Source organism: Citrobacter amalonaticus Y19, assembly GCF_000981805.1.
GTDB classification, from domain to species: Bacteria; Pseudomonadota; Gammaproteobacteria; order Enterobacterales; family Enterobacteriaceae; genus Citrobacter_A; species Citrobacter_A amalonaticus_C.
On sequence record NZ_CP011132.1, the window covers coordinates 4318173 to 4433515 of the forward strand.

At 53.2% G+C, this 115343-nt stretch carries 106 protein-coding genes, 1 tRNA gene, 2 rRNA genes and 1 other annotated feature (1 of these 110 only partly in view); of the genes, 42 read left to right on the plus strand and 67 right to left on the minus strand.

From position 1 onward, the window contains the following. The 11 genes from F384_RS19925 to F384_RS19975 form a co-directional block, all read right to left on the minus strand. On the minus strand, window positions 1-175 hold the 5' portion of the coding sequence (locus F384_RS19925; RefSeq protein ID WP_052746967.1) for a molecular chaperone. Its footprint begins 572 nt before the window's first position; the window shows 175 of its 747 coding nt (coding positions 1-175); it begins with the start codon at window positions 173-175; its stop codon lies off the left edge, out of view. Window positions 176-226: 51 nt separating this feature from the next. Beyond that, window positions 227-784, minus strand: a complete 558-nt coding sequence (locus F384_RS19930; RefSeq protein ID WP_046492275.1) for a fimbrial protein — start codon at window positions 782-784, stop codon at window positions 227-229. Between the two features lie 895 nt (window positions 785-1679). Further along, window positions 1680-2498, minus strand: coding sequence for a lipoprotein NlpA (gene nlpA, locus F384_RS19935; RefSeq protein ID WP_046492277.1), 819 nt, complete (start codon window positions 2496-2498; stop codon window positions 1680-1682). A 167-nt stretch (window positions 2499-2665) separates the two neighbouring features. Next, window positions 2666-3409, minus strand: coding sequence for a 2-dehydro-3-deoxy-phosphogluconate aldolase (dagF, locus tag F384_RS19940; protein WP_046492280.1), 744 nt, complete (start codon window positions 3407-3409; stop codon window positions 2666-2668). Continuing rightward, on the minus strand, window positions 3396-4505 hold the full coding sequence (gene dgaE, locus F384_RS19945) for a D-glucosaminate-6-phosphate ammonia lyase (protein ID WP_046492283.1): 1110 nt from the start codon (window positions 4503-4505) through the stop codon (window positions 3396-3398). Before dgaE ends, dagF begins: the two co-directional genes overlap by 14 nt. 3 nt (window positions 4506-4508) lie before the next feature. Beyond that, window positions 4509-5369, minus strand: a complete 861-nt coding sequence (locus tag F384_RS19950; protein ID WP_161215577.1) for a PTS system mannose/fructose/sorbose family transporter subunit IID — start codon at window positions 5367-5369, stop codon at window positions 4509-4511. Next, window positions 5366-6115, minus strand: a complete 750-nt coding sequence (locus tag F384_RS19955; protein WP_042323417.1) for a PTS mannose/fructose/sorbose/N-acetylgalactosamine transporter subunit IIC — start codon at window positions 6113-6115, stop codon at window positions 5366-5368. The genes F384_RS19950 and F384_RS19955 overlap by 4 nt, the downstream gene beginning before the upstream one ends. Window positions 6116-6138: 23 nt before the next feature. Further along, window positions 6139-6624 (minus strand): PTS system mannose/fructose/N-acetylgalactosamine-transporter subunit IIB, encoded by a 486-nt coding sequence (locus F384_RS19960; protein WP_042323421.1) that lies wholly within the window; start codon window positions 6622-6624, stop codon window positions 6139-6141. A gap of 11 nt (window positions 6625-6635) precedes the next feature. Beyond that, window positions 6636-7061 (minus strand): PTS sugar transporter subunit IIA, encoded by a 426-nt coding sequence (locus tag F384_RS19965; RefSeq protein ID WP_046492287.1) that lies wholly within the window; start codon window positions 7059-7061, stop codon window positions 6636-6638. Between the two features lie 211 nt (window positions 7062-7272). Then, entirely contained in the window at window positions 7273-10071 is a 2799-nt protein-coding gene (gene dagR / locus F384_RS19970) for a transcriptional regulator DagR (protein ID WP_046492288.1), read from the minus strand. A 103-nt stretch (window positions 10072-10174) separates the two neighbouring features. Further along, window positions 10175-10591, minus strand: a complete 417-nt coding sequence (locus tag F384_RS19975; protein ID WP_046492291.1) for a GNAT family N-acetyltransferase — start codon at window positions 10589-10591, stop codon at window positions 10175-10177. Between the two features lie 129 nt (window positions 10592-10720). On the opposite strand from F384_RS19975, the gene F384_RS19980 reads away from it, so the two are divergent. Further along, window positions 10721-11014 (plus strand): YicS family protein, encoded by a 294-nt coding sequence (locus tag F384_RS19980; protein WP_046492293.1) that lies wholly within the window; start codon window positions 10721-10723, stop codon window positions 11012-11014. 35 nt (window positions 11015-11049) lie between these two features. Here F384_RS19980 and F384_RS19985 read toward each other — a convergent pair whose 3' ends face one another. Further along, window positions 11050-12006 carry a LacI family DNA-binding transcriptional regulator gene (locus tag F384_RS19985; protein ID WP_046492295.1) on the minus strand — a complete coding sequence of 319 codons (957 nt, stop codon included), beginning with the start codon at window positions 12004-12006 and terminating at the stop codon, window positions 11050-11052. Window positions 12007-12298: 292 nt separating this feature from the next. Here F384_RS19985 and F384_RS19990 point away from each other — a divergent pair, with 292 nt between their 5' ends. The 5 genes from F384_RS19990 (at window position 12299) to F384_RS20010 (ending at window position 17257) form a co-directional block, all read left to right on the plus strand. Further along, complete coding sequence (locus F384_RS19990; RefSeq protein ID WP_042323435.1) at window positions 12299-12613, plus strand: PTS sugar transporter subunit IIB; 315 nt, start codon at window positions 12299-12301, stop codon at window positions 12611-12613. A gap of 12 nt (window positions 12614-12625) precedes the next feature. Beyond that, entirely contained in the window at window positions 12626-13957 is a 1332-nt protein-coding gene (locus F384_RS19995; RefSeq protein ID WP_046492299.1) for a PTS sugar transporter subunit IIC, read from the plus strand. Window positions 13958-13977: 20 nt separating this feature from the next. Next, a complete protein-coding gene (locus F384_RS20000) occupies window positions 13978-15360 on the plus strand; it encodes a glycoside hydrolase family 1 protein (protein ID WP_046492301.1) in 1383 nt (460 codons plus the stop codon). Window positions 15361-15372: 12 nt separating this feature from the next. After that, entirely contained in the window at window positions 15373-15675 is a 303-nt protein-coding gene (locus F384_RS20005; protein WP_046492303.1) for a PTS lactose/cellobiose transporter subunit IIA, read from the plus strand. A 202-nt stretch (window positions 15676-15877) separates the two neighbouring features. Then, window positions 15878-17257 (plus strand): carbohydrate porin, encoded by a 1380-nt coding sequence (locus F384_RS20010; RefSeq protein WP_046492308.1) that lies wholly within the window; start codon window positions 15878-15880, stop codon window positions 17255-17257. A gap of 111 nt (window positions 17258-17368) precedes the next feature. Here F384_RS20010 and nepI read toward each other — a convergent pair whose 3' ends face one another. Further along, window positions 17369-18562, minus strand: coding sequence for a purine ribonucleoside efflux pump NepI (gene nepI, locus F384_RS20015; RefSeq protein WP_046492310.1), 1194 nt, complete (start codon window positions 18560-18562; stop codon window positions 17369-17371). A gap of 213 nt (window positions 18563-18775) precedes the next feature. On the opposite strand from nepI, the gene F384_RS20020 reads away from it, so the two are divergent. Both F384_RS20020 and F384_RS20025 read left to right on the plus strand, forming a co-directional pair. Beyond that, window positions 18776-19135 carry a type II toxin-antitoxin system RelE/ParE family toxin gene (locus F384_RS20020; RefSeq protein WP_046492313.1) on the plus strand — a complete coding sequence of 120 codons (360 nt, stop codon included), beginning with the start codon at window positions 18776-18778 and terminating at the stop codon, window positions 19133-19135. Beyond that, window positions 19119-19442, plus strand: a complete 324-nt coding sequence (locus F384_RS20025) for a helix-turn-helix domain-containing protein (RefSeq protein WP_046492316.1) — start codon at window positions 19119-19121, stop codon at window positions 19440-19442. Before F384_RS20020 ends, F384_RS20025 begins: the two co-directional genes overlap by 17 nt. A 68-nt stretch (window positions 19443-19510) precedes the next feature. On the opposite strand, the gene F384_RS20030 is transcribed toward F384_RS20025, so the two are convergent. After that, window positions 19511-19963, minus strand: a complete 453-nt coding sequence (locus F384_RS20030) for a DUF1198 domain-containing protein (RefSeq protein ID WP_046492321.1) — start codon at window positions 19961-19963, stop codon at window positions 19511-19513. Window positions 19964-20015: 52 nt separating this feature from the next. Further along, complete coding sequence (locus F384_RS20035; protein WP_046492325.1) at window positions 20016-21350, minus strand: NCS2 family permease; 1335 nt, start codon at window positions 21348-21350, stop codon at window positions 20016-20018. A 176-nt stretch (window positions 21351-21526) separates the two neighbouring features. Between F384_RS20035 and adeD the strand changes: the two genes are divergently transcribed. Then, entirely contained in the window at window positions 21527-23293 is a 1767-nt protein-coding gene (adeD, locus tag F384_RS20040; RefSeq protein ID WP_046492328.1) for an adenine deaminase, read from the plus strand. 83 nt (window positions 23294-23376) lie between these two features. Here the strand turns inward: adeD and F384_RS20045 are convergent, their stop codons facing one another. The 3 genes from F384_RS20045 to rbsK (F384_RS20055) are packed head-to-tail and all read right to left on the minus strand — an operon-like array spanning window position 23377 to window position 26662. Further along, the gene (locus F384_RS20045) at window positions 23377-24390 is read right to left on the minus strand and encodes an aldose 1-epimerase family protein (protein ID WP_046492331.1); all 1014 of its coding nucleotides are present in this window, start codon (window positions 24388-24390) and stop codon (window positions 23377-23379) included. Between the two features lie 11 nt (window positions 24391-24401). After that, on the minus strand, window positions 24402-25715 hold the full coding sequence (gene fucP / locus F384_RS20050; RefSeq protein WP_046492336.1) for an L-fucose:H+ symporter permease: 1314 nt from the start codon (window positions 25713-25715) through the stop codon (window positions 24402-24404). A 26-nt stretch (window positions 25716-25741) separates the two neighbouring features. After that, the gene (gene rbsK / locus F384_RS20055) at window positions 25742-26662 is read right to left on the minus strand and encodes a ribokinase (protein ID WP_046492338.1); all 921 of its coding nucleotides are present in this window, start codon (window positions 26660-26662) and stop codon (window positions 25742-25744) included. 326 nt (window positions 26663-26988) lie between these two features. Between rbsK (F384_RS20055) and F384_RS20060 the strand changes: the two genes are divergently transcribed. Further along, window positions 26989-27774 (plus strand): DeoR family transcriptional regulator, encoded by a 786-nt coding sequence (locus tag F384_RS20060; RefSeq protein ID WP_046492340.1) that lies wholly within the window; start codon window positions 26989-26991, stop codon window positions 27772-27774. Window position 27775: 1 nt separating this feature from the next. Here the strand turns inward: F384_RS20060 and ilvN are convergent, their stop codons facing one another. From ilvN to ivbL, 3 genes are all read right to left on the minus strand, one after another. Next, on the minus strand, window positions 27776-28066 hold the full coding sequence (gene ilvN / locus F384_RS20065) for an acetolactate synthase small subunit (protein WP_046492343.1): 291 nt from the start codon (window positions 28064-28066) through the stop codon (window positions 27776-27778). Window positions 28067-28069: 3 nt separating this feature from the next. Next, window positions 28070-29764 (minus strand): acetolactate synthase large subunit, encoded by a 1695-nt coding sequence (gene ilvB, locus F384_RS20070; protein ID WP_046492345.1) that lies wholly within the window; start codon window positions 29762-29764, stop codon window positions 28070-28072. 107 nt (window positions 29765-29871) lie between these two features. Further along, window positions 29872-29970, minus strand: coding sequence for an ilvB operon leader peptide IvbL (ivbL, locus tag F384_RS29270; RefSeq protein ID WP_052746968.1), 99 nt, complete (start codon window positions 29968-29970; stop codon window positions 29872-29874). Between the two features lie 525 nt (window positions 29971-30495). Here ivbL and tisB point away from each other — a divergent pair. The 3 genes from tisB (at window position 30496) to emrD (ending at window position 32898) form a co-directional block, all read left to right on the plus strand. Continuing rightward, window positions 30496-30585 (plus strand): type I toxin-antitoxin system toxin TisB, encoded by a 90-nt coding sequence (tisB, locus tag F384_RS20075; RefSeq protein ID WP_042323479.1) that lies wholly within the window; start codon window positions 30496-30498, stop codon window positions 30583-30585. Between the two features lie 117 nt (window positions 30586-30702). Continuing rightward, window positions 30703-31536 carry a DMT family transporter gene (locus F384_RS20080; RefSeq protein ID WP_046492348.1) on the plus strand — a complete coding sequence of 278 codons (834 nt, stop codon included), beginning with the start codon at window positions 30703-30705 and terminating at the stop codon, window positions 31534-31536. A gap of 177 nt (window positions 31537-31713) precedes the next feature. Continuing rightward, window positions 31714-32898 (plus strand): multidrug efflux MFS transporter EmrD, encoded by a 1185-nt coding sequence (emrD, locus tag F384_RS20085; RefSeq protein ID WP_046492351.1) that lies wholly within the window; start codon window positions 31714-31716, stop codon window positions 32896-32898. Here emrD and F384_RS20090 read toward each other — a convergent pair. Both F384_RS20090 and dsdC read right to left on the minus strand, forming a co-directional pair. Then, the gene (locus tag F384_RS20090; protein WP_046492353.1) at window positions 32825-33874 is read right to left on the minus strand and encodes a cellulase family glycosylhydrolase; all 1050 of its coding nucleotides are present in this window, start codon (window positions 33872-33874) and stop codon (window positions 32825-32827) included. The genes emrD and F384_RS20090 overlap by 74 nt on opposite strands. A 57-nt stretch (window positions 33875-33931) precedes the next feature. Continuing rightward, the gene (gene dsdC, locus F384_RS20095) at window positions 33932-34888 is read right to left on the minus strand and encodes a DNA-binding transcriptional regulator DsdC (RefSeq protein WP_046492356.1); all 957 of its coding nucleotides are present in this window, start codon (window positions 34886-34888) and stop codon (window positions 33932-33934) included. A gap of 230 nt (window positions 34889-35118) precedes the next feature. Between dsdC and dsdX the strand changes: the two genes are divergently transcribed. After that, on the plus strand, window positions 35119-36456 hold the full coding sequence (gene dsdX, locus F384_RS20100; protein WP_046492358.1) for a D-serine transporter DsdX: 1338 nt from the start codon (window positions 35119-35121) through the stop codon (window positions 36454-36456). Window positions 36457-36473: 17 nt separating this feature from the next. Continuing rightward, window positions 36474-37796 carry a D-serine ammonia-lyase gene (gene dsdA / locus F384_RS20105; RefSeq protein WP_046492360.1) on the plus strand — a complete coding sequence of 441 codons (1323 nt, stop codon included), beginning with the start codon at window positions 36474-36476 and terminating at the stop codon, window positions 37794-37796. On the opposite strand, the gene F384_RS20110 is transcribed toward dsdA, so the two are convergent. Genes F384_RS20110 through F384_RS20120 form a run of 3 tightly spaced genes read right to left on the minus strand, consistent with a single transcriptional unit; the run spans window position 37793 to window position 39610 of the window. Beyond that, on the minus strand, window positions 37793-38914 hold the full coding sequence (locus F384_RS20110; RefSeq protein WP_162200251.1) for an anaerobic sulfatase maturase: 1122 nt from the start codon (window positions 38912-38914) through the stop codon (window positions 37793-37795). The genes dsdA and F384_RS20110 overlap by 4 nt on opposite strands. After that, window positions 38911-39273 (minus strand): DUF202 domain-containing protein, encoded by a 363-nt coding sequence (locus F384_RS20115; RefSeq protein WP_046492364.1) that lies wholly within the window; start codon window positions 39271-39273, stop codon window positions 38911-38913. The genes F384_RS20110 and F384_RS20115 overlap by 4 nt, the downstream gene beginning before the upstream one ends. Beyond that, complete coding sequence (locus tag F384_RS20120; RefSeq protein WP_046492366.1) at window positions 39263-39610, minus strand: YidH family protein; 348 nt, start codon at window positions 39608-39610, stop codon at window positions 39263-39265. The genes F384_RS20115 and F384_RS20120 overlap by 11 nt, the downstream gene beginning before the upstream one ends. Before the next feature lie 103 nt (window positions 39611-39713). Between F384_RS20120 and F384_RS20125 the strand changes: the two genes are divergently transcribed. After that, complete coding sequence (locus F384_RS20125) at window positions 39714-40163, plus strand: hypothetical protein (RefSeq protein ID WP_046492368.1); 450 nt, start codon at window positions 39714-39716, stop codon at window positions 40161-40163. A 40-nt stretch (window positions 40164-40203) separates the two neighbouring features. Here F384_RS20125 and F384_RS20130 read toward each other — a convergent pair whose 3' ends face one another. Both F384_RS20130 and F384_RS20135 read right to left on the minus strand, forming a co-directional pair. Then, window positions 40204-41697 (minus strand): sulfatase-like hydrolase/transferase, encoded by a 1494-nt coding sequence (locus F384_RS20130; protein WP_046492371.1) that lies wholly within the window; start codon window positions 41695-41697, stop codon window positions 40204-40206. Then, window positions 41694-43409 (minus strand): solute:sodium symporter family transporter, encoded by a 1716-nt coding sequence (locus F384_RS20135; protein ID WP_046492374.1) that lies wholly within the window; start codon window positions 43407-43409, stop codon window positions 41694-41696. Before F384_RS20135 ends, F384_RS20130 begins: the two co-directional genes overlap by 4 nt. 168 nt (window positions 43410-43577) lie before the next feature. Here F384_RS20135 and F384_RS20140 point away from each other — a divergent pair, with 168 nt between their 5' ends. Then, window positions 43578-44441: an AraC family transcriptional regulator gene (locus F384_RS20140; protein ID WP_046492376.1), complete on the plus strand. Its 864-nt coding sequence runs from the start codon at window positions 43578-43580 to the stop codon at window positions 44439-44441. A gap of 38 nt (window positions 44442-44479) precedes the next feature. On the opposite strand, the gene F384_RS20145 is transcribed toward F384_RS20140, so the two are convergent. The 3 genes from F384_RS20145 to ibpA all read right to left on the minus strand — a co-directional run bounded on the left by F384_RS20145 (window position 44480) and on the right by ibpA (window position 47358). Then, a complete protein-coding gene (locus F384_RS20145) occupies window positions 44480-46141 on the minus strand; it encodes a putative transporter (protein WP_046492378.1) in 1662 nt (553 codons plus the stop codon). A gap of 264 nt (window positions 46142-46405) precedes the next feature. Beyond that, window positions 46406-46834: a small heat shock chaperone IbpB gene (gene ibpB / locus F384_RS20150; protein WP_046498465.1), complete on the minus strand. Its 429-nt coding sequence runs from the start codon at window positions 46832-46834 to the stop codon at window positions 46406-46408. A 110-nt stretch (window positions 46835-46944) separates the two neighbouring features. Then, a complete protein-coding gene (gene ibpA, locus F384_RS20155; protein WP_046492381.1) occupies window positions 46945-47358 on the minus strand; it encodes a small heat shock chaperone IbpA in 414 nt (137 codons plus the stop codon). Next, window positions 47352-47426: a sequence feature (ROSE (Repression Of Heat Shock gene Expression) occurs in the 5'-region of heat shock genes and acts as an RNA thermometer to modulate expression.), on the minus strand. Its footprint overlaps the gene before it by 7 nt. Before the next feature lie 242 nt (window positions 47427-47668). Between ibpA and F384_RS20160 the strand changes: the two genes are divergently transcribed. Next, window positions 47669-48001, plus strand: coding sequence for a YceK/YidQ family lipoprotein (locus F384_RS20160; protein WP_046492384.1), 333 nt, complete (start codon window positions 47669-47671; stop codon window positions 47999-48001). On the opposite strand, the gene F384_RS20165 is transcribed toward F384_RS20160, so the two are convergent. Continuing rightward, window positions 48002-49228, minus strand: coding sequence for a DUF3748 domain-containing protein (locus F384_RS20165; protein ID WP_046492386.1), 1227 nt, complete (start codon window positions 49226-49228; stop codon window positions 48002-48004). 99 nt (window positions 49229-49327) lie between these two features. Between F384_RS20165 and cbrA the strand changes: the two genes are divergently transcribed. Beyond that, complete coding sequence (cbrA, locus tag F384_RS20170) at window positions 49328-50434, plus strand: colicin M resistance lipid reductase CbrA (RefSeq protein ID WP_046492388.1); 1107 nt, start codon at window positions 49328-49330, stop codon at window positions 50432-50434. On the opposite strand, the gene F384_RS20175 is transcribed toward cbrA, so the two are convergent. The 10 genes from F384_RS20175 to dnaA all read right to left on the minus strand — a co-directional run bounded on the left by F384_RS20175 (window position 50431) and on the right by dnaA (window position 62665). Further along, window positions 50431-51768 carry an MFS transporter gene (locus F384_RS20175; RefSeq protein ID WP_080949996.1) on the minus strand — a complete coding sequence of 446 codons (1338 nt, stop codon included), beginning with the start codon at window positions 51766-51768 and terminating at the stop codon, window positions 50431-50433. The genes cbrA and F384_RS20175 overlap by 4 nt on opposite strands. 127 nt (window positions 51769-51895) lie before the next feature. Next, on the minus strand, window positions 51896-53044 hold the full coding sequence (dgoD, locus tag F384_RS20180; RefSeq protein WP_046492393.1) for a galactonate dehydratase: 1149 nt from the start codon (window positions 53042-53044) through the stop codon (window positions 51896-51898). After that, window positions 53041-53658, minus strand: coding sequence for a 2-dehydro-3-deoxy-6-phosphogalactonate aldolase (locus F384_RS20185; protein WP_046492396.1), 618 nt, complete (start codon window positions 53656-53658; stop codon window positions 53041-53043). The genes dgoD and F384_RS20185 overlap by 4 nt, the downstream gene beginning before the upstream one ends. Continuing rightward, entirely contained in the window at window positions 53642-54520 is an 879-nt protein-coding gene (locus F384_RS20190) for a 2-dehydro-3-deoxygalactonokinase (RefSeq protein ID WP_046492397.1), read from the minus strand. Before F384_RS20190 ends, F384_RS20185 begins: the two co-directional genes overlap by 17 nt. Further along, complete coding sequence (gene dgoR / locus F384_RS20195; RefSeq protein ID WP_046492400.1) at window positions 54517-55206, minus strand: D-galactonate utilization transcriptional regulator DgoR; 690 nt, start codon at window positions 55204-55206, stop codon at window positions 54517-54519. The genes F384_RS20190 and dgoR overlap by 4 nt, the downstream gene beginning before the upstream one ends. A 249-nt stretch (window positions 55207-55455) precedes the next feature. Further along, a complete protein-coding gene (gene yidA / locus F384_RS20200) occupies window positions 55456-56268 on the minus strand; it encodes a sugar-phosphatase (protein WP_046492403.1) in 813 nt (270 codons plus the stop codon). 214 nt (window positions 56269-56482) lie between these two features. Beyond that, window positions 56483-58897: a DNA topoisomerase (ATP-hydrolyzing) subunit B gene (gyrB, locus tag F384_RS20205; RefSeq protein WP_046492405.1), complete on the minus strand. Its 2415-nt coding sequence runs from the start codon at window positions 58895-58897 to the stop codon at window positions 56483-56485. A 28-nt stretch (window positions 58898-58925) separates the two neighbouring features. Then, on the minus strand, window positions 58926-59999 hold the full coding sequence (recF, locus tag F384_RS20210) for a DNA replication/repair protein RecF (RefSeq protein ID WP_046492407.1): 1074 nt from the start codon (window positions 59997-59999) through the stop codon (window positions 58926-58928). Between the two features lie 148 nt (window positions 60000-60147). Beyond that, entirely contained in the window at window positions 60148-61248 is a 1101-nt protein-coding gene (gene dnaN / locus F384_RS20215) for a DNA polymerase III subunit beta (RefSeq protein ID WP_046492409.1), read from the minus strand. Window positions 61249-61252: 4 nt separating this feature from the next. Continuing rightward, window positions 61253-62665: a chromosomal replication initiator protein DnaA gene (gene dnaA / locus F384_RS20220; protein ID WP_046492412.1), complete on the minus strand. Its 1413-nt coding sequence runs from the start codon at window positions 62663-62665 to the stop codon at window positions 61253-61255. Window positions 62666-63269: 604 nt separating this feature from the next. Here dnaA and rpmH point away from each other — a divergent pair. From rpmH to F384_RS20260, 11 genes are all read left to right on the plus strand, one after another. Further along, the gene (gene rpmH, locus F384_RS29290; RefSeq protein WP_000831330.1) at window positions 63270-63410 is read left to right on the plus strand and encodes a 50S ribosomal protein L34; all 141 of its coding nucleotides are present in this window, start codon (window positions 63270-63272) and stop codon (window positions 63408-63410) included. 16 nt (window positions 63411-63426) lie between these two features. Further along, window positions 63427-63786 carry a ribonuclease P protein component gene (gene rnpA, locus F384_RS20225; protein WP_046492415.1) on the plus strand — a complete coding sequence of 120 codons (360 nt, stop codon included), beginning with the start codon at window positions 63427-63429 and terminating at the stop codon, window positions 63784-63786. Then, window positions 63750-64007 carry a membrane protein insertion efficiency factor YidD gene (gene yidD, locus F384_RS29295; RefSeq protein WP_001307474.1) on the plus strand — a complete coding sequence of 86 codons (258 nt, stop codon included), beginning with the start codon at window positions 63750-63752 and terminating at the stop codon, window positions 64005-64007. The genes rnpA and yidD overlap by 37 nt, the downstream gene beginning before the upstream one ends. A gap of 2 nt (window positions 64008-64009) precedes the next feature. Beyond that, on the plus strand, window positions 64010-65656 hold the full coding sequence (gene yidC / locus F384_RS20230) for a membrane protein insertase YidC (RefSeq protein ID WP_046492420.1): 1647 nt from the start codon (window positions 64010-64012) through the stop codon (window positions 65654-65656). A 102-nt stretch (window positions 65657-65758) separates the two neighbouring features. Further along, on the plus strand, window positions 65759-67123 hold the full coding sequence (gene mnmE, locus F384_RS20235) for a tRNA uridine-5-carboxymethylaminomethyl(34) synthesis GTPase MnmE (RefSeq protein ID WP_046492423.1): 1365 nt from the start codon (window positions 65759-65761) through the stop codon (window positions 67121-67123). A gap of 67 nt (window positions 67124-67190) precedes the next feature. Beyond that, complete coding sequence (locus tag F384_RS20240) at window positions 67191-68120, plus strand: PEP phosphonomutase (RefSeq protein WP_046492426.1); 930 nt, start codon at window positions 67191-67193, stop codon at window positions 68118-68120. A 151-nt stretch (window positions 68121-68271) separates the two neighbouring features. Then, window positions 68272-68346: a tryptophanase leader peptide gene (gene tnaC / locus F384_RS30820; protein ID WP_155404056.1), complete on the plus strand. Its 75-nt coding sequence runs from the start codon at window positions 68272-68274 to the stop codon at window positions 68344-68346. A gap of 243 nt (window positions 68347-68589) precedes the next feature. Further along, window positions 68590-70005, plus strand: coding sequence for a tryptophanase (tnaA, locus tag F384_RS20245; protein WP_046492430.1), 1416 nt, complete (start codon window positions 68590-68592; stop codon window positions 70003-70005). Between the two features lie 113 nt (window positions 70006-70118). Then, the gene (tnaB, locus tag F384_RS20250) at window positions 70119-71369 is read left to right on the plus strand and encodes a low affinity tryptophan permease TnaB (protein ID WP_046492433.1); all 1251 of its coding nucleotides are present in this window, start codon (window positions 70119-70121) and stop codon (window positions 71367-71369) included. A 299-nt stretch (window positions 71370-71668) separates the two neighbouring features. Next, on the plus strand, window positions 71669-72418 hold the full coding sequence (locus tag F384_RS20255) for a 4'-phosphopantetheinyl transferase family protein (RefSeq protein ID WP_046492436.1): 750 nt from the start codon (window positions 71669-71671) through the stop codon (window positions 72416-72418). Between the two features lie 10 nt (window positions 72419-72428). Continuing rightward, window positions 72429-72995, plus strand: a complete 567-nt coding sequence (locus tag F384_RS20260; protein ID WP_046492438.1) for an NADPH-dependent FMN reductase — start codon at window positions 72429-72431, stop codon at window positions 72993-72995. A 90-nt stretch (window positions 72996-73085) separates the two neighbouring features. On the opposite strand, the gene adeP is transcribed toward F384_RS20260, so the two are convergent. Further along, entirely contained in the window at window positions 73086-74423 is a 1338-nt protein-coding gene (gene adeP, locus F384_RS20265) for an adenine permease AdeP (protein ID WP_046492440.1), read from the minus strand. Window positions 74424-74589: 166 nt separating this feature from the next. Between adeP and yieH the strand changes: the two genes are divergently transcribed. Further along, entirely contained in the window at window positions 74590-75255 is a 666-nt protein-coding gene (yieH, locus tag F384_RS20270) for a 6-phosphogluconate phosphatase (protein WP_046492442.1), read from the plus strand. A gap of 88 nt (window positions 75256-75343) precedes the next feature. On the opposite strand, the gene phoU is transcribed toward yieH, so the two are convergent. The 20 genes from phoU to asnC form a co-directional block, all read right to left on the minus strand. Beyond that, entirely contained in the window at window positions 75344-76069 is a 726-nt protein-coding gene (gene phoU / locus F384_RS20275) for a phosphate signaling complex protein PhoU (RefSeq protein ID WP_042323545.1), read from the minus strand. Window positions 76070-76093: 24 nt separating this feature from the next. Beyond that, a complete protein-coding gene (gene pstB, locus F384_RS20280; protein ID WP_046498466.1) occupies window positions 76094-76867 on the minus strand; it encodes a phosphate ABC transporter ATP-binding protein PstB in 774 nt (257 codons plus the stop codon). Between the two features lie 100 nt (window positions 76868-76967). After that, a complete protein-coding gene (gene pstA, locus F384_RS20285) occupies window positions 76968-77858 on the minus strand; it encodes a phosphate ABC transporter permease PstA (protein ID WP_046492444.1) in 891 nt (296 codons plus the stop codon). Next, window positions 77858-78817 (minus strand): phosphate ABC transporter permease PstC, encoded by a 960-nt coding sequence (pstC, locus tag F384_RS20290; RefSeq protein ID WP_046492448.1) that lies wholly within the window; start codon window positions 78815-78817, stop codon window positions 77858-77860. The genes pstA and pstC overlap by 1 nt, the downstream gene beginning before the upstream one ends. A gap of 144 nt (window positions 78818-78961) precedes the next feature. Beyond that, window positions 78962-80002: a phosphate ABC transporter substrate-binding protein PstS gene (gene pstS / locus F384_RS20295; RefSeq protein ID WP_046492450.1), complete on the minus strand. Its 1041-nt coding sequence runs from the start codon at window positions 80000-80002 to the stop codon at window positions 78962-78964. A gap of 318 nt (window positions 80003-80320) precedes the next feature. Beyond that, complete coding sequence (glmS, locus tag F384_RS20300; protein ID WP_046492452.1) at window positions 80321-82150, minus strand: glutamine--fructose-6-phosphate transaminase (isomerizing); 1830 nt, start codon at window positions 82148-82150, stop codon at window positions 80321-80323. A 228-nt stretch (window positions 82151-82378) separates the two neighbouring features. Continuing rightward, a complete protein-coding gene (glmU, locus tag F384_RS20305; protein ID WP_046492455.1) occupies window positions 82379-83749 on the minus strand; it encodes a bifunctional UDP-N-acetylglucosamine diphosphorylase/glucosamine-1-phosphate N-acetyltransferase GlmU in 1371 nt (456 codons plus the stop codon). Between the two features lie 311 nt (window positions 83750-84060). Further along, window positions 84061-84480, minus strand: coding sequence for a F0F1 ATP synthase subunit epsilon (locus F384_RS20310; RefSeq protein WP_003023809.1), 420 nt, complete (start codon window positions 84478-84480; stop codon window positions 84061-84063). A gap of 20 nt (window positions 84481-84500) precedes the next feature. Beyond that, a complete protein-coding gene (gene atpD, locus F384_RS20315; RefSeq protein WP_046492460.1) occupies window positions 84501-85883 on the minus strand; it encodes a F0F1 ATP synthase subunit beta in 1383 nt (460 codons plus the stop codon). Between the two features lie 26 nt (window positions 85884-85909). Further along, entirely contained in the window at window positions 85910-86773 is an 864-nt protein-coding gene (atpG, locus tag F384_RS20320; RefSeq protein ID WP_005121458.1) for a F0F1 ATP synthase subunit gamma, read from the minus strand. 50 nt (window positions 86774-86823) lie between these two features. Then, window positions 86824-88365 carry a F0F1 ATP synthase subunit alpha gene (gene atpA / locus F384_RS20325; RefSeq protein WP_046492462.1) on the minus strand — a complete coding sequence of 514 codons (1542 nt, stop codon included), beginning with the start codon at window positions 88363-88365 and terminating at the stop codon, window positions 86824-86826. Window positions 88366-88377: 12 nt separating this feature from the next. After that, entirely contained in the window at window positions 88378-88911 is a 534-nt protein-coding gene (gene atpH, locus F384_RS20330; RefSeq protein ID WP_046492464.1) for a F0F1 ATP synthase subunit delta, read from the minus strand. A gap of 14 nt (window positions 88912-88925) precedes the next feature. Continuing rightward, window positions 88926-89396: a F0F1 ATP synthase subunit B gene (atpF, locus tag F384_RS20335; protein WP_003827022.1), complete on the minus strand. Its 471-nt coding sequence runs from the start codon at window positions 89394-89396 to the stop codon at window positions 88926-88928. 59 nt (window positions 89397-89455) lie between these two features. After that, window positions 89456-89695, minus strand: coding sequence for a F0F1 ATP synthase subunit C (gene atpE, locus F384_RS20340; protein ID WP_000429386.1), 240 nt, complete (start codon window positions 89693-89695; stop codon window positions 89456-89458). A 46-nt stretch (window positions 89696-89741) separates the two neighbouring features. Then, window positions 89742-90557 carry a F0F1 ATP synthase subunit A gene (atpB, locus tag F384_RS20345; protein ID WP_046492875.1) on the minus strand — a complete coding sequence of 272 codons (816 nt, stop codon included), beginning with the start codon at window positions 90555-90557 and terminating at the stop codon, window positions 89742-89744. An 8-nt stretch (window positions 90558-90565) separates the two neighbouring features. Continuing rightward, a complete protein-coding gene (gene atpI / locus F384_RS20350; RefSeq protein ID WP_046492876.1) occupies window positions 90566-90946 on the minus strand; it encodes a F0F1 ATP synthase subunit I in 381 nt (126 codons plus the stop codon). Between the two features lie 606 nt (window positions 90947-91552). Beyond that, a complete protein-coding gene (gene rsmG / locus F384_RS20355) occupies window positions 91553-92176 on the minus strand; it encodes a 16S rRNA (guanine(527)-N(7))-methyltransferase RsmG (protein WP_046492877.1) in 624 nt (207 codons plus the stop codon). A 64-nt stretch (window positions 92177-92240) separates the two neighbouring features. Then, window positions 92241-94130, minus strand: coding sequence for a tRNA uridine-5-carboxymethylaminomethyl(34) synthesis enzyme MnmG (gene mnmG, locus F384_RS20360; protein ID WP_046492879.1), 1890 nt, complete (start codon window positions 94128-94130; stop codon window positions 92241-92243). A gap of 373 nt (window positions 94131-94503) precedes the next feature. Further along, the gene (gene mioC / locus F384_RS20365) at window positions 94504-94953 is read right to left on the minus strand and encodes an FMN-binding protein MioC (protein ID WP_046492881.1); all 450 of its coding nucleotides are present in this window, start codon (window positions 94951-94953) and stop codon (window positions 94504-94506) included. A 231-nt stretch (window positions 94954-95184) separates the two neighbouring features. Continuing rightward, the gene (gene asnC, locus F384_RS20370) at window positions 95185-95643 is read right to left on the minus strand and encodes a transcriptional regulator AsnC (protein ID WP_042323573.1); all 459 of its coding nucleotides are present in this window, start codon (window positions 95641-95643) and stop codon (window positions 95185-95187) included. A gap of 150 nt (window positions 95644-95793) precedes the next feature. Here asnC and asnA point away from each other — a divergent pair, with 150 nt between their 5' ends. Further along, window positions 95794-96786: an aspartate--ammonia ligase gene (gene asnA, locus F384_RS20375; protein ID WP_046492882.1), complete on the plus strand. Its 993-nt coding sequence runs from the start codon at window positions 95794-95796 to the stop codon at window positions 96784-96786. Window positions 96787-96788: 2 nt separating this feature from the next. Here asnA and viaA read toward each other — a convergent pair whose 3' ends face one another. Both viaA and ravA read right to left on the minus strand, forming a co-directional pair. Continuing rightward, window positions 96789-98240: an ATPase RavA stimulator ViaA gene (gene viaA, locus F384_RS20380; RefSeq protein ID WP_046492884.1), complete on the minus strand. Its 1452-nt coding sequence runs from the start codon at window positions 98238-98240 to the stop codon at window positions 96789-96791. Further along, window positions 98234-99730 (minus strand): ATPase RavA, encoded by a 1497-nt coding sequence (ravA, locus tag F384_RS20385; protein ID WP_046492887.1) that lies wholly within the window; start codon window positions 99728-99730, stop codon window positions 98234-98236. The genes viaA and ravA overlap by 7 nt, the downstream gene beginning before the upstream one ends. A gap of 219 nt (window positions 99731-99949) precedes the next feature. On the opposite strand from ravA, the gene kup reads away from it, so the two are divergent. The 7 genes from kup (at window position 99950) to rbsR (ending at window position 107908) form a co-directional block, all read left to right on the plus strand. Then, a complete protein-coding gene (kup, locus tag F384_RS20390; RefSeq protein WP_046492889.1) occupies window positions 99950-101818 on the plus strand; it encodes a low affinity potassium transporter Kup in 1869 nt (622 codons plus the stop codon). A 228-nt stretch (window positions 101819-102046) separates the two neighbouring features. Next, window positions 102047-102466, plus strand: a complete 420-nt coding sequence (rbsD, locus tag F384_RS20395) for a D-ribose pyranase (RefSeq protein WP_046492891.1) — start codon at window positions 102047-102049, stop codon at window positions 102464-102466. A 7-nt stretch (window positions 102467-102473) separates the two neighbouring features. Next, a complete protein-coding gene (gene rbsA / locus F384_RS20400) occupies window positions 102474-103979 on the plus strand; it encodes a ribose ABC transporter ATP-binding protein RbsA (protein WP_046492893.1) in 1506 nt (501 codons plus the stop codon). A 5-nt stretch (window positions 103980-103984) separates the two neighbouring features. Beyond that, on the plus strand, window positions 103985-104950 hold the full coding sequence (rbsC, locus tag F384_RS20405) for a ribose ABC transporter permease (RefSeq protein ID WP_042998765.1): 966 nt from the start codon (window positions 103985-103987) through the stop codon (window positions 104948-104950). Between the two features lie 24 nt (window positions 104951-104974). Then, window positions 104975-105865 (plus strand): ribose ABC transporter substrate-binding protein RbsB, encoded by an 891-nt coding sequence (gene rbsB, locus F384_RS20410; RefSeq protein ID WP_042998766.1) that lies wholly within the window; start codon window positions 104975-104977, stop codon window positions 105863-105865. Between the two features lie 111 nt (window positions 105866-105976). Continuing rightward, window positions 105977-106906, plus strand: coding sequence for a ribokinase (gene rbsK / locus F384_RS20415; protein ID WP_046498468.1), 930 nt, complete (start codon window positions 105977-105979; stop codon window positions 106904-106906). A 3-nt stretch (window positions 106907-106909) separates the two neighbouring features. After that, on the plus strand, window positions 106910-107908 hold the full coding sequence (rbsR, locus tag F384_RS20420) for a ribose operon transcriptional repressor RbsR (RefSeq protein WP_080949998.1): 999 nt from the start codon (window positions 106910-106912) through the stop codon (window positions 107906-107908). Here the strand turns inward: rbsR and mdtD are convergent. Next, window positions 107874-109301 carry a multidrug transporter subunit MdtD gene (gene mdtD / locus F384_RS20425; protein WP_046492897.1) on the minus strand — a complete coding sequence of 476 codons (1428 nt, stop codon included), beginning with the start codon at window positions 109299-109301 and terminating at the stop codon, window positions 107874-107876. The two genes, rbsR and mdtD, sit on opposite strands and share 35 nt — an antisense overlap. Continuing rightward, complete coding sequence (locus F384_RS20430; RefSeq protein WP_046492899.1) at window positions 109298-110017, minus strand: FadR/GntR family transcriptional regulator; 720 nt, start codon at window positions 110015-110017, stop codon at window positions 109298-109300. Before F384_RS20430 ends, mdtD begins: the two co-directional genes overlap by 4 nt. 479 nt (window positions 110018-110496) lie before the next feature. Here F384_RS20430 and F384_RS20435 point away from each other — a divergent pair. The 3 genes from F384_RS20435 (at window position 110497) to F384_RS20445 (ending at window position 115296) form a co-directional block, all read left to right on the plus strand. Continuing rightward, window positions 110497-112038, plus strand: a 16S ribosomal RNA gene (locus F384_RS20435). 85 nt (window positions 112039-112123) lie between these two features. After that, a tRNA-Glu gene (locus F384_RS20440) sits at window positions 112124-112199 on the plus strand. A gap of 190 nt (window positions 112200-112389) precedes the next feature. Next, a 23S ribosomal RNA gene (locus F384_RS20445) occupies window positions 112390-115296 on the plus strand. The 16S and 23S rRNA genes sit together here with 1 tRNA gene alongside, the layout of an rRNA operon. Window positions 115297-115343: the final 47 nt, after the last annotated feature.

Consider the following 115343-nt stretch of genomic DNA (forward strand, 5'->3'; position numbering starts at 1 on the left):
CCATCCATATTTGTAAAAGATAAGGATTACTCCCCCGGTTTTTTAGCTGTACCGTCGACTCCTTGTCTTTTGCATTAAAGACAATGCGTGTTCCATTAATAACAACGTCAGCCATGACGTTCAGTGAGAACATCGAAAATAATAAAACCATACCGGAAGATAATATCTTTAACATCTCGTTACCTCATAATCAGGAGTAAAGGATGTCCCCTTACTCCTGTTTCTGTTACTCGTATACCATGGTGTAATCGACCTGAGTCGTTACGGAACCCGCAGTCGCTGTGCCTGTCGCATAATATTGTGCAAAGTAATTCAGTGAACCGCTGCCAGACGAGATATCAACCGGGATATCATTCTGACCAGCCGTCGCTGAAGCGCCTGCCACAATAGCATTACGATCGGCATTTAATAATTGGACCTGAACGAAAGTCGCGGCATCAGACGCGCCAGTATCAATATTCAGACGGCCGGTTGTGCTATCAACATAGGTACCGGGTTCAAAATAGGTGCTGGCGTTATTCAATGTCGTACCTGAACAGTTGCTCAGTGAAATCGTAAACGGCGTCGCACCGGCTGTTGCCCCTGCTGACGCGAGGGTAGAAGCAGAGACGGTTGGCAGTATTACCGTCGCATCATTACTGCCGCCATCGACAGAAATAGTACAAGTGGTATCAGTAATTTGTCCGTTAATTGTAATAGTGCCATCAACGGCAAATGCTGAAGCAGTAAATGCAGAAGTGAAAACCATTGCTAATGCGGACAACGCAAAATTATATTTACGCATAATTAATTCCCTGTTGTGGTTGATATAAATGAACAGCCTATTGAATGTGTTATTAAGATAAAGCGATTACCGCCCCATCATGAATACGGGTACTGAATAACACCTTTCGGTTCCATTGACATGATATACGCAAAACTTTCATCCGCAATATTAGGATTTTTCAACCAAAACCAATCAATCCAAATGCTTATCGGAAAATAAAGTGCTGCCTTCTATCTACGCTATTCACCCTTATAAATATATCGATAATTAGGTTTTTATAAGACAGTATCGGTTAAAAAAAGATAAAATTTTATAAATCAATTAAATTGATCTAGATCAATACATGGGCCAAAACACATCTAAATCGAACGCATTGAGATCACTTTTAAAACAAAAACAAAAATAATTTAAACAAAAAACATACATTTATTGCCGTATTTTTAGCCAGGAAAACCATTTTTCACGATTACGCGAATAATCCTGATAAACCGACTCAAGTACTTTACATAATGCATTAATAACTAATGATTAATTATGGATGAAACAATCTTTCATTTTTTTGTAAGAAAAATCTTATTTCAATAAAAAACGTAACCATCGTTAACCTGGTGTTGCAAAACCCGTCAATTCCAGGAATTTTCCCGGAACGATCTTTTCTTTTAGTCACATACTTTTTATCAGAATATAAATCTACAGATTACTCATCACAACCTTACAAAAAAGGACAAATGACTTTTAGAAATGGGGTTTATGAGTACAAAAAAGAAGGGAAGTACATTTTTCATTGAAAAATCTGAACACAAGAAAAAGAAGGGATAATTTCAATGCTCGCTCAGGAGAAAGAACGCGCCGTACATTATCGCCAGAAGGACACCTCTGGCGATAAAATTCATTTATCTGAAGGTGTTACCGATCACCAACCCGGAACGGCGCCGCCGTTAAAGATCGTTTCTGCTGCTTTTGCGACTTCAGTTGACTGATAAGACGCCAGAAATTCCTTCACGTTTTCCGCATCTTTATTGTCTTCCCGCGCCACCAGGATGTTCACATACGGCGAATTTTTATCTTCGATAAACACGCTGTCGTGAACCGGAGAAAGCCCGGTTTGCTGAATGTAAGTGGTGCTGATAATCGCCACGTCAACTTTCGGGTCGTCCAGTACACGCGGCAGTTGTGCGCCTTCCAGCTCCATAATCTGTAAATGACGCGGGTTGGCGGTGATATCCAGCGCCGTCGGCAGCAGCCCTTTTCCTTCTTTCAGGGTAATCAACTGCTCTTTTTGCAGCAGCAACAGCGCCCGCCCGAGGTTGGTGGGATCGTTAGGAATTGCCACCGTCGCACCGTCCGCCAATTGATCGACCGTTTTTATTTTTTTCGAGTAGCCAGCCATCGGGAAGACAAAGGTATTCCCCACCGCCACCAGCTTATAGTTGTGCGCCTGATTATCCTGCTCAAGGAATGGGCGATGCTGGAAGACGTTGGCATCCAGTTCGCCATGATTAGTGGCGTCGTTCGGCAACAGCGAGCCGCTGAAACCGACCAATTCGACGTCGAGGCCATACTTCTCTTTCGCCACTTTTTTAGCGACTTCCGCCACATCCTGCTCGGCGCCGTTAATCACACCGACTTTGATGTGCTTGGCATCGCTGCTCTGCTGGTCGCAACCGGCCAACAACAATCCCGCCAACAGTACCGCTGCCCCTGTCCGTAAATGAGGTATCGTCAATTTCACGTTTTTATCCTTTTGAAATAACCGCCTGATGAGTAATGAAATGACTATAGCGGGAAGGTCGCTGCGGTTTAAAAAACGAAAAGGTATCAATAAGAAGAAAAAGGCATAACGGGGGAATCAATGAAAAGCCGACGGCGCTGCGCTGACCACACGCAGCGCCATTCGGTTCAGACCAATGCTTTGACGATCTCCATTATCCGGACGATATCTTCAGGTCGTGTGTTACCGGTTTGCGGGTCGATAATCGATGAGTATAAATGCGGCATTACGCGCGGCACGCCTGCCTCCAGGCAGGTTTGCAATATGACGCCAACGTTTTCTACATCAATGCCACCGGTCGGTTCGATCAGCGTCATGCCGTTACGAGCCGCGGCGGTTGCCAGCACATACAGCTCAGGAAGCGACTTTTCGCCCCCCATTGGGAAGAACTTCGCCGCGTGCGCGCCCATATCCTGCATCATGCGGATTGCAGCATCGCAGGAAACGCGCGCTGGCGTGCCCTGACCGCTGCTCACGCCGGTGGAGATCAGTACCTCGCCTGGCGTGCCCGTCGGGCTGACCAGCGCGTTAATGTGAGTCTGTTCTCCCCCCGTCGCCGCCAGCGCGCCCGCGGCAAAACCACAGCCGGTAAAGGTCTGATTGACGTGGGCCGGATGAACCTTTGATGCAATCATCGCCGCCTTGTAATACTGCGCCGGATCGCCCGCCCCCAGCCCCACGGAAACCGAGGGGACTTCCGCCATCCAGCGTTTCACCTCCTGAACGCCTTCGTTGATTGACGAAAACTGCGCGGACAGAATGCCAATCACCGCGTGTCCCTCGGCGGCGTCATAAATTTCCCGGGCGTTGGCGATATCTTTCGCCAGCACGTTTATCGCCACGCGTTGGCGATAAAAATTAATCTGCTGCATGTTCTGCTATCTCCTTGAGTCGCGCCACAATCAACGCCATTTCCCCCTCAGCGACCGTACGTGGGTCGAGGCTGAAGACGCCCTGATGGAGGTTATAACGCCGTGCGTAAATGGCGATATCGCCACCCCGCAATTGGGCTTCGACTTCACGCGCGTCCAGACCGAGCGCCTGCGCATCAACCCGAACGCGAATACGCCAGATGGCGCGCCCGGCTTCGTCCTGCTCAATATCAGCGGTCAGCCCACGAATGGCCGAAATCGCCTCCGCCGTCGGTTGCAACTGTTCGGCGGTCACTACGGTCTGCCCCTGGTGATAATTTTCCAGCGCATACACCAGCCCGACCATGTTCTCCTTGCCTATTTTCATCGCTCTGGCAATGCCGTGATGCTGCGCTTTACAGGCGGCAATCCACGGTGTCTTGCCGGTGATAAACCCGGAGGTGGGCGCATTGAAGGCTTTCGCCCCGCTGTAGACAACCATATCCGCCCCGCTCGCCACCCAGGCGTGTAAATCCTCCTCGGCGGCGGCATCGACAATCAGCGGCAGGTTATGGATCTGCGCAACCTGCACAAAGTCGTCAATGCTGAGCATGCCCTTCTGCACACAATGGTGCGATTTCACATACAGCAGCGCGGCGGTCTCGTCGGTAATCGCGCACTCCAGTTGCCAGCGCGCCGCGAGGTTACTCGAACCGACCTCCACGACGCGCCCGCCGCCCAGACGAATGGCGCTGGTGATGGGGGCGCCGTAGTCCACGTTATGCCCACGCAGCATCACCACTTCATTAGCCATGCCGCTGCTGTCTGGCATGAGCGCCACTCTGAGCGGGTCGCCGCGGGTAATGGCGGCGGCAACGGCAATGGCGATCCCCGCCGACGCGCAGGAGGTCACGTAGCTGTCCTGCGCGCCGGTAAAGCGGGAAACCAGCTCACCGGTTCGGTCCACCAGCTTATCGATTTCAACAAAGGCGGAGGCCGCCCGCGCTGTTGCCTGCATCACCTGAGGTGCGACGCTGGAGACGCCAAGAATCGTCATTTTGCCGCAGGCGTTAATCACCTGTTTTAGCCCCAGCTGTTGATAGATATTCTGTGTCATGACTTACAACACTCCCAGCAGCGAGCAGACTACGCTTAGTGCCACAATCGACAGCAGAATAGTGGTGTATCGCGGCCCTTTCTTCACCAGAAAGATATAGATAGCAAACACCGCCGCCAGCGGCAGCAGGCCCGGCGCGATGGAGTCAAGGATCTGCTGCACCACCACTTCAGAACCCTTCAGCGCGCTGATTTTCAACGGCGTGGTGATCTTGACGTAGCTTGCCGACAGCGCGCCCATCATGATCAACCCCAGCACGTTCGCGCCGTAGATCAGTTCTTTGATTCGCCCCCCTTGCAGTAACCCGACGATAGAATCACGCCCCAGGGTGTAGCCTTTGTGGATCAGGCCGTAGCTTATTGCCAGCGTGATCGCCGGATAGAGGATCAGCGGTGCAATGCCGCCAAACGCGCTGCCATTGGCGGCGAAAGGAATGAAAATCGCGATGAGCAGCGGCATGACGGCGGCCCAGACGATGGAGTCGCCCATCCCGGCCAGCGGGCCCATCAGACCGGTTTTAATCCCGGTAATTGAGGCATCGCTGATCGGCTCGCCGCGCGTTTTCTGCTCTTCCATGGCAATGGAAATCCCCTGGATCACCGCGCCAAAAGTTTGCTCGGAGTTGAAGAAGTTCAGGTGACGTTTCAGCGCCTCCACCTGCTCCTCTTTTTGTGGGTAGAGCTTTTTGATGATCGGCGTCATCGAGGCGCAGAAAATCAGGCTCTGCAGACGTTCATAAGAGTTGGATACCTCCGCGCCCAGCCAGTAGATAAACCACGCTTTGGTGATATCCGCTTTGGTCAACGCCCCGGTCGTCCGTGCGCGCTCAACCAGTTCATGCTGCATTACGTCGCTGCTCATCATGCTGCTCCTTCATTTTTCGCCAGACCTTTAATCAGGAAGGCCACACAGGTACCGAAGATCGCCATCGCCATGATGTCCACCTTGAGGTACAGCACCGCGAAGAATCCGCCGATAAACCACGGCAGCAGGCTCTTTTTACCGATCACCATAATGGTGATGGCGAAGCCCAGCGCTGGCAGGATCCCGCCCATGATTTCAAAGGAGTGAGTCAGCCAGTGCGGCATCAGTTTGAGGAAACTTTCCACCACGTCCTGACCGAAGTAGTTCGCGGCAAACACTACCGGGAAGCGCAGCGCCAGTCCGAGCAGCGCCGGGTAGAGGAACGCACAGCGCATGATGCCCGACATATTCGCCGTTTCCGCGTGCTTATCGGCCATATGGACCCAGGCGGCGTTCAGGGTACGACGCAACTGGTCGAGGAAAACGCCGATCACGCCGAAGGGGATCGCCAGCGCAATCGCCAGGTTCGGATCCATCCCGGCTTTCACCGCGATGGGAATCGAGATACAGGCTGCCAGCGCCGGATCTGACGGCACGTTACCGCCGGGCGTTGAGGTCACGCCGAGATAAACGAGCTGCATCCCCGCACCGATAATCATCGCTGTTTGCATGTTGCCAAGCAGCAGCCCGACAAAGACGGCCACCACCACCGGCTGAAGCAGCATGGCAGAGAAGGTGTAGCCAAGGCGTAAGCGGGCAAACCAGTAATACAACCCCATGAGGCTTGCAAAAACTAAGGTATCCATAGTGTTATCCCATTATCAGAGAATTAGAATTTTTTCAGGATATCGTCCAGCGACTGCGGTTTATCTTCCGGGATAGTCTGGAAGAACACCTGAATCCCACGACTTTTCAGGTCGTTAAGAATGCCAACGTCTTTTTCATCGAGCGTAATGTTCTGGAACACGGCTTTGCGGTTTGGCCCACCGCCCAGACCGCCAACCTGAATGGTCGTGACATCAAACCCCTGCTGTACGGCCTGTTGAATCGCCGCCAGGGAGGGGAACAGCACCAGCACATTGCCGTCGCCCAGTTGGTTCTCTTTCCATGAGGCCGCGAAGCTCTGGTTGCTGTAGCAATCCACTTTGATGTTCGGCGGCGCGGCCATCAGGTAGATGTTTTTCATAAACGGATCGGCGTCCAGTTCGTCGCTGACCACCGCGATGCGGTTGGCCTGGGACTGCCCGACCCACTTCGTCACCACCTGTCCGTGGATCAGTCGGCTGTCGATACGACATAACACGATGTTTGCCATGATGATTTTCCTTATTGTGATTGTTGTAATTGGCGGACATGAGCGACAACGTCCAGGCAACTGCTGCGTCCGGCTTCCACCAGTTCATTGACGCAGATGGTCAGCGAACCGTGTTCACGTCGGTCCAGCGCTTCCAGCAGTAGCGACGCGTTCAACCCGGAAACGACCGCCACCGGATAATCCGCGCTCAGCCGCGCTGCCACATTGGACGTCGTGCCGCCGACAAAATCGGTCAGAATAAGCGAGCCGTCCGGCATGGTTTTCACCACGTCCTCGACACGCTGATAAAACTCGCCCAGCGTATCGACGGGCATCAGCGCAATTTCCGTCACGCCTTTAATTTCGCCCATCACCATACGCAGGCTGTTACAGAGCTGTTGTCCCCAGCCGCCATGCGTGAGCAGCAGAATTTCGGGCAACGGTTGAGTGGTAGTCAAAATGGCCTCCTGGCGCGATTACATGAGACGTGCAATGCCTGATGGCGCTTCGCTTATCAGGCCTACGGATAGTGCTTTTGTAGGCCGGAAAGGCATTTATGCCGCCATCCGGCAAAACTCATCAAAGTTAGAGCAAAGGCTGTGCCAGTATTTGTGTCACGCGAGGGGGAAAGGAGAGCGGGCAAGGCGCAGCGCCTCGCCCGTTAAGGGATCAGCTATAAAGCAGTTCGTAGATATAAAAATATTCCGCATCCGATAAACGGATGGCATAGGCCTCTTCAATGGGCAAAAACGCCGATTTAATGACACTAAACGCGCGGGGATCGAGATTCGGTTTGTTTTCCAGCGCCATCTGTAACGGTTTACGGTTGATCACGATACGCTCAACCATACAACAGCAGTGGATCAGGAAGCGTAGTGTCACCTGGCGACTCGGTTTCAGGGAAAGCGTGGTCGTCAGATGGTTAAGCACGCCCTCCATCTCTTTGAGAATGCGCTGCGGATTGAGCACCGAAATATGGTTGATGATGCTCTCCATAGTCAGCGCGCTGATAAACCGCATGGCGCTGCGCTCCATCTCCAGACGGCGTTCAGCGCTGGAGAGATCCGGCGTCAGCAGGCTTAATACCAGCTCCGGCCCTTGCTCAGAGAACAGTTCTTCCAGCGAGATAAACGGAATATCCGGCAGCCCCGGCTGAAAAGTGCCGACAATTCCCGCCAGTCGCTCATTGGCATTCAGCGCCTGCTGAACACGTTCAAGACTGCGCACGTCGTTGTAATCGAGGATCACCATTCGCGTGTCCTGCGACATTAACTCGCCAAAACTCTCCTCAAGCACTTTTTTAATCTTTTCCGCCGTACCCATGCCGGTAATGCAGGAGACAACCAGCACTTTGCCGCCGTTTTCCTGCTGCGGGGTACAGAGCTGACAGGGGATGTTTTTGCTCTGCATGAGCGCCGCGAGCTGGGGCAAGTCGCTGGTTTCGTAGCTTAAATCCAGTCCGATTTCCAGCAGGCTGGTCAGCGTGATGTTGGGCATTAACAGCACGTCTATCTGAAATAACTTGCTAATCGTACTGCCGAAATGCACCAGTGAACCAATGTCGACCATCAGGATCAGCCGCTGATAGCGTTGGGTCTGAATAATCTGGGTCAGCGTTTCCAGCGTGTCATGCACCGACTGCTCAAACGGCATGTCGACCGCGCTGAACAGATCGCGTTCCAGTACGCGGTTGACGTACTGCGCCATGCTGGTCGCGGTGGTTGCGCCGTGAGCGACGAGGATCACCCCGCAGTCCGGGCTGGCATCAATGCGCTGGCGGTAGTGACGACACTCTTTCAGGAACAAACACAGCCAGACCACTTCCGTCGCCGGGCACTGAATATGCAGCAGTTCATTGATTTTCCGGCACAACAGCGTGGCGTTATCGTATTCATCTTTGCAGCGGTCGAGGATCAGGCTGGAAGAGTAGAGCTGCGGGATTAAGCCTCGCTGGACATAGCCAATCAGCGCCAGGAAGTGCTTACGCAGCGGATTCACCAGATTTTCCGGCAGCGTAAAGCCCAGCACCTGTTCCACGCAGCCGATCAGCAGCGTCACGCGTTCTTCAATTTGATCGCCATAGCGCGGCGGATGGGCCACGCTATCGCGGCTGTAAAGGCCATATTCGAAGATTGAACTGAGCTTGTTTTTCAGGATAGCCAGCGTTTCCGCCGGCGGTACGTTGCTGTTGCGCAGATTGACATATTCACGGGTCAGGAAGCTGTAAAAGAGATCGCTCTCTTCGATTTCCGCCCCGGTCGCCAGTGAGGTTTTCAACGCCGGCAATGTACGCGCATCAATGTTCAGCCGTTCTTTTCCTTCAAACAACGCGTCAACCAGCAGTCGTTGTTCCGGCGTGGCATGGAACGGTATCTCCGCCAGCCGTTTATCCAGCTGTAGCGTGTCGTTATGTTCCGTCATCCCCGACGCCCACGCCTGGGCGCACAGGAACTGGATATCGCTCTTCAACTGACCAATGTTGCCCTCCAGCGGTTTGTTCAACAGCCAGAGCAACAGGGTTTTGTCGATGCTGACCGTACGCTCGATTTTGCGACTTTCACGCTGCAAAAAGCCGACAATCAGCTCCACCTGTTCCTCAATCGATCGCTGACGAATCCCCGGCAGGTCGATGCTCACCTGAATTCGTCGCTGGAAGGTGCGCAACAGCGATGAACTCACCGGTTCCGTGGTCGCGCAAATCAGACGAACCGAGATTGGACGCGCCGTGGCGCTGGAACCAAGCGGACGGTATTCGCCCTTATCGAGAATGGAAAACAGTTTCTCCTGTCCTTCGTAGGGCAGGCGATGTACTTCGTCGAGCAACAAATAGCCACCGTCCGCCTGCTCGACCAGACCGGGTTTATTCTCGCTCGCGCCGGTAAATGCCCCCTGACGATGGCCAAACAGGTGCGAAGAGAGCAGTTCCGGGTTATGGGCGTACTCGGCGCAGTTAAAATAGACCAGCGGCGGCGGGGAACCGGCGGCTTGTTCGCAGGCAAAGCGATGCATCAGTTCGGCAAAAAAGGTTTTCCCCACGCCAGACGGCCCGGTCAGCAATACATGCAGGCCCTGCGGATAGAGGACGGCGGCACGGCCTTTTTCTACTGCGTCACGCAGGCTGCGATCGTAGCCAATCAGGCCGGTGAAAGGATCGTCACCGCCCGTATTTTCCGCTTGCGGAAGCAGGTCGGCCACCGAGCGCACTTCGCGCTCGCTACTCTCCAGTTTGCGCCCCAGCAAGGTCTCCAGCGTCTGTCGGTGCAGAAAGAACACCGGACGTCCCCGGCTTTTAATCGCCAGACCATCGTTCCACAACTGATTGAGATCTTTACTGACCGAGTTGCGCGCCAGCCCCAGGTTAAAGCCAATCGCCTCCGCCGTGAATGCCGTCTCCTGCGCCAAATCGGCACGATCCAACCCACGCGTCAGCCTTTCAAGCTCTCCCAGTACGATCTCGATCCGTCTCATCTCTTTACCGCTTACGAATTAAATGATTGTTCAGAACATACACTATTCTGCTATGCAAGAAAGTGAATCGACGTCCGGACGTCGTGGAGAACGCATCCGGTCATCAAAATGTTTTCGATAAATAATGCCGGGCGGCCCCTTTTTCCGGGAAGTCATCAAGAGTCAGTTGCAGTTGATAACCGTTCTTCTGATAGAACGGCAGCGCCTGAAAACTCAGGGTATCAACCAGCGCATGGAGACAACCTCTCTCGCGAGCAGCGTGCTCTGCGGCCTGGATCAACTGGCTGCCGTAACCGCCTTTACGCAGGGATTCATGCATCCATAGAAAATCAATGCTCAGCCATTCCCCTTTGATTTTACCAATCAATCCACCGCGGATTTCCTGCTGCTCGTCACGCCAGTAAACAGCCAGATCGCCAAAATTTCTCGTTTTCAGAAACTGGAAATTGTAGGCACGCAACCCGGTGAGTAACGCGTTTTGACAGTCTTCGGTAACCGTATCTGTAATCTGTATCTGCACTCTATCCTCCTGAAAAACTACAACTTTTGTCTGAAGCGTTTTCCGACAGTAGCACGGGCTGCTGAGGGAGTCGCACACCGTCTACACTTACTCTTGAAATGATGCGCATCGACTACAAGGATTATTACCATGAAACGAGCCGCTTTATCGATCATTGCCGCCCTTTTCTTGCTGCCCGCACTGGCTCAGGCCGACTCGGCTTACGGCGCGCTGCAGTCCACACACGAAAAAAATACGATACTCAAAGACTTACGAAAAATTTGTACGCCACAAGGTTCACCTTCTGACGAGGCGTGGGAAAAAACGATCATGGCGAATGAAGACAATCAACAGCACATCCGAGAAGCGGTTGTGGCGATGGAAAGGAATAATCAGAACAACTACTGGGAAGCGCTCGGCAAGGTGGAATGCCCGGACATGTAAGCGTGAAGCCCGCGCTTCACGCCCGATGATGCACGTTACCGCTGACGAACATCCGGAATGATTAAGTCGCCGCGCAGCACATACGATCCCAACATACTTTGGGTTTTTTCATTCAGCCAACTGACAATTCGCGCCGCCATCGCATCCATGGAGTATTCGATAGCCGGGATGGTCGGGATCCCCGGCAGATGCAGCGAACCGGCGAGGCTAAAGATCATAATATCTTCCGGAACCGACTTATTAAACGCCTGCAATTGCGGGATCACCCGCTGAGCCTGCTGCTCATCCGCCACCAGCAGCGCGTTAAAGTTAAGCGTGGAGGCGTTATTCAACAACTCCTGCAACGCCACCGAGGAAGAGGTCGCTTCCATAAAGACCAGGTTGCGATTAAACGGCAGGAAGTTCTTCTCCAGCGCATGTTTGTAGCCGAGCAGCACCTGCTCGGAGAACCCCATGCCTTCAGGATGAATGAGGGCAATCTGCCGACGATTTTGGCTAATCAAATAGTTACAGGCCGTTTCGGTGGCAAAGGTGTGGTCAAACTGAATGCTGGTCACATCGTCGCCCGCTTCCAGGCAGTCCACCAGAATGACGTTTTCCTGGCTGATATGCAGCGGAAAACGCGCACCAATAATCAGCACATCGTCACACAAGCCGCAGCTTAATTCATCGAGGGCGCTCATCACCTCTGCTTTGGTATTGGCGAAGCGAAGCAACAAATGCTTCTGATGCTGACTCAGGTGCTTTTCCAGCGCGTAAAGGTAGCCCGTCGTCTGGTTGATGTTGTCCTGCGCGCAAATCACGCCTATGCAGCCGGTCGACTGACTGAGCAGCGACTGGGCAATCACATTCGGACGATAGTTCAGCTCATCCACCGCCTTTAACACGGCAAGGCGACTGGCTTCCTTCACACCACGCGATCCGCTCAACACGCGCGACACCGTGGCTTTAGACACGCCAGCCAAACGCGATACATCGTTGATAGTAGACATCATTCTCCCCTGACAGAGCCTGCCTGGCTCCTTTAATCCTGAATTTAACATTGGTTCAAATAATCACCACTCGCAGTATAGCGGTTTCCGTTTTTCATGGAAACCGATTTTCCGTTTCCACTCAAAAAGCGTGAAATAGCACCAAAACCGTGAGCCAAATCCAAATAATTAGCCTTATAAGAATAAGATCTTGACGGTTGTCACAGTTCTGCTGGCTTCATATGGAAACCGGTTTCCGTATGATATCAAATCAGACTCGCAATAAGTTTTTACATTTTGAGGATGGTTAATAATGTTCAGGATTATGTTGTGTTGCTCTGCAGGGATGTCCACCAGTCTGCTGGTTCGTAAAATGGTCGAAGCCGCAGAAGAGCGGAAGCTGCCAGTACAAATTGATGCATATGGCGTTTCCGAATTTGACATTCAGTTTCCAAACTACCAGGTGGTGTTACTTGGCCCCCAGGTAAAATACATGCTTAACACGCTCTCAGAGAAGGCTGCCACCCAAAACATCCCCGTAAAGGCCATTGATATGCAGGATTACGGAATGCAACGTGGTGACAAGGTGCTGGATTTTGCTCTGTCGCTGATTGAAGCGGCACATTAGAAAGGTGTCATTATGAGTTCGTTATATCAGTCAATGGTTGCTGTCATAGAACAATCCATCACGCCTCTTGCCGGTAAACTGGGCCAGCAGAAATACGTGATTGCGATTCGTGATGGTTTTACCGCGGCGCTGCCGTTTATGATCATCGGCTCGTTCATGCTGGTGTTTATTTTTCCGCCGTTCTCTGCCGAAACCACCAACAGCTTTGCCCGTGGCTGGCTCGATTTTTCCGCCACATATCGTGAACAGCTGATGCTGCCGTTTAACCTCAGCATGGGCGTTATGACGTTCTTCATCTCTGTGGGCATTGGCGCCAGTCTGGGCCGTCAGTTTAATCTCGATCCGATTATGTCCGGCCTGCTGGCGTTTATGGCCTTTTTACTGGTCGCCGCACCGTATGCCGACGGTAAAATCTCCACGCAGTACCTTTCCGGTCAGGGGATCTTTACTGCGCTAATCACCGCCATCTATTCCACCCGCGTCTACGCCTGGCTGAAGCAGCACAACATCACAATCCGTTTGCCGAAAGAGGTTCCGACTGGCGTCGCCCGTTCGTTTGAGATCCTCATTCCGGTTCTGGTGGTCATTGCGACGCTTCATCCGCTGAACCTGTTTGTGGAAGCGCAGACCGGAATGATTATTCCGCAGGCGATTATGCACCTGCTGGCACCGCTGGTTTCAGCCTCTGACTCCCTGCCAGCAATTCTGCTTTCGGTTCTGATGTGCCAGATATTCTGGTTTGCCGGTATTCACGGTTCGCTTATCGTCACGGGCATTATGAACCCGTTCTGGATGGCAAACCTGTCAGCAAACCAGGCCGCTCTCGCAGCCGGTGTCGCACTGCCACACGTTTATCTGCAAGGTTTCTGGGATCACTACCTGCTGATCGGCGGCGTGGGCTCTACTTTACCGTTGGCCTTCCTGCTGCTGCGCAGTCGTGTTACCCATCTGCGGACGATCGGCAAAATGGGGATCGTCCCTAGCTTCTTCAACATTAATGAGCCTATTCTGTTCGGTGCGCCGATCATCATGAACCCGATGCTGTTTATCCCGTTCGTCTTCGTGCCCATGATCAACGCCGTACTGGCATACACTGCGACCCGTCTGGGCTGGCTGGATCAGGTGGTGTCACTGACGCCGTGGACCACGCCCGCACCTATTGGCGCATCGTGGGCGGCAAACTGGGCGCTGAGTCCGGTGGTGATGTGTCTCATCTGCATGGTAATGTCGGCGTTGATTTACCTCCCGTTCCTGCGCGCTTACGAACGCTCTCTGGTGAAATCAGAAGCACAAAAAGCCCAGGATGCCGTCTCCGTGGCGAACGCTGCCCGTAGCAACTCATAATGAATCAAGGAGTCAGAACAATGAGATACCGTTTTCCTGAAAACTTCTGGTGGGGCAGTGCCTGCTCAGCGCTGCAAACCGAAGGGGATAGCCTGAACGGCGGCAAAAGCCAGACCACATGGGATGTGTGGTTCGACCGCCAGCCAGGTCGTTTCCATCAGGGGGTTGGCCCGGCGAACACCTCAACCTTTTATCAGCACTGGAAACAGGACATTGCGCTGTTGAAGCAGTTAAAACATAACAGCTTCCGCACCTCGCTAAGCTGGTCGCGCCTGATTCCTGACGGCACGGGCGAGGTGAATCCTGAGGCGGTGGCGTTCTATAACAACGTCATCGACGAACTGCTGGCGCAGGGCATCACGCCGTTTATCACGCTGTTTCACTTCGACATGCCGATGGTGATGCAGGAGAAAGGCGGCTGGGAAAACCGTGAGGTCGTGGAGGCCTTTGGCCGCTATGCGCAGACGTGTTTCGAATTGTTCGGCAACCGCGTGAAGCACTGGTTCACCTTCAATGAGCCGATTGTGCCGGTGGAAGGCGGCTATCTGTATGACTTCCATTACCCGAACGTGGTGGATTTCAGGCGTGCAGCCACCGTGGCGTATCACACCGTGCTGGCGCACTCGACGGCGGTTCGCGCTTATCGCGCGGGCAACAATGACGGCGAAATTGGCGTGGTGCTCAACCTGACGCCCTCCTATCCGCGCTCACAGCATCCGGCGGATGTGAAAGCCGCGCACCATGCGGATCTGCTGTTTAACCGCAGCTTCCTCGATCCGGTGCTGAAAGGGGAATATCCGGCGGATCTGGTGGCATTGCTGAAAGAGTACGATCAGTTGCCAGCCTGCCAACCGGGTGACGCACAACTGATTGCCGATGGCAAAATCGACCTGCTGGGGATTAACTACTACCAGCCGCGTCGGGTGAAATGCCGTGATACCGCCGTGAATCTGAATGCGCCCTTTATGCCGGAGTGGTTGTTTGATTACTACGAAATGCCAGGTCGCAAAATGAATCCTTATCGCGGATGGGAAATTTATGAGCCGGGTATTTACGATATTATTACCAATCTGCGTGATAATTACGGCAACCCGCGCTGCTTTATTTCTGAAAACGGAATGGGCGTAGAAAACGAACAACGCTTTATTCAGGATGGGCAAATTAACGACAACTACCGTATTGAATTTGTTTCTGAACACCTTAAATGGCTGCATAAAGGGATCAGCGAGGGCTGTCAGTGTCTTGGCTACCATATGTGGACGTTTATTGATAACTGGTCATGGCTCAACGGATATAAAAACCGCTACGGCTTTGTACAGTTAGATTTAGACACGCAAAAACGTACGGTGAAAAAGAGCGGCGAGTGGTTCGCTAATACCGCCGAACACAACGGATTCGATTAAGAGATACAGACAATGATTGCATTAGAAGAAGCAGTAATGGACATTATCGTCAATGCTGGACAGTCCCGTAGCCTGTGCTTCGAGGCGCTGCATGCCGCGCGTGCAGGCAACATTGACGAGGCGAAAAGCCTGCTTCGGGAAGCTGACGGCTACGCCCGTCAGGCTCACCACATGCAAACCAAATTGATCGAACAGGATGCCGGGGAAGCCCGGCAACCCATGACATTAATTATGGTGCATGCGCAGGATCACTTAATGACGTCGCTGTTAGCTCGCGAACTGTCAGAAGAAATTATTCATCTCTATCAACGCTAATGTAAATTAAATAATAAACGGAGACGTCACTACGATTATATAAAAACCATCTGTACCTCTATTTATAAATAACAGATCAACTTATTTTGGTGATAGCGAATTACACCAGAATGGGATGGTTATTATCTTAAAATAAATTAATGCGCACATCTATTCAGAATGCTTAATGCAAACTGAAGGATAAAACGTAAATGAGATAACCATGAACATGATAAAAAAACTTCCATTAGCCATGGCGGTCGTGGCCGCGCTTTGCCCAATTTCTGTACTTGCACAGGAATTTACACAAGAACAAATCGACGCCATCGTCGCCAAAGCCGTAGATAAAGCCCTTGCGGAACGTCAGGCGAAAATGGACGCTGCTGTGGCGAAAAAAACCGATGTCATTGTTGAGCCGCAAAGCGCCGCACAGACACCCGATATGGCCATCCCGTTTGGTGTGAAATTCAGCGGCTATGCGCGTTATGGCGCGCACTTCCAGAGCGGCGATCAGAAGTACGTCGGTGTGGACGGTTCCTATAACGGCGCGTCCGCCATTGGTCGTCTGGGTAACGAAGGCAACGGCGGCGAATTCCAGCTCTCCAAAGCGTTCAAAGGCGACAACGGCGCGATCTGGGATATCAACGTGATGATCGACCACTGGGGCGACGAGGTTAACCTCAAAAAAGCTTACGCGGGGGTCACCAACGTCCTGGAATCCAATCCGAACGCCTATATCTGGGCGGGTCGCGACTTCCACCAGCGTCCGCAGCAGGGGATCAACGACTACTTCTGGATGAACCACGATGGCCAGGGTGCCGGGGTGAAGAACTTCGATATTGGCGGCATTCAGTTTGACGTTGCCACTGTAGCCGCCGTGGAATCGTGCAGCCCGGAAGTGATGGAAGATGAGGCCAACCCGTCACGCATCACCTGTACCGGCGGTTCCGGCACCGGTGATAAAGGGAACTACGCCGTTACCTCAAAAATTCACGGCATGAAACTCGGTCCGTTGGATCTGGAAATCTACGCCAACTACGGCTTTGACTCGAAAGCCGTCGACACCGACGACCGCCTGAACGCCTGGCAGGGCGCGTTTGTGGTGAGCCATACCAATGACAGCGGCGTCAACAAAGTGATCGCCCGTTACTCTGATAACTCCGACAACAGCGTCTACAACAAAACCGACGATCTGACGGCGATTTACGCCAGCTTCGAAGGTAGCCACAAGTTTACGCAGCAGGCGCAGGTTGAATACCTGTTGGCATTCCATGACTACGATAACAGCGCCGATCAGAGTGAAAATCGCAAGAACTACGGTGCCATTGTGCGTCCAATGTACTTCTGGAACGACGTGCACTCCACCTGGCTGGAAGCGGGCTATCAGCGTGTCGATTATGACAACGGCGGCGATAACAAAGGCTGGAAGCTGACGCTGTCGCAGAACATGTCGATTGCGATGGGGCCTGAATTCCGTCCAATGCTGCGTTTCTATGTCACTGGCGGCAAGGTGGATAACGACCACACCGCCCGCGTGAATGGCACGAATGACGAAACGCTGGACGATTTCAACGTCGGCGCGATGTGGGAAGCATGGTTCTGATTGGCATTATCACGTTATGCCGGATGGCGGCATAACTGCCTTATCCGGCCTACTGGACACCGTACCGTAGGCCGGAGAAGCGCAGCGCCATCCGGCAAACAGAGAGTGAGATCACTGCATACCCTTTATGCGAACTTTCGCTGCCACCAGAAGCGCCGTCAGCAGCATCAGGCTGCCGGAGAGCATCAGGGGCGACAGCAGGCCAAGGTTATCGAGTGCATAGCCTCCCACCGCGGCCCCACAGGTATTGGCAAGCTGGATCACGGCGACCTGGACGGATCCAGCCTTTTCGGCCTGATCGGCGAGCGATCGGGTGATCCACGTCGACCATCCCACCGGCACCAGCGCAAACGCCATCCCCCAGATAATCGCAATGCTTGCCGCGACAATCTTGTCGCTGCCCCACAGTATCAGCACCAGCGCGCTCAGTGCCAACACCAGCGGCGCACCGGCCAGCGCCAGTTTGACTGAGCGTTTGAGGATCACAGACGACAGTGAGGTGCCGACAAAACTGGCGATACCAAAGCTCAACAGCACCAGCGTCAGACCATCGACATCAAAACCCGCCAGATTCATATACACCGGGCGGATGTAAGTGAAGAACGCAAACTGTCCGGCGAAGGACATAAAGATGGCAATCATCCCCGCCATCACGCCCGGACGATTCAGCAGGCTGAACATGTTTTGCTTCTGATGCGAAGGCTCGCCGGGCAGCGACGGCAGTGATTTCACCACCCAGACAATACACAACACCCCCATCACCGCCGCCGCGTTAAAGACGTGACGCCAGCCGATGAGCCCGCCCAGGAAACTGCCCAGCGGCGCGGCAATCACCAGCGCGATGGAGACAGCACCGAAAATCACCGACAGCGCTTTCGGCACCGTGCGCGGCGGAACCAGCCGCATGGTCAGCGAGGCCGACATCGCCCAGAATCCGCCCAGGGCCAGCCCCAGACAGGCACGGCCCACTAGCAGTAACGCGAAGGAATCGGCAAACGAGACCAGCAGGCAGGAGAGGGTCAGCAACACGGAGAACAGAATCACTACGTAGCGACGGTCAGTGGCCTGAATGATCTGCGTGATAAACAAACTGGCAAACATGGCGACAAACGCGGTGACGGTCACCGACTGTCCGGCAACACCTTCAGAAATACCCAGGTCCTGCGCCATTGGCGTCAACAGACTGACGGGTAAAAACTCGACGGTAATCAGGCAAGCAACACAGAACGCCACGGCAAATACCGCCGACCAGTTTGGGCGGGCGACAACGTCAGCGCGGGTTTTCTCTTCAATACATTCACTCATTTTTGCTACCTGCGTGGTGTTCTTATGGAAAAGTCACGCAGTGTAACATTTTAAATGTGACGTATTTAACGTTTTGGCTACTTTCTTCGTTTGCATTGCCGCTTTCGAGAAGGTTCGCAAAGGTGAAATTTCTGCCGCAAAGGTTATTTAACATCGTTTTGAAACACATAGTATACCACCAGGTGCTATACTTACGGTTACAGGACGTCTCCGATGCGTGTATTCAAAACCAAATGGTTTTCCAGGGAAGCAAAAGCCCATGCCATCAAAGATGATGAGTTATGCCAGGCAATTGAGGCCACTTTGCAGGGGCAGGCAGACGATCTGGGAGGCGGCGTTTTTAAAAAGCGCCTAAACCAGAACCGTGACCGTGCGATTATCCTCGCGAGGGGTGGCAATCACTGGTTTTACACGTTTTTGTATGCCAAACAAGACATGACAAATATTACTATCAACGAACTGGCGGGCTTTCGTGAGTTAGCAAAACATTATGCTCGTCTGACTGATGACAACATTACGGCGTTGATTAAGAGTAAAGAACTGGTGGAGGTTTGCGATGACGGTAAAAAATAACTTTAAAAGCCCAGCCTTCGAAGCTATCCACAGCGCAGCATCCGGGTTATATAACGTTGAGGCGATCCCTCAGGAAACGATGCGCAATTTCGACAAAGCCTGTCTGAGTCAGGTCAACGATCTCCTGCCACTTGAAATTAAAGCACTACGCGAGAAATTCAACGTTAGCCAACCCGTGTTCGCACATTACCTGAACACCAGCGTGTCAACCGTGCAAAAATGGGAGAGCGGCGCGAAACGCCCCAGCGGGATGTCTCTCAAACTGCTGAGCGTTGTCCAGAAGCATGGTTTAAAAGTTCTGGCGTAACAGCGAATGGCATGATTCATGATGAATATCGTCGGCTCAGTTAACGACATTCATCATCCCTATTGATCTTAGTGCAGCCAGTGCACGCCGTCTTCGGGCTGAAAAAAGGCGTTGTAACGCATCTGGAACGCATTGATGTCCTGCATATCCGGATCGACCTCACGTAAGAAACCGAGCGCCAGACGCACCTGCGCATCGGTGATCGGCGCGGCCAGTCGGGCCTTTTGCAGCAGGCGATGCCACTGCAACAGATTCTGCTCGCTGCCGTCCACAATGACACTTTGCCAGATCAACAGGACCTGAGCGGCGTTTTGCAGATGTGACTCGTCGGGGCGATGGAGATACTGTAAAAATGCCTCCCCCTGCGCTTTTCCCATCTGATCGATCATCGATTCTACCGCCACCACATCAATATTCAGGCGCTCGCTCAAGCGGCGAATCGCCCGTCGGGATCCGGAAGTAAGGATCCGAAACCCGACAACAAACACCACCGCCAGTGTGGCCAGCATTATCCAGACCATGAGTTCTCCTGCGTTATCAGCGCTCATGATATCTGGAAACGGCCTGCGAATACTAATCCACCAGAATGATTTTCAGCGCGAAAAGTACGGCAACCGTAATGACGCAGAGGTTTAACTCCCGCCAGCGCCCGGTAAACACTTTCATAATGCAGTACGACATAAAGCCAAGCGCAATCCCCTCAGTAATGGAGAAACTAAAAGGCATCATCACCGTGGTGATAAACGCGGGCACCGACTCGGTAAAATCATCCCAGTTAACGCGGGAGAGACTGGAGGTCATCAGCACGCCGACAAAAATCAGCGCCCCTGCCGTCGCATAAGCGGGAACCATGCCCACCAGCGGAGAAAAAAACATCACCAGCAGGAAGAGCACACCCACCACCACCGCCGTCAGACCGGTGCGCCCCCCCACCGCCACGCCCGAGGTGCTCTCAATGTAGGCCGTCACGGAAGAGGTGCCGATAAACGCCCCGGCAACCGAGCTCATGCTGTCGACATACAGCGCCCGCTTCATGCCTGGAAACTTACCGTCGCTGCCGATTAACCCGGCTTTATCTGTCACACCAATTAATGTTCCTGATGAATCAAACAAATTAATGAGCATGAAGGAAAAGATAATCCCGGCCAGATTAAGTGATAATGAACCGCTCAAATCGACCTCACCCATCACGCCGCTAATACTGGGCGGCACAGAATAGATGCCACTGAAATGAACATCGCCGAAAAACAACCCGCAACAGGAGGTGACGACAATGGAAACCAGCACTGCAGCATGAAATTGACGCGATGACAGCACGGTAATAATAAAGAAACCTAAAATACCCAGTAATACGCTGTGGGAACTTAAGTCGCCAATGGTCACCAGCGTGTCTTTATTCGCAACAATAACGCCCGCATTTTTTAACCCCATCAACGCAATAAATAAACCGATACCACTGGTGATGCCGATACGTAAATTAATCGGGATATTGGAAATCATCCAGTAACGAATACGAAAAAGCGTGAGTAAAAATAGTCCGACCGCGCCCCAGAATATGGCCCCCATTCCCGTTTGCCAACTCACCCCCATCGCCCCCACCACCACAAAGGCAAAAAACGCGTTCAATCCCATCGCTGGGGCTAATGCAACAGGAAGGTTAGCGACGAGGCCCATCGCGATACTGCCGATGCCGGCGATCAGGCACGTGGTAACAAACACCACTTTGGGATCCATCTGTGCGGCCCCGAGTATTTGCGGGTTCACGAACACAATGTACACCATCGTTAAAAAAGTCGTCATCCCGGCAATCATTTCTGTCCGCACATCGGTGCCATGCTGGTGCAGTTTAAATAACCGCGAAAGATGATTTGAATCATTTTTCACGCCATCACTGACATCACTATTCATCTTTTTCATCCATTAATGAAGATATAAGCAGGTCTCATTTAAAACATCTCCCCTATTTAAATTCAGTGATTGCAATCACAATGCCAATGCCCGTTAATCGATAAGCTTTAAATAATCACCCGGCATTTCTTTATGATAAATAATAATCAAATTGATAAAATCAAAATGAGAAAAATATGAATAACGCCATAAGTCATAAATTTCATTATATTAGCCGTCAGGAACGGCAGGAATTGTTAGCAGTTGCGCGCGGTGAAGCGGTTGCTGATTATATTATTGATAATGTCATCCTTCTCGATATTATCAATGGCGGAGAAATGACCGGTCCTATCGTGATCAAAGGGCGGCATATCGCGGGTATCGGAGCAGAGTATCGTGACACCCCGGCATTACGGCGTGTCGATGCCCACGGTGCAACGGCAGTTCCCGGCTTTATCGATTCGCACCTGCACATTGAATCCAGCATGATGATGCCGGTCACATTTGAAACCGCAACGCTGCCGCGTGGGCTCACCACTGTCGTTTGCGATCCCCATGAAATCGTCAATGTGATGGGTGAAAAGGGATTTTCCTGGTTTGTCCGTTGCGCCGAACTGGCAAAGCAAAATCAGTATCTGCAGGTGAGTTCCTGCGTTCCAGCCCTGGAGGGATGCGATGTGAATGGCGCGCGTTTCACCCTCGACCAGATGCAGGCCTGGCGCGATCACCCGCTGGTCGCCGGACTGGCGGAAGTGATGGATTACCCGGGCGTCATTGCCGGACAAAACACGTTGCTCGACAAAATGGATGCCTTCCGCCATCTGACGCTGGACGGTCATTGTCCTGGGCTGAGCGGTAAAGCGCTCAACGCCTACATCGCCGCCGGAATCGAGAACTGCCACGAGAGCTACACGCTGGAAGAGGGTCGTCGCAAACTGCAACTCGGGATGGCGCTGATGATCCGCGAAGGTTCCGCTGCCCGCAATCTCGACGCGCTGGCACCGCTCATCAACGCCTTCAACAGCCCACAATGCCTGCTCTGCACTGACGACCGCAACCCCTGGGAAATCGCGCATGAGGGGCATATTGATGCACTGATTCGCCGACTGATTTTACAGCATCACGTCCCGCTACACGTCGCGTACCGCGTCGCCAGTTGGTCAGCGGCACGTCATTTTGGCCTGCGCCATCTTGGCTTACTGGCCCCCGGAAAGCAGGCGGATATCGTTCTGCTCAGCGATGCCCGCAACGTGGCGGTACAGCAAGTGTTTGTCAAAGGAGAACCCGTTGACGCTGAACGCCTGAAAGCCGGGGAACCGGCAAGGCTGGCGCAAACCGTTCCGCCGTATGGCAATACCATTGCGCGACACCCCGTCTGCGCCGATGACTTTCCACTGCATTTCACTCCCGGTAAACGCTATCGGGTGATTGATGTTATCCCTAACGAACTGGTGACGGGCGCCAGTGCCTGCATGTGCACCGCCGAGGGCTTCGATCGCCATGATATTTGCTATATCGCCGTACTTGAACGCTACGGTCAGCAGTCGCCCCCGGCCTACGGTTTATTAGGCGGATTCGGTCTGCGTGAAGGCGCGCTGGCGGCAACGGTCAGCCACGACAGCCATAACATTGTGGTGATCGGTTGCAGCGCTGATGAGATGGCTCTGGCGGTTAATCAGGTGATTGAAGATGGCGGCGGACTCTGCGTCGTTCGTAACGGTCAGGTGCAATGCCATTTGCCGCTGCCGATTGCCGGATTAATGAGTACCGACACCGCCGAGTCGCTGGCCGGACAGATAGATGCGCTAAAAACAGCAGGTCGCGAGTGTGGCACACTGCCCGATGAGCCTTTTATCCAGATGGCATTTCTCTCCTTACCGGTGATCCCCGCACTAAAACTCACCAGTCAGGGACTGTTTGACGGTGAAACCTTTACCTTCACCTCTCAGGAGATCGCTGACTGATTTCAGGCCGCCGTCGTCAGAAACAGGCATAAAAAACGCGCTTACCTAAACGATAAGCGCGTTGCTGTTCAAGCCTTGAGCGCTCAGGCGATGCCGGTGGTGACCGTAAATGTCCGGGTTTGCTGCGGTTGAACCTCAAGCAACGTGCCGTTTCGCTGGGCGGCGAGAAATCCTTCCGGACGGCAGGTGGCAGGCAGGGCAAATGCCGCGACCTGCTGATCGCCGTTATACAGGATCCAACGGGTCACGTAGTTGAGTTCCGAACTGGCGAAACGGGTAACAAACGTGGTGCCATCCGGGGCGATCATGCGAAATTCAGGGTTATCCGTGTACTGGTCCAGCGTGTCGGCAAAGAAGACAATTTCCGGATCGTAAAAGTCGGGTTCATTGAGCGCCGCCAGCGACGCTTCGCCTTGTAAGATCCGTTGATTAAACGCCAGCCACTGTTCGGTGGGTTTCACATGCGCCGGGACCGATTCGCGAAGCCGCAGCGCCTCATCCGGAATATTCTGGCTGAAAGTCGCCTCCGGCACATATGCATAGTTCATGTGGCACATGTACTGCAGCGGCATCGCAACAGATGCGAGGTTCGTGACCGCCATCTGAATATCAAACAGCGCACTCGCTTTATGCATCACCACCGCAGGCTGCGCCTGATAATGATGACCGAATCCCATCACATACTCGTAGCGTCCGGTTACGCGCAGACTGTCGCCGTCCAGTTCCAGCCAGGCTTCGTCCATCGAGGCACAGGCCATTTCACCGTGCAATGGGTGAGTATCTTCCGGCGACGGACAGCCATTGGCCAGCAGTCCGGAATGGAAGGCAAAACAGCCATAGGTCGCCACCACTTCCGCTGCGGGTTTCGGCTGGCTGAACATGTTGCGCATGGTCAGGTCGTGGCCGTCAAACTGGGCATCCCAGATCATCTGCCCCATCCAGGGCAGAATCACCAGATGACCACGACTGTTCTGCACCTTCAGCCCTTCCACACCGCTGGCATAACGAAAGGCGGTGACCGTGAAATCGCTGTTCTCCAGCAGGGTTTGCGGATGTTCGCCAAAGAGCGCCCGCCACAGCGTGATACGTGTTGTCATGATCGTTCTCCTCAGGATGCGGTCGCTTCAGCCAGGCTGCGCACTTTGCTTTCGCGCCAGAAGTAGATCCCCACGTAAACGAAACACAGCATGGAGACAAGGAACGAGAGTTGCAGCGAGTGGAACATATCCGCCACATAACCCTGAATCGCCGGCACCACGGCAGCGCCGACGATGGCCATCACAATCACCGCGCCCGCCATTTCGGTATGTTCGTTATCCACCGTATCCAGCGTGCCGGCATAAATAGTCGCCCAGCAGGGGCCAAACAGGACGCTCACCAGCACCGCGACGTACACGGCGCTAAAGCTCGGCGCCAGTGAAACATAGGCGAGGAACAGCGCGCCGATGATGGAGTAAAGAATCAGCACTTTTTCCGGGTTAAAGCGGGTCATCAGAATGTTGGCAATAAACTTACCGATAAAGAAGCAGGCAAAGCTGTAGACCATAAAGTTAGAGGCATCACGTTCGTTGATATCGCCCAACTCCAGCGCCAGACGGATGGTAAATGACCACACGGCTACCTGCATCCCCACGTACAGAAACTGCGCCGCAATACCGCGACGGAAGCGGGCATTGCTGGCCAGATAGCGCAACGTGTCCATTGCCGACGGGCGTTTATGGTTGGCGGTTTGCGCCACTTTGCAGGTCGGGAAACGGGTCAGCAGGAACAGCACCATCACCACCACCAGAACCATAATCATGTACTTATACGGCTCAAGGGTGTTTTCCAGCATCAGCACTTTAAAGTTATGGATCTGCTCAGCATTCATCCCCGCCATCTGTTTTTCCAGACTGTCGCCTTCGGAAAAGACCAGATATTTCCCCAGCAAAATGCCGGACGCCGCGCCGATCGGGTAGAAAGTCTGACTGATATTCAGTCGTAAGGTGGCATAGGCTTTTGGACCAATCATCGAACTGTAGGTGTTCGCTGCGGTTTCCAGGAAGCTCAGACCAATCGCAATCGCGAAGATCGCGGCCAGGAACATGGTGTAGGTCGCCATGTGCGAGGCCGGGAAAAAGAGAGTACAGCCGACGATGTACAGCGTCAGGCCGGTTAATATGGCCACTTTATAACTGGTCTTTTTAATCACCAGAGATGCCGGGATCGCAATTAAAAAATAACCGCCATAAAAGGCGCTCTGAACTAATGCTGACGCAAAGTTACTGAGTGAAAATACGCTTTTAAATTGCGTAATCAGAATATCATTTAATGCGGCTGCGCATCCCCATAACGGGAATAAACAGGATAACAAAATAAACTGGAACAGAGGGGTCTTATTCAGATACCCATCGGGCATCTGAATGATGTTTTTATCGTTCATAGTGCTACCTTTTACAGTGCAGAGTATTATTCGTTTAGGGTAAGAAACTCATTAAATTGTTCGATACTCGGATAAGAGGATTGTGTGCCTTTCCCGGTGACGCTAAACGCAGCGAAAAGAACGGCTTTTTTCATCGCGGCTTCAACATCTCCGCTCTGGACGTAGTAATGGGCAAAGCAACCAATAAAGGCGTCGCCTGCGCCACTGGTATCAACAGCATTAACGCGAAACGCCGGAACATGCACTTCCTGATCGCGCGTCATCCATAGCGCGCCTTTTTCACCCATGGTCACAATAATATTGTTTAACCCTTTATCCACCAGGGAACGGGCGGCGGCGCAAATATTGTCATACGACGCTACCGGCATACCGGTTAATATTTCCAGTTCGGTTTCATTCGGTACAAAGAAATCACATTTACAGGCATAAGACATATCTAATTCACGCAATGCCGGTGCGGGATTTAATAATACTTCGATGCCATGCTTTTTACCGAACTCAATGGCGTGGTAAACCGTCTCCAGTTGAACTTCCAGTTGCAGGACAATAAGCTGACATTTTTTTAAATCTTCCGCTGCGCGATCGATATCTTCCGGGGAGAGAAACTTGTTCGCGCCTTTAATAATAAGAATGCTGTTACTGGAGTTCGCATTCACAAAAATCGGCGCCACACCGCTACTGGTACACGGGACTTTTTCGACATAGGTGGTGTTGATGCCCCAGGATTCGAGATTGCGAATGGTGTTATCCGCAAAGATATCGTCGCCGACTTTGGTCAGCATCAGCACTTTGGAGTTGAGCTTCGCCGCCGCAACGGCCTGATTCGCACCCTTACCCCCGCAGCCGATTTTAAACGCCGGCGCTTCCAGGGTTTCCCCTTCTTTGGGCATCTGGTTGGTATAGGTGATGAGATCCACCATGTTGGAGCCAATAACCGCGATATCCATTTTACACCCTCTCAGAAACAATCACACAACAATGATATTAAAATAACATTATCATGTTACTTCCGTATCATTTGTGACTACGATCGCGATTGGAAGATCATTTATCTGTTTGTTTATTGCACACCTCATCACACACTGTTACCTGACAACAGCATCAAAACTGTTACAATTAACTGAAATTAAACTAGTTATAATCAAAAAAACGCGACCAAACGCGCTTTTAATTCCCGCCCGCCGGACGTATAGTAATGCAGCCATTTGATGTTCCGATAAACACAAAAATGTTACTCATGGAACATACGCAACATGAATCGCGGAGAAGGTGAATGGAAACCAAACAAAAAGAACGTATTCGACGTCTGATGGAACTGTTGAAGAAGACCGACCGCATCCACCTGAAAGACGCCGCACGGATGCTGGAGGTTTCCGTGATGACCATTCGCCGGGATCTCAGCCAGGATGACGAACCGCTGCCCCTGACGCTGCTCGGCGGCTATATCGTGATGGTCAACAAACCCGCCACGCCAGCTAACGCTCCCCAACCCGCGAACAAAACCCATCATCGCGATGATTTGCCCGTCGCTATCCTGGCGGCCGGTCTGGTGAGCGAAAACGACCTGATCTTTTTCGATAATGGCCCGGAGATGCCGTTGGTTATCAGTATGATCCCGGACGAGATCGCCTTTACCGGGATCTGTTACTCGCACCAGGTCTTTATCGCGCTCAATGAAAAGCCCAACGCCACGCCGATCCTCTGTGGTGGAACGTATCGGGCGAAGAGCGACGCATTTTACGATGCGAATAACCCATCGCCGCTGGATTCACTGAATCCGCGAAAAGTCTTTATCTCCGCCAGCGGTGTACACGAGCACTTCGGCGTCAGTTGGTTTAACCCGGACGACCTCGCCACCAAGCGCAAAGCCATGGAGCGCGGACTGCGTAAAATTTTACTCACGCGTTACGCCCTGTTCGATGAGGTCGCCCCCGCCAGCATTGGTCCGCTTTCCACCTTTGATGTCCTGATATGCGATCGTCCGCTACCGGCAGATTATGCCCTCCACTGCCGGAACGGTTCCGTCAAGGTGATCACCCCTGATTCAGACGGCGATTAAGTTACTCAAAGAACACGGCAATTTTGTTGAACATTGTGGGGTCTGACTGGTTACGCACCACTTTCACCACATCTTCCAGCTTATCGATTTGGCTAATCATTTGCTCCAGACGCTGATCGTCGTTGACCAGTAGCCAGATACGGCTCTGGTCGCTGCTCTGAATCGGCAGACAGAGGATCCCCTCAACGTTAAATGCGCGGCGGGCGAACAGCCCGCAGACGTGGGTCATAACGCCTGGGTGGTTGCGGACGGTGAGTTCCAGAATGACGTTCTCATATGATTGTTTCTGCATGGTTTATTCCCCCACCATCTCAGTATTTGCCGCGCCCGGCGGTACCATTGGATACACTTTTTCTTCCGCATCAATGCGGACATGGATCAGCGCCGGCCCTGGTCGGCTGATGATCGCCTGCAATGCCGCCTGCGGGTCAGCTTCGTTATTCAGATCGCAGGTTTGCAAACCAAATCCGGCAGCAATCTGCATAAAGTTGATTGTCCCCGGATACGTCGCGGCAAAAACGCCCTGCTTGTAGAACAGACTTTGCTGCTGATGCACCAGCCCCAGCGCTTCGTTGTTCATCAGAATGATTTTCACATCCAGCTGGTTTTCGCTGGCGGTCGCCATCTCCTGAATGTTCATCATCAGACTGCCGTCACCGGAGAAGCACAGCACTTTCTTATCCGGGTTCGCCAGTGCCGCGCCAATTGCCGCCGGCAGACCAAATCCCATGGTGCCCAGGCCGCCAGAGGTCAGCCACTGGCGAGGACGGTTCAGCGGATAGGCCTGTGCCGCCCACATCTGGTGCTGGCCCACGTCGGTAGTGATAATCGCGTTATCGTCCACGCAGGCCGCCACCGCGTTGATCAGGCCATAGTGGCACAGCGGATCGCTCTCCTGCGGGATAGCGCACGGGAATTCACGTTGCAGATCGCCAACCAACTGGTGCCACGCTGCGCGCGGATTCGCATCGATTTGCGGAATCAACTGGGCCAGTACCTCATCCACATCAGCCTGAATAGCGATGTGCGGTTGCTTGATTTTGCCCAGCTCCGCACGATCGATATCGACGTGGATGATTTTGGCATTCGGGCAGAACTGCTCGGTTTTGCCAATCGCCCGGTCATCAAAACGCGCGCCCAGCACCACCAGCAGATCCGCCTCTTGCAGGATGAAGTTAGTGCTGCGCGCGCCGTGCATCCCCAACATACCTAACGACAGTGGATGCGCTTTCGGCAGCATCCCCAGCGCCATCAACGTCATGGTGGTCGGCAACTGCGCCTTTTCTGCCAGCTCACGCACCCGCTGCGGAGCATTAATCACCCCGCCACCGAGGTACAGCACCGGGCGCTGTGCGGCGTTAATCATCGCGGCAGCTTCACGAATGCTGTCGGCGCTGAATTCTGGCGTCGCCATTTTCTGTGCCGGTTCTGGCATCTCGTCAATCTCGAGAACCGCCATCTGGATATCCTTAGGTATGTCTATCCACACCGGGCCAGGACGTCCGGACTGAGCGAGACGAAATGCGTCGCTCATCACCTGCGGGAGTTCATCGATATGTCTGACCAGATAGTTATGTTTTGTGATGGGGATAGAGATGCCGTAGGTGTCCACTTCCTGGAAGGCGTCGGTGCCGATCATGGAGGCCGGAACCTGCCCGGTGATACACACCATGGGGATAGAATCCAGCCGCGCATCGGCGATGGCGGTCACCAGATTGGTTGCGCCCGGCCCGCTACAGGCCATGCACACCGCCGGTTTACCGTCGGTTCGCGCCATACCCTGCGCAATAAACCCCGCCCCCTGCTCGTGGCGCGCCAGAATATGGCGGATTTGCGTGCTCTGACTTAAGGCATCATAGACGGGAAGAATCGATCCACCCGGAATGCCAGTGACAATCTTAATGCCCTGACGTTCCAGAAAATGAACGATGAATTCAGCGCCGGTAAAACGCGTACGCTGGGATGTTGATGTTGTGCCCGAACTTGCCATACTCCAGTCCTTTTGTTCTGGGCCGACGCTCCGGGCAGGTCTCTTAAACGAAAAACCCCGCCCGGTTTGCGCCGGCGGGGTTTTGGAATCGTGTGTTGTTCCGGACCCTACGGCGCATTGCCGACGACCACCACCACACGCACGACGACCGCTGCGCAAGATGGCGCAGTTTTTAGTAGGGTCGATGTCAGCATGGAAGGGTTCATTAGGGACCTTGTCTGTTTAATGATTAACAGGATTTATACAAGCACAGCTTTCATAAGCTGACAACGGAAAAATTTTCATCTGCGTAAAAATGCGTCGACGATCACGTTTCGCCAGGAAAATACGCCCAAAACAAAAAACCCCGCCGGAGCGAGGTTTTTTTCAGCGTTATGCGGTTGGTTGCCGCAAAGTACACTGTGTTATGTCAACAGCAAAAGTATACGCGTTCTGCGAAGAACACGCAATTTCGGCACGGATTTTGACGCTTTTGAGTATGGATCAGAAGTTCGGTACTGTCCATAAATACCTGTTCATTTATACAGTATTTATCTATAATGTCTCAGTACGCAATGTGTCAGGTGGGGCCGCATCGTAAACCGGCGCAACAAAGTCCTGGCTGAAACGGGTGGTGCCGTCAGCGCCTTAACCCCCCCGGTGAGCACACTGTGTTATGTCAACGAAGGTGCTGATAACAGGCGGCGGAAAGGTACGTCAGCACCGTGCTCCTTTGCCAAAAGGAGACGCGTATGAGCCTCGTGGATATCGCTATTCTTATCCTGAAACTCATCGTTGCAGCCATGCAACTGCTTGATGCTGTTCTGAAATACCTGAAGTAATTCAGATTCAAGTCGCACCAAAGGGGAGCGGGCAACCGCTCCCCTTTTACATCTCCTGATGCTTGCGCGGTGATGATATGTTACATTTTTATGACATTTCCTGATGATGCCTGCGCTATGACCCTTTCCGTTTTCTGCATTTTGCTGTTCGCCGCGCTGCTGCACGCCAGCTGGAACGCCATTGTGAAAGCCGGAAACGACAAGCTCTACGCCGCCATCAGCGTCAGCGGTTCTGCCGCCATCATGGCGCTTCTGTGCCTGCCCTTTGCACCGCAACCCTCGACCGCCAGCATCCCTTTTTTAGCCGCCTCGACCGCATTACAGGTGGTCTACACCGTGCTGGTCGCCAGAACCTATACCGTTTCTGATATGAGTCAAACCTATCCGCTGATGCGCGGGACGGCGCCGCTGCTGGTGGCAGTCATCAGCGTACTGTTTCTTGGCGACAGCCTGTCCACGCTGGCCTGGACGGGCATCGCGGTGATCTGCGCCGCCATCCTCGGCATGGCCTTTAACGGTCGGGCCCGTTCGCAGCAGGGCATTGTGCTCGCGCTGATTAACGCCTGTTTCATCGCCGGGTATACGCTGGTCGACGGCACCGGCGTCAGACTTTCGGAAACCGCGTTGGGATACACGCTCTGGACCTTCTTTTTGAACGGCTCCTGCCTGTTGGGATGGGCGATGATCGCCCGTCGTCGGGAGGCATTGCGCTATCTGACGCAGCACTGGAAGAAGGGGATTTTTGGCGGCATTGCCACAATGGGTTCTTACGGACTGGCATTGTGGGCGATGACTCTCGCGCCACTGGCGGTGGTCGCCGCACTGCGTGAAACCTCAATCCTGTTCGGCGCGCTTATCGCCTGGTTACTGCTGAAAGAACGGGTGGCCGGATTGCGCCTCGTGGCTGCTGGCGGGATTGCCGCCGGAGCCATTCTGTTACGCCTGTCCTAGAAAACACTCGGCAACATTTGTTGCCGCTTTTTGTTTACATATCCTGCCGTTCAGCCCCTTTCCATTCCCGCCTGCCATCTGGCCTTCTTTTTTTAGTGTGGTAGATTTCACTCGCATTTATGGGAATGCGCAGCACCTTATTCTTATTTTTTCTCTTTTTGAAAAGTATTCAGCGAAATGAAAAGGCAGAGAAACGTCAATTTGTTGTTGATGTTGGTATTACTTGTGGCTGTGGGTCAGATGGCGCAAACCATTTATATTCCAGCCATTGCCGACATGGCACGCGAGCTAAACGTTCGTGAAGGGGCCGTGCAAAGCGTTATGGCAGCCTATCTGTTGACCTATGGCGTGTCGCAACTGTTTTATGGCCCGCTTTCCGACCGCGTCGGACGCCGCCCGGTGATCCTCATTGGGATGTCGATTTTTATGCTCGCCACGCTGGTCGCTATAACGACTCACAGCCTGACGGTGCTGATCGCCGCCAGCGCGTTGCAGGGGATGGGCACCGGTGTCGGCGGGGTGATGGCGCGAACCTTGCCGCGCGATCTGTACGAAGGCACGCAACTACGCCACGCTAACAGCATGCTGAATATGGGCATTCTGGTCAGCCCGCTGCTGGCACCGCTGATTGGCGGACTGCTGGATACGATGTGGAACTGGCGCGCCTGCTACGTTTTCCTGCTCGTGCTCTGTGCGGGCGTCACCTTCAGCATGGCGCGCTGGATGCCGGAAACACGTCCCACTGGCGCACCGCGCACGCGGTTGATGACCAGCTATAAAACGTTGTTTGGTCACAGCGCGTTTAACTGCTACCTGCTGATGCTGATTGGCGGACTGGCCGGCATCGCAGTGTTCGAAGCCTGTTCCGGCGTGCTGATGGGCGCGGTGTTAGGGCTGAGCAGCCTGGTGGTGAGCATCCTGTTTATCCTGCCGATCCCAGCGGCGTTTTTCGGTGCCTGGTTTGCCGGTCGCCCGAATAAGCGCTTCTCTACGCTGATGTGGCAGTCAGTGGTGAGCTGCCTGCTGGCAGGGCTGATGATGTGGATACCCGGCTGGTTCGGCGTGATGAACGTCTGGACGCTGCTGATCCCCGCCGCGCTGTTCTTCTTCGGCGCCGGGATGCTGTTCCCGCTGGCGACCAGCGGCGCGATGGAGCCATTCCCGTTCCTCGCGGGTACCGCGGGCGCGCTGGTGGGCGGTCTGCAAAACATCGGTTCTGGCGTACTGGCGTGGCTTTCTGCCATGCTGCCGCAAACCGGGCAGGGCAGTCTCGGCCTGCTGATGACGCTTATGGGACTGCTGATTTTACTGTGCTGGTTGCCGCTGGCGGCGCGTTTTTCACACCAGGGGCAGGCGATTTGATGACTGCGTGGCCGGGCGTTTCGCAGTCCGGCGCAATCATCGCCATTAACAGCGGCTCGAGCGCGGGCCGCCACGCCCCCTCTTCCCCATCGTAAAACTGCGTATCGGTGTTGATCGCGTAGGGAATTTTCACCTTCTTCAGCTCACATGCCATGAACGTGGCAAAGGCGAGCTGTGAAGAGGACGGTGGATTCTTGCTGGTTTCTCCCGTGGCCCACCCCCCAACCCAACTGACATGTCCGCTTTTTTGCTGCCAGCGCACAGCGGTATTAATGCGCGCACGAATTGCCGCTTTCTCTGTCGCCGTACCCGACGTCCAGGGGTATTTGCCGTTATTTTTCACCGGCCCCCACGGGAAGATATGCCATTGCGCCAGGACATAGCTCTGGCTCTGCGGCGGCAGCCTGAGATTGGGCAGATCTTCCGGCGCGGCACGCAGACGTGGCGCGACAAAAATCATTCGTTGCGGATCGATGGCGTGGATAGTGCGGATGGTTTTGTCGTACACCCGGTTCAGGGACGCCAGATTATGATTCAGTTTCCCCGCCGGTTCGTAAATCAGATCAAATCCCAGCAACGGTGCGCTGTGGGCAAAATAGTGCGCCACCGCGACCCACCAGTTGGTCACCTCTTTTTCGTTGCTCGCACTGGGGTCATTTTTATACTCGTCCGCCTGAAAAGCGATAATGGGGATCACGCCATACTGCTCGCAGGCCTCCACCAGCTTGCGCAGATGAATAAGCCGCGCCTCCGTGGGTTCTCCGCTTACCCGAATACGCACATGGCGTATTCCTTTCGCGTTGAAGTCCCGTACCACCAGCGGGTCGAACTCCCGGATACCTTGTTCAGTGCGCGCCCAGTCGACGTCCATTCCCACACCAAGTTGCTGCGCATAATGTGCCGCCGTCAGCGGCGATGGTGCTGCCCCCAGGGCGAAACTGGCAAACACAAAGAGCGAGACAAGTGGTTTAATCACGATGACCCTCAGCAATTTTTGCAGGCGCAATATCACGTATTTAGCACGCTTTTTTATTTACTGCGTAGCAGTTTCGCTTTTGGAAAACGACTTCGCCTGCTCATGCAGCCAGTGGATAAAGGCTTCAATTTTCGGCCATTGTCTGCCGGGTAACGTCGTTATGTAGTAATGCTGGTGACAGGTCATCGCCATCTCACCAAAAGGCGCGACCAGCTCACCGCTCTCCAGTCGCTTCTGTACCAGCCGTTTGCGTCCCATCGCCACGCCGATATGATTCATGGCAGCAATCACCGCTAAATCGGAACGATCAAAGCCAATGCCCGACGATGTCGGCAAATTCACTGCAAAATGTTGCGCCCAGCTGTGCCACTCGTCGGTCCCTGAATCATTGCTCCAGGCCTGACGATCGTGCAGTAGCGTACAATGTGGCAGATTCACCAGTGAACCCATTAAATCAAAGCGCCGGGCATAATCCGGACTACAGACGGGGAGAATCGCTTCATCCATTAAGAAGTGATGCTCCAGTTGGGCCGACGGCGCATCGTCAAAGTAGAGCGCCAGATCGACCCCGGCGCGCTGCAGGTTCACATTGTCGTTGCCCGTTAATATGGTGAGCGAAATCGACGGATAGCGGCGGGTGAAATCACCCAGCGCAGGCACCAGCCAGCACTGCGCGATAGACGGGCGAGAATAGACGGTCAGCGTCCCGGAGAGTTCCTGATTTTTGATATCGAGGATCTCCTGGTTCAGCGTATCCAGCGACGATTTCAGCGCCCAGAACACCCGCTTACCTTCATGGGTGAGCTCCACTTTGCGGTGCGAGCGCACGAAAAGCTGGATCCCCAACTCCTCTTCCAGTTGGTTAATGCGGTGGCTGATAGCACTGGGGCTCAGCGATAACTCGTCTGCGGCCATCGCAAACGACTGATGCCGGGCCGCCACTTCAAATGTGTACAGTTTGGATAATTGCCAGCCGTTCAGGAGGTGATTTCTGACTTCGCGAAGGGGTTCCATGCGTACCTCGATGACGTCAACTTCAGTCCGGCGAAGTGTAAAAAAAGCCGCAGAAAAAATCAGCAAAAAGATGAATGAGAGTGAACCATATCGCAAAATTGAGCGATTATTCGATGCAAATCACCTCTTTGATTCAATCTGATTCATGTGAACAAGGATTTATATCGTTTGTCAGCCCACGCCGAATTTTTGTCCAATAGTGGCAGGTAAATCACAGGGCAAGGTGAGATATGCACTCTCAAATCTGGGTTGTGAGCACGCTGCTGATTAGCATTGTGTTAATTGTACTGACCATCGTGAAATTCAAATTCCACCCGTTCCTGGCGCTGCTGCTCGCCAGTTTCTTTGTCGGGACCATGATGGGCATGGGGCCGCTGGATATGGTCAATGCCATCGAAAGCGGGATCGGCGGTACGCTCGGCTTCCTCGCCGCGGTCATCGGTCTGGGCACCATTCTCGGTAAAATGATGGAGGTTTCCGGCGCGGCGGAACGTATCGGCTTAACGCTACAGCGCTGCCGCTGGCTCTCTGCTGACGTCATTATGGTGCTGGTGGGGTTGATTTGCGGGATCACGCTGTTCGTTGAAGTTGGCGTGGTGCTGTTAATTCCCCTGGCGTTCTCCATTGCGAAAAAAACCAACACCTCGCTGCTGAAACTGGCTATCCCACTGTGTACCGCACTGATGGCCGTTCACTGCGTTGTGCCGCCGCACCCGGCAGCGCTGTTTGTTGCCAACAAACTGGGCGCGGATATTGGTTCGGTGATCGTCTACGGCCTGCTGGTTGGCCTGATGGCGTCGCTGATCGGCGGCCCGCTGTTCCTGAAGTTTCTCGGCAATCGCCTGCCGTTCAAACCGGTTCCTGCTGAGTTTGCAGACCTCAAAGTACGCGAGGAAAGCACACTGCCGTCGCTGGGTGCAACGCTGTTTACCGTCCTGCTGCCGATTGGTTTGATGCTGGTGAAAACCGTGGCTGAACTGAACATGACCAAAGGCAGCACGCTGTACACCCTGCTGGAATTTATCGGCAACCCGATCACGGCCATGTTTATCGCCGTCTTTGTGGCGTATTACATTCTCGGTCTGCGCCAGCATATCGGCATGAGCGCACTGCTCACCCATACTGAAAACGGTTTTGGCTCCATCGCCAATATTCTGCTGATTATCGGGGCGGGCGGTGCGTTCAACGCCATCCTCAAGAGCAGCACTCTGGCAGACACGCTGGCGGTGATCCTCTCCAACATGGATATGCACCCGATTCTGCTGGCCTGGCTGGTCGCGCTGATTCTCCACGCGGCGGTCGGTTCTGCCACGGTGGCGATGATGGGTGCCACGGCGATTGTCGCACCGATGCTGCCGATGTATCCCAACGTCAGTCCGGAGATCATCGCCATTGCCATCGGTTCTGGCGCCATTGGCTGCACGATCGTCACCGACTCCCTCTTCTGGCTGGTTAAGCAATACTGCGGCGCCACCCTGAATGAGACGTTCAAATACTATACGACCGCGACATTTATCGCCTCGGTCATTGCACTGGCTTGCACATTCCTGCTTTCCTTTATCATCTAAGCGCAAAGAGACGTCCTATGGAAAACATACAAAAACTCATCGCCCAGTATCCTTTGGTGGAGGATCTGGTGGCTCTGCGAGAAACGACCTGGTTCAACCCGGGAACCACCTCTCTGGCCGAAGGTTTACCTTATGTGGGGCTGACGGAACAAGATGTTAAAGGTGCCCACGCCCGTCTGGCGCGCTTCGCACCGTATCTGGCCAAAGCTTTCCCGGAAACCGCGGCAACCGGGGGGATCATTGAATCTGAGGTCGTCGCCATTCCGGCCATGCAACACCGTCTGGAAAAACAGTACGGACAGAAAATCAGCGGGGAAATCCTGCTGAAAAAAGATAGCCATCTGCCCATTTCCGGCTCAATTAAAGCGCGTGGCGGCATTTATGAAGTCCTGACGCACGCCGAAAAACTGGCGCGGGAAGCCGGTCTGCTGACTCCCGAAGAGGACTACAGCGTTCTGCTTTCTCCAAAGTTCAAAGCCTTCTTTAGCCAGTACAGTATCGCGGTGGGTTCAACCGGTAATCTGGGGCTGTCTATCGGCATTATGAGCGCCCGCATTGGCTTTAACGTCACGGTGCATATGTCTGCTGATGCCCGGGCGTGGAAGAAAGCCAAACTGCGCAGCCACGGCGTCACGGTTGTCGAGTACGAAGAAGATTACGGCGTGGCGGTTGAGCAGGGCCGCAAAGCAGCGGAGTCCGATCCGAACTGCTTCTTTATCGACGATGAAAACTCCCGCACGCTGTTTTTAGGTTATGCGGTTGCCGGACAGCGTCTGAAAGCGCAATTCGACCAGCAAGGCCGCGTGGTGGATGCCGATCACCCGCTGTTTGTCTATCTGCCGTGCGGCGTGGGCGGTGGTCCCGGCGGGGTGGCGTTTGGTCTGAAACTGGCATTTGGCGATAACGTGCACTGCTTCTTCGCTGAACCCACCCATTCCCCGTGTATGCTGCTGGGCGTGTATACCGGGCTGCACGATGGCATCGCCGTGCAGGATATCGGTATCGATAACCTGACGGCGGCAGATGGTCTGGCGGTCGGACGTGCATCAGGCTTTGTCGGCAGAGCGATGGAACGCCTGCTCGATGGGTTGTATACCTTAAGCGATCGGTCTATGTACGACATGCTGGGCTGGCTGGCGCAGGAGGAGAACATTCGTCTGGAACCGTCAGCGCTGGCAGGAATGGCCGGGCCTCAGCGCGTCTGTGCATCGACTGACTATCAGCAGATGCAAGGCATTAGCGCTGAGCAACTCAATAATGCAACGCACCTGGTCTGGGCAACGGGCGGCGGCATGGTGCCAGAAGCAGAAATGGCGCAATACCTGACGAAAGGGCGCTAACGCCCTGTGCGCAGCATCGCCATCAACTCTGCCGGTGAGCGATGCTGCCTGATCAGATCGCGCATCACGCGCATGTGCGGCGCGGTATAGTGGATAAATTCACTGTATCCGGCGCACAGCACGCTTTTCCCGCTCTCATCCCGATGCTTTGGACAGTCACCATGACAAAAGCGCAGCAGCGAACAGGCCTGACACGCTGCGCTTAACGTGGCGCTTTTCAGCTCCCCAAAGGCTTTCGCCTGCGGACTGGCATTGAGCGCCTTCAGCGAGGTGTGATGAATGTTGCCCAGCCGGTATTGCGGATAGACATAATGATCGCACTGATACAAATCACCATTGGCCTCCAGCGCAAAGGCGTGACCGCAGTCCTGACTTAACGTACACATTTGCGACGGATAGCCGCACCATACGCCCAGCATCGAATCAAAGAGTTGGATGTATACGCGGCCAATATCTTCCCGCACCCAGATATCGAACACCGCGTTGAGAAACTGACCCCACGCCTGCGGCTCGACCGATTCCGCCGTCAGCCTGCCGTGTTCATCCCGCTCAACAAGCGGAATAAACTGCAAAAATGGCGTCCCAAGCTGGCGAAGATAGTGGTACATCCGCTCTGGCTGGCCGCTGTTAAGGCGATTCACCACCACCAACAGGTTGAACTCCACACGGTATTCGACCAGTTTTTGCAGCGCATTGATAACGTTGTGATGGGTAGGATTTCCGCGACGGCTGACCCGAAAGGCATCATGTAAATCGGCGGGACCGTCCAGTGAGAGTCCCACCAGCCAGTTGTTGTCGCGCAAAAAGCGGCACCATGCGTCATTGAGCAACATGCCGTTGGTCTGAAAAGCGTTCTGGATCTGTTTTCCCGCGCCGAACTGCTTTTGCAATTCCACCACGCGATGAAAAAAATCCAGACCGCAGAGTGTCGGTTCCCCCCCTTGCCAGGCAAACAGGACATCCTGCCCGGGCTGCGCGGCAATATGCTGCTGAATAAACGTCGATAACGTTGCGTCATCCATAACCGGGTGGGCGGGTTTATCAATGTAGAAGCAGTAACGACAATCCAGGTTACAACGTGAACTGGCCGGTTTGGCCATGACCTGACATCCTGTCATGCAAAATTTCCGATAAAGAGGATAAGTTGGCGAACGTGCGTTACAGCAAACAGTATTGCAAGAGATAACACCGCGAGGGAGATCATAAATTTGTCACGAACCGCACGAGATTGTGAAAAATCGAGGAGCGAGACATCCATCAGATTACGCTTGCGGGTATAGCGCCAGAGAATGACAACCACGATTGCCAGCACCACAATCGAGACCCAGAACAGGAATCCCGCCTGATGCCAGTGATGTTTCACCGCCAGCGCCATCAGCGCGCCATAACCCAGCAGTGTGCGCAACCAGGCCAGCGATGTGCGTTCCGGTTGCAGTCCCGGATCGGCCATGCGACGGGCCTTACGGCTATCCGGCATACAGCACCAGCGCCATCACAACGATCGCCACAATCGTCAAAATCAAGCTGATAACCAGCAGGCTGCGGGTATAAGGTAAATCTTCCTTCAACCGCATCGCCTTTTCATTGCGTAACCAGCGCAGATAACCGTAAATCGCCAGGCCGCCAGCGAACAAACAAAGCAGCAGCGCCAACAGTTCGCGGATCACCGGCGTGGCGAAGTCCGGCGCCAGTTGGTCAAGTCCGACGCCAGCGGCGAGAAAACCCAGCGCAGTGCGGATCCACGCCAGATAGGTACGCTCGTTTGCCAGCGAGAAACGGTAATCCGGTGCTTCTCCGAGGCGGGAAATCTTCATCTTGACTCCTGTATTTGCGGTTATTTCTGCTCACTTTCAGAATTGCGAACGCCATATTACTGATAGGGTTTACATCATTCAGCACAGGGAAATCAGAAATCAGATGGATATCATAACGCAAAACAAATGTAGCTCACTGGGAATGCTCTTCGGCGCCATTGCGTTGATCCTGGGTATTTTCCATTTCTCTTTTGGCCCTTTCTCCTCTACGCCGCCACGGCTGGAGAACGTGATTGCAGAGAAGGTTTCTGCCGTCAAAAAGGGCATTGTTGCTGGACTCAGAGGAGAAATACCCTCTGTCGTCGAGGAAACCAACCCTGTTGATATCGATAAAATACTGGATAACAGCGGGATTGCTCTTGCCGTCCTTGCGCTGGCCTGTGCATTTATCGGCGGCATGCGCAAAGAGAATCGCTGGGGTATCCGTGGCGCATTACTCTTCGGCACAAGCGCACTCGCGTTTCATGTTCTGATCTTTGGCATCGGATTACTATGCGCCATTATTTTGTTGATCCTGATATTTTCCTGGCTCAGCGGCGTTTCACCGGTCTAGTCTGTTTGCCGGATGGCGTTACGCTCATCCGGCATATTGCTCAGAACTTCTGTTTTTTCTTCTCCACTTTTACCCCCTGCGTTGGTAAACCGGTATCGTAGTCGCGTACCACCGGCGAGTAGCCATCTTCAGGACGCGGTCGAAAGGCCCCCATCCAGCGCGGCTGCGCGTCCTGGCGCCACGGCCGTAAGCTCCACTGATAGGTGCGAAACGGATCGCGGATTTTATCCATGTAGTCCAGCAGCGCATCATGCATCTGGCAGCGAACGTCGGCAAATTCGTCGGCATCAATCAGGTTATGCAGCTCATCGGGATCGTTACGTCGGTCATACAATTCATCACTGGTAAATAAATTCAGCACCAGTTTGTACTCATCCGTGACCCAGCAGCGCACCGGGATAAAGCCGCCAAAACTGTCATGCTCGATTTCGTAACGGTTGAACTCCACCATCACGCCCCGTGGAGATTCTGCGGTCAGGATGTTTTCACCCGGCAAAATAGCGGGTTTGTCGATGCCCGCCAGCGCCATCATTGTCGGTAACAGATCGATATGACTTACCGGCGTATCCACCTGGCGGCGGTCGCCCTGTGGTGAGCGAATAATCAATGGGATGCGCGTAATGTCATCGTACATCGCCGCCCCTTTGCTGATGAGTTTATGCGCCCCCATCATTTCACCGTGATCGGAGGTATAAATCACCCAGGTGTTCTCCCGCTGTGCCGGCGTTAACGCATTGATCACCCGGCCAATCTGGTCATCGACAAAGTCATTACAGGCAAAATAGAGCGGGTGGTGATAGCGCCCGTCATCGCCCACCGGAGAAGGCATCGCCTGCGACCACAATCGGTGATGTTCAGGTTTATTCACCAGCGTATCGCGCGCCTTTGGTCCCAGATCGTAGTAAAAGTCCTGATACTTCTCCAGATACTCCACCGGGCAGGTGAACGGATGATGGGGCTCATCATACGAAACCACCATTAAAAACGGCTCGTCGGTTCGCGCAGGCTGGTGGAGGAAATCCACCGCCCGGTTACTGATGCGATGCGCCCAGGTGAAGGTTTCATCGATGTTGTTGGCTTGCAAATCTTCCACGCTGTTCAGACCGTTGCGCCACAGGCTGATCTCTTGCTCGCTCAACTCCGCCAGGTAGTTTGCGCCGTCGAACCAGTAGTCCGCGTCCCATTCCGGCGGACACTCGCCGGTACCAAAGTAATCATGTCCATCGAGGTGCCATTTACCGATATAGCAGGTGTGGTAGCCCGCATCCTTAAAGTAACGCCCCATCGTGGAGATATTTTTCCCCGGCGCGACGTTGTTGGTCCAGGGACCAGACTGATTAGCATATATGCCGGTAAACAGCCCCGCTCGCGCAGGGGTGCAGACGGGTGAACAGGTATACGCGGCGTTAAAGCGAATGCCCTCGGACGCCAGACTATCAATATTTTTGGTATTCAGTTGCTTACCGCTGTAACAGCCCACCATGTTGGTCGCCTGTGTATCCGTCATGATGAACAGAAAGTTAGGACGGGTCATGTTTTATCCTTAGCGTCGCAGACACTGTGCGCAGTGACGAAACGGCGTGTTTGCCAACTGCTGTAAATCAAATAAACCACCACGGCCGCCGCGATGGCGTAGCTGATAATCGTCAGCCACTGAGAGTGATATCCCCCAAACTGCGCCAGTCCGGAATAGACGCCAATCATCGCAAACAGGACGCCAACAGAGGCGATCTTGACGTTTTTCCACGGTTCCATATCAACAGCGAACGCATCGTGAAATTTAAACGGCGTAGCGCGCGGTTTGATGGCACCAATAATCAGCATTACCACGACGTTGATGCAGAACGTACAGGCCAGTACGTAGAGGAAATGAAAATCGAATTTCACCAGGTAGTTGATGGTGATGTAGCTGACAATCCCAAGCCCCATTGCCACCTTCGCCGCCAGTGCCGGGATGCGTGGGAAGAAGAATCCCATGATGACGATGGTCACCAGAGGGACGTTGTAGATACCGTTGAGTTGCTTCATCCAGCTGTAGAGCCCCTGCGGCGCGTAGGCTATCCACGGCGCAACCAGCACCGAAACCACCGCCACGATGAAACCAAAACGCCGACCAATGGTAACCAGTTGATCGGGGCTAGCCTGTTCATTGATCAGTCGGCGATAGATACCCAGACTAAACAGCGTTGAGGCGCTGTTCAGAAAACCACAAAAGGCGCTGATAATGGCCCCGAAAAGCACCGCGCTGAAAAAGCCAATCAGCGGTAGCGGCATCACTTTGTTCACCAGCGCCGGATAAGCCATATCTGCTTTTGGCAAATCCTGGAACAGATGGAACGCAATAACACCTGGCAGCACCAGAATCAGCGGGTCCAGCATCTTCAGTACCGCTGTCAGCAGCGCCCCTTTTTGCCCTTCCGACAGGCTTTTAGACGCCAGCGTACGCTGCACAATCCCCTGATTAGTACACCAGTAGAAGGTGTTCACCAGGATAAGCCCGGTGAGCGCTGCGCCAATGGGTACGGGATCATTGCTGCCACCAATGGAGTTCAACATTTGATTGTGATCCTGAGTCAGGCGCGTGATGCCTTCGCTCAGACTGCCATTGCCCATCGCCATCAGACCAAACAGCGGCACCATCAGACCGCCAATCACCAGACCAATACCGTTGATCACATCGGCAATAGCAATCGCGCGCATGCCACCCACAACGGCGTACAGAATGCCGCAGAACCCCAGCACCACCGCCATCAGCCAAATCGCCATATGCTGGGAGAGTCCAAACGTTTCAGTGACATGAAACATGCTGTTAAAGGCCAGTGCACCGGAGTAGAGAATGATCGGTAAGAAGCAGATCCCCGTGGCAATCAAAAAGCAGCAGTCGATGATAATGCGGGTCGTTTTGTCATAGCGTTCTTCAATAAAATCAGGAATGGTCGCGATACCGCGTTGCAGATAACGCGGCAGAAAGATCAGCGCCAGAAAAATCAGCGGGATCGCCGAGATAACCTCCCACGCCATTACGGACATCCCGCTGCGATAGGCCTGCCCCGTCAACCCCACCAGTTGTTCCGTCGAAAGATTGGTTAGCATTAACGATGCTGCAATCACTGGCGCTTTTAATGAACGTCCCGCCAGAAAATAACCCTGTTGCGAACCGGTATCCGCTTTACGTAACTTCCACCAGGTGATTATCGCCACCAGTAGCGTAAAACCCACAAAGCTCAAAATCTGTAGCGTATTCATCTCGTAGCCCTTATTTTTCTTTATGTCCTGGCAGCTGTAGAGTTGACATGAGGTATTGCGCACCAGGTCAGGCAGTCAGATTTAATAAAAATTGATACGTCATATCCCTGAGCCATTAACTTCTGTTATGTTCAGGTTGTGGGCATAATTCTCCGGCTGGAAATTAAAATGAATGGAAATTTGCAAAGTTCGCATGTAAAAAACGAAACTCCGTACAATATTCCGCTACTAATTCACGAAAATGTGATCTCCAGCGGAATTTCACTGATCTCGTTATGGCACACCTACGCCGACGAACAGTACCGGGTTATTTGGCCACGGGACAAGAAAAAGCCGCTGATCGCCAATTCATGGGTCGCCGTCTATACGGTACAAGGCTGCGGGAAGATTTTACTCAAGGATGGCGAGCAAATTACCTTAACGGGAAACTGTATTATCTTTTTAAAACCGATGGATATTCAGTCTTATCATTGTGAAGGATTAGTCTGGGAACAGTACTGGATGGAGTTTACCCCAACCAGCGTCATGGATATTCCCATTCGACAACAACGTGTGATTTATAATGGTGAGATTTATAATCATGAACTGGAAGACGTTTCCCAATTAATAACATCGTCGGATACCATGAAAAATAATCTTGCCGTTGCCTTTCTTACTAAGATTATTTATCAATGGATTTGTCTTATTTACGCGGAGGGTAAAAAAGACCCGCAGCGAATGCAAATTGAAAAACTGATCGCCATGCTTCATACCAGTCTACAACGGCGCTGGAGCGTTGCGGATATGGCCGCGACACTTCCCTGTAGCGAAGCCTGGTTACGTCGTCTGTTTCTACGCTATACCGGTAAGACGCCAAAAGAGTATGTGCTGGATGCCCGACTGGAACTGGCATTATCGTTACTGAAACAGGATGGCAATACGGTAGGTCAGGTGGCAGACAGACTAAACTTCTTTGACTCATTTCATTTCAGCAAAGCGTTTAAACAGAAGTTTGGCTATGCGCCTTCTGCGGTGTTGAAACATACGACGTAAAATGCCAGATGGAGAAGCACCATCTGGCATTGCAAGGGTTAGCCAAGTCCCCAGAAAATCACCGCCAGCAGTTGCGGGGTGATAATGCGCAGGAACATCACCAACGGATACACCGTCGCATACGACAGCGCCGCCGCGCCGCTGGTGGCATGCAGGTTATTCGCGAAGGCCAACGCCGGTGGATCGGTCATCGAACCAGCCAACATCCCACACAGCGTGAGGTAGTTCATTTTGGCAAAAATACGCGCCAGTAAACCGACGGAGATAAGCGGTATAGCCGTAATAAAAATACCGTAACCCACCCAGCTCAGACCATCACCCTTGGTCAGCGTATCGATAAAGTCACCACCCGATTTCAGTCCCACCACCGCAAGGAACAGCACAATCCCCAGTTCACGTAACGCCAGGTTCGCGCTCGGCGGCATAAACCAGTACAGTTTACCAATGCTGCCAATACGCCCCAGAATCAATGCCATAATCAGCGGCCCGCCCGCCAGACCCAGCTTTAACGCCACCGGGAAGCCAGGAACAAAGAGCGGAATTGAGCCAAGCAGCACACCCAGACCGATACCGATGAACACCGGCAGCATCTGCACCTGCTGCAGTTTTTGCTGGGCGTTACCCACAACATTGGCAACCGCATCAATCGAGGCCGGTCGTCCCACCAGATTGAGGATGTCGCCAAATTGCAGACTGGCATCGCTACTGGCTACCAGTTCAACGCCCGCACGGTTCAGTCGAGAAATCACCACGTCGTAACGCTCTTTAAAGTGCAAATCGCGGATACGTTTGCCGAGCACTTTTTCGTTGGTGACCACGACGCGTTCGACGCGCAAATCGGTTCCCCGGGTCGACAGTGAGGTATCCACCTCCTGACCAATCACCAGTTGCGCGTTGTGCAGATCGCCCGGTTGCCCCACCAGGTGCAAAAGGTCGCCCATCTGGATCACGGTTCCCGGCGACGGCACCATCAGCGTCTCCTCACGCTTGAGTCGTGAACAGATAATTTTATCGCTGTTGAGGATGGGGACATCCTGAATCGCCATATTGTTCAGGTTTGGGTTCTCAACGCGGATATTGATGGTTTGAATCAACGAATGTCCGTTAGTGAGCGTCGATTCATGCTGCTGCGCTTCCGCTTCCACATTGACGCGGAATATCATTCGCATCAGCCACATGGTCAGCAAAATACCGCAAATCCCAAACGGATACGCCATCGCGTAGCTCATCCCCATCTGGTCAACCAGTTCCATTGGCGTACCCAGATCGCGCAGGATTTGTTGTCCGGCACCCAGTGCCGGGGTATTGGTGACCGCACCGGAGAATATCCCCAGCACCACCGGTAGCGGAATGGCAAAAACTTTATGCAGAATGGCGGTGACCAACCCACCCATGATGACGATCAGAATCGCAAACAGATTGAGGCGCAGACCAGAAACCCGCAGCGAAGCGAAGAACCCCGGCCCCACCTGAATCCCAATGGTGTAGACAAAAAGTATCAGGCCAAATTCCTGGATGAAGTGCAGCATATCGCCGCTCAGCGTCACCCCAGCCTGATCAACGAAGTGGCCGACGATGATTCCGCCGAACAACACGCCGCCGATGCCAAAGCCGACACCCCGCACCTTGATATTGCCGATCCATAATCCGACAACCGCCACCAACGCCAGAACGCTGACCGTCAATGCTATATCACTCATTTTTTTGTTCCCTGTGAATAACATTTCTATTTAAGTGGATTATGACTGAACCGTTCAGGCATATATGCAGGGTGGCGCACATTCTGATGCTGAAACGACGCTAACACGCCCTTATGATGGGCGTTTCCTCCCCTTTTTCTTCATCACAACCTGAAGTTGCTGAATGCTTTCTTCAGGTAATGACTTCATTCCCCCGGAGCCGGTGTTATCTTCGCGCACAAAAAAGCCCCGTCATTTCTGGCGGGGCAAAGGCAAGGAGCTAAATTAGCTATTTAATGCGGGACGTTCGCTGATTGCGATACGTTGCGGAGCAACGGTTTCCGGGACATTGCGGGTTAAATCGATATGCAACAACCCGTTGATAAACGTCGCGCCGGAAACCTCCATGTTTTCAGCCAGGGTAAAGCTCAGGCTGAACGACTGGGTGACCAGCCCCTGATGCAACCATTTGATCTCTTTTTCAGGCTGCTGCGGCGCGCCCTTGATGGTCAGGCGGGTGCCTTCCAGTTGAATATCCAGGTCTTCCTGACGGAAACCCGCCAACGCAAGCGTAATGCGATAGTGGTTATCGTCACTTTTTTCAATGTTATAGGGTGGGAAGCTCTGGCTTTCACCGGCGTTTTGTAACGCGTTGGCCAGTTTGTCAAAACCGATCCATTGACGCAGCAGTGGGGATAAATCGTAGTTACGCATAATCATAATCTCCTTCTAAGAAGCGAGTGATATCTGCAAATCCGTAGATTCGCATAGGCTCCCTGTCGGCAAGCCTGGGATAACAGGCCGCGCAGCGCGGCCCGACAGAATTAATTGATTTCGATACGGCGCGGTTTGTTCGCTTCCGGAATCACGCGCTCGAGATCGATGTACAGCAGACCATTGACCAGATTCGCGCCACGAACATGGATGTTCTCAGCTAACTGGAACTTACGCTCAAAGTTGCGTTCCGCGATACCCTGGTAAAGGTAAGTCCGTTCTTTTTGCTCGTCCGCATGCGCGCCTTTCACCACCAGCAGGTTGTCCTGTGCGGTAATTTCCAGCTCGCTTTCTGCGAAACCGGCAACGGCAATGGCAATGCGGTAATGATCTTCGTCTACCAGCTCAACGTTATACGGAGGGTAGCCGCCATTACTCTGGCTCTGGTTGTTTTCCAGCAGGTTAAACAGGCGGTCGAAACCAATAGCAGAACGGTACAGCGGGGATAAATCAAAGTTACGCATAATCAATAGCTCCTGAAATCAGCGAGAATGTCATTGACCTTCCATCATGGACAGGCCGGGTAGTCAGAACACCCATCAGGCGTGCTCTTCATTTGTCTACACCCTCAAAATGGGTCTGATTACAAACTTTTCAAGCATACCTGGCTGACTTTTTTTTGCAGTTTGCTGTCTATTGCATAGACTGGGTGGGAAAGCACTAAACGTTAAAGTGCGATAGCCGCCACAGTGCGACGTGATGAGGATGTTATTTCTGGCAAGGGACCGCTATAACTCATCATGCAAACACCGATGATCAACAGATGAATAAATCATGATAAGAAATGTGCTGTTAACGCTGATGATGTGCAGTGGGATGGTTTTACTGAGTGGTTGCTCCAGCGTAATGTCACATACCGGTGGTAAAGAGGGAACTTATCCTGGCACCCGCGCCAGCGCCGCTATGATAGGTGACGACGAGACAAATTGGGGTACCAAATCGCTGGCCATACTGGATATGCCCTTTACTGCGGTAATGGACACCGTCCTGTTGCCGTGGGATCTATTCCGCAAAGACAATTCGGTCAGATCGCGTGTCGAAAGAAGTGAGGAGAGAACGCAGATAACCAACTCCGTGATCCCTCCGGCGAAAATGCCCGCTCCCTGATTACCGCCCGGTTTCTGTCATCCACAACTGACGGAAACCGTCTACCTCTTCCATCCACGCCACAAATCGACCATCAGGCGAGAAAACCACGGCATCCGCAGAGGGCGGAGCGCCGTGATTCTGCGTTAAAAACGTGATGTCCCCAGTGCGCGCATCGCAGCAGGCAATGCGGTTATCCAGTACACATCCCAGCCATTTCCCTGACGGATGCCAGTTGAACGCGGACTGAATACCCGTGGCGTGACGGGTCAACTGGCGGGGCTCACCGCCCTGCGGCGAAATTAACCACAGTTGCACAATACCCGCCTCATCGCGCATCAGAAACGCAATCTCCGTTGCCTGCGGATTACTGCGTACCCAGTGGCGCGGAACCGTCGTCAGTCCGGGGAAGCGACGCGCATGGGTAAACGTTAGTCGACGCTGTACGACACCGCGTGGCGGGGAGGGCAGGGTTGCGTCGGTGCCTTCCAGTGGGAACGCGCCTGCCGTTTTCCAGCCCGCTTCATCCTGCGGAAGTTCTACCAGAAACAGTTCAGGCACTTTTTCGCCGTTTTCAGACAGCGTGTCGCCGATAAACGCCAACGCATGATTTCCCACCCAGCCTTCTTCATAGGCACGAGTGATCTCATCGCTACCCGGCGTGGGCTCGGACGTCGTCTGGCTGACCAGCACGCACCAGTGACTGCCGCTGTATTCTCTTGGGTGCTGCGCCGATACCGTCACCGGTCCATAAGGCACCGCGACGCCAACGTTGCGTAAATCCAGCGCCAGATCGCGCTCATGCATCACATGGTCGTTGTAGGTAAAGCTAACGAACTCGCCATTCGGGCTGAAAACGTGAACATGGCTACCGCCGCGCAGGGCACCCGGCGTGTAGGGGGAAGTGATATCCATCGCGTCCAGATTCGTCACGTGCCCCTGTTCGGCAATCACGCCGCGACGATGATGAAAGTCATATTGCCACGCGGCATCCGGGTTTTCAGGCCCATGAATAAACACATATTTCTCCGCCTGCGGATGCACCGTTACCACGCCGACGTACGCCCCCTGCGTCGCGCGATAAATCACCTCCTTCTCACCGGTATGAACATTCACCCGTTCAATGGTTTCGCCGGTGAAAGACGCCCCTGACGGACGGACGTCAAAAACCAGCCAGTGGCTGTCCGGCGTCCAGGTCCGGGTATTGGTAAGCTGATGATTACGCGGCGTAAAGGTGATTTGCTTCATGGCATGCTCGGGTCGAGGACAATTTCATCAATCATACTTCACAAGGACTTCACTTTCAGGCTTTAGCGTAGTGCCATCTTCATTTTTGCGGACAAAGAGATGGAACATTTCGACGTAGCGATTATCGGTCTCGGCCCGGCTGGCGCAGCGCTGGCGCGTAAACTGAGCGGCCGGATGCGCGTGCTTGCGCTGGATAAAAAACGGCAATGCGGCAACGAGGGATTTACCAAGCCCTGCGGCGGTTTACTGGCACCGGACGCACAGCGTTCGTTTATTCGCGACGGGATCACGCTACCGGTGGACGTCATCGCCAACCCGCAAATTTTCAGCGTCAAAACGGTGGATGTCGACACCTCACTGACGCGCAATTACCAGCGCAGCTACATCAATATCAACCGTCATGCTTTTGATTTGTGGATGAAATCATTGATCCCGGATGACGTACAGGTGTTCCACGACAGTCTGTGTCGAAAAATCTGGCGAGAAGAGGGGAAGTGGCACGTGATTTTTCGCGCCGACGGTTGGGAGCAGCAGATCACCGCCCGTTATCTGGTGGGCGCTGACGGGGCAAACTCACTGGTGCGTCGCCATCTTTATCCGGAACATCAGATTCGTAAATATGTCGCCATCCAGCAGTGGTTCGCAGAACGTCATCCGGTCCCGTTTTACTCCTGCATTTTCGATAACGCCGCAACGGACTGTTACTCCTGGAGCATCAGCAAAGACGGCTATTTCATCTTTGGCGGCGCGTATCCCATGAAGGATGGACAGGCGCGCTTCGAGGCGCTGAAAGAGAAAATGGCGGCGTTTAATTTTCAGTTCGGCAGCACAATAAAAAGCGAGAAATGTACTGTGCTTTTTCCATCGCGTTGGGCGGATTTCGTCTGCGGCGAAGAGAACGCGTTTCTGATTGGCGAGGCGGCCGGGTTTATCAGCGCCAGTTCGCTGGAGGGGATTAGCTACGCCCTGGATAGCGCGGAGATCCTCAAGTCCGTACTGATGAAGGATACGCCAGAAATGAACCGCGCTTACCGGAAAGCCACCCGCAAACTGCGCTGCAAGCTATATGGCAAGATCCTGAAGAGCCGCTGTTTAACTGCGCCCGTATTGCGAAACGCGATTATGCGAAGCGGCATCGCGCATATCCCGCTTAGTCAGGATGACCAGCCCACCGCAACGTCTGGTGGGCTGGCAAAGGAGTATTAACCCACGCGTTTTACATCCCCCACCAGCAGGATGTAAGAGAGTGCGCCAATCAGGGCAACGACGGAGATATAGACCAGCGCAGGGCCAAATCCGTAGTCCTGCGCAAGGTAGCCAATCACCAGCGGAACGGTAATCCCACCCAGTCCGCCAACAAAGTTAAACACGCCTCCGGTCAGGCCGATGAGGCGCATGGGTGCCAGAGAAGAGACCAGTGACCAGGTGATGGAGGCAAACCCGTTGCCGAAGAACGCTACCGCCATCAGGGTCATAATCCACACCGGATCGTTGGTGTAGTTTGCGCCCATAATGCAGGTAGAGATTAACAGACCGCAGATAATCGGCGTTTTACGCGCCACACCCAGCGAGAAGCCTTTTTTCACTAGCTTATCCGCCAGCCATCCGGAAAGCAGCACGCCAAAGAACGCCGCCAGGAACGGAACGGTGGTCATAAAGCCCGCCTTCAGCGCGGTAATGCCTTTTTCCTGCGTCAAATAGTTCGGGAACCACGTCAGGAAGAACCACAGTGTAGAGGTGACGGCGAACTGCCCCAGATAAACGCCCATCAGCTTACGGTGGAACACCAGCTTCCAGTCTGCTTTGGTCAGCGGCTGACGCGCCTCTTTCTTAACGGGCGCATCGCCATCCACCAGACCGCCGCCGTCACGAATATAGTCCAGTTCCGCTTTGGTGATACTTTTGGTCAGCCGGGGCGGCTGATACACCTTAAACCAGACAAGCGACCAGACAATGCCGATTCCCCCGGTGACAATGAACACCCAGTGCCAGCTCAGCATCTCCTGAATCCAGATCAGCAGCGGAGTCAGGAACGCCAGGCCGACAAACTGTCCTGACGTATAAAAACCCACGGCGGAAGCGCGCTCCTGTTCCGGGAACCAGCTCGTCACCATGCGGTTGTTGGTCGGGAATGCCGGGGCCTCGAATATCCCGGTAATCGCACGCAGACCAATCAACGACATCAACCCGGTAGCGAAGCCCTGGAAGAGGGTTGCCACCGACCAGCCAAATATCGCGATAAAGTAGGTCAGACGTGAGCCAACGCGGTCAAGGAACCAGCCGCCTGGGATCTGGCATAGCGTATACAGCCAGGCAAAGGCCGAGAACACGTAGCCCATTTCCGCTTTTGTAATGCCAAACTCTTCCTGAATATGTGCCGACGCCACCGCGAGGTTGGCGCGGTCGACATAACAGATGACCACGGTAATAAAGATCATAACCAGCGTCAGGTAACGGCGACGCCCGGTTTTTGCAGCAGTAACTGGAATATCCATCGCAATCTGTCTCCAGATTTTGGGCATAGCGAAGCCGCTCACCATGCCCTGTCATTTACAGAGGGTGTAATTGTTTTTATTAATTAAAAACGTAAACGGAATGCGCTAAATAATTCGTGCTGGGGTAAGAAAACGCAGCCAACGCATCACCAGCGCAAAGTATGACGCGCATTTACCATTCCGCTACACTGCCGTCTTCATGACGCCATAGCGGATTACGCCAGTCCGGCGCATTTTTACTCAGCTCAATGACTTTGGCCTCATCAATATCCACGCCAAGTCCCGGCTTCATCAACGGTTTAAAGAACCCGCCTTCCATGTTGAAATCGTCTTTGTTTTTCACAAAGTCGAGCAGCTCCGCGCCCTTGTTATAGTGAATGCCCATGCTCTGTTCCTGGAGCACTGCGTTGCGCGAAACAAAGTCAACGTGCAGACAAGCTGCCAGCGCGATCGGTCCCAGCGGGCAATGCGGGGCCAGCGCCACGTCATAGGCTTCCGCCATCGCGGCAATTTTGTAGCATTCGGTGATGCCGCCAGCATGTGACAGGTCCGGCTGCAAAATCGCCAGTCCACCCGCTTCCAGCACCCGTTTAAACTCGAAGCGCGAGAACATGCGTTCACCCGCCGCGATCGGAATATGGGTCTGTTCCGCCAGTTTCGGGTAATACTCCGCCTGTTCCGCCAGTACCGGCTCTTCAATAAACAGCGGGCGATAAGGCTCCAGCTCTTTAATCAGCACTTTCGCCATCGGCGCGCTGACGCGGCCATGGAAGTCCAGGCCAAACTCAATCTCGTTGCCAAAAGCTTCGCGGATTTGCGCCACGGTGTTCACCGCACGATCGACCGCCCGCGAGTTATCAATCACCCCCATCTCTTCGCAGCCGTTGAGCTTAAAGGTGTCAAAGCCGATATTGCGCAACTGTTTAATACCGTCGATCACTTCCGCAGGACGATCGCCGCCAACCCAGCTATAGGCTTTGATTTTGTCGCGCACCAGGCCGCCCATCAACTGCCAGACCGGGGCGTTCAGCACTTTGCCTTTGATGTCCCACAGCGCCTGGTCGATACCGGCGATGGCGCTCATCATAATCGGGCCACCACGATAGAAGCCTGCGCGGTACATCACCTGCCACAGATCGTTAATACGCGCCGGGTCCTGGCCAATCAGGTAATCACCCAGTTCATGTACCGCGGCCTCAACGGTACGCGCACGGCCTTCAATCACCGGCTCTCCCCAGCCAACGACGCCTTCGTCGGTTTCAATTTTCAAAAACATCCAGCGTGGAGGTAAACGGTACGTGGTGAGTTTAGTTATTTTCATTTCACTGCCTCTCGATATGCCTTAACAAATGCCGCCGCCTGCTGTGCGGTACGTGTTATGGACTGCCCGGCGCGATACAGATCGCTGCCCAGTCCCGCACCCACACATCCGGCTTTCATCCACTGCGCCAGGTTATCTGGCGTTACGCCGCCCACGGCAAAGACCGGAACGCTGGCGGGCAATACCGCTTTCAGCGCTTTGATGTAGTCCGGACCAAAGGCCGATGACGGGAAGATCTTCAGCGCCTGCGCGCCGGCCTCTAGCGCGGTAAAAGCTTCGGTAGCAGTGGCGCATCCGGGGCAGACCGTCATGCCATAATCCACCGCGCGACGAATGACCTCTGTATTGATATTCGGCGTCACAATGAGCCGACAGCCCATCTTCGCCAGGCGATCCACCTGCTCCGGTTGCAACACCGTCCCGGCACCGATCAGCGCGTTATCACCAAACGCATCCACCACGGCCGGAATGCTTTTTTCCCACTCGGGGGAATTAAGCGGGATTTCCACCGCGTCAAATCCTGCGTCGATCACCGCGCCAACGTGCGCGAGCGCCTCCTCGGGAGTGATACCGCGCAAAATCGCGATAAGTGGAAGATTAGTTTGCCACTGCATGGGCGATACTCCTTATACCTGCCTGAAATGCCGTATCGCCGGACACAGCACAGACGTGACGTCCAATGGCGTGGAACGCCTGCTGGTAGCGTGACGCCAGCGCTGCGCCTGCGACGAGGGTGATAGACTGCGATCCGGCGAATTGTTCACTCATGCTGGCGACTTCTGCACCAATCAACAGGCCGGAGAGAAATTCGCTGACCTGCTCGCGCGGGAGAGTTCCCAGCACGTGCGAAGCGCGAACTTCAAAAAGCTGTGGCAGAACGGCAGGCGAGGCAAGACCGCGCTCAAGACCGGAAGCAAAGGCCTCGGAGGAGGTTTGCTGTTCTGGCAGACCCGCGCCCACCAGCGAGTGTTGCAGTAGCAAATGGTGCAGTTCGCCGGTCATCACGGTGCGAAAATCGTAAATTTGTTCAGCATCAGCCTGCACCCATTTGCAGTGCGTCCCCGGCATGACATAGACAGAAGAAGGAGAAAGCGTGCGCGCGCCGAGCAGTTGTGTCTCTTCGCCGCGCATCACATTGTGATTATCATCGCGTGAAACGCACAAGCCGGGAATGATCCAGACATTGTCGCTAACGGCGGTTAACTGCTCGCCAATGGCAGAGAAAAGAGCTGGAACAGGCAAATACGGAGCTATCTTCCAGCCGACGTTGCTGCCAACCATCCCTGCCATCACCACCGGTGTAGCGCTATCGCGCCAGTGCTGTGTGACCTCTGCTAACACCGCTTCAGGGGATTTGCCGTTCAGACGCGTAACGCCTGCTTCTGAGTGCCTGCTTTCCAGGCATTTGTCGTCCTGGTAAAGCCAGGCGCGCAAATTGGTCGATCCCCAGTCAATTGCGATGTAGCGAGATGTCATGTGATTTCCTTCAACCTTCGTATCGAGCTGGCGATCATGGTCAGTGCCGCCTGCTCTGCCGCATTGCTATCCTGATGCCGTATCGCATCGAATAGCGCCTTATGTTCCTGGAGCGTTTTTGGCATGTTGGCTTCATCGCCCATCCAGGTCCGTTCAAATACCGCCCGCTGAAGCGAGGTGATCGCCACACTCAGCTGTTGTAAAACCGGGTTATGCACCGACTGCAATACCGCCTCGTGATAGCGGATATCCGCTTCATTAAAGGCCTCCCGGTCCTGGTTGTTGGCGATCATGTCATTGAGCGCCGATTCAATTTCAGCCAAATCACTCGAGGTCGCGCGTTCCGCTGCCCAGCGGGCAATGGCGGGTTCCACCAGATTTCGGACTTCGCTCATCGCGCTGATGAGTCGCGGGTCATAGTCGTTTTCCAGTACCCATTGCAGTACATCGGTATCGAGGTAATTCCACTGATTCCGCGATGTAACAAAAGCACCACGATAGCGTTTCATTTCAATCAGTCGCTTCGCCATCAATGAGCGAAACACTTCACGAATGATGTTGCGTGAGGTTTCAAACTCCTCGCACAGTTCCGCTTCCGCAGGGAGTGCCGCACCCGGTACGTACTTGCCGCTAACAATCTGTTTGCCCAGCGTGATGACAATGCGATCGGTTTTATTGAGAGTCATGGAGAGTCCTTTATGCTCTGGAAGGTCCTCTCTACTTTACCGTTATCGCTGAAATTCGCCTCACTTTTGTAGTACTAACGTGATGTCATTCGCCGTTGCTTCACACACAATGTAGTACAATACAAATATGTTGTACTACAATTTAGATCACAAAAACGACAATCGGTAATAGAAATGTTATGAGGAATAAACTGCGGGGATAAAAAAACCCGCGATCATCGCGGGTTATGGCAAACCTACCGGGAGGAATTACTTCAGCACAAACTGCTCAATGGCATACGCGACGCCATCTTCCAGATTCGATTTAGTGACAAAGTTGGCGATCTCTTTCACCGAGGGAATGGCGTTATCCATTGCCACACCAAGACCGGCAAACTCGATCATTGCGATGTCGTTTTCCTGATCGCCAATCGCCATAATCTCTTCCGGTTTGATACCCAACGCATCCGCCAGCGATTTCACACCCGTGCCTTTATTGACGCGTTTATCGAGGATTTCGAGGAAGTACGGCGCACTTTTCAGCACGGTATACTTTTCTTTCACTTCCGCCGGAATGCGGGCGATGGCCCGATCGAGGATCGCGGGCTCATCAATCATCATCACTTTCAGGAACTGCGTTTCGGGATCCATTTTCTCCGCTTCACAGAACACCAGAGGAATGGTCGCGACATAGGATTCATGCACGGTATAGTAGCTGATATCACGGTTTGCAGTATACAGCGTGGTACGGTCCAGCGCGTGGAAGTGCGAGCCCACCTCGCGGGAGAGTTTTTCCAGGTAGAGGTAGTCGTCATAGCTCAGCGCGGTTTGCGCGACGGTACTGCCATCGCCCGCCTTCTGCACCAGCGCACCGTTGTAAGTAATACAGTAATCGCCAGGCTGCTCCATATGCAGTTCTTTCAGATAGCTGTGCACGCCGGCATAGGGACGACCAGTAGTCAGCACCACGTTAACCCCTTTTTCACGGGCTGCGGCAATCGCACGTTTAACTGCCGGTGAAATGGTGTGATCGGGTAGCAGAAGGGTGCCATCCATATCGATAGCAATGAGTTTGATAGCCATGAATTCCCCGCATTCAATGAGTCCTGCCTCATGCTAACGCGATTCCGCTCAAAAAACAGTAAAAGAGTCGGGGATAAAGGGGGATAGGAAGGGGAATCAGGATTCCCCTTTTGACGGTCGGTTGTCGACCTGATAAGCAACGCGCCATCAGGCATAACGCAAAATCTTGCCGGATGGCGGCGTAAAACCGCCTTATCCGGCCTACAGGCATGGATTAAATATCGATATTCGCCGCTTTCAGGGCGTTCTCTTCGATAAATGCACGACGCGGTTCAACGGCGTCGCCCATTAGCGTGGTGAACAACTGGTCGGCGGCAATCGCATCCTTCACGGTAACGCGCAGCATACGACGACTTTCCGGATCCATCGTGGTTTCCCACAGCTGATCCGGGTTCATCTCGCCCAGACCTTTATAACGCTGGATAGCGAGGCCGCGACGCGACTCTTTCACCAGCCAGTCCAGCGCCTGCTCGAAGCTGGTAACCGGTTGACGACGTTCGCCACGTTCGATGAAAGCGTCTTCTTCGATCAGGCCGCGCAGTTTCTCGCCCAGCGTGCAAATACGACGGTATTCCGCACCGGTCACAAACTCGTGATCCAGCACGTAGTCGGTGTCCACACCGTGGGTACGCACGCGAACGATCGGCTCAAACAGATTCTGTTCCGTATTGTGCTGGATATCGAACCTCCACTGGCTGCCGTGCTGTTCTTTCTCGTTCAGCTCGGTAATCAGCGTGTTCACCCAACGGGTCACGGTCTGCTCGTCAGACAGGTTGGCTTCGGTCAGAGTTGGTTGATAAACCAACTCTTTCAGCAGCGCTTTCGGGAAGCGACGCTCCATGCGACCAATCATCTTCTGCGTCGCGTTGTACTCAGAAACCAGTTTTTCCAGCGCTTCACCCGACAGGGCTGGCGCCCCTTCAGTGGTGTGCAGCGTAGCACCGTCCAGAGCAATAGAAAGCTGGTACTGATCCATCGCTTCATCGTCTTTGATGTACTGCTCTTGCTTGCCTTTTTTCACTTTATACAGCGGCGGCTGCGCGATATACACATGCCCACGCTCAACGATTTCCGGCATCTGGCGATAGAAGAAGGTCAACAGCAGCGTACGGATGTGCGAGCCGTCGACGTCCGCATCAGTCATGATGATGATGCTGTGATAGCGCAGTTTGTCCGGGTTGTACTCATCGCGACCAATGCCGCAGCCCAGTGCAGTGATAAGCGTTGCGACTTCCTGTGAGGCCAGCATCTTGTCAAAACGCGCTTTCTCAACGTTGAGGATTTTACCTTTCAGCGGCAAAATCGCCTGGTTCTTACGGTTACGCCCCTGTTTCGCAGAGCCGCCCGCCGAGTCCCCTTCCACCAGGTACAGTTCAGAATGCGCCGGGTCGCGTTCCTGACAGTCCGCCAGCTTGCCCGGCAGACCCGCCAGATCCAGCGCCCCTTTACGACGCGTCATTTCACGCGCGCGACGAGCCGCTTCACGGGCACGGGCCGCATCAATAATTTTGCCGACCACGATTTTGGCGTCGGACGGGTTTTCCAGCAGGTATTCGCTCAGCAGTTCATTCATCTGCTGTTCTACCGCCGTTTTCACCTCAGAGGAGACCAGTTTATCTTTGGTCTGAGAGGAGAATTTCGGATCCGGCACCTTCACAGACACCACGGCAATCAGACCTTCACGGGCGTCATCACCGGTGGCGCTGACTTTCGCCTTTTTGCTGTAGCCTTCTTTGTCCATGTAGGCGTTCAGGGTACGGGTCATCGCCGCACGGAAGCCAGCAAGGTGCGTACCGCCGTCACGCTGAGGAATGTTGTTGGTAAAGCAGTAGATGTTTTCCTGGAAACCGTCGTTCCACTGCAGCGCCACTTCCACGCCGATACCGTCTTTTTCGGTAGAGAAATAGAAGATATTCGGGTGGATCGGCGTTTTGTTCTTGTTCAGATACTCAACGAACGCCTTGATGCCGCCTTCATAGTGGAAATGGTCTTCTTTACCATCGCGCTTGTCTTTCAGGCGAATGGAGACGCCAGAGTTCAGGAACGACAGCTCGCGCAGACGCTTCGCCAGAATCTCGTATTCGAACTCAATGACGTTAGTAAAGGTTTCATAGCTCGGCCAGAAACGCACCATCGTACCGGTTTTATCGGTATCGCCGGTCACTGCCAGCGGTGCCTGCGGGACGCCGTGCTCGTAGATCTGACGGTGGATTTTGTTATCACGCTGGATAACCAGTTCCAGTTTCTGCGACAGGGCGTTCACTACGGAGACACCCACGCCGTGCAGACCGCCGGACACTTTATAGGAGTTATCGTCGAATTTACCGCCTGCGTGCAGAACGGTCATGATCACTTCCGCCGCCGATACGCCCTCTTCCGGGTGAATACCGGTCGGGATACCGCGTCCATCATCCTGTACGGAGACAGAGTTGTCGGCATGGATGGTGACAATAATGTCTTTACAGTGACCCGCGAGCGCTTCGTCGATAGCGTTATCTACCACCTCGAATACCATGTGGTGCAAACCGGTGCCGTCATCCGTATCGCCGATATACATACCCGGGCGCTTACGCACCGCATCCAGTCCTTTCAGGACTTTGATACTGGAGGAGTCATAAGAATTCGACATCAACGTTTCTCGCTCATTTAAACTTGGGTTAATCCGTTATTTTACCCTTTTCCACGGTGAACATCTTCGAATTTTTGTCCGACATGTCCAGAACGTGTTCAGCACTGATTGCGCTGACAAAGACCTGAGATTGTGTCGCTTTTAATCGACTGGCCAGCAGTCCACGACGCGCATCATCAAGTTCAGAGGCAAAATCATCTATCAGGTAGAGACACCGTCGCCCGCTCTCACGGGTGAGGAACTCCCCTTGCGCCAGACGTAAGGCGCACATTAGCAGCTTTAACTGCCCACGCGACAAGGTATCTTCCACCGGCGCACCGTCAGCGCGTATGCGGAAATCCGCTTTATGCGGGCCATGCGCGGTGTAGGTCAACATGCGGTCGCGTTCAAAACTGCGCTCCAGCACCTCGGCATAATCCGTCTCTTTCTCCCAGCCGCGCTGGAAAGAGAAGGAGAGAGAAAATTCAGGAAGAAACTGCTGGCAGGTATCCGCCATATCCTGTGCGATACCGGCGCTGTACTCCGCGCGCCAGGTGCTGATTTGTTCCGCCAGCGGGATCAGTTCTTTATCCCACGGACGCAGTTGCTCGTAACGACTCACCTGGCGCAACGCCGCATTGCGCTGCCTGAGCAGGCGCTTGAGGTTGCTCCAGGCGGTGAAAAATCCGGCTTCATTGTGAAAGCATCCCCAATCGAGGAACGCTCTTCTGTATTTGGGGCCGCCGTTGAGTAAAGTAAACCCCTCGGGGGTGATCAGTTGCATCGGCATCAACAGCGCCAGTTCCGCCACCTTGTGGCCGTCGGTGCCGTCAATGCGCACTTTGCTGTCACCCAGCTTATCTTTGGTTAACCCAATCGATGTCTCCCGCTCTTCGCCCTGCAACCGCCCGTGAAGCACGAACGACTCCTGTTCGTGACGAATAACGCGACCAATCTGCAAACTGCGAAACGCCCGACCGTGACCGAGCGTATAGATAGCTTCCAGAACGCTGGTTTTACCGCTGCCGTTAGCGCCAACCAGGAAGTTAAAGCCGGGGGATAAAGCAAGATCCGCACTTTCGATATTGCGGAAATCTTTGATGAGTAAGCGCGTCAGAGACATATATCAGGCTTCTTCATACAAGGGCGTTATCGGCGCAGCCCGTTTCAACGCGGACGGCGCACAGACCCTGGAGCGTACACGAAGTACGTGACAGGGGCGAGCACAGCCCAGGTTGAAAATGGCAAGTAAGATAGCCCGATACTTTCCACTACAGTCTCATTGGCATAACAACGTAAGCAGCGCTCTGGCTGGCAGCATCTTCAATCTGCACGCTGGAAACAGAGTCGGTCAGCATGATGCGCACGTTTTCGCACTTCAGCGCATTCAGAACATCCAGCACGTAGCTGACGTTAAAGCCGATCTCCATTTCGGTCCCCGGGTAGGTGACGTCCAGAATCTCTTCGGCTTCTTCCTGTTCCGGGTTATTCGCGGTGATTTTGAGCTGATTTTCACTCACATACAGACGCACGCCGCGGAATTTCTCGTTCGAGAGGATCGCCGCACGGGCAAAAGCCTGCTTAAGGATATCGCAGCCGGCTTCCAGATGTTTATCCGGATTCTTCGGCAGAACGCGACGGTAATCCGGGAAGCGACCGTCCACCAGCTTAGACGTAAAGATAAAGTCGCCAACGTGCGCGCGGATATTGTTGCTGCCAATCTGCACGCGCAGCGGGTTATCGCCGCCGTCGAGCATACGCATCAGTTCAATCACGCCTTTACGCGGCACGATCACCGAATGGCTGGGCAGCGACTGGCCAACAGGCATAGAGCAGACCGCCAGACGGTGACCATCGGTCGCCACGGTACGCAGCTCTTCGCCTTCGGTCTCAAACAGCATGCCGTTTAAGTAGTAACGCACGTCCTGATGCGCCATAGAGAACTGGGTGGCTTCAATCAGACGCTTCATCGTCGCCTGCGGCAGGGTAAATTCTACCTCGCTCTGCCAGTCATCCAGATTCGGGAAGTCGGCGGCAGGCAGCGTGGACAGCGAAAAACGGCTGCGACCTGAACGCACCAGCATGCGATCGCCTTCCAGTTGGACGGCAATTTCTGCGCCTTCCGGCAGGCCACGGCAGATATCAAAGAACTTCCGCGCCGGGACGGTGGTAGCACCTGGCTCATGCGGCTGAATCAACGCAACGCGGGCCACCATTTCCATTTCAAGATCGGTACCCGTCAGCGAAAGCGCACCGTCAGCCACCTGCAGCAACAGATTGCCAAGAATAGGCAGCGTAGGACGACCACCCAGTGGGCCGCTGACCTGCTGAAGCGGCTTTAATAAATGTTCACGTTCAACGGTAAATTTCATAGCGTCACGAAGATAATGTTCTGATTAAGTTTGAGAAATCTTCTTTAATATCATGGCTTTCTTCACGCAACTGCTCAATCTTACGGCAGGCATGAAGCACCGTAGTGTGGTCTCGCCCACCAAACGCGTCGCCAATTTCCGGCAGACTGTGGTTAGTGAGTTCTTTCGCCAGCGCCATGGCCATCTGACGCGGACGCGCTACCGAGCGAGAACGACGCTTGGACAGCAAATCCGCAATTTTGATTTTGTAATACTCCGCCACCGTCTTCTGAATATTGTCGATAGTGACCAGTTTTTCCTGCAACGCCAGCAGATCGCGCAGCGCTTCGCGAACGAAGTCGATGGTAATCGCCCGTCCGGTAAAGTTGGCGTTGGCAATCACACGGTTCAGCGCCCCTTCCAGCTCACGCACGTTAGAGCGTAGTCGCTTGGCAATAAAGAAGGCCACTTCACCCGGCAGACGAATGTCGTTCTCGTCGGCTTTTTTCATCAGGATCGCCACGCGGGTTTCCAGTTCTGGCGGTTCGATCGCCACCGTCAGTCCCCAGCCGAAGCGGGATTTCAGACGATCCTCAACACCATTGATCTCTTTTGGATAGCGATCCGAGGTCAAAATGATCTGCTGATTGCCTTCGAGAAGGGCGTTAAAGGTGTGGAAAAACTCTTCCTGGGATCGTTCTTTATTGGCAAAGAACTGGATGTCATCGATGAGCAGGGCGTCAACGGAGCGGTAATAGCGTTTAAACTCTTCGATCGCGTTGTTTTGCAGGGCTTTTACCATGTCCTGTACAAAGCGCTCGGAGTGCATATACACCACTTTGGCATTGGGTTTACGCGCCACAATACCGTTCCCCACCGCGTGCAACAGGTGAGTTTTACCCAGACCGGTGCCACCATAAAGGAACAGCGGGTTATAGGCGCCGCCTGGGTTGTCCGCCACCTGACGCGCCGCCGCGCGTGCCAGCTGGTTAGATTTACCTTCAACGAAGTTATCAAACGTGTGTTTGACGTTGACGTTAGAGCGATAGGTCTGTTCTGCCGGCGCGGGCACATTGTCCCAGCCTGAACGCATCGCGGCAGGCGCTACGCGCTGTGGCTGCACCTGCTGATGCGCCACCTGAGCCGGTGCGGAAACGTTGTTGTTCACGGGCGTCTTCAGCGTCTGACTGACGGGTTTCGTCCCGACCTCAAAACGCAGTTGCGGCGCATCCGCACCGCAGAAGTTATTCAGCAGCCCATTGATATTGTTAAGGTACTTGTCTCTTACCCAATCGAGCACAAAACGGTTTGGCGCATACAAAGCCAGCGTGTTATCGCTCAGTTCCGCCTGCAAAGGGCGTATCCACATACTGAATTCTGTGGCTGGTAACTCATCCTGCAATCGGGCAAGACACTGCTGCCAAAGCGAAAGTGACACGGCGGACTCCACTCGAACAAAAGTCGATAAATGACAAAGGCTGAAACATTCATGATTGTTGACGCACGTCGACTAGACCCTATGCAAGGGTGACGTGCGAATTGCTATCTGCAATTTTAACCCGATCTGGATCCTTTGAAACGATCGGGACCGCGGATCATAGCGTAAACTGAGCAAGAGATCTTCTGTTTCTCACAGATTCTTCCCGATTTATCCACAGGCCTTCACAGGACCGGATAAGTGTAAACGATCCTGGAGAAGTGCTGCACGATTTCGCCCGCATATTGGAAAAATTAATGAGTAAAGACGCTATACTGCTAAAACGATCTCATAAAGATCCCGAGCGATCCTTGCGCTTTATTCATCAGGCCGTATAATCTTTCCCCCGTCGCGCGATGCCCGTAACACGGTGTCAACGCTGCCTGTTTTTCACGCGAAAAGGTGCGGAAAAAGGCAGGGATTTAGCAAAGAGAATTGACTCCGGAGTGTACAATTATTACAATCCGGCCTCTTTAATCACCCACACTGTGGCGTAAGTCGTTCGAAACTCGTTCGGGTATACGCAAAAGTCAGTGAATTTATTCAAGTTTAGGTAGAAATCGCCATGAAACGCACTTTTCAACCGTCTGTACTGAAGCGCAACCGTTCTCACGGCTTCCGTGCTCGTATGGCTACTAAAAATGGTCGTCAGGTTCTGGCACGTCGTCGTGCTAAAGGCCGCGCTCGTCTGACCGTTTCCAAGTAATAAAGCTAACCCCTGAGTGGTTAAGCTCGCATTTCCCAGGGAGTTACGTTTGTTAACTCCCAATCATTTCACATTCGTCTTCCAGCAGCCACAACGGGCTGGCACGCCGCAAATCACCATCCTCGGCCGCCTGAATTCGCTGGGGCATCCCCGTATCGGTCTTACCGTCGCCAAGAAAAACGTTCGACGTGCTCATGAACGCAATCGGATTAAACGTCTGACGCGTGAAAGCTTTCGTCTGCGTCAACACGAGTTGCCAGCAATGGACTTCGTGGTGGTGGCGAAAAAAGGGATTGCCGACCTCGATAACCGTGCTCTCTCGGAAGCGTTGGAAAAATTATGGCGCCGCCATTGTCGCCTGGCTCGCGGGTCCTGATAGCCCTGATTCGGGTCTATCAACGCCTGATCAGTCCGCTGCTTGGGCCGCATTGCCGTTTCACTCCAACGTGTTCAAGCTACGGAATTGAGGCATTGCGCAGGTTTGGAGTGATAAAAGGCAGTTGGTTGACGGTGAAACGCGTATTAAAATGCCACCCTTTACACCCTGGTGGTGACGATCCCGTCCCGCCCGGACCATTTGATACCAGAGAACACTAACGATGGATTCGCAACGCAATCTTTTAGTCATCGCTTTGCTGTTCGTGTCTTTCATGATCTGGCAAGCCTGGGAGCAGGATAAAAATCCTCAACCTCAGACCCAACAGACCACGCAGACAACGACCACCGCAGCGGGTAGCGCCGCCGACCAGGGCGTACCGGCCAGTGGCCAGGGGAAACTGATTACGGTTAAGACTGACGTGCTTGATCTGACCATCAACACCCGTGGTGGTGATGTGGAACAGGCCCTGCTGCCAGCTTACCCGAAAGAACTCGGCTCCAGCGAACCGTTCCAACTGCTGGAAACTACACCGCAGTTTATCTATCAGGCTCAGAGCGGTCTGACAGGTCGTGACGGCCCGGACAACCCGGCTAACGGCCCACGTCCGCTGTACAACGTCGAAAAAGACGCTTTTGTACTGGCTGATGGTCAGAACGAACTGCAGATCCCGATGACCTATACGGATGCCGCGGGTAATACCTTTACCAAAACGTTTGTCCTCAAACGTGGTGACTACTCGGTTAACGTGAACTACAGCGTGCAGAACGCCAGCGAGAAACCGCTGGAGATCGCCACCTTTGGTCAGCTGAAGCAATCCATCAATCTGCCATCTCATCGCGACACCGGAAGCAGCAACTTCGCACTGCATACTTTCCGTGGCGCAGCGTACTCCACGCCAGATGAGAAGTATGAGAAATACAAATTTGACACCATCGCGGATAACGAAAACCTGAACGTCAATGCGAAAGACGGCTGGGTCGCGATGCTGCAACAGTATTTTGCAACGGCATGGGTGCCACGTAACGACGGTACCAACAACTTCTACACCGCGAACCTGGGCAACGGCATCGCCGCTATCGGCTATAAATCTCAGCCGGTACTGGTTCAGCCAGGCCAGTCTGGCGCGATGACCAGCACCCTGTGGGTTGGCCCGGAAATTCAGGACAAAATGGCGGCCGTTGCACCGCACCTGGATTTGACGGTGGATTACGGTTGGCTGTGGTTCATCTCTCAGCCGCTGTTCAAACTGCTGAAATGGATCCATAGCTTCCTGGGTAACTGGGGCTTCTCCATCATCGTTATCACCTTTATCGTTCGTGGCATCATGTACCCGCTGACCAAAGCGCAGTACACCTCCATGGCGAAGATGCGTATGCTGCAGCCGAAGATTCAGGCCATGCGTGAGCGTCTGGGCGATGACAAACAGCGTCAGAGCCAGGAAATGATGGCTCTGTACAAGGCTGAGAAGGTGAACCCGCTGGGCGGCTGCTTCCCGCTGATCATCCAGATGCCTATCTTCCTGGCGTTGTACTATATGCTGATGGGCTCCGTGGAACTGCGTCATGCGCCGTTTGCTCTGTGGATCCATGACTTATCTGCACAGGACCCGTACTACATCCTGCCGATCCTGATGGGTATCACGATGTTCTTCATTCAGAAGATGTCGCCGACCACTGTGACCGACCCGATGCAGCAGAAGATCATGACCTTTATGCCGGTCATCTTCACTGTGTTCTTCCTGTGGTTCCCGTCAGGTCTGGTGCTGTACTATATCGTCAGCAACCTGGTGACCATTATTCAGCAGCAGCTGATTTACCGTGGTCTGGAGAAGCGTGGTCTACATAGCCGCGAGAAGAAAAAATCCTGATTCGGTTGTAGGCCGGGTAAGCAAAGCGCCACCCGGCGGAAGGAACAGTAAAAAAAGGGCGGTCATCTGACCGCCTTTTTTACATTTACGAAGAGAACTATCATGAGCCATAACGACACGATCGTCGCCCAGGCAACCCCACCGGGACGCGGTGGTGTAGGTATTCTGCGTATCTCCGGCCTGAAGGCACGTGAGGTGGCTGAAGCCGTTCTGGGCAAGCTGCCCAAACCTCGTTACGCCGACTATCTGCCGTTTAAAGATGCCGACGGTACTGCGCTGGACCAGGGAATCGCTCTGTGGTTTCCCGGCCCTAACTCGTTTACCGGCGAGGACGTACTGGAGTTACAGGGACACGGCGGCCCGGTCATTCTCGATTTGCTGTTAAAACGTATTCTGACGCTGCCAGGTCTGCGTATTGCCCGTCCCGGCGAGTTCTCTGAGCGCGCGTTTCTCAACGATAAGCTCGACTTAGCCCAGGCGGAGGCGATTGCCGACCTGATTGACGCCAGCTCTGAGCAGGCGGCACGCTCGGCGTTGAACTCGTTGCAGGGGGCGTTTTCCGCCCGCGTGAACCATCTGGTGGAAGCACTCACTCACCTGCGCATCTACGTTGAAGCGGCCATCGACTTTCCGGATGAAGAGATCGACTTCCTGTCCGATGGAAAAATCGAAGCGCAGTTGAATGGCGTGATTGCCGACCTCGACGCCGTTCGTGCTGAAGCGCGTCAGGGGAGCCTGCTGCGTGAAGGGATGAAGGTGGTCATTGCCGGACGCCCAAACGCCGGAAAATCGAGCCTCCTGAACGCGCTGGCGGGCCGTGAAGCCGCCATTGTCACCGACATCGCCGGTACCACGCGCGACGTGCTGCGTGAACACATCCATATCGACGGCATGCCACTGCACATTATCGACACCGCCGGTCTGCGCGAAGCCAGTGACGAGGTGGAACGTATCGGTATTGAGCGTGCCTGGCAGGAAATTGAGCAGGCGGATCGCGTGCTGTTTATGGTAGATGGTACCACCACGGATGCCGTTGACCCGGCTGATATCTGGCCGGACTTCATCGCCCGCTTACCGTCAAAGCTGCCGATTACCGTGGTGCGTAACAAAGCGGATATCACCGGCGAGCCGCTGGGTATCAGCGAGGTGAGTGGTCACTCACTGGTTCGCCTTTCGGCACGCACCGGTGAAGGCGTGGACGTACTGCGCAACCATCTCAAACAGAGCATGGGTTTCGATACCAATATGGAAGGCGGCTTCCTGGCCCGCCGTCGTCACCTGCAGGCGCTGGCCGAAGCCGCTGAGCATCTCCAGCAGGGCAAGGCTCAACTGCTGGGCGCGTGGGCGGGTGAACTACTGGCTGAAGAGCTACGTCTGGCGCAGCAAAGCTTAAGCGAGATAACCGGGGAGTTTACCTCCGACGATCTGCTGGGACGGATTTTCTCCAGCTTCTGTATTGGTAAGTAATCCCGTAGCCCCGAATGACACAACGGTTAATTCGGGGCTTGATCGTTTTATAAGAGGATCTCTTTTTATGGAACATAAACGTTTACTTGACTGCACGGCGTCAGATTTCGCATGCATGGACAAAACCGCGCTGCTGTATGCAATCCGCGCCAGCGAAGGGCGTATCCTGGTCAGTGAAACCATCGCCATTACCCAACCGCTGCTCAATAACGTCACCAATGCCGAACTTGCCGCATCGCAGGGGGCGGACATTCTGCTGATCAACATGTTCGATAGCGAAGCCCCGCTGATCCAGGGAATGCCTGCCGGTACTGCACCGGATCAGACGTTGCATGAACTGCAGCGCTTGACGGGGCGCATCATTGGCGTCAACCTGGAGGCCGTCGATCCTGAATTTGCTATTGCGCATGATGACATCTGGAAGATGAAGCCAGGCCGTGCCGCAACCGCAGAGAATGCCCGTAAACTGGTCGCGATGGGGGCGAAGATCCTGGTACTGACGGGAAACCCGAATAACGGCGTCAGTAATCAGTCTCTGGGGAAAGCTGTGAAAGCGATCCGCGAAGCCGTGGGTGACAGCGCCATTATCATCACCGGTAAAATGCACGGCGCAGGCATCGTGCGGGAGAGCGGCAGCGCGATTATCAGCGAAAGCGACGTTGCCGCGTTTGCGGAGCAGGGCGCGGATATCGTGCTCATTCCGGCGCCGGGAACCGTGCCCGGTATGAGCCAGCAAAAGGTAGAGTCGCTGATCGCGTGTGCGCACGCGCACGGTGCGCTGGCAATGACGGCAATCGGCACCTCTCAGGAGGGCGCAGACGTCAGTACAATTCGCCAGATAGCCCTGATGAGTAAAATGGCGGGGGCGGATCTCCATCATATTGGCGATACCGGCTATATGGGAATGGCATTACCAGAAAATATCCTGGCCTATAGCGTGGCGATTCGCGGCGTCAGACATACCTATACGCGTATCGCGCGTTCGGTAAATCGTTAACGTGATATTGTTATTACGATTTTATTGAATGATCCTTAATTAATTCAATTTAAATTTAACTGTGATTTTTATCACAGTTAAATTATTCTCTCATAGACAAATATTTTCATTACCATAATGTAGCATGGTGTCTAAAGAGGATAACTCAATCATGATTATCTTAAATTCATACATCACTTCAAAATGGTTTAATATTGACAATAAAATTGTCAATCATCATCCTTAATTCTCCCTGCCCTTATTTTGCCATAGCATAGACTACTTGTAGTCTGTTCATTTGGCACATCTCAAACATAGCTCAATTCCTCATTGTGGTTGCATATCGCAACGCCACGTATGCCTGTTCGTTTTTTAAAACGAAAAGACAGTCATGGTCAAAATAAATGTGGGATGAACTATGTCGGGTATATATATGCCTGCGTGTGGACGTATTGCGTCTATACCGTCAAATAAATTAAAGGATTATGTCATGGATAACTTTAAACATTTACCAGAACCCTTCCGTATTCGTGTTATTGAACCGGTAAAACGTACAACCAGAGATCATCGGGATAACGCAATCATTAAATCAGGGATGAACCCTTTTCTGCTGGATAGTGAAGACGTCTTCATTGACCTGCTGACCGACAGTGGTACTGGCGCAGTAACACAGAACATGCAAGCTGCCATGCTGCGTGGAGATGAAGCTTATAGCGGCAGCCGCAGTTATTATGCGTTATCTGAAGCAGTAAATAATATCTTCGGCTATCAATATACCATTCCAACGCACCAGGGCCGCGGTGCAGAACAAATTTATATTCCCGTTCTAATCAAAAAGCGTGAACAGGAAAAAGGGTTAGACAGAAGTAAGATGGCGGTTTTCTCCAACTACTTCTTCGATACCACCCAGGGACACAGCCAAATCAACGGTTGTGCCGTGCGTAACGTGTATATCAAAGAGGCATTTGATACCGGTGTTCGTTACGACTTTAAGGGAAATTTTGATCTCGACGGATTAGAGCGCGGCATTCAGGAAGTCGGCGCAAACAACGTACCGTATATTGTCGCGACCATTACAAGTAACTCTGCAGGTGGGCAACCGGTTTCATTAGCCAACCTGAAGGCCATGTATCACATCGCCAAAAAATATGACATTCCGGTGGTAATGGACTCCGCACGTTTTGCCGAGAATGCTTATTTTATCCAGAAACGCGAAGCAGAATATCGGGACTGGAGCATCGAAGAAATTACCCGCGAGACCTACAAATATGCCGATATGCTGGCAATGTCCGCGAAAAAAGATGCGATGGTGCCAATGGGCGGTTTACTGTGCGTGAAAGACGACAGCTATTTTGACGTCTATACCGAGTGCCGAACCCTGTGCGTCGTCCAGGAAGGCTTCCCGACTTACGGTGGTCTGGAAGGTGGGGCAATGGAGCGCCTTGCGGTGGGTCTGGTGGATGGCATGAACCAGGACTGGCTGGCCTATCGTATTACGCAGGTGCAATACTTAGTTGATGGCCTTGAAGCGATTGGCGTCACTTGCCAACAGGCTGGTGGCCATGCGGCATTTGTGGATGCGGGTAAATTATTACCGCACATTCCGGCAGAGCAGTTCCCGGCTCAGGCTCTCGCCTGCGAACTTTATAGAGTAGCCGGCATCCGGGCCGTTGAGATCGGGTCATTCTTATTAGGCAGAGATCCTAAAACCGGTAAGCAACTGCCTTGTCCGGCTGAACTCCTGCGTTTAACCATCCCAAGGGCGACATATACCCAATCTCATATGGACTTCATTATCGAAGCCTTTGAGCATGTCAAAGAAAATGCAGTAAATATTAAAGGGCTAACCTTTACCTACGAGCCTAAAGTATTACGTCACTTCACCGCTAAACTGAAAGAAGTTTAATTATAAATATCATGGGTGGTTATATGATAATAACCACCCCAGCGATAAATCCACTTCCTTTACATTGTTGCACAATTAAAATGTTATAGGCTCACTATAATTAATGAGGCATCATGGAAGAAAATTCGAATGCTAAACACTCCTCCTTTTGGGGGATTATGGTCATAGCCGGTACGGTAATTGGCGGGGGGATGTTTGCTCTACCTGTTGATTTGTCCGGTGCATGGTTTTTCTGGGGGGCGTTTATCTTAATAATCGCCTGGTTTTCAATGTTGCATTCTGGACTGTTATTATTAGAGGCAAATTTAAATTACCCCGTCGGATCCAGTTTCAATACCATCACTAAAGATCTTATTGGTAACAAATGGAACATTGTGAGTGGATTTACGGTCGCTTTTGTTCTCTACATTCTCACTTACGCCTATATTTCTGCAAATGGTGCCATCATTAGCGAAACGATCTCAATGAATATGGGGTATCGCGTTAACCCCAGGATTGTCGGAATCTGCACCGCTATTTTTGTCGCCAGCGTGCTGTGGATCAGTTCACTGGCAGCCAGTCGAATTACCTCCCTGTTCCTGGGGATTAAAATCATCTCTTTCATTATCGTTTTTGGATCGTTTTTCTTCCAGGTCGATTTTTCTATATTGCGGGATACCGTAGGCCAGGCTCAAAACGGTGCGTCCTACTTCCCCTATATTTTTATGGCGCTACCGGTATGCCTGGCATCATTTGGCTTTCACGGAAACATTCCCAGCCTGATCATCTGCTATGGCAAGAGAAAGGATAAATTAATAAAAAGCATTGTCTTTGGTTCACTGCTGGCGTTGGTGATTTATCTGTTCTGGCTGTATTGCACCATGGGTAACATTTCGCGGGAAAGTTTCAGTGAAATCATCGCCTCAGGCGGTAATGTTGATTCATTAGTAAAATCATTCCTCGGTACCAGACAAAGCGGAATGATCGAATTTTGTCTGCTGGTTTTTTCAAACCTGGCTGTTGCCAGTTCCTTTTTTGGCGTAACCCTGGGGCTATTTGACTATCTTGCGGATCTGTTCAAATTCGACAACTCATCGGTGGGGCGTTTTAAAACCGTCCTGTTAACCTTCCTGCCTCCGGCGCTTTTATACTTAATCTTCCCGAACGGTTTTATCTATGGCATCGGTGGCGCAGGACTGTGCGCAACAATATGGGCCGTGATTATCCCTGCAGTACTGGCTCTGAAAGCCCGGAAGAAATTCCCCAATAAAATGTTTACCGTCTGGGGCGGCGTCATCATTCCGGCCATCGTGATCCTGTTCGGCGTAGCGGTCATTGTTTGCTGGTTCGGCAACGTCTTCAACCTGTTACCCCGATTCAGTTAGGTTGCTGTCTCACCTGACTGACATGCCGCCTCGCTCAGGGCGGCATCTCCCTGTTGATGGCCGCGCAGCCTGCTGGCCCCCCTCCCACACGACCGTCATCGCTATAACCCGATAACAGCGACCACCAAGTCCCTGCATAGCGACCTGCCCTGACGCAAAAACCGCCAATATGCGCCAGGAAATGTAAATGCGCGTAAGGGAGGCTGATTCAGTCGCACTTTTTGGCGATTTACTCTGTCTATAAACTGAGTAAATGTTACCCTTGATATTATCAACGACCATTAATCATGGAGAGAAAAATGGCGACCCATTTTGCCAGAGGGATCCTGACGGAGGGACACCTGATTTCGATGCGCCTTCCGTCATCCTGCCATCATGAAGCACGAAGACTACCAACACATCGCCAGACCCGTTTTCTGGCATCCCGAGGGCTTCTTGCCGAGCTGATGTTCATGCTGTATGGCACGCTCGAGTTACCGGAAATCGTATACAAAGCCAAAGGAAAACCGGCGTTTCGCGATAAAAATTTGCCCAGTTTTTCCATCGCCTATGCCGGCAATATGGTCGGCGTGACGCTGACAACCGAAGGGGAATGTGGACTGGATATGGAACTCCAGCGCGCTACCCGAGGGTTTATCAGCCCCCATTCTGTCGAGGTCCCGGCCTTTTCCAGCATCGAAAGTCTGTGGATCAGCAAGCAAAACGATCCGGACGAAGCGCGTGCACAGATGGTTACTTTACGTCAGAGCGTCCTGAAACTGATGGGGGACGTCCGTAATGACGATCCGCGTGAACTACAGCTACTGCCGGGGGCCGGGCGTCTGAAATGTGCGCATGTTGCCCAGATTGAAGCCATCTGCGATGCCGAAGACCTGCTGGTGTGGTCGGTTGCGGTTACGCCAGCCATTGATAAACTTCAGCTTTGGGAGTTTGATGGTAAGCAGGGCTGGAAAAGCCTGTCTGATATCCAGACCCGCGCGAATGCGCCAACGGGTCGTCTGATGCGATTCGCGCAATTATCTGCCGCCACGTCTTATACGCATAACTGATGGAGTTACCATGTCTGAAACGTTGAATGTTGTTACGTTACTGGGAAGCCTGCGCAAAGGTTCGTTTAACGGTATGGTTGCCCATACGCTGCCGAAAATCGCCCCGGCGGGTATGGAAGTGAGTGCGTTACCGTCTATCGGTGATATCCCGCTATACGATGCCGATGTGCAACAGGAAGAAGGTTTTCCGGCAAGCGTCGAAGCGCTGGCTGACCAAATTCGCAAAGCCGACGGCGTGGTTATCGTTACGCCGGAATATAACTACTCTGTACCGGGTGGCCTGAAGAACGCTATCGACTGGCTGTCACGCCTGCCCGATCAGCCGCTTTCTGGTAAACCAGTGCTTATCCAGACCAGTTCGATGGGGGCAATTGGCGGTGCACGCTGCCAGTATCATCTGCGCCAGATCCTGGTCTTCCTGGATGCGATGGTGATGAACAAGCCGGAATTTATGGGCGGTGTGATTCAGAACAAAGTCGACCCACAGACGGGTGAAGTGATCGATCAGAGTACACTGGACCATCTGACTGGCCAGCTCACTGCATTTGGCGACTATATCCAGCGGGTTAAAGCCTGATAAAAAGCCCGGTGGCGCTTGCGCTTACCGGGCCTACACGCTTCTGTAGGTCAGGTAAGCGAAGCGCCACCTGACACCACAAACCGCACCTTAGTGCGCGTCGATAAACACAATCTTCAGCACAAACAGCAGCGCCACAACCACCACGCACGGGCTCAGATCACGCAAACGACCGGTACCGATCTTCATCACGCAGTAAGAGATAAAGCCCAGTGCGATCCCTTCGGTAATCGAGAAGCTGAATGGCATCATCACGGCAGTGATAAACGCCGGCACGGATTCGGTGAGATCTTCCCACTTCACGCGCGCCAGGCTGGAGGTCATTAACACGCCGACGTAGATCAGCGCACCCGCAGCCGCATAGCCCGGCACCATCCCCGCCAGCGGCGACAGGAAGATAACTAACAGGAACAACAGACCCACAACCACAGCAGTCAGGCCAGTGCGCCCACCGACGGAAACACCGGAAGAGGACTCGATATAAGCGGTAACGGAAGAAGTACCAATAAATGCTCCGGTCACAGAAGAGACGCTATCGACAAACAGTGCCTGTTTCATGCGCGGGAATTTCCCTTTCTCATCCGCCAGACCGGCTTTATCCGTCACGCCGATCAGTGTTCCGGAGGAGTCAAACAGGTTAACCAGCATGAAGGAGAAAATCACCCCGGCCAGACCGATGTTAAACGAGCCCGCCAGATCGACATGCCCAATCACCGACGTGACACTCGGCGGCGCAGAGACAATACCGTTATAGTGCACATCACCCAGCATCCAGCCCAACAGCGTGGTGACGATGATGGACACCAGCACGGCGGCGTGAATGTTACGTGACGCCAGGATAGCGATGATGAAGAAACCGAGTACGCCCAGCAGGACGCTGTGGGAGGTCAGATTACCGATGCTGACCAGCGTTTCAGGGTTCGCGACAATCACGCCCGCGTTTTTCAGACCCATCATGCCGATGAATAAACCGATACCACTGGTGATCCCCACGCGCAGACTGACCGGGATATTGGCAATCATCCAGTAACGCACGCGGAAGATAGTCAGCAGCAGCAGACCGACGGCACCCCAGAAAATCGCCCCCATACCGACCTGCCACGACAGGCCCATCGCGCCGACCACAACGAAGGCAAAGAACGCATTCAGCCCCATCGCAGGCGCCAGCGCTACCGGCAGGTTAGCAAACAGCCCCATCAGAATGCTGCCAAACGCAGCAATCAGGCAGGTGGTCACGAAGACGGCGCTGGTATCCATGCCAGCAACGCCCAGAATTTGCGGGTTAACAAAAACGATGTAAACCATCGTCAGGAAGGTGGTAAAACCGGCTATCACTTCGGTTCGTGCCGTTGTGCCATGCTCGCGCAGTTTAAACACGCGTTCCAGCATCCCCTGACCAGACGTCTGGGTTGTGTGTTGTTGACTCATTATCAATTTCCAAACAAGGAGGGAAAATTCGTCGCTATCCTATACCAAAATGCGACAATAGGGGGTGATTGTGAGATGTTTTTTTCATTGCATTTGCTTATACGGCAACGATTGCGTTGCACAATCAGGCAGTACGTAAACGTTAAACTAGTGAAAAGGGAAAGGCATGTCCGGAATTGAAGCGGTATTTTTCGACTGTGACGGTACGCTGGTCGACAGTGAAGTGATCTGTTCCCGCGCGTATGTCGCAATGTTCCAGGAATTCGGTATCACCCTCGATCTCGAAGACACTTTTAAACGCTTTAAGGGCGTAAAACTCTACGAAATCATTGATATCATTAATGAGGAGCATGGGGTGACGTTGGCTAAAGCCGACTTAGAACCCGTCTACCGCGCCGAGGTCGCACGCCTGTTCGACTCGGAGCTGGAAGTGATCCCTGGTGCGAATACTCTGCTGGACAGCATGACGGTGCCGATGTGCGTGGTCTCTAACGGTCCGGTCAGCAAAATGCAGCACTCGCTGGGTAAACTGGGCATGCTGCACCATTTCCCGGACAAACTGTACAGCGGTTACGATATTCAACGCTGGAAGCCCGATCCGGCGCTGATGTTCCACGCGGCAAAAGCCATGAACGTTAACGCACAGAACTGCATTCTGGTCGATGACTCTTCTGCGGGCGCACAGTCGGGAATTGATGCCGGAATGGAAGTGTTCTATTTCTGCGCCGATCCGCATAACAAACCGATCGATCATCCGAAAGTAACGACCTTTACCCGCCAGGCGGAGTTGCCGGAGCTGTGGAAGGCGCGCGGGTGGAATATTACGCGATAATAAAAAAGCCGGATGGCGCTCGCGCTTATCCGGCCTACAGGATTTATGGTTTGTAGGGCGGGTAAGCGAAGCGCCACCCGCCAAAAAATCACTCTTTCGGATCTTTACCCGCCAGCAGCTTATCCAGCTCATCGCCGCCCACGTGGCGGAAATCCTGGCCCTTCACGAAGTAGAAGATGTATTCGCAGATATTCTGGCAGCGATCGCCAATACGCTCGATCGAGCGCGCACAGAATAACGCGGTCAGCACGCTGGGAATCGTACGCGAATCTTCCATCATGTAGGTCATCAGTTGACGCACGATCCCTTCGTATTCCTGGTCAACTTTCTTGTCTTCACGGTAGATACGTACCGCTTCGTCCAGATCCATACGCGCAAACGCATCCAGAACATCGTGGAGCATCTGCACCGTATGACGGCCCAAGGATTCCAGGCTCACCAACAGCGGCTGATGCTGCTGGGAGAATTTCTCCAGTGCAGTACGGCAGATTTTATCCGCCACGTCGCCAATACGTTCCAGCTCGGCGATGGTTTTAATGATTGCCATCACCAGACGCAGGTCGCTCGCCGTGGGCTGGCGCTTGGCGATGATGCGAACACAAGCTTCATCGATCGCCACTTCCATCATGTTGACGTGCTTATCGCCATCAACCACGCGTTTCGCCAGCTCGCTGTCCTGATTGTGCATCGCGGTGATGGCATCAGAAAGCTGCTGCTCAACCATGCCGCCCATCGTCATTACCTGAGTGCGGATGCTTTCCAGTTCGGCGTTGAACTGACCGGAAATGTGTTTATTAAGGTTTAAATTGTCCATCATTTCTCCAGATGCCCGGGCATATCAACCGTAGCGGCCAGTAATGTAATCTTCGGTTTGTTTCTTCGCGGGCCTGGTGAACAGAGAATCTGTATCACTAAACTCAATCAACTCGCCCAGGTACATAAACGCCGTATGGTCGGAGCAACGCGCAGCCTGCTGCATGTTGTGGGTCACGATCACCACGGTGTAATCTTGTTTCAGCTCCGTGATCAGCTCTTCGATACGACCGGTTGAGATCGGATCCAGCGCTGAACATGGCTCATCCAGCAGCAACACTTCCGGGCGAATAGCGATACCCCTCGCGATGCACAGACGCTGCTGCTGACCACCGGAGAGAGAGTACCCGCTCTGGTGCAATTTATCTTTGGTTTCGTTCCACAATGCGGCCTTGGTCAACGCCCACTGCACGCGCTCGTCCATATCCGCACGGGACAATTTCTCAAACAGACGCACGCCAAAGGCGATGTTGTCGTAGATAGACATCGGGAACGGCGTCGGCTTCTGGAACACCATCCCTACTTTGGCACGCAGCAGAGCGATATCCTGGGTGTTGGTGAGAATATTGTCACCATCCAGCAGGATTTCACCTTCCGCACGCTGTTCCGGGTACAGTTCAAACATCTTGTTGAACGTACGCAGCAGCGTCGATTTACCGCAGCCAGAGGGCCCGATAAACGCCGTCACCTGATTCTTCGCGATATCCAGGTTGATGTTCTTCAGGGCATGGAATTTGCCGTAGTAGAAGTTCAAATCACGAACCTGAATCTTACCCGGAGCAGTATCAACCATACTCATTTCAATCTCTTCCTTATTCATCATGCCTGATGGCGCTGCGCTTATCAGGCCTACGAAGATGTAGGCCGGATAAGGCATTTGTGCCGCCATCCGGCAGTTTTTAGCCGTGTTTACTCTTGGCGAAAATAACACGTGCCAGAATGTTCAGCAGCAGAACGCACAGCGTGATGATCAGCACCCCGGCCCACGCCAGTTGCTGCCATTCAGCAAACGGGCTCATCGCAAATTTAAAGATGGTGACCGGCAGGTTGGCGATCGGCTGCATCATGTCGGTACTCCAGAACTGGTTGGAGAGCGCGGTAAACAGCAGCGGGGCGGTTTCACCCGCAATACGCGCAATCGCCAGCAGGATACCGGTCATGATCCCGGAAACAGACGCTTTCAACGTAATCGCGGAGATCATTTTCCATTTCGGCGTCCCCAGCGCATAAGCCGCTTCACGCAGGCTGTCTGGCACCAGTTTCAACATGTTCTCGGTGGTTCGAATCACGATAGGCACCTGCAGCAGCGCCAGCGCTATAACGCCCGCCCAGCCGGAGAAGTGCTCCATCTGCGCCACCACGATGGTGTACACGAACAGACCGACCACAATAGACGGGGCGGAAAGCAGAATGTCGTTGATGAAACGAATCACTTCCGCCAACCAGGATTTACGACCATATTCCGCCAGATAAATCCCGGCCATGATGCCCAACGGTGTACCAAACACGGTCGCCCAGAGGATCAACAGACCACTACCCGCCAGGGCATTCGCCAGACCGCCACCCGCCGTGTTCGGCGGCGGCGTCATTTCGGTGAACAGTGCCAGTGACATCCCGTCGATACCGCGGGTGATCGTGGACATCAGGATCCAGACGAGCCAGAACAGGCCAAACACCATCGTCGCCATTGAGAGCGTCAGCGCGATGCGGTTTTTCATCCGGCGACGCGCCTGCATTTTGCGGCGGGATTCCGCCAGCTCTGCGGTGGTTTGCATTTCAAGCGTAGCCATTAGCGTGCCCCCTCGTTCTTCGCAAGGCGCAAAATCATAAACTTAGACGCTGCCAGCACGATGAAGGTAATCACAAACAGAATCAGACCCAGCTCCATCAACGCTGCAACATGCAAGCCAGATTCCGCTTCCGCAAATTCATTCGCCAGCGCCGAGGTGATGCTGTTGCCTGGCATATACAGCGACGCGCTGTCGAGCTGGTAGGTGTTACCGATGATAAAGGTAACCGCCATCGTTTCGCCCAGCGCACGTCCCAGACCCAGCATGATGCCGCCAATCACCCCATTTTTGGTGAACGGCAACACGATGCGCCAGATGACTTCCCAGGTGGTGCAGCCGATACCGTAGGCAGACTCTTTCATCATCACCGGCGTTTGTTCGAACACATCACGCATTACCGCCGCAATGTAGGGGATTATCATGATGGCGAGGATCACACCAGCCGCCAGAATACCGATACCAAACGCCGGGCCGGAGAACAGCGCGCCAACAAACGGAATGTTGGAAAGGATATTGCCGACCGGTTCCTGGAAATAAGTGGCAAACAGCGGAGCAAAGATAAACAGGCCCCACATGCCGTATACGATACTCGGGATAGCCGCCAGCAGTTCAATCGCGATACCCAGCGGGCGACGCAGCCAGCCAGGCGCAAGTTCAGTCAGAAACAAGGCAATGCCGAAGCTCACCGGAACGGCGATCAGCAGTGCGATAAAGGAGGTGACCAGCGTACCGTAGATCGGTACCAGCGCACCGTAGATGTCGTTTGGCGCGTCCCATTCTTTGGTCCACAGGAAGGAGAAACCAAATTTCTCCATGCTGGGCCAGGAGGAGATGATCAGAGAGACAATAATGCCACCCAACATCAATAGCACAATCAGCGCAGCCAGTTTTACCAGCGCGCTGAAGATTTTGTCACCCTTTTTACCCGGTGGGTTAAAAGCAGGCTTGGTTGCAGCCATAAATCACTCTTTCCATTAAACGCGTTTACGAAGTTGCCCTGGCCGGATGGCGCTACGCTTATCCGGCCTACAAAGCGGGCCTACATTCACAACTGTAGGGCGGATAAGCGTAGCGCCATCCGCCAATTCGTCAAAGATATTCTGTTAGTACAGCGCTTTACCGCTGCTATCCTTAACATTGGTCTTCCATGCCGCACGGATCTGCTCAACCACGCTATCCGGCAGGCTGGCGTAATCCAGGTCATTCGCCTGTTTGCCGCCATTTTTGTATGCCCAGTCGAAGAATTTCAGCACTTCAGCACCCTGCTCAGGTTTCTTCTGCTCTTTGTGAACCAGGATGAAAGTGGTGGAAGTAATTGGCCACGCATCGTCACCTTTCTGGTTCGTCAGATCCTGCGCGAAGGATTTGCTCCAGTCAGCGCCTTTTGCAGCGTTGGCGAAGTTCTCTTCGGTCGGACTAACCGGTTTACCGTCAGCAGAAATCAGCTTGGTGTATGCCAGGTTGTTCTGCTTAGCATAAGCGTATTCAACGTAGCCAATGGAGCCCGGCAGACGCTGTACGAACGCGGCGATACCGTCGTTACCTTTACCGCCGAGACCGGTTGGCCAGTTAACGGTAGAGCCTGCGCCCACTTTAGTTTTCCACTCTTCGTTTACTTTTGCCAGGTAACTGGTGAAGACGAAGGAGGTACCGGAACCATCAGCACGACGCACGACGGCGATGTTCTGAGAAGGCAGTTTCACGCCCGGGTTCAGTTTGGTGATAGCTTCATCATCCCACTTCTTGATTTTACCCAGGTAGATGTCACCCAGCGTTTTACCATCCAGCACCAGTTCGCCAGACTTCAGACCCGGGATATTCACCGCCAGCACCACGCCGCCAATGACGGTCGGGAACTGGAACAGGCCTTCCTGATTCAGTTTTTCGTCAGACAGCGGCGCATCAGAGGCACCGAAATCAACGGTATTCGCTGTAATTTGTTTAACACCACCGGAGGAGCCGATACCCTGGTAGTTAACTTTACTACCGGTCTCTTTCTGATAAGTATCAGCCCATTTGGCATACACCGGCGCAGGAAAAGTTGCACCTGCACCCGTCAGACTTGCTGCTGCTAACGCAGAGAAAGCGCTCATAGATAAGGTCGCGGCGACAACAGTTGCGACAGTGGTACGCATAACTTTCATAATGTCTCCTGCAAGATTTTCGTAAATCATTGTTAAGTGGCTACGATGAGCAAAATAGGACAAACAGGTGACAGTAAAATGTATGAAATATGACAGTTTTATGACAATGAAAATTTACGTTAAATATAAATCATTTTTTTACTGTTTATCATGAAGTTAACTAACAATATGACAATAGCTTTTCAGAAAAATTTTCTTTCTGTGACACTGAAAAAAGTAGCTGAAGATGACGATTTGTCACATTAAAACGGCGGGAGAATTGATTAAAAACAGCGCAGGCGCGAAAAAAATGCCCCGCTTTCGCAGGGCATGAGTGTTTTACTCGACGGTAACCGATTTAGCCAGGTTACGCGGCTGATCCACGTCGGTGCCTTTAATCAGCGCCACGTGATAGGCCAGCAGCTGTAGCGGCACGGTGTAGAAGATTGGCGCAATCACCTCTTCCACATGCGGCATCTCAATGATGTGCATATTGTCGCTGCTGACAAAACCGGCGTCCTGATCGGCGAAGACATACAGCTGACCGCCGCGGGCGCGCACTTCTTCGATGTTGGACTTCAGTTTTTCCAGCAGTTCATTGTTTGGCGCCACAACGATAACCGGCATATCGGCATCAATCAGCGCCAGCGGGCCGTGTTTCAGCTCACCTGCCGCATAGGCTTCTGCGTGGATATAGGAGATCTCTTTCAGCTTCAGCGCGCCTTCCAGCGCGATCGGATACTGATCGCCACGGCCCAGGAACAGAGCGTGATGTTTGTCGGAGAAATCTTCAGCCAACGCTTCAATGCGTTTGTCCTGAGAGAGCATTTGCTCGATGCGGCTCGGCAGCGCCTGCAGGCCATGAACGATGTCATGCTCAATGGACGCATCCAGACCTTTCAGACGCGCCAGTTTTGCCACCAGCATCAGCAGAACGGTCAACTGGGTAGTAAACGCTTTCGTCGAGGCCACGCCGATTTCCGTGCCGGCATTGGTCATCATCGCCAGATCCGATTCACGCACCAGAGAAGAGCCCGGAACGTTACAGATGGCGAGAGAGCCCAGATAGCCCAGCTCTTTCGACAAACGCAGGCCAGCCAGCGTATCTGCCGTTTCGCCAGACTGAGACAGGGTGATCATCAGGCTGTTACGACGTACTGCTGATTTACGGTAGCGGAATTCGGAGGCGATTTCGACGTCGCACGGAATGCCAGCCAGAGATTCAAACCAGTAGCGAGAAACCATCCCGGAATTGTAGGACGTCCCACACGCGATAATCTGGATATGTTCAACCTGAGACAACAGTTCGTTGGCCTTTGGTCCGAGTTCGCTTAAATCCACTTCGCCGTGGCTAATGCGCCCGGTCAGGGTGTTTTTAATCGCGTTCGGCTGTTCGTAGATCTCTTTCTGCATATAGTGGCGATAGATACCTTTATCACCGGCGTCATATTGCAGATTAGATTCGATGTCCTGACGTTTCACGTCCGCGCCATTTTTATCAAAAATCGCAACGGAACGACGGGTCACTTCCGCAATATCGCCTTCTTCCAGGAAGATAAAGCGACGGGTCACCGGCAGCAGCGCCAGCTGATCGGAAGCGATAAAGTTTTCGCCCATCCCCAGACCGATAACCAGCGGGCTACCCGAACGCGCAGCCAGCAGCGTATCCGGATGACGGGTATCCATGATCACCGTACCGTACGCCCCGCGCAGTTGTGGGATGGTGCGCAGCACTGCATCACGCAGCGTACCGCCCTGTTCCAGCTCCCAGTGCACTAAGTGAGCAATCACTTCGGTGTCGGTTTCTGAAACGAAGGTATAGCCGCGCGCTTTCAGTTCTTCACGCAGCGGTTCATGGTTTTCGATGATGCCGTTATGCACCACCACAATGTGCTCAGAAACATGCGGATGCGCGTTTGCTTCCGAAGGTTCGCCATGCGTAGCCCAACGGGTGTGAGCAATACCGGTGCCGCCGTGCAGCGGATGTTCTTCCGCAGCCTGAGACAGCATCTGTACTTTACCCAGACGACGCAGACGGGTCATATGACCTTCTGCATCCACCACGGCCAGACCAGCAGAGTCGTAACCGCGGTATTCCAGACGACGTAAACCTTCAAGAAGGATTTCAGCTACATCACGTTGCGCGATAGCGCCAACAATTCCACACATAGTTTTTTATTCCGAATCAAGGCATTATGCCTGTCGTTGTCTTTCGACCTGTATGCCCGACTTTTCGGGCGCCCCGAGCCTTGTAGAGAGTGGGGTTATTTTTATAGGTACTGCTTTTGGGCGGGAGGTATATTTTTACCTCCTCAGCCGAGTTAGCCTGATGGCGGCTACGCCTTATCAGGCCTACAAAAACGTAGGGCGGGTAAACGAAGCGCACCCGCCAGGTTGTTACTTTTTCTTCACCGGACGTTTCCAGCCCTGCTTATGCACCTGCGGTACACGGCTGATGACCAGTTCATTATCCGCGATGTCACGAGTGACGGTGGTCCCCGCCGCAATGGTCGCCCCGTTACCTACGGTCACCGGCGCCACCAGTTGGGTATCGGATCCGACAAACACATCGTCACCAATGATGGTTTTAAACTTATTCGCGCCATCGTAGTTACAGGTGATCGTACCCGCACCAATATTCACGTTATCGCCAATTTCCGCATCGCCCAGATAGCTCAGATGACCCGCTTTTGAGCCTTTACCGAGACGCGCTTTTTTCATCTCGACGAAGTTGCCCACGTGAGCGCCTTCCATCAGTTCCGCACCAGGACGCAGACGCGCGAACGGTCCGATAGTGCAGGCTGCTTCAAGACTGGCATCTTCCACCACGCTGTATGGACTGATTTCACAGTCATCGCCAATGACGCTGTTCTTAATGACGCAACCCGCGCCAATCTTCACGCGATGGCCAAGGCGGACGTGACCTTCGATGATAACGTTAGTATCAATTTCGACATCTCGCCCGTGAATGAGCGTACCGCGCAGGTCAAAACGCGCCGGATCGCGCAGCATCACACCAGCCAGCAGCAGTTTTTCTGCCTGCTCGGACTGGTAAACACGTTCCAGACGGGAAAGTTGCAGGCGGTTATTTACGCCTTCGACTTCACTCAGACGATCGGGATGAACGGCTGCGATTTCGCGGCCTTCCTGATAAGCCAGCGCAATGATATCGGTGATGTAGTATTCACCCTGCGCATTATTATTGGTCAGTTTAGACAGCCAGCGCTTCATGTCCGCGCCGTTTGCAATCAGTATCCCGGTATTGATTTCCTGGATCTGACGCTGTTCGTCATTGGCATCTTTATGCTCAACGATGCCGGTCACTTTGCCGTTCTCACGCGTGATACGACCATAGCCGCTCGGATCGTCCAGCTTCACGGTTAGCAAGCCAATGCCGCCATGCGGTTTAGCATCGCGCAAACGCTGTAAGGTTTCAATTGAGATCAGCGGGACATCGCCGTAGAGCATTAAAATGTCTTCATCATCGCCAAAGAAAGGCGCTGCCTGCTGCATAGCATGGCCGGTGCCCAACTGCTCGGCCTGCAACACCCAGTTCAGGTTGTCTTCTTTCAGGCTTTTTTTAAGCAAGTCGCCGCCGTGGCCATAAACCAGATGAACCTGAGATGAACCTAATTCATTAGCAACATCAATAACATGCTGAACCATCGATTTCCCGGCAAGGGTGTGCAGCACTTTTGGAAGATCGGAATACATACGAGTGCCTTTGCCTGCGGCAAGGATCACTACGCTCATCGCTTTATTCAACATACGCGCCCTGACTGTAATTTGAGAACGAATTTATACCGTTTCACATTGAAAATACTACATTTTTTTCATCGTGAAATGGGCAGAGGATAAAACGCACAATCGCGAGTTTTCCCCAACGGAGATAGAGACATTTTCGTCCATTGCTGCGGCTTTTGTCTTCTGAAAAGTCACCTGATATCGTGATTAACGCGCCAGGCTAATGTTTTTGCTCTTTTTTTGATCCATAAAGAAAGATGACGCAGAGGTACAAAAATGACAGGCAAAAAAAAACCAGCCTGAAATCAGACTGGTTTTTGCTTTTCAACCCGGTGTTACATCGCTTTTTTGGTCAACTCGATAACGCGCAGTTTCGCGATCGCTTTGGCCAGTTCCGCAGATGCCTGAGCGTAATCCACGTCACCATGAGAGCTCTTAATGTGCTCTTCAGCCTTACGTTTCGCTTCCAGGGCTCTCGCTTCATCGAGATCCTGCCCGCGAATCGCGGTATCAGCCAGCACGGTCACGCTGCCAGGTTGCACTTCAAGAATGCCGCCAGACAGGTAGATAAACTCTTCATGACCGAACTGTTTAACGATGCGGATCATACCAGGCTTAATGGCGGTGAGCAGTGGGGCGTGCCCAGGGAAAATCCCCAGTTCACCTTCACTACCCGTTACCTGGATTTTCTCGACCAGACCAGAGAACATTTGTTGCTCTGCGCTGACGACGTCCAGGTGGTAAGTCATTGCCATATCACCCTCCGATTAAGGCGTTAAAGTTTTTTGGCTTTCTCGACAGCTTCTTCGATGGTGCCAACCATATAGAACGCCTGCTCTGGCAGGTGATCGTATTCGCCATCCATGATGCCTTTAAAGCCACGGATAGTATCTTTCAGCGATACGAATTTACCTGGAGAACCGGTAAAGACTTCAGCAACGAAGAACGGCTGGGACAGGAAGCGCTGAATTTTACGTGCGCGTGCTACCACCAGTTTGTCTTCTTCGGACAGTTCGTCCATACCCAGGATCGCGATGATATCTTTCAGTTCCTGGTAACGTTGCAGGATGGACTGAACGCCACGCGCGGTGTCGTAGTGTTCCTGACCAACCACCAGCGGATCCAACTGACGGCTGGTGGAGTCCAGCGGGTCAACGGCCGGGTAGATACCCAGAGAGGCTATCTGACGACTCAGTACCACGGTTGCATCTAAGTGAGCAAAGGTGGTGGCTGGTGACGGGTCAGTCAAGTCATCCGCAGGTACGTATACCGCCTGAACGGAAGTGATAGAACCGGTTTTGGTAGAGGTGATACGTTCCTGCAGAACACCCATCTCTTCCGCCAGGGTCGGCTGATAACCTACCGCTGAAGGCATACGGCCCAGCAGTGCGGAAACTTCCGTACCGGCCAGGGTATAACGATAGATGTTATCGACGAACAGCAGAACGTCACGACCTTCGTCACGGAATTTCTCAGCCATGGTCAGACCGGTCAGCGCTACGCGCAGACGGTTTCCCGGCGGCTCGTTCATCTGACCATAAACCAGGGATACTTTATCCAGAACGTTAGAGTCGGTCATTTCGTGGTAAAAGTCGTTACCCTCACGAGTACGCTCACCCACGCCTGCAAACACGGAATAACCGGAGTGCTCGATCGCGATGTTACGGATGAGTTCCATCATGTTTACGGTTTTACCTACACCCGCACCACCGAACAGACCGACTTTACCGCCCTTCGCAAACGGGCAGATCAGGTCCATTACTTTGATGCCGGTTTCCAGCAGTTCCTGAGAGCTGGACAGCTCTTCATAGGAAGGTGCCGCGCGGTGAATCGCCCAACGCTCTTCTTCACCGATATCGCCTTTCATGTCGATCGGCTGACCCAGGACGTTCATGATACGACCCAGAGTTGCTTTACCTACCGGGACTTCGATCGGGTGCTCGAGGTCTTTTACTTCCAGACCACGACGCAGACCGTCGGAAGAACCCATCGCGATGGTACGTACGATACCGCCGCCGAGCTGCTGCTGAACTTCCAGCACCAGGCTCTCACTACCATTCATAACCTCAAGAGCATCGTACACGCGCGGTACGGCATCCTGAGGGAATTCGACGTCAACCACGGCGCCGATTACCTGGACAATTTTTCCAGTAGCCATCTTGAATCCTCTACGAATTAACCTGGTTATACCGCGGATGCACCACCGACGATTTCGGTGAGTTCCTGAGTAATGCTGGCCTGACGAGCTTTGTTGTATACCAACTGCAGCTCTTTAATCAGGCTGCCGCCATTGTCGGTCGCGGCTTTCATCGCCACCATACGTGCGGCCTGCTCGCTGGCCAGGTTTTCTACCACGCCCTGATAAACCTGAGATTCAACGTAACGACGCAGCAGGGTATCCAGCAGCGGTTTCGGATCGGGTTCATACAGGTAATCCCAGGCTTTTTGTTTTAACTCTTCATCTTCTGATGCCGGTAATGGCAGCAGTTGAGTCAGCGTCGGAACCTGAGACATGGTGTTGATAAATTTGTTGCTGACAACGTACAGTCTGTCCAGACGACCTTCATCGTAAGCCTGCAGCATCACTTTAACCGGACCGATCAGTTCGGACAGGGAAGGGTTATCCCCCATACCGGTTACCTGAGCAACCACGTTACCACCAACGGAATTAAAGAAAGACACGCCCTTAGAGCCGATCATTGCGATATCGCACTGAACGCCTTTATCGGACCATGTTTTCATATCCGCCAGCAGTTTTTTGAACAGGTTAATGTTCAAGCCACCGCACAGACCACGGTCAGTCGACACCACCAGGTAGCCCACGCGTTTAACGTCGCGTTCTTCCAGGTACGGGTGCTTATATTCCAGATTACCATTCGCAAGGTGACCAATCACTTTGCGCATGGTCTCTGCATAAGGACGGCTGGCCGCCATGCGATCCTGCGATTTACGCATTTTGGAAGCGGCGACCATCTCCATCGCTTTAGTGATCTTCTGCGTGTTCTGGACGCTTGCGATCTTACTACGTATCTCTTTTGCGCCGGCCATGAGCTTCTCCTCAATGCCTTGCGGCCAGTCCTAAGACAAGCCGCCAGACGTTACCAGGACTGGGTTGCTTTGAAGGAATCGAGGATAGCTTTCAGCTTGCCTTCGATTTCGTCGTTATAGCCACCGGACTGGTTAATCTCTTGCATCAGCGGAGCGTGATCACGGTCGACATAAGCCAGCAGAGCGGCTTCGAAGCTACCGATTTTCGCCAGTTCCACATCTTCGAGGTAACCGCGTTCAGCCGCAAACAGCACCACACCCTGTTGTGCAACAGACATTGGGGCATACTGTTTCTGCTTCAGCAGTTCAGTTACTTTCTGACCGTGGCTCAGCTGCTTACGCGTAGCGTCATCCAGGTCGGAAGCGAACTGAGAGAACGCCGCCAGTTCACGATACTGTGCCAGTGCGGTACGAATACCACCGGACAGTTTCTTGATGATCTTGGTCTGCGCTGCGCCACCTACACGAGATACGGAGATACCCGGGTTAACTGCAGGACGAATACCGGAGTTGAACAGGTTGGTTTCCAGGAAGATCTGACCATCGGTAATAGAAATTACGTTGGTCGGAACGAACGCAGAAACGTCACCCGCCTGGGTTTCGATAATCGGCAGAGCGGTCAGAGAGCCGGTTTTACCTTTCACTTCACCCTTGGTGAATTTCTCAACGTATTCCGCGTTAACGCGGGATGCGCGCTCCAGCAGACGGGAGTGGAGGTAAAATACGTCGCCAGGGAATGCTTCACGTCCTGGCGGACGACGGAGCAGCAGGGAAACCTGACGGTAAGCAACGGCCTGTTTGGACAGATCATCATAAACGATCAGCGCATCTTCACCGCGGTCACGGAAGTATTCACCCATTGCACAACCGGCATATGGCGCCAGGTATTGCAGTGCAGCAGATTCAGACGCGGTCGCCACCACAACGATGGTGTTGGACAGTGCGCCGTGTTCTTCCAGTTTACGTACCACGTTAGAAATGGTGGACGCTTTCTGGCCGATAGCCACGTACACACATTTGATGCCGGAATCACGCTGGTTGATAATCGCATCGACTGCCATCGCGGTTTTACCGGTCTGACGGTCACCGATGATCAGTTCACGCTGACCACGACCGATTGGGATCATGGCATCAACGGATTTATAACCGGTCTGCACCGGCTGATCGACCGACTGACGTTCGATAACGCCCGGTGCGATAACTTCGATTGGCGAGAAGCCATCGTGTTCAACCGGACCTTTACCGTCGATAGGTGCACCCAGGGTGTTCACCACACGACCCAGCAGGCCACGGCCGACCGGAACTTCCAGAATACGCCCCGTACACTTAACCTTCATGCCTTCGGCGAGGTCAGCGTAGGGACCCATCACCACTGCACCCACGGAGTCGCGCTCCAGGTTCAGTGCGATAGCGTAACGGTTACCCGGTAGGGAAATCATCTCACCCTGCATACAGTCGGCAAGGCCGTGAATGCGGATAACACCGTCACTTACAGAAACAATAGTACCTTCGTTGTGAGCTTCACTCACAACACTGAACTGAGCAATGCGCTGCTTGATCAGTTCGCTGATTTCGGTGGAATTCAGTTGCATGCTCCAGTCCCCTTAAGACTGCAAGACGTCTGCAAGGCGTTCAAGACGGCCGCGTACGCTGCCATCAATGACCATATCACCCGCACGGATGATGATGCCCGCCATTACAGACTTATCGATTTTGCAATTCAGCTTAACTTTGCGTGACAGACGTTTTTCCATCGCAGCGCTAATCTTCGCAAGCTGTTCTTCACTCAGTTCGTTCGCGGACGTGACTTCTACCTCAGAGATAGACTCACTCGCGGCACGCAGGTGAATAAACTGCTCAAGAACATCCGGGAGCGCATTCAGACGGTTATTCTCAGCCATCACCTTAATCAGGTTCTGACCGTTTTCGTCCAGTTGCTCACCGCAAACTGCGATAAACGACCCGGCGAGCGTTTCCGGCGCCAGTGCGCCAGAGAGAAGCTCTGCCATTTGTTCGTTTTTAGTCACCTCGGCGGCAAACGCCAGCATGTCCTGCCAGCGCTCTACACATTGGTGTTCGACGGCAAAGTCAAAAGCTGCTTTGGCGTAGGGGCGAGCTACCGTAATAAATTCAGACATCAGCCCCTCCCTCCTTACAGTTCAGCGACAAGTTTATCCACGATGTCGCTGTTAGCAGCTTCATCCACGGAACGTTCGATGATCTTCTCGGCGCCAGCAACAGCCAGGATAGCAACTTGCTTACGCAGCTCTTCACGGGCACGTTTACGCTCGGCGTCAATTTCCGCCTGCGCCTGGGCCACGATTTTAGTACGTTCCTGCTCTGCTTCCGTTTTGGCTTCATCCAGGATCTGAGCGCGACGTTTGTTCGCCTGCTCGATGATTACCTGAGCTTCCGCCTTCGCTTTTTTCAGCTGGTCGGTCGCGCTGGCCTTTGCAAGGTCAAGATCCTTGTGTGCGCGTTCAGCAGAAGCGAGACCGTCAGCAATTTCTTTTTGACGCTTCTCGATGGCAGCCATTAACGGCGGCCATACATACTTCATGCAGAACAGAACAAACAGGACAAACGCGATGGCCTGGCCGAGGATTGTTGCGTTAAGATTCACAGCACAATGCCTCTATCTAGTTAACGTTCTGATATTGCTCTTAATTCAAGCAACGCTTACTACGCGACAGCGAACATCACGTACAGACCCAGACCTACAGCGATCATCGGGATAGCATCCACCAGACCCATAACGATAAAGAACTGAGTACGCAGCAGAGGAATCAGATCAGGTTGACGCGCTGCGCCTTCCAGGAATTTACCCCCGAGGATGCCGATACCGATCGCAGCACCGATTGCCGCCAGACCCATCATCACAGCGGCAGCCATGTACAGCAGATCCATATTCAGGTTTTCCATGACAGTCTCCAGTTTGTTTCAGTTAAAACGTAGTAGTGTTGGTAAATTAATGCTCTTCAGACGCCATCGACAGATAGACAATCGTCAGAACCATGAAGATGAAGGCTTGCAGCGTAATAATCAGGATGTGGAAAATGGCCCATGGCACATTCAGGATCCACTGTGACCACCACGGCAACAGACCAGCAATCAGAATGAAAATCAGCTCACCGGCATACATGTTGCCGAACAGTCGCAGACCGAGAGAAACCGGTTTAGATAGCAGACTTACCCCTTCAAGGATTAAGTTGACAGGGATGAACGCCCAGTGATTGAACGGCTGCAGCGTCAACTCTTTCGCGAAGCCGCCGATGCCTTTCATTTTGATGCTGTAGAACAGAATGAGGATAAATACGCCGAGCGCCATGGACAGGGTAATATTCACGTCCGCAGACGGAACCACGCGCAGTGCAGGCAGACCGAAGATATGCTCGCCGATGTACGGCAGCAAGTCGATTGGCAGTAAGTCCATCAGGTTCATCAGGAATACCCAGACGAAGATCGTCAGGGCCAGCGGTGCAATCAGCTTGCTTTTGCCATGGTACATGTCTTTCACGCTACCATGCACAAAGCCGATCACCAGCTCAATCGCGGTCTGAAACTTGCCTGGTACGCCGCTGGTCGCCTTTTTGGCCACGCTGCGGAACATAAGCAGGAACAACAGACCCAGCACCACCGAGAAAAACATGGAGTCAATATTGAGCGTCCAGAAGGTGGCTGGGGGGTTATGCGGATCCACCAGCGAGAATGTACGCAGGTCCAACTGAAGGTTACTCAGATGGTGTCCTATGTAATCCTGCGGCGTCATATTTTCTGAAGCCATGATGCCTTTTACCCTTTGTTGTTAATTACAGCCGGCGCCAGTATCTGAACCACCAGCACCAAAACCCACGTAACGATCAGCGGCAAAAATACCGCCTTCAAAACCGCCAGCGCCACCACCAGCAACATCAGCATCGCTAACACCTTGAAGGCTTCGCCGAAGGCGAACGTCCAGGCCACTCGGCCTTTAGCAGGTGTATGCGCCTGGTGACGCCAGGCAAATATCATAAACAACATATTAGGCAGAAAGACTGCCATCCCTCCACCTATCGCGGAGAGGCCCCAGAAGGGGTCTTTGAGGCTGAACAGCAATCCACTTGCTACTACCGCCAGAAACTGAATGAACAGAAGCTTACGAGCAACGTTTCGACTCAAGAGCGACACAGACATCACGTTTTTAACTCCTGCTCCCTTCGAGGTATGCCGCGTGTCGTATAAAACGTTCTTTAAGGCTTAGAGTCAAGCATCAAAAAGCGGTCAAATTATACGGTGCGCCCTCGTGATTTCAAACAATAAGTAGCTAAAAGGTGAATAAATGTTTAAATATTTTTCCCTGGCCCACATTTATGACTTTTAGCCAAACTGTGAACGATCATGCAAAACTGCAAATGGCGCGTAAACACTGGTGTTAAAGCGTGCTTCAGATCACATATTGAGCATATTCGCCCCGACGGTATTTATTTACTTGGCAAATGATGCCTTTTCAACTTTTTGATATTTAAGCCTAAATTCGCTCACTCTTTTAAAAACGACTGCTTACATCTCAAAAACCAACCATTGACATTTTTAATAAAAATTCAACACCTGAGAGTGATTCAATACCTGGATTTTTAGCAGCCTGATATTTTCAGTGTTGACTAATTTTGTCTTTAGCCAAAAACGCCACGTTGCTCTGTTGATAATAGACAGTAAACGTGGCGTTAAGTGTAACGACTTATATCGGCAAAAATGTCTCAGTGTTTTAACAAGAAAAAGTTCGATTTTTTTTGATAAATATTAAATTTTGTTTGGCTTAATCACCACCAAATGGCGTTCACCTTCCAGATGCGGAACCTGCAGTTTAATGACTGACTCAACGCAAAACTCAGCAGGCAGCGACGCAATCTCGTCTTCCGGCAACTGACCTTTCAGCGCATAAAAACGACCCTTCTCGTCTGGCAGGTGATGACACCAGCTCACCATGTCATTAAGTGAGGCAAACGCCCGGCTGATCACGCCATCAAACGGCGGTTCAGCGGGAAATTCTTCAACCCGGCTCTGTACCGGCGTGATGTTATCCAGTTTCAGCTCATGCTGGACCTGACGCAGGAAACGCACGCGTTTACCGAGACTGTCGAGCAGGGTGAAATGCGCTTGCGGTCGCACAATAGACAACGGTATTCCTGGTAATCCCGGTCCAGTACCGACATCAATAAAACGCTCCCCCTGCAAATGCGGCGCAACGATAATGCTGTCGAGGATGTGACGAACCAGCATCTCGTTGGGATCCCGCACCGAGGTCAGGTTGTACGCTTTGTTCCATTTGTGCAGCATCTCAACATACGCAATCAGCTGATTTTTCTGGTGATCGGTAAGCGAAATGCCGGCGTCTGCCAGCAGGCGAGAGAGTTTGTTGAGCACGGTGATTACCTGTTCTAAATAATTTGCCCGGTAAGCGAAGCGCTACCGGGCAATGTTCAACACATTAAGCGCTGCGGCGCAGCATACCCTGTTTTTTCAGCCACACCAGCAGAATGGAGATGGCCGCAGGCGTTACGCCGGAGATACGTGATGCCTGACCGATCGAAACCGGTTTGTGATCGTTCAGCTTGGCAATCACTTCGTTCGACAGGCCGGACACCTGGCGATAATCCAGCGTTGCTGGCAGCAGCGTGTTTTCATTGCGCTGCTGTTTTTCGATCTCATCCTGCTGACGTGCGATATAGCCTTCGTACTTCACCTGGATCTCTACCTGCTCAGCGGCCTGCACGTCTTCCAGTGCGGGCGCAAACGGGGTCAGGGTTGTGAGCTGTGCGTAGGTCATTTCCGGACGTCGCAGCAGATCTTCACCACTGGCTTCACGAGACAGCGGCGCGGTAAGGTGAGCGTTCACTTCGCTGGCCGATTCTGCCGCAGGCGTCACCCAGGTGGATTTCAGACGCTGACGTTCGCGTTCGATGTTCTCCAGCTTCTCGTTGAAGCGAGCCCAGCGGACGTCATCCACCAGCCCCAGTTCACGACCCATTTCGGTCAGACGCAGATCGGCGTTGTCTTCACGCAGCATCAGACGGTATTCAGCGCGCGAGGTGAACATGCGGTACGGCTCTTTGGTCCCCAGCGTGCACAAGTCGTCGACCAGTACGCCGAGATACGCCTGAGAACGCGCCGGAGCCCAGCCCTCTTTGTCCGCAGACAGACGCGCGGCGTTAAGCCCTGCAAGCAGCCCCTGCGCAGCAGCTTCTTCGTAGCCCGTCGTGCCGTTAATTTGTCCGGCAAAGAACAGGCCCTGAATGAATTTGCTTTCCAGCGTTGGTTTCAGGTCACGCGGATCGAAAAAGTCATACTCAATGGCATAACCCGGACGGACGATTTTCGCGTTCTCCATCCCTTCCATCGAGCGAACAATCTGCATCTGCACATCGAAAGGCAGGCTGGTGGAGATCCCGTTCGGGTAAATTTCGTTAGAGGTCAGTCCTTCCGGTTCCAGGAAGATCTGATGCTGGTTCCTGTCGGCAAAGCGCATCACTTTGTCTTCGATCGATGGACAGTAACGCGGGCCGATCCCTTCGATCACGCCGGCATACATCGGGCTACGATCGAGGTTATTGCGGATCACGTCATGGGTTTTCTCATTGGTGTGCGTGATATAGCACGGCACCTGCTGTGGGTGCTGGGCTGCGTTACCCATGAACGAGAAGACCGGCATCGGGTTGTCGCCATGTTGCTGTGCCAGCACGCTGAAATTAATCGTGCGTGCATCAATACGTGGCGGCGTGCCGGTTTTAAGACGGCTTACGCGCAGCGGCAGTTCACGCAGGCGGCGAGAGAGCGGAATGGACGGCGGATCACCAGCACGGCCACCGCTGTAGTTATCCAGACCAATATGAATTTTGCCGTCAAGGAATGTCCCGACGGTCAGCACCACGGCTTTGGCGCGAAACTTCAGGCCCATCTGAGTTACAGCGCCGACAACACGATCGTTTTCGACGATAAGATCTTCAACCGCCTGCTGGAAGATCATCAGGTTTGGCTGATTCTCCAGCGCAGTGCGTACCGCCTGACGATACAGCACACGATCCGCCTGAGCACGGGTGGCGCGAACCGCCGGTCCTTTGCTCGCGTTTAGTATCCTAAACTGGATCCCCGCATGGTCGATCGCTTTTGCCATCAGCCCGCCGAGCGCATCCACTTCTTTTACCAGGTGTCCCTTCCCAATGCCGCCAATCGCCGGGTTGCAGCTCATCTGCCCCAGCGTGTCGATATTGTGTGTCAAAAGCAGGGTTTGTTGACCCATACGCGCTGCGGCCATCGCGGCCTCAGTGCCTGCATGACCCCCGCCAATGATGATGACGTCAAAAGGATCCGGATAAAACATGGTAATTGCCTCGCATAACGCGGTGTGAAAATGGATTGAAGCCCGGGCGGTGGATTCTACTCAACTTTGTCGGCTTGAGAAAGACCCCGGGATCCTGGGTATTAAAAAGAAGATCTTTTTATTTAGAGATCTGTTCTATTGTGATCTCTTATTAGGATCGCCATCCGCTGTGGATAAGCCGGATCCGGGCATTAAGATCAATACGTTGGTAAGGATCATTAGCTGTGAATGATCGGTGATCCTGGTCCGTATAAGCTGGGATCAGAATGAAGGGTTATACACAACTCAAAAACTGAACAACGGTTATTCTTTGGATAACTACCGGTTAATCCAAGGTTCCTGACAGACTTATCCACACTCGATCGCACGATCTTTACACTAATTTGAGTAAATTAATCCAGGATCCCAGCCAGACTTCAGCCGGATCTTCCGGAATGTCGTGTTCAAGGATGTTGATCTTCAGCGTTTCGCCAATCTGTTTGGCGCCTGAATGCTTCAGTTCAGCTTCGATCTTCTCAATAGCGCCACAGAAGGTGTCATATTCGCGACTGCCGATACCGATCGCGCCGAAACGAACCTGAGACAGATCCGGTTTTTGCGACTGAAGATCTTCATATAAAGGAACAAGGTTATCCGGAATGTCCCCCGCGCCGTGCGTGGAGCTAATGACCAGCCAGATCCCCGTTGCAGACAGGGAGTCTAACAGCGGACCGTGCAGTGTTTCGGTTGAAAAACCGGCATCTTCCAGCTTTTCAGCCAGGTGTTCTGCAACATATTCAGCACCGCCGAGGGTGCTGCCGCTAATAAGAGTAATGTCAGCCATACGAGCCCATCCTTTTAAAAGCCTATCCCATTAGGCTATTTCATTCGTCATTTTGGCTCCGGGCAGAGCTCGAAATCCTCACGTACGACAGTACGCTCCGGTTTCTGTGCGCTGGTGCAACCAAACTGATTTCAACAACTACGCCTACTGGGATAGGCTTGCGAGGCTGCATTGTACGCTGTGAGTGAGCTGGGATCTACCTGTGGAAAAATGTGGGATTAAAAAAGGCGATCACGGCTTAATGGTACGCATGATCGGGTTTTGCAGGACGATCAGCGTCTCGGTGGACTGAATTTCATCAATTGTTTGGATCTTGTTGATAAGTACATGCTGGAGCGCATCGATTGACCGGCACATCACCTTAATAAAGATGCTGTAGTGGCCGGTGGTGTAGTACGCCTCGGTGACTTCATCAAGGCTCTCCAGTCTGGCCAGCGCCGAAGGATAGTCTTTGGCGCTTTTAAGGATGATGCCGATAAAGCAGCCGACGTCGTAACCCAGTTGCTTCGGGCTGACATCAATACGCGCACCGGTAATGATCCCCGCCTGCTTCATTTTTTCTACGCGGACGTGAATGGTCCCCGGACTGACGCCAAACTGTTTTGCCAGTTCGGCGTAGGCGGTACGGGCATTTTCCATTAAGGCATCCAGAATGCCGCGGTCCAGATTGTCGATCTGATAATTTTCCATAGGTTTTTCTTATGTGTATTAATGATTCACTCTATTTTAGCGGGTTATTTTAACGAATCAAAATCGAATGCGGCTTTTTGTTTGTTGATTATTGAATATTGCCCCCATTCTGTTGCTTAATCATAGGCAACAGGACGCAGGAGTAAAAAAATGAAAACCGCTTACATTGCCAAACAACGCCAAATTAGCTTCGTAAAATCTCACTTCTCTCGTCAACTGGAGGAGCGTCTGGGTCTGATTGAAGTCCAGGCACCGATCCTCAGCCGTGTAGGGGATGGCACGCAGGATAACTTGTCGGGTTGTGAAAAAGCGGTACAGGTGAAAGTGAAAGCGCTGCCAGATGCCCAGTTTGAAGTGGTTCATTCACTGGCTAAATGGAAACGTCAAACTCTGGGACAACACGACTTCAGCGCGGGCGAAGGGCTCTACACGCACATGAAAGCCCTGCGCCCGGATGAAGATCGCCTCTCCCCGCTCCACTCGGTTTATGTCGATCAGTGGGACTGGGAACGCGTGATGGGCGACGGTGAGCGTCAGTTCTCCACTCTGAAAAGCACGGTAGAGGCTATCTGGGCGGGAATTAAAGCGACCGAAGCGGCGGTAAGCAAAGAATTTGGTCTGGCACCGTTCCTGCCAGAGCAGATCCACTTTGTTCACAGCCAGGAATTACTGAGCCGTTATCCGGGTCTTGATGCAAAAGGTCGTGAACGTGCGATCGCCAAAGAGCTGGGTGCGGTCTTCCTGGTAGGGATTGGCGGCAAGCTCAGCGACGGTCACCGCCATGACGTTCGTGCGCCGGACTATGATGACTGGAGCTCTGCATCCGATCTGGGATATGCCGGTCTGAACGGCGATATCCTGGTCTGGAACCCGGTGCTGGAGGATGCGTTTGAACTCTCCTCCATGGGGATCCGTGTGGATGCCGATGCGCTGAAACATCAGCTTCAGCTTACCGGTGATGAAGATCGTCTGAGTCTGGAATGGCACCAGGCGCTGCTGCGCGGTGAAATGCCGCAGACTATCGGCGGCGGCATTGGTCAGTCGCGTTTAACGATGCTGCTGCTGCAACTGCCGCACATAGGTCAGGTTCAGTGCGGCGTATGGCCTGCGCAGGTTCGTGAAAGCGTTGACTCTCTGCTGTAATCTTATCGCCGCCAGCGTCTGAGCAGGCGGCTTCGCATCCCGGTATCAAAGCGCCAGATATGATCGAAAATGCGCATGATGCCGGGTTTGCCATGTGCTGACATCGCCACCGCATGAAAGCGATGCTGATGGACTCGCTGTAACTCCCCGACTTTACTCACCACCTCGTCAGGCAAGCGCTGGGCGATAAAATCTGAAATCACCACCGCATCGGCATCAAACCACTCCCGTCCCTGCATGCGTTCAATAATGGCGCGAAAACAGCTGGCGATATCCGTACCGCCGCGAAATCGTTGACTCAGAAAGCGAATGGCTTGCTCGATACCTTGCGGACCGGAAAGCTCGTAGCGCACCACTTCTGTGGAAAACAGCATAATGAAGCAGCGACGGTTATCGGCAAGGGCGATGCGCATTAAGGCCAGGCAAAAGGCCTTCGCGCACTGTTCATTAAAGCCGCCCATCGAACCGGAGGTGTCTACGCAGACAATGAACGGTCCGCGCGGCTGCTCATCGAAATCCTGATGAATCACGGGCCGCTCGGTGACCTTCTCGCGCCAGGCTTCACCGTGCAGACGATAAGTGAGCAGCTGTTTTTCCACCAGCCGCCGGTAAAACTCATACTCCAGTTCCGTGATGCCAAGCGTGGCCAGTTCCGGCGGCAACAGACGCAGAATATCGTCACTCTGCTGAATACCGTCAACCTGCTCGGGTACCGTTGCGGGCTCGCGCACCAGCGTGCGAAAGGTCTCCATCGGCGCATCTTTTCGCGGGACGGATTTGGCTTCTCTGGAGCGGCCCAGTTGCTCTGCCAGTCGCATCAGCTCCGGCTGTTCGCTCAGAAAATCACCGTACTTCACGATCAACTGATAATCACCGCGTCTGAGCTGGCCTGCACTCATATCCCACAGCCGACCTGCGGCGGTCTCGTTTTCCGCCAGTACAGGATCCAGTTGACCGCTCAGGGTCATTCGTTCCTGAACTTCACTGAGCAGTTGCTCACGTTCCTCTTCAAGCAACTGTTGATTAAGCGTAGTGGCCTGCACCACCAGACTTAAGCGCCAGCGCTGCAAAAAGAGCGTGTGCAGGGCGGGTGTGAATACTGCGTTGCTGTCCACCAGTTGCTGTGCCTGTCCGCCATACGGTGAGTGCAATCGGTGCAACAGTGTCAGTATTTGCGGTAGCTGGACGATGAACTGTGGGGTGGAGAGAAGCTGGCTTTGCTGATAACACATTACCTCTTCCGTCAGCTCCGGCGGTACGCGCGCGTCCTTTAGTCGACTGCGTAGCGCTTCGCGCCAGCGCGGTAGATCGTCTGTGATTGCCGCTTTCAGGCGGGGGAATTTTTCAAAAAAAAGCGCCAACTGCGGCGAGGCCAGCAGCGCGAGGATCATCTCTTCGATCATCCCCTCTTCACTGACGGCTAACATGACATTGAGTGTATCCAGTGTCAGCATTGTTGCGCCTGACGGATCTGCTCACCCACATCCTGAAGGCTGGCCTCAATACGACCTAACCAGTCGTTATGAACAAACAGGCACTTTTGTTGCTCGCTGAAGCGGGTATGCTGCTGACGCCAGTCGTTTTCCAGCTCTTCCAGTTGTTGCTTAATCTCGCCTGGCATAGCCTCTTCTGATGAACCCGGAAGCGCCAGCCGCGTACCCTGTAAACTGACATCACGCACCACCAGATGTTGGGCGCTATCGACTTCCATATTCAACGTCTGGGCAAAGCCGATCCCGTTGAGCTTGCCGCGGATCTCACCCCCTTTCGCCAGCCATTGCTCCAGCGCGCTGCGATCAAAAGCGATGTGGATCACTTCCATGTCATGCAATTTCAACGGTTTTTGCAGGAGCAGCGTCAGGGTTGTCGAGGTGATCTCGGCGGGCAAATCGTAATGCGGACGACGACTGAACATGCCTCCCTGACGCAACACAGTAAAGGCGGTTTTATCGCTTTGCTGTTGCTGCAACTGAATGCGTCGCTGAACGATGCCGCCAAGACGCGTCAGCATTGTCTGCTGTTGCCAGGCGTGCCCGGTCATCAATATTTCGAGCTGCTGTTGCATCAGGTTCAGGCTCTGGGCGTCATACCACAGGCAATCCTTCAGCAGGATGAGATCGATAGGGGCAACGGCGTCGCGGCCGCTAAAGAAGGCGCTGGCCTGTAACAGACGAATGGCTTTTTTCCAGCGGCGGTCTGAGACATAGGGCGCATTCGGCAGATTATCCAGTTGCTGGCGCAGCGTAAAAATCAGCTCAAAAACATGATCGGGCAGCGTAATGGCGCCAATGTCCTTCTGCCATCGGTAATACTCGTCATCGCTCACCTGTAGCGAGGCGGGAACCGGGTTTTCGCTTTCGTTATGTTGGCTTATCAGCAGGGAGCGAAAGTTGGCTTTGTCCTGCACTTTGTCCAGCCACAGGCGGATCAGCATACGGTCATACAGCGCTTCCAGGCTACTGTCTGCTTCCGGCAGTTCGTTGGAGGCGGCCACCAGCAGGCGCATGGGGATTTTTTCTTCGTGTGCGCCGTTACGGAAATGACGTTCGTTAATCGCAGTTAACAACGTATTGAGAATTGCTGGACCCGCTTTCCAGATCTCATCGAGAAAGACGATTTCTGCTTCGGGAAGATAACCTGCAGTTAAGCGTTCGTAACGACCTTCATCTTTTAGCGCCTGAATAGAGAGCGGGCCAAAAACCTCTTCCGGCGTGGAGAAACGCGTCATCAGATATTCGAAGGCACGTGCATTCTGGAAGGCAAATTTCAGCCGGCGGGCGATCAAGCTTTTGGCGATCCCCGGAGGGCCAAGCAAGAAAACACTTTCACCGCTCAGGGCGGCCAGCAGGCAAAGCCGAATGGCGTGACTGCGTTCATAGAGACCTTTTTCCAGCGCGCTGCTCAGGCGGGAAATTCTTTCCGCTAATAAATGTGGGTGAGCCATAATAGAGTGGCGTCCTTTCATAAAATGTACTGCGTTAACAGCGAGTATAGACGTTTCACTCCATAGGCTGAACTTGTCTGAGAGGCTGTTTGTTTTTCTTTGAGCCTGGTTAATCTGGGCTCATTTAGGGGTACGATTTTGCTTTGAATCGTGCATACTGTGCGTTTTTGTGGGCCAAGGGACTACGCACACATTTCTTTATATATGAAAGACTAGTCTATGAGCACTGATAATAAGCAATCATTGTCTGCGGTAACACTCGCAGCCATTGGGGTTGTCTACGGTGATATTGGTACCAGCCCACTTTATACACTTCGTGAATGTTTGTCCGGTCAGTTTGGTTTTGGCGTTGAACGTGATGCCGTTTTTGGTTTTTTGTCGCTGATTTTCTGGCTACTCATCTTTGTGGTTTCCATTAAGTATCTGACTTTCGTTATGCGTGCAGATAACGCTGGCGAAGGGGGGATCCTGACGCTGATGTCGCTGGCAGGGCGTAATACCTCCGCGCGAATGACCTCTATACTGGTCATCATGGGCTTAATTGGCGGTAGCTTCTTTTATGGCGAGGTGGTGATCACCCCGGCCATCTCGGTGATGTCGGCCATTGAAGGTCTGGAGATCATCGCGCCGCAACTGGATACCTGGATTGTCCCGCTGTCGATTATCGTCCTGACGCTGCTGTTTATGATTCAGAAGCACGGTACCGGGATGGTGGGAAAGTTGTTTGCGCCCATTATGCTGGCCTGGTTTTTGATTCTGGCCGTACTCGGCCTGCGCAGTATTATTGCTAACCCGGAAGTGCTGCAGGCGTTGAACCCGATGTGGGCGGTGCATTTCTTCCTTGAATACAAAACCGTCTCCTTTATTGCGCTTGGCGCGGTGGTGCTGTCGATTACCGGCGTTGAAGCGTTGTATGCCGATATGGGGCATTTCGGTAAGTTCCCTATTCGCCTGGCATGGTTTACGGTGGTCCTGCCATCGCTGGTGCTCAACTACTTTGGCCAGGGGGCACTGCTGTTAAAACACCCGGAAGCGATAAAAAACCCGTTCTTTTTGTTGGCGCCGGACTGGGCATTGATTCCCCTGCTGATCATTGCGGCACTGGCGACGGTGATCGCTTCACAGGCGGTAATTTCAGGCGTCTTCTCGCTGACGCGTCAGGCGGTTCGTCTGGGATATCTGTCGCCCATGCGCATCATTCATACGTCAGAAATGGAGTCCGGGCAGATCTATATTCCGTTCGTCAACTGGATGCTCTATATCGCGGTGGTGATAGTGATTGTCAGCTTCGAGCACTCCAGTAATCTGGCGGCAGCGTACGGGATCGCCGTGACCGGTACGATGGTGCTGACTTCGATTCTCTCGACAACCGTGGCGCGTAAAAACTGGCACTGGAATAAGTACTTCGTGGCGCTGATCCTCGTTGGGTTCCTGTGTATCGATATTCCGCTGTTCTCGGCAAACCTCGACAAACTGCTGTCCGGCGGCTGGTTGCCGTTGTCGCTGGGTCTGGTGATGTTCACTATCATGACCACCTGGAAGAGCGAACGTTTCCGCCTGCTGCGCCGTATGCACGAGCACGGTAACTCTCTGGAAGCGATGATCGCCTCGCTGGAGAAATCCCCGCCGGTACGCGTGCCGGGCACTGCGGTGTACATGTCTCGCGCGCTGAATGTGATCCCCTTTGCCCTGATGCACAACCTCAAGCACAACAAGGTGTTGCATGAGCGGGTTATCCTGCTGACGCTGCGTACTGAAGATGCGCCGTATGTGCATAACGTCCGTCGTGTGCAGATTGAGCAGTTATCGCCGACGTTCTGGCGCGTCGTTGCCAGCTACGGCTGGCGTGAAACGCCGAATGTCGAAGAGGTCTTCCACCGCTGCGGTCTGGAAGGGTTGAGCTGCCGGATGATGGAGACGTCGTTCTTTATGTCGCACGAGTCGTTAATCGTTGGCAAGCGTCCCTGGTATTTACGTCTGCGTGGCAAACTCTATCTTCTTCTCCAGCGTAACGCGCTGCGCGCGCCCGATCAGTTTGAGATCCCGCCTAACCGCGTGATTGAACTGGGGACACAGGTCGAAATTTAGCATCTGCAACACCTTCGCCCGGCGGCGCTGCGCTTGCTCGGGCCTACGAAAACGGTAGGCCGGGTAAGCGCAGCGCCACCCGGCAAAAAAACTCTCCCCATGGCATTCCATTTCACTTAGCGAAACGTTTCGACGGCGATCACAAATCTGTTACGTCATGGTGGTTATTTGCTCACATCTCAGACTACACTGACTACCAGCGAAACGTTTCGCTAGTGGAGTAAGAAAATGAAGAAAGGCACCGTACTCAATTCCGATATTTCATCGGTTATCTCCCGTCTGGGGCATACCGATACGCTGGTAGTGTGTGATGCAGGTTTACCCATCCCACACAGTACAACACGTATCGATATGGCATTAACCCAGGGCGTACCTTCTTTTATGCAGGTACTGGATGTGGTGACCCGTGAAATGCAGGTTGAATCGGCCATTCTCGCGACGGAAATTAAACAACATAATCCGCAGCTCCACGAAACGTTGCTCAGCCACATTGAGCAACTGCAACAACACCAGGGAAACACCATAGAAATTCGTTACACCACGCATGAACAATTTAAAAAACAAACCGCAGACAGTCAGGCGGTAATTCGCAGCGGGGAGTGTTCCCCGTATGCGAATATCATTCTCTGTGCTGGCGTCACTTTCTGAGGCCGTCATGGACGCATTACTGCAACTCAAAGGGATCGATAAAGCGTTCCCCGGCGTGAAAGCGCTATCCGGTGCCGCACTCAATGTTTACCCCGGTCGCGTGATGGCGCTGGTGGGGGAAAATGGTGCTGGCAAGTCCACCATGATGAAAGTGCTGACGGGTATCTATACCCGCGATGCCGGTTCACTGTTGTGGCTGGGTAAAGAAACCACCTTTAACGGTCCTAAATCATCCCAGGAAGCCGGGATCGGCATCATCCATCAGGAACTAAACCTGATCCCGCAACTCACCATTGCCGAGAATATTTTCCTTGGCCGCGAGTTCGTTAACCGCTTTGGCAAAATCGACTGGAAGAAGATGTATGCCGAAGCGGACCTCCTGCTAGTCAAACTCAACCTGCGCTTTAAGAGTGACCGCCTGGTGGGTGAATTGTCGATAGGCGACCAGCAGATGGTCGAAATCGCCAAAGTGCTGAGCTTTGAGTCGAAAGTCATCATTATGGATGAGCCAACGGATGCGCTCACCGATACCGAAACCGAATCCCTGTTCCGCGTGATCCGCGAACTGAAGTCTCAGGGACGCGGTATTGTCTATATTTCTCACCGAATGAAAGAGATCTTCGAGATTTGCGATGACGTGACCATTTTCCGTGACGGGCAATTTATTGCCGAACGTGAAGTGGCCTCGCTGACCGAAGATTCGCTGATTGAAATGATGGTGGGCCGTAAGCTTGAAGAGCAGTACCCGCGCCTGGATAAAGCACCGGGTGACATCCGGCTGAAGGTCGATAATCTGTGCGGACCTGGCGTGAACGATGTCTCTTTTACTCTGCGTAAAGGCGAAATCTTAGGTATTTCTGGCCTGATGGGGGCCGGACGTACCGAACTGATGAAAGTTCTGTATGGCGCACTGCCGCGTACCAGCGGGTATGTCACGCTTGATGGCCATGAAGTGATCACGCGTTCGCCGCAGGACGGACTGGCGAACGGCATCGTCTATATTTCTGAAGACCGCAAGCGCGACGGTTTAGTGCTCGGCATGTCGGTGAAAGAAAATATGTCTCTGACCGCGTTGCGCTATTTCAGCCGCAGCGGCGGCAGTCTGAAGCATAAAGATGAGCAGCAGGCGGTGAGCGATTTTATTCGCCTGTTCAATGTGAAAACCCCGTCGATGGAACAGGCGATCGGTTTGCTGTCCGGGGGCAACCAGCAGAAAGTGGCGATTGCCCGTGGCCTGATGACCCGTCCGAAGGTGTTGATCCTCGATGAGCCTACTCGCGGCGTGGACGTCGGGGCCAAGAAAGAAATTTATCAGCTAATTAACCAGTTTAAGGCCGATGGCCTGAGCATCATTCTGGTCTCGTCTGAGATGCCAGAAGTATTAGGCATGAGCGATCGCATTATCGTCATGCATGAAGGGCATCTCGGCGGTGAATTCACTCGCGAGCAGGCCACCCAGGAAGTTCTGATGGCTGCCGCTGTGGGCAAGCTTAATCGCGTGAATCAGGAGTAAAAAAGATGACTACCCAGGCTGTTTCTGGTCGCCGTTATTTCACCAAAGCGTGGTTGATGGAGCAAAAGTCGCTCATCGCCCTGCTGGTACTGATCGCGATTGTCTCGACGTTGAGCCCTAACTTTTTTACCGTCAATAACCTGTTCAACATTCTTCAGCAGACATCCGTGAACGCCATTATGGCTGTGGGGATGACGCTGGTTATCCTGACGTCGGGTATCGATCTGTCAGTCGGTTCCCTGCTGGCGCTCACCGGCGCGGTTGCGGCTTCAATTGTAGGGATTGAAGTTAACGCGCTGGTGGCCGTTGCAGCAGCCCTCGCATTAGGTGCCGCTGTAGGCGCCGTCACGGGCGTGATTGTGGCGAAAGGCCGTGTGCAGGCGTTTATCGCCACGCTGGTTATGATGCTGTTGCTGCGCGGCGTGACGATGGTGTACACCAACGGGAGTCCGGTGAACACGGGCTTTACCGATAACGCCGATCTGTTTGGCTGGTTCGGAATCGGTCGTCCGCTGGGCGTACCGACGCCAGTCTGGATCATGGGGATTGTTTTCCTGGCGGCATGGTACATGTTGCACCACACCCGTCTGGGTCGCTATATCTATGCGCTGGGCGGTAACGAAGCGGCAACGCGTCTGTCCGGTATCAGCGTCAGTAAAATCAAGATTATCGTCTATTCACTGTGTGGGCTGCTGGCGTCGCTGGCGGGCATCATTGAAGTGGCGCGCCTCTCCTCTGCCCAGCCGACTGCTGGTACGGGCTATGAGCTGGATGCTATCGCGGCCGTTGTGCTGGGCGGGACCAGTCTGGCGGGCGGCAAAGGACGTATTGTTGGGACCTTGATCGGCGCATTAATTCTGGGTTTCCTCAATAATGGTTTGAATTTGTTAGGTGTTTCCTCCTATTACCAGATGATCGTCAAAGCGGTGGTGATTTTGCTGGCGGTACTGGTAGACAACAAAAAGCAGTAACAACGACTACAGGACATCTTAAATATGAACATGAAAAAACTGGCTACCCTGGTTTCTGCTGTTGCGCTAAGCGCCACCGTGAGCGCGAACGCAATGGCGAAAGATACCATTGCGCTGGTGGTCTCCACGCTTAACAACCCGTTCTTCGTCTCGCTGAAAGATGGGGCGCAGAAAGAAGCTGATAAGCTGGGTTACAACCTGGTGGTACTGGACTCCCAGAACAACCCGGCGAAAGAGTTGGCGAACGTTCAGGATTTAACCGTACGTGGTACCAAAATTCTGCTGATCAACCCGACGGATTCCGACGCGGTGGGTAACGCGGTGAAGATGGCGAACCAGGCGAATATCCCGGTCATCACCCTTGACCGTCAGGCAACCAAAGGTGACGTCGTCAGCCACATCGCATCTGATAACGTGCTGGGCGGGAAAATCGCCGGTGATTACATCGCCAAAAAAGCCGGTGAAGGTGCGAAAGTCATTGAACTGCAGGGTATTGCCGGGACTTCAGCGGCGCGTGAGCGTGGCGAAGGTTTCCAGCAGGCCGTTGCGGCACACAAATTTAACGTCCTGGCCAGCCAGCCAGCAGACTTCGACCGTACTAAAGGTCTGAACGTGATGCAGAACCTGCTGACTGCGCATCCGGACGTGCAGGCTGTCTTTGCGCAGAACGATGAAATGGCACTGGGTGCGCTGCGTGCTCTGCAAACCGCAGGTAAATCTGATGTGATGGTGGTCGGATTTGACGGTACGCCTGATGGCGAAAAAGCAGTAAATGATGGCAAACTGGCTGCGACTATCGCACAGTTACCGGACCAGATCGGCGCGAAAGGTGTTGAGACGGCGGATAAGGTACTGAAAGGCGAGAAAGTTCAGGCCAAGTACCCTGTTGACCTGAAGCTGGTCATCAAGCAGTAACTGGCGATTCAGGCGACCACGCGTCGCCTGAGGGACTAAATATAAAGAAAAGAAAGTGTGGCATACGCCACCGGGTAATACCGGTGGCTTCCTCAGATGGACACCCCGAACATGAAAACCGCAGGCAATCTTGTCGTTCTTGGCAGTATTAATGCCGACCATATCCTGAACCTTAAAACATTCCCGGCGCCAGGTGAAACCGTCACCGGAAACCACTATCAGGTGGCTTTTGGCGGCAAAGGCGCGAATCAGGCGGTGGCTGCGGGTCGCAGTGGGGCGAATATTGCATTCATTGCCTGCACAGGCGATGACGATATAGGAAGTAACATCCGCAAACAGCTTATTAGTGACAACATTGATGTCGATCCGGTCAGCGTCATCAGTGGGGATTCCACCGGCGTGGCGCTGATTTTTGTGAATGGCGACGGTGAAAACGTTATTGGTATCCATGCTGGCGCTAATGCGGCGCTTTCCCCTGCGTTAGTCGAGGCGCAGCGTGAGCGAATTGCTCAGGCATCCGCACTGTTGATGCAACTGGAGTCGCCGATCGAAAGCGTGCTGACGGCCGCGAAAATCGCAAAGCAAAACAATACGATTGTGGCGCTGAATCCTGCTCCGGCGCGTGAGTTATCCGACGAACTGCTGGCGCTGGTGGATATCATCACCCCGAACGAAACTGAAGCCGAAAAGCTGACGGGGATCCGTGTTGAAAACGATGAAGACGCGGCGAAAGCATCCCAGGTACTGCATGCGAAAGGCATTCATACCGTACTGATTACGTTAGGGAGCCGGGGCGTCTGGGCCAGTGTGAATGGCGAAGGCGGCCGGGTTCCTGGATTCAAAGTGGATGCTGTCGATACTATCGCTGCGGGCGATACCTTCAACGGCGCGCTGATCACTGCTCTACTGGAAGAAAAGCCGCTGTCTGACGCGATTCGCTTTGCTCATGCCGCAGCGGCGATTGCCGTGACCCGTAAAGGCGCGCAGCCTTCCGTGCCGTGGCGTAATGAAATTGAGGCGTTTTTAGGTCAGCAGAGGTAACGCTTGGCTACCATGAAGGATGTTGCCCGCCTGGCGGGCGTTTCCACCTCGACCGTTTCGCACGTCATTAATAAGGATCGCTTTGTCAGTGAAGCGATAACTGAAAAAGTCGATGCAGCGATCAAGTCGTTAAATTACGCCCCTTCTGCGCTGGCGCGCAGCCTGAAGCTGAATCAGACGCGAACCATTGGCATGCTGATCACAGCGAGTACCAACCCGTTTTACTCCGAACTGGTGCGTGGCGTTGAGCGCAGTTGTTTTGAGCGCGGCTATAGCCTGGTGTTATGTAATACCGAAGGCGATGAGCAGCGCATGAACCGTAATCTGGAAACCCTGATGCAAAAGCGGGTGGATGGCTTACTGTTGCTCTGTACCGAAACACACCAGCCGTCGCGTGAAATCATGCAGCGCTACCCCTCTATCCCTACCGTTATGATGGACTGGTCGCCTTTTGATGGTGATGGGGATAGCGATCTTATTCAGGATAACTCGTTGCTCGGCGGTGACCTGGCGACGCAGCATCTGATTGATAAAGGCTTTACCCGCATCGCCTGTATTACCGGGCCGCTTGATAAAACCCCGGCGCGGTTGCGTCTGGAAGGATATCGCGGCGCGATGAAACGCGCTGGACTGGATATCCCGGACGGTTACGAAATTACCGGTGATTTTGAATTTGGCGGTGGGTTTGAGGCCATGCAGAAACTGCTTTCTCATCAATCTCGTCCTCACGCGGTTTTTGCCGGCAACGATGCGATGGCGGTAGGTGCTTATCAGGCGTTGTATCAGGCTGGATTGCGAATTCCGCAGGATATGGCGGTGATTGGCTACGACGACATAGAACTGGCGCGTTACATGACGCCACCGCTTACCACCATTCATCAACCGAAAGATGAACTGGGTGAGCTGGCCATCGATGTGCTGATTCATCGAATGGCGCAACCCGCCCTACAACAGCAGCGTCTGCAACTTACTCCTGTTCTGATGGCGCGGGGCTCGGTGTAGGCTTGTGTCGCTCTTTGATCAGGTTGCGGCCATCTTTGGCTCTCAATAACATGAACATCAGGGCTGACACGATCGTAATCGCGCCCATCGTGATAAAGGTGTAGTGGAACTGTTCGACCGTATTGGTTCCCTCCATCCCTTCATAGATGCGTAGCACCGCTGCGCTGATCGCCACCCCTAAACTGATGGACAACTGCTGCGTAACGGCCAGTACGCTGTTGCCGCTGCTGGCGTTGTCATCAGTCAGATCGGCCAGCGTAATCGTGTTCATCGCGGTGAATTGCGTCGACATTGCCATCCCCAGAATGAACAACGGTAAAATCAACAGCCAGACGGGCATGGCAGGGGATTGCAGAGAGAACTGCGCAATCATCAGTCCAATGAAGACAGTGATACCCACCAGTGTGGTTCGATAACCCAGACGGCGCAGCACCTGCGTCACCATCGACTTCGCCAGTATTGACCCCAGCGCGGTGGGGGCCATCATGCAACCGGCAATCAGCGCCGGGAAGCCAAATCCCACCTGTAACATCAGCGGCATCAGGAACGGCACGCATCCCGTCCCCAGACGAGTAGCAAGGTTGCCGGAAATGCCGACCGAGAAGGTGCGGGTCTTAAACAATGACAGTGAAATCAGCGGTGTTGGGTGGCGTCGTGCATGACGTACATAAGCCAGCAGTAACACAATGCTCAGCAGGATAATGGTCAATGCTATCCAGGTAGCGACAATTTTCTCGCCAAACAACTCCATCCCGCTGGAAAAGAGGACCAGGCTCAGACCAAAAAGAAAGAAGCCCATCGTATCAAATTTACGCCGCGGGGTGGTGAAGTTCGGCATATATTTGCGTGCATACAGAATGCCGGCGATTCCTATCGGAATATTGATCAGGAAAATCCAGTGCCAACTGGCCCAGGTAACCAGAACGCCCCCCAGAACCGGACCCAGGATGGGGCCGACCAGTCCAGGCATCGTCACAAAGTTCAGCACCGGCAGCAGTTCACTGCGCGGGTAGGCTCTCAATAATGCCAGGCGTGCAACCGGCATCATCATTGCGCCACCAATCCCCTGAATCACACGAAAAATGACCAACTCCGGCAACGTACTGGAAAGTGCGCAGGCGAGAGAGCCGAGCGTAAACAGGCTTACGGCGACCATAAATACGCGTCGGGTACCGAAGCGATCGGCCAGCCATCCACTCACCGGGATCAGCATGGCAACCGTCAGGGTGTAACTGATAATCGCAGACTGCATTGCCAGGGGGGAGCGGTTGAGGCTCTGCGCGATGGCGGGTAAAGCGGTATTAAGAATGGTGGCGTCCAGTGCTTGCATGAAGAAGGCCATTGCCGCTATCCACGGCAATCCGGCCATACTGCGCGCTTTTTTGTTGGTCATGCACAATCCTGGTCGTTTTCTGGACGTTCATTCGGGGCTATCAGCAGAGCCTGACAAGCCTTAAACGCACCGTCGCCATCGCTTTGTGCAATGGCGTCGACAATGGCCTGATGCAAATCCAGCTTCACAACGGTGTTATAAGTAATTGAATTAAAATAGGTGTGGTAGACAGAATGAAACAACGAGGCAAAAGAGGTTAAGAACGGGTTCGCGCTCATTTCGTAAATATGCTCATGCCAGGCCATATCCACTTCAATCCAGCGTTCGCGCTTAAAGTTCTTTTTCAGCGCGACCATCTCTTCCATTAATGCATTCAGATGCGCTTTTTGCTCAACGGTGCCGATTGTCGCTGCCAGCGAGCACGCCTGAGGCTCCAGGCTGATACGCATTACCAGAAAATGCTCGATAACCTGCTGAAAATTTTCTTCGGTCATCCACCAGGTGAGTAACTCCTGATCGAGAAAGTTCCAGTTTGCTTGCGGCATCACGCGGGTGCCAATGCGAGGGCGCGGTAGCACCATCCCTTTGGCAGTTAATGTTTTGACTGCTTCCCGAACGGCGGTCCGGCTTACACCAAACTGTTCGCCCAGTTCTATTTCGCCAGGGAGAATGGCGCCAGGGGCATATTCACCTTTGAGGATCTGCTGCGCTAGCTTCTCAGCCAGAACATAGGAAAGGTTTTTCTGTGCAGCCAACTGTTGTGCGCTTAAAGGCATTACTCTTTGTCCTTTATCTTTTTCTTACTCATTAGTATGCCACCTGGATGTGTGATTGCGGTTACAAAAACAGCAAAACGCTTATTTTATGGCACGTTAATACCGGTTTTGGTGAAAAAAGGAACACTCGGAAAATTATTTTAAATTTCCCCTTGTCAGCCTGAAATAACTCCCTATAATGCGCCTCCACTGACACGGAACAACGGCACGCAAGCCGCCGGGTCAGCAGGGTTTCTCCGGAAATTCTGACAGAGAAAAGCGAAATAAATGCTTGACTCTGAAGCGGGAAAGCGTATTATGCACACCCCGCGCCGCTGAGAAAAAGCGAAGCGGCACTGCTCTTTAACAATTTATCAGACAATCTGTGTGGGCACTCAGGGCGACTGGATTCTTAACGTCTTCGGACGATAAATGAATACCAAGTCTCAAGAGTGAACACGTAATTCATTACGAAGTTTAATTCTTTGAGCATCAAACTTAAATTGAAGAGTTTGATCATGGCTCAGATTGAACGCTGGCGGCAGGCCTAACACATGCAAGTCGAACGGTAACAGGAAGCAGCTTGCTGCTTTGCTGACGAGTGGCGGACGGGTGAGTAATGTCTGGGAAACTGCCCGATGGAGGGGGATAACTACTGGAAACGGTAGCTAATACCGCATAACGTCGCAAGACCAAAGAGGGGGACCTTCGGGCCTCTTGCCATCGGATGTGCCCAGATGGGATTAGCTAGTTGGTGAGGTAACGGCTCACCAAGGCGACGATCCCTAGCTGGTCTGAGAGGATGACCAGCCACACTGGAACTGAGACACGGTCCAGACTCCTACGGGAGGCAGCAGTGGGGAATATTGCACAATGGGCGCAAGCCTGATGCAGCCATGCCGCGTGTATGAAGAAGGCCTTCGGGTTGTAAAGTACTTTCAGCGGGGAGGAAGGGGATGTGGTTAATAACCGCATCCATTGACGTTACCCGCAGAAGAAGCACCGGCTAACTCCGTGCCAGCAGCCGCGGTAATACGGAGGGTGCAAGCGTTAATCGGAATTACTGGGCGTAAAGCGCACGCAGGCGGTCTGTCAAGTCGGATGTGAAATCCCCGGGCTCAACCTGGGAACTGCATTCGAAACTGGCAGGCTTGAGTCTCGTAGAGGGGGGTAGAATTCCAGGTGTAGCGGTGAAATGCGTAGAGATCTGGAGGAATACCGGTGGCGAAGGCGGCCCCCTGGACGAAGACTGACGCTCAGGTGCGAAAGCGTGGGGAGCAAACAGGATTAGATACCCTGGTAGTCCACGCCGTAAACGATGTCTATTTGGAGGTTGTTCCCCTGAGGAGTGGCTTCCGGAGCTAACGCGTTAAATAGACCGCCTGGGGAGTACGGCCGCAAGGTTAAAACTCAAATGAATTGACGGGGGCCCGCACAAGCGGTGGAGCATGTGGTTTAATTCGATGCAACGCGAAGAACCTTACCTGGTCTTGACATCCACAGAACTTGGCAGAGATGCCTTGGTGCCTTCGGGAACTGTGAGACAGGTGCTGCATGGCTGTCGTCAGCTCGTGTTGTGAAATGTTGGGTTAAGTCCCGCAACGAGCGCAACCCTTATCCTTTGTTGCCAGCGGTCCGGCCGGGAACTCAAAGGAGACTGCCAGTGATAAACTGGAGGAAGGTGGGGATGACGTCAAGTCATCATGGCCCTTACGACCAGGGCTACACACGTGCTACAATGGCATATACAAAGAGAAGCGACCTCGCGAGAGTAAGCGGACCTCATAAAGTATGTCGTAGTCCGGATTGGAGTCTGCAACTCGACTCCATGAAGTCGGAATCGCTAGTAATCGTGGATCAGAATGCCACGGTGAATACGTTCCCGGGCCTTGTACACACCGCCCGTCACACCATGGGAGTGGGTTGCAAAAGAAGTAGGTAGCTTAACCTTCGGGAGGGCGCTTACCACTTTGTGATTCATGACTGGGGTGAAGTCGTAACAAGGTAACCGTAGGGGAACCTGCGGTTGGATCACCTCCTTACCTGAAAGAACCTTTCCTTTGCAGTGTCCACACAGATTGTCTGATGAAAAGTGAATAGCAAGGCGTCTTGCGATTGAGACTTTGTGTCCCCTTCGTCTAGAGGCCCAGGACACCGCCCTTTCACGGCGGTAACAGGGGTTCGAATCCCCTAGGGGACGCCACTTGCTGGTATGTGAGTGAAAGACGCGTGCCTTAATATCTCAAAACTGACTTGTGAGTCATGTTTGAGATATTTGCTCTTTAAAAATCTGGATCAAGCTGAAAATTGAAACGACACACAGTTAATGTGTGTTCGAGTCTCTCAAATTTTCGCAACACTGAAGTGTTTTACGAAACATCTTCGGGTTGTGAGGTTAAGCGACTAAGCGTACACGGTGGATGCCCTGGCAGTCAGAGGCGATGAAGGACGTGCTAATCTGCGAAAAGCGTCGGTAAGGTGATATGAACCGTTATAGCCGGCGATGTCCGAATGGGGAAACCCAGTGCAATTCGTTGCACTATCGTTAAGTGAATACATAGCTTAACGAGGCGAACCGGGGGAACTGAAACATCTAAGTACCCCGAGGAAAAGAAATCAACCGAGATTCCCCCAGTAGCGGCGAGCGAACGGGGAGCAGCCCAGAGCCTGAATCAGCATGTGTGTTAGTGGAACGGTCTGGAAAGGCCGGCGATACAGGGTGACAGCCCCGTACACAAAAGTGCATGTGTTGTGAGCTCGATGAGTAGGGCGGGACACGTGGTATCCTGTCTGAATATGGGGGGACCATCCTCCAAGGCTAAATACTCCTGACTGACCGATAGTGAACCAGTACCGTGAGGGAAAGGCGAAAAGAACCCCGGCGAGGGGAGTGAAAAAGAACCTGAAACCGTGTACGTACAAGCAGTGGGAGCCTCTTTTATGGGGTGACTGCGTACCTTTTGTATAATGGGTCAGCGACTTATATTCTGTAGCAAGGTTAACCGAATAGGGGAGCCGAAGGGAAACCGAGTCTTAACTGGGCGTTAAGTTGCAGGGTATAGACCCGAAACCCGGTGATCTAGCCATGGGCAGGTTGAAGGTTGGGTAACACTAACTGGAGGACCGAACCGACTAATGTTGAAAAATTAGCGGATGACTTGTGGCTGGGGGTGAAAGGCCAATCAAACCGGGAGATAGCTGGTTCTCCCCGAAAGCTATTTAGGTAGCGCCTCGTGAACTCATCTTCGGGGGTAGAGCACTGTTTCGGCTAGGGGGTCATCCCGACTTACCAACCCGATGCAAACTGCGAATACCGAAGAATGTTATCACGGGAGACACACGGCGGGTGCTAACGTCCGTCGTGAAGAGGGAAACAACCCAGACCGCCAGCTAAGGTCCCAAAGTCATGGTTAAGTGGGAAACGATGTGGGAAGGCTCAGACAGCCAGGATGTTGGCTTAGAAGCAGCCATCATTTAAAGAAAGCGTAATAGCTCACTGGTCGAGTCGGCCTGCGCGGAAGATGTAACGGGGCTAAACCATGCACCGAAGCTGCGGCAGCGACACTATGTGTTGTTGGGTAGGGGAGCGTTCTGTAAGCCTGCGAAGGTGTGCTGTGAGGCATGCTGGAGGTATCAGAAGTGCGAATGCTGACATAAGTAACGATAAAGCGGGTGAAAAGCCCGCTCGCCGGAAGACCAAGGGTTCCTGTCCAACGTTAATCGGGGCAGGGTGAGTCGACCCCTAAGGCGAGGCCGAAAGGCGTAGTCGATGGGAAACAGGTTAATATTCCTGTACTTGGTGTTACTGCGAAGGGGGGACGGAGAAGGCTATGTTGGCCGGGCGACGGTTGTCCCGGTTTAAGCGTGTAGGTGTGTGTTCCAGGTAAATCCGGTTCACTTTAACACTGAGGCGTGATGACGAGGCACTACGGTGCTGAAGTAACAAATGCCCTGCTTCCAGGAAAAGCCTCTAAGCATCAGGTAACATCAAATCGTACCCCAAACCGACACAGGTGGTCAGGTAGAGAATACCAAGGCGCTTGAGAGAACTCGGGTGAAGGAACTAGGCAAAATGGTGCCGTAACTTCGGGAGAAGGCACGCTGATATGTAGGTGAAGTGATTTACTCATGGAGCTGAAATCAGTCGAAGATACCAGCTGGCTGCAACTGTTTATTAAAAACACAGCACTGTGCAAACACGAAAGTGGACGTATACGGTGTGACGCCTGCCCGGTGCCGGAAGGTTAATTGATGGGGTTATCCTTAGGGAGAAGCTCTTGATCGAAGCCCCGGTAAACGGCGGCCGTAACTATAACGGTCCTAAGGTAGCGAAATTCCTTGTCGGGTAAGTTCCGACCTGCACGAATGGCGTAATGATGGCCAGGCTGTCTCCACCCGAGACTCAGTGAAATTGAACTCGCTGTGAAGATGCAGTGTACCCGCGGCAAGACGGAAAGACCCCGTGAACCTTTACTATAGCTTGACACTGAACACTGGTCCTTGATGTGTAGGATAGGTGGGAGGCTTTGAAGTGTGGACGCCAGTCTGCATGGAGCCAACCTTGAAATACCACCCTTTAATGGCTGGTGTTCTAACGTGGGCCCGTAATCCGGGTTGCGGACAGTGTCTGGTGGGTAGTTTGACTGGGGCGGTCTCCTCCTAAAGAGTAACGGAGGAGCACGAAGGTTAGCTAATCCTGGTCGGACATCAGGAGGTTAGTGCAAAGGCATAAGCTAGCTTGACTGCGAGCGTGACGGCGCGAGCAGGTGCGAAAGCAGGTCTTAGTGATCCGGTGGTTCTGAATGGAAGGGCCATCGCTCAACGGATAAAAGGTACTCCGGGGATAACAGGCTGATACCGCCCAAGAGTTCATATCGACGGCGGTGTTTGGCACCTCGATGTCGGCTCATCACATCCTGGGGCTGAAGTAGGTCCCAAGGGTATGGCTGTTCGCCATTTAAAGTGGTACGCGAGCTGGGTTTAGAACGTCGTGAGACAGTTCGGTCCCTATCTGCCGTGGGCGCTGGAGAATTGAGGGGGGCTGCTCCTAGTACGAGAGGACCGGAGTGGACGCATCACTGGTGTTCGGGTTGTCATGCCAATGGCACTGCCCGGTAGCTAAATGCGGAAAAGATAAGTGCTGAAAGCATCTAAGCACGAAACTTGCCCCGAGATGAGTTCTCCCTGACCCTTTAAGGGTCCTGAAGGAACGTTGAAGACGACGACGTTGATAGGCCGGGTGTGTAAGCGCAGCGATGCGTTGAGCTAACCGGTACTAATGAACCGTGAGGCTTAACCTTACAACGCCGAAGCTGTTTTGGCGGATTTGAGAGAATATTTTCAGCTT

Excerpts from the sequence above, each read along its gene's own strand:
- ibpA (WP_046492381.1), bottom strand. The coding sequence starts at position 47,358 with ATGCGTAACTTTGATTTATCCCCGCTGTACCGTTCTGCTATTGGTTTC.
- yidD (WP_001307474.1), top strand. The coding sequence starts at position 63,750 with ATGGCGCCGCCATTGTCGCCTGGCTCGCGGGTCCTGATAGCCCTGATT.
- atpB (WP_046492875.1), bottom strand. The coding sequence starts at position 90,557 with ATGGCTTCAGAAAATATGACGCCGCAGGATTACATAGGACACCATCTG.
- tnaB (WP_046492433.1), top strand. The coding sequence starts at position 70,119 with ATGGAAGAAAATTCGAATGCTAAACACTCCTCCTTTTGGGGGATTATG.
- F384_RS19980 (WP_046492293.1), top strand. The coding sequence starts at position 10,721 with ATGAAACGAGCCGCTTTATCGATCATTGCCGCCCTTTTCTTGCTGCCC.
- F384_RS20060 (WP_046492340.1), top strand. The coding sequence starts at position 26,989 with ATGGAAACCAAACAAAAAGAACGTATTCGACGTCTGATGGAACTGTTG.
- F384_RS20110 (WP_162200251.1), bottom strand. The coding sequence starts at position 38,914 with ATGACAGGATGTCAGGTCATGGCCAAACCGGCCAGTTCACGTTGTAAC.
- atpE (WP_000429386.1), bottom strand. The coding sequence starts at position 89,695 with ATGGAAAACCTGAATATGGATCTGCTGTACATGGCTGCCGCTGTGATG.
- F384_RS19990 (WP_042323435.1), top strand. The coding sequence starts at position 12,299 with ATGTTCAGGATTATGTTGTGTTGCTCTGCAGGGATGTCCACCAGTCTG.
- tnaA (WP_046492430.1), top strand. The coding sequence starts at position 68,590 with ATGGATAACTTTAAACATTTACCAGAACCCTTCCGTATTCGTGTTATT.
- adeD (WP_046492328.1), top strand. The coding sequence starts at position 21,527 with ATGAATAACGCCATAAGTCATAAATTTCATTATATTAGCCGTCAGGAA.
- asnA (WP_046492882.1), top strand. The coding sequence starts at position 95,794 with ATGAAAACCGCTTACATTGCCAAACAACGCCAAATTAGCTTCGTAAAA.
- mioC (WP_046492881.1), bottom strand. The coding sequence starts at position 94,953 with ATGGCTGACATTACTCTTATTAGCGGCAGCACCCTCGGCGGTGCTGAA.
- F384_RS20010 (WP_046492308.1), top strand. The coding sequence starts at position 15,878 with ATGAACATGATAAAAAAACTTCCATTAGCCATGGCGGTCGTGGCCGCG.
- tisB (WP_042323479.1), top strand. The coding sequence starts at position 30,496 with ATGAGCCTCGTGGATATCGCTATTCTTATCCTGAAACTCATCGTTGCA.
- dagF (WP_046492280.1), bottom strand. The coding sequence starts at position 3,409 with ATGCAGCAGATTAATTTTTATCGCCAACGCGTGGCGATAAACGTGCTG.
- viaA (WP_046492884.1), bottom strand. The coding sequence starts at position 98,240 with ATGCTGACACTGGATACACTCAATGTCATGTTAGCCGTCAGTGAAGAG.
- F384_RS20020 (WP_046492313.1), top strand. The coding sequence starts at position 18,776 with ATGCGTGTATTCAAAACCAAATGGTTTTCCAGGGAAGCAAAAGCCCAT.
- glmU (WP_046492455.1), bottom strand. The coding sequence starts at position 83,749 with ATGTTGAATAAAGCGATGAGCGTAGTGATCCTTGCCGCAGGCAAAGGC.
- adeP (WP_046492440.1), bottom strand. The coding sequence starts at position 74,423 with ATGAGTCAACAACACACAACCCAGACGTCTGGTCAGGGGATGCTGGAA.
- pstB (WP_046498466.1), bottom strand. The coding sequence starts at position 76,867 with ATGAGTATGGTTGATACTGCTCCGGGTAAGATTCAGGTTCGTGATTTG.
- F384_RS20175 (WP_080949996.1), bottom strand. The coding sequence starts at position 51,768 with ATGGTGAGCGGCTTCGCTATGCCCAAAATCTGGAGACAGATTGCGATG.
- F384_RS20430 (WP_046492899.1), bottom strand. The coding sequence starts at position 110,017 with ATGCCTTTAAGCGCACAACAGTTGGCTGCACAGAAAAACCTTTCCTAT.
- rbsA (WP_046492893.1), top strand. The coding sequence starts at position 102,474 with ATGGACGCATTACTGCAACTCAAAGGGATCGATAAAGCGTTCCCCGGC.
- ravA (WP_046492887.1), bottom strand. The coding sequence starts at position 99,730 with ATGGCTCACCCACATTTATTAGCGGAAAGAATTTCCCGCCTGAGCAGC.
- dnaN (WP_046492409.1), bottom strand. The coding sequence starts at position 61,248 with ATGAAATTTACCGTTGAACGTGAACATTTATTAAAGCCGCTTCAGCAG.
- F384_RS20190 (WP_046492397.1), bottom strand. The coding sequence starts at position 54,520 with ATGACATCTCGCTACATCGCAATTGACTGGGGATCGACCAATTTGCGC.
- nepI (WP_046492310.1), bottom strand. The coding sequence starts at position 18,562 with ATGAGTGAATGTATTGAAGAGAAAACCCGCGCTGACGTTGTCGCCCGC.
- dsdA (WP_046492360.1), top strand. The coding sequence starts at position 36,474 with ATGGAAAACATACAAAAACTCATCGCCCAGTATCCTTTGGTGGAGGAT.
- F384_RS19955 (WP_042323417.1), bottom strand. The coding sequence starts at position 6,115 with ATGGATACCTTAGTTTTTGCAAGCCTCATGGGGTTGTATTACTGGTTT.
- dsdX (WP_046492358.1), top strand. The coding sequence starts at position 35,119 with ATGCACTCTCAAATCTGGGTTGTGAGCACGCTGCTGATTAGCATTGTG.
- yidA (WP_046492403.1), bottom strand. The coding sequence starts at position 56,268 with ATGGCTATCAAACTCATTGCTATCGATATGGATGGCACCCTTCTGCTA.
- F384_RS20035 (WP_046492325.1), bottom strand. The coding sequence starts at position 21,350 with ATGAATAGTGATGTCAGTGATGGCGTGAAAAATGATTCAAATCATCTT.
- pstA (WP_046492444.1), bottom strand. The coding sequence starts at position 77,858 with ATGGCTACGCTTGAAATGCAAACCACCGCAGAGCTGGCGGAATCCCGC.
- ilvB (WP_046492345.1), bottom strand. The coding sequence starts at position 29,764 with ATGGCAAGTTCGGGCACAACATCAACATCCCAGCGTACGCGTTTTACC.
- dgoR (WP_046492400.1), bottom strand. The coding sequence starts at position 55,206 with ATGACTCTCAATAAAACCGATCGCATTGTCATCACGCTGGGCAAACAG.
- atpI (WP_046492876.1), bottom strand. The coding sequence starts at position 90,946 with ATGTCTGTGTCGCTCTTGAGTCGAAACGTTGCTCGTAAGCTTCTGTTC.
- mnmG (WP_046492879.1), bottom strand. The coding sequence starts at position 94,130 with ATGTTTTATCCGGATCCTTTTGACGTCATCATCATTGGCGGGGGTCAT.
- F384_RS20185 (WP_046492396.1), bottom strand. The coding sequence starts at position 53,658 with ATGCAGTGGCAAACTAATCTTCCACTTATCGCGATTTTGCGCGGTATC.
- atpH (WP_046492464.1), bottom strand. The coding sequence starts at position 88,911 with ATGTCTGAATTTATTACGGTAGCTCGCCCCTACGCCAAAGCAGCTTTT.
- F384_RS20005 (WP_046492303.1), top strand. The coding sequence starts at position 15,373 with ATGATTGCATTAGAAGAAGCAGTAATGGACATTATCGTCAATGCTGGA.
- dagR (WP_046492288.1), bottom strand. The coding sequence starts at position 10,071 with ATGAGACGGATCGAGATCGTACTGGGAGAGCTTGAAAGGCTGACGCGT.
- F384_RS20135 (WP_046492374.1), bottom strand. The coding sequence starts at position 43,409 with ATGAATACGCTACAGATTTTGAGCTTTGTGGGTTTTACGCTACTGGTG.
- F384_RS19930 (WP_046492275.1), bottom strand. The coding sequence starts at position 784 with ATGCGTAAATATAATTTTGCGTTGTCCGCATTAGCAATGGTTTTCACT.
- F384_RS20255 (WP_046492436.1), top strand. The coding sequence starts at position 71,669 with ATGGCGACCCATTTTGCCAGAGGGATCCTGACGGAGGGACACCTGATT.
- gyrB (WP_046492405.1), bottom strand. The coding sequence starts at position 58,897 with ATGTCGAATTCTTATGACTCCTCCAGTATCAAAGTCCTGAAAGGACTG.
- F384_RS19985 (WP_046492295.1), bottom strand. The coding sequence starts at position 12,006 with ATGTCTACTATCAACGATGTATCGCGTTTGGCTGGCGTGTCTAAAGCC.
- cbrA (WP_046492388.1), top strand. The coding sequence starts at position 49,328 with ATGGAACATTTCGACGTAGCGATTATCGGTCTCGGCCCGGCTGGCGCA.
- F384_RS20310 (WP_003023809.1), bottom strand. The coding sequence starts at position 84,480 with ATGGCAATGACTTACCACCTGGACGTCGTCAGCGCAGAGCAACAAATG.
- rbsK (WP_046498468.1), top strand. The coding sequence starts at position 105,977 with ATGAAAACCGCAGGCAATCTTGTCGTTCTTGGCAGTATTAATGCCGAC.
- dgaE (WP_046492283.1), bottom strand. The coding sequence starts at position 4,505 with ATGACACAGAATATCTATCAACAGCTGGGGCTAAAACAGGTGATTAAC.
- F384_RS20045 (WP_046492331.1), bottom strand. The coding sequence starts at position 24,390 with ATGACAACACGTATCACGCTGTGGCGGGCGCTCTTTGGCGAACATCCG.
- phoU (WP_042323545.1), bottom strand. The coding sequence starts at position 76,069 with ATGGACAATTTAAACCTTAATAAACACATTTCCGGTCAGTTCAACGCC.
- F384_RS20145 (WP_046492378.1), bottom strand. The coding sequence starts at position 46,141 with ATGAGTGATATAGCATTGACGGTCAGCGTTCTGGCGTTGGTGGCGGTT.
- dgoD (WP_046492393.1), bottom strand. The coding sequence starts at position 53,044 with ATGAAAATAACTAAACTCACCACGTACCGTTTACCTCCACGCTGGATG.
- F384_RS20030 (WP_046492321.1), bottom strand. The coding sequence starts at position 19,963 with ATGGTCTGGATAATGCTGGCCACACTGGCGGTGGTGTTTGTTGTCGGG.
- kup (WP_046492889.1), top strand. The coding sequence starts at position 99,950 with ATGAGCACTGATAATAAGCAATCATTGTCTGCGGTAACACTCGCAGCC.
- asnC (WP_042323573.1), bottom strand. The coding sequence starts at position 95,643 with ATGGAAAATTATCAGATCGACAATCTGGACCGCGGCATTCTGGATGCC.
- rbsB (WP_042998766.1), top strand. The coding sequence starts at position 104,975 with ATGAACATGAAAAAACTGGCTACCCTGGTTTCTGCTGTTGCGCTAAGC.
- F384_RS20125 (WP_046492368.1), top strand. The coding sequence starts at position 39,714 with ATGGATATCATAACGCAAAACAAATGTAGCTCACTGGGAATGCTCTTC.
- mdtD (WP_046492897.1), bottom strand. The coding sequence starts at position 109,301 with ATGACCAACAAAAAAGCGCGCAGTATGGCCGGATTGCCGTGGATAGCG.
- F384_RS19960 (WP_042323421.1), bottom strand. The coding sequence starts at position 6,624 with ATGGCAAACATCGTGTTATGTCGTATCGACAGCCGACTGATCCACGGA.
- fucP (WP_046492336.1), bottom strand. The coding sequence starts at position 25,715 with ATGAACGATAAAAACATCATTCAGATGCCCGATGGGTATCTGAATAAG.
- F384_RS20240 (WP_046492426.1), top strand. The coding sequence starts at position 67,191 with ATGGAACATAAACGTTTACTTGACTGCACGGCGTCAGATTTCGCATGC.
- emrD (WP_046492351.1), top strand. The coding sequence starts at position 31,714 with ATGAAAAGGCAGAGAAACGTCAATTTGTTGTTGATGTTGGTATTACTT.
- yidC (WP_046492420.1), top strand. The coding sequence starts at position 64,010 with ATGGATTCGCAACGCAATCTTTTAGTCATCGCTTTGCTGTTCGTGTCT.
- mnmE (WP_046492423.1), top strand. The coding sequence starts at position 65,759 with ATGAGCCATAACGACACGATCGTCGCCCAGGCAACCCCACCGGGACGC.
- F384_RS20130 (WP_046492371.1), bottom strand. The coding sequence starts at position 41,697 with ATGACCCGTCCTAACTTTCTGTTCATCATGACGGATACACAGGCGACC.
- dsdC (WP_046492356.1), bottom strand. The coding sequence starts at position 34,888 with ATGGAACCCCTTCGCGAAGTCAGAAATCACCTCCTGAACGGCTGGCAA.
- rbsK (WP_046492338.1), bottom strand. The coding sequence starts at position 26,662 with ATGGATATCGCGGTTATTGGCTCCAACATGGTGGATCTCATCACCTAT.
- F384_RS20260 (WP_046492438.1), top strand. The coding sequence starts at position 72,429 with ATGTCTGAAACGTTGAATGTTGTTACGTTACTGGGAAGCCTGCGCAAA.
- F384_RS20160 (WP_046492384.1), top strand. The coding sequence starts at position 47,669 with ATGATAAGAAATGTGCTGTTAACGCTGATGATGTGCAGTGGGATGGTT.
- atpD (WP_046492460.1), bottom strand. The coding sequence starts at position 85,883 with ATGGCTACTGGAAAAATTGTCCAGGTAATCGGCGCCGTGGTTGACGTC.
- F384_RS20140 (WP_046492376.1), top strand. The coding sequence starts at position 43,578 with ATGAATGGAAATTTGCAAAGTTCGCATGTAAAAAACGAAACTCCGTAC.
- pstC (WP_046492448.1), bottom strand. The coding sequence starts at position 78,817 with ATGGCTGCAACCAAGCCTGCTTTTAACCCACCGGGTAAAAAGGGTGAC.
- F384_RS20165 (WP_046492386.1), bottom strand. The coding sequence starts at position 49,228 with ATGAAGCAAATCACCTTTACGCCGCGTAATCATCAGCTTACCAATACC.
- rpmH (WP_000831330.1), top strand. The coding sequence starts at position 63,270 with ATGAAACGCACTTTTCAACCGTCTGTACTGAAGCGCAACCGTTCTCAC.
- F384_RS20120 (WP_046492366.1), bottom strand. The coding sequence starts at position 39,610 with ATGAAGATTTCCCGCCTCGGAGAAGCACCGGATTACCGTTTCTCGCTG.
- recF (WP_046492407.1), bottom strand. The coding sequence starts at position 59,999 with ATGTCTCTGACGCGCTTACTCATCAAAGATTTCCGCAATATCGAAAGT.
- ibpB (WP_046498465.1), bottom strand. The coding sequence starts at position 46,834 with ATGCGTAACTACGATTTATCCCCACTGCTGCGTCAATGGATCGGTTTT.
- ilvN (WP_046492343.1), bottom strand. The coding sequence starts at position 28,066 with ATGCAGAAACAATCATATGAGAACGTCATTCTGGAACTCACCGTCCGC.
- yieH (WP_046492442.1), top strand. The coding sequence starts at position 74,590 with ATGTCCGGAATTGAAGCGGTATTTTTCGACTGTGACGGTACGCTGGTC.
- atpA (WP_046492462.1), bottom strand. The coding sequence starts at position 88,365 with ATGCAACTGAATTCCACCGAAATCAGCGAACTGATCAAGCAGCGCATT.
- F384_RS20025 (WP_046492316.1), top strand. The coding sequence starts at position 19,119 with ATGACGGTAAAAAATAACTTTAAAAGCCCAGCCTTCGAAGCTATCCAC.
- rbsD (WP_046492891.1), top strand. The coding sequence starts at position 102,047 with ATGAAGAAAGGCACCGTACTCAATTCCGATATTTCATCGGTTATCTCC.
- glmS (WP_046492452.1), bottom strand. The coding sequence starts at position 82,150 with ATGTGTGGAATTGTTGGCGCTATCGCGCAACGTGATGTAGCTGAAATC.
- pstS (WP_046492450.1), bottom strand. The coding sequence starts at position 80,002 with ATGAAAGTTATGCGTACCACTGTCGCAACTGTTGTCGCCGCGACCTTA.
- F384_RS19950 (WP_161215577.1), bottom strand. The coding sequence starts at position 5,369 with ATGATGAGCAGCGACGTAATGCAGCATGAACTGGTTGAGCGCGCACGG.
- atpG (WP_005121458.1), bottom strand. The coding sequence starts at position 86,773 with ATGGCCGGCGCAAAAGAGATACGTAGTAAGATCGCAAGCGTCCAGAAC.
- ivbL (WP_052746968.1), bottom strand. The coding sequence starts at position 29,970 with ATGAACCCTTCCATGCTGACATCGACCCTACTAAAAACTGCGCCATCT.
- F384_RS19995 (WP_046492299.1), top strand. The coding sequence starts at position 12,626 with ATGAGTTCGTTATATCAGTCAATGGTTGCTGTCATAGAACAATCCATC.
- F384_RS20115 (WP_046492364.1), bottom strand. The coding sequence starts at position 39,273 with ATGCCGGATAGCCGTAAGGCCCGTCGCATGGCCGATCCGGGACTGCAA.
- rbsC (WP_042998765.1), top strand. The coding sequence starts at position 103,985 with ATGACTACCCAGGCTGTTTCTGGTCGCCGTTATTTCACCAAAGCGTGG.
- F384_RS20000 (WP_046492301.1), top strand. The coding sequence starts at position 13,978 with ATGAGATACCGTTTTCCTGAAAACTTCTGGTGGGGCAGTGCCTGCTCA.
- F384_RS20080 (WP_046492348.1), top strand. The coding sequence starts at position 30,703 with ATGACCCTTTCCGTTTTCTGCATTTTGCTGTTCGCCGCGCTGCTGCAC.